Annotated in this window: 78 protein-coding genes; 49 read left to right on the top strand and 29 right to left on the bottom strand. The window is 71.1% G+C overall.

Annotated features, from left to right (window positions below):
• Window positions 1-29 precede the first annotated feature (29 nt).
• Window positions 30-704: a TetR/AcrR family transcriptional regulator gene (locus tag ABD269_RS29580; protein WP_344122848.1), complete on the bottom strand. Its 675-nt coding sequence runs from the start codon at window positions 702-704 to the stop codon at window positions 30-32.
• Between the two features lie 101 nt (window positions 705-805).
• Here ABD269_RS29580 and ABD269_RS29575 point away from each other — a divergent pair, with 101 nt between their 5' ends.
• The 3 genes from ABD269_RS29575 (at window position 806) to ABD269_RS29565 (ending at window position 4,639) form a co-directional block, all read left to right on the top strand.
• Window positions 806-2,323, top strand: coding sequence for an MFS transporter (locus ABD269_RS29575; RefSeq protein WP_344122846.1), 1,518 nt, complete (start codon window positions 806-808; stop codon window positions 2,321-2,323).
• Between the two features lie 17 nt (window positions 2,324-2,340).
• The gene (locus ABD269_RS29570; RefSeq protein WP_344122844.1) at window positions 2,341-3,528 is read left to right on the top strand and encodes a polyamine ABC transporter substrate-binding protein; all 1,188 of its coding nucleotides are present in this window, start codon (window positions 2,341-2,343) and stop codon (window positions 3,526-3,528) included.
• Window positions 3,529-3,751: 223 nt separating this feature from the next.
• Window positions 3,752-4,639 carry a hypothetical protein gene (locus ABD269_RS29565; protein WP_344122841.1) on the top strand — a complete coding sequence of 296 codons (888 nt, stop codon included), beginning with the start codon at window positions 3,752-3,754 and terminating at the stop codon, window positions 4,637-4,639.
• Window positions 4,640-4,676: 37 nt separating this feature from the next.
• Here ABD269_RS29565 and ABD269_RS29560 read toward each other — a convergent pair whose 3' ends face one another.
• Window positions 4,677-5,417 carry a glycerophosphodiester phosphodiesterase gene (locus tag ABD269_RS29560; RefSeq protein ID WP_344122839.1) on the bottom strand — a complete coding sequence of 247 codons (741 nt, stop codon included), beginning with the start codon at window positions 5,415-5,417 and terminating at the stop codon, window positions 4,677-4,679.
• A 35-nt stretch (window positions 5,418-5,452) separates the two neighbouring features.
• Entirely contained in the window at window positions 5,453-6,475 is a 1,023-nt protein-coding gene (locus ABD269_RS29555; RefSeq protein ID WP_301891995.1) for an adenosine deaminase, read from the bottom strand.
• Between the two features lie 108 nt (window positions 6,476-6,583).
• On the opposite strand from ABD269_RS29555, the gene ABD269_RS29550 reads away from it, so the two are divergent.
• Window positions 6,584-7,417 (top strand): DUF4190 domain-containing protein, encoded by an 834-nt coding sequence (locus ABD269_RS29550; protein WP_344122837.1) that lies wholly within the window; start codon window positions 6,584-6,586, stop codon window positions 7,415-7,417.
• A gap of 32 nt (window positions 7,418-7,449) precedes the next feature.
• On the opposite strand, the gene ybiA is transcribed toward ABD269_RS29550, so the two are convergent.
• A complete protein-coding gene (ybiA, locus tag ABD269_RS29545; RefSeq protein WP_344122835.1) occupies window positions 7,450-8,046 on the bottom strand; it encodes a riboflavin biosynthesis intermediates N-glycosidase in 597 nt (198 codons plus the stop codon).
• Window positions 8,047-8,266: 220 nt separating this feature from the next.
• On the opposite strand from ybiA, the gene ABD269_RS29540 reads away from it, so the two are divergent.
• The 6 genes from ABD269_RS29540 (at window position 8,267) to ABD269_RS29515 (ending at window position 14,924) form a co-directional block, all read left to right on the top strand.
• Entirely contained in the window at window positions 8,267-9,781 is a 1,515-nt protein-coding gene (locus tag ABD269_RS29540; RefSeq protein WP_344122833.1) for a gamma-aminobutyraldehyde dehydrogenase, read from the top strand.
• Between the two features lie 207 nt (window positions 9,782-9,988).
• Window positions 9,989-11,152 carry an ABC transporter ATP-binding protein gene (locus ABD269_RS29535; protein WP_344122831.1) on the top strand — a complete coding sequence of 388 codons (1,164 nt, stop codon included), beginning with the start codon at window positions 9,989-9,991 and terminating at the stop codon, window positions 11,150-11,152.
• A complete protein-coding gene (locus ABD269_RS29530; RefSeq protein ID WP_344122829.1) occupies window positions 11,149-12,075 on the top strand; it encodes an ABC transporter permease in 927 nt (308 codons plus the stop codon). The genes ABD269_RS29535 and ABD269_RS29530 overlap by 4 nt, the downstream gene beginning before the upstream one ends.
• Window positions 12,075-12,872 (top strand): ABC transporter permease, encoded by a 798-nt coding sequence (locus ABD269_RS29525; RefSeq protein ID WP_301891989.1) that lies wholly within the window; start codon window positions 12,075-12,077, stop codon window positions 12,870-12,872. The genes ABD269_RS29530 and ABD269_RS29525 overlap by 1 nt, the downstream gene beginning before the upstream one ends.
• 19 nt (window positions 12,873-12,891) lie before the next feature.
• Window positions 12,892-14,289, top strand: a complete 1,398-nt coding sequence (locus ABD269_RS29520; protein WP_425573005.1) for an NAD(P)/FAD-dependent oxidoreductase — start codon at window positions 12,892-12,894, stop codon at window positions 14,287-14,289.
• Between the two features lie 152 nt (window positions 14,290-14,441).
• Entirely contained in the window at window positions 14,442-14,924 is a 483-nt protein-coding gene (locus tag ABD269_RS29515; protein ID WP_301891987.1) for a hypothetical protein, read from the top strand.
• Here the strand turns inward: ABD269_RS29515 and ABD269_RS29510 are convergent.
• Window positions 14,830-15,444, bottom strand: coding sequence for a phosphatase PAP2 family protein (locus ABD269_RS29510; RefSeq protein WP_344122825.1), 615 nt, complete (start codon window positions 15,442-15,444; stop codon window positions 14,830-14,832). The two genes, ABD269_RS29515 and ABD269_RS29510, sit on opposite strands and share 95 nt — an antisense overlap.
• Window positions 15,445-15,877: 433 nt before the next feature.
• A complete protein-coding gene (gene gabT / locus ABD269_RS29505; protein ID WP_344122823.1) occupies window positions 15,878-17,227 on the bottom strand; it encodes a 4-aminobutyrate--2-oxoglutarate transaminase in 1,350 nt (449 codons plus the stop codon).
• Between the two features lie 285 nt (window positions 17,228-17,512).
• Here gabT and ABD269_RS29500 point away from each other — a divergent pair, with 285 nt between their 5' ends.
• The 11 genes from ABD269_RS29500 to ABD269_RS29450 all read left to right on the top strand — a co-directional run bounded on the left by ABD269_RS29500 (window position 17,513) and on the right by ABD269_RS29450 (window position 34,291).
• Window positions 17,513-19,978, top strand: coding sequence for an ATP/GTP-binding protein (locus tag ABD269_RS29500; protein WP_344122821.1), 2,466 nt, complete (start codon window positions 17,513-17,515; stop codon window positions 19,976-19,978).
• 141 nt (window positions 19,979-20,119) lie between these two features.
• A complete protein-coding gene (locus tag ABD269_RS29495) occupies window positions 20,120-21,748 on the top strand; it encodes a PucR family transcriptional regulator (protein ID WP_344122819.1) in 1,629 nt (542 codons plus the stop codon).
• A gap of 476 nt (window positions 21,749-22,224) precedes the next feature.
• Complete coding sequence (locus ABD269_RS29490; protein ID WP_344122817.1) at window positions 22,225-23,670, top strand: aldehyde dehydrogenase family protein; 1,446 nt, start codon at window positions 22,225-22,227, stop codon at window positions 23,668-23,670.
• A gap of 175 nt (window positions 23,671-23,845) precedes the next feature.
• A complete protein-coding gene (locus ABD269_RS29485) occupies window positions 23,846-24,814 on the top strand; it encodes an NADP-dependent oxidoreductase (RefSeq protein ID WP_301891979.1) in 969 nt (322 codons plus the stop codon).
• A gap of 154 nt (window positions 24,815-24,968) precedes the next feature.
• Entirely contained in the window at window positions 24,969-26,903 is a 1,935-nt protein-coding gene (locus ABD269_RS29480) for an acyl-CoA dehydrogenase family protein (RefSeq protein WP_344122814.1), read from the top strand.
• An 88-nt stretch (window positions 26,904-26,991) separates the two neighbouring features.
• Window positions 26,992-28,269, top strand: a complete 1,278-nt coding sequence (gene dxr / locus ABD269_RS29475; protein WP_301891977.1) for a 1-deoxy-D-xylulose-5-phosphate reductoisomerase — start codon at window positions 26,992-26,994, stop codon at window positions 28,267-28,269.
• Window positions 28,266-29,567 carry a M50 family metallopeptidase gene (locus ABD269_RS29470; RefSeq protein WP_116214159.1) on the top strand — a complete coding sequence of 434 codons (1,302 nt, stop codon included), beginning with the start codon at window positions 28,266-28,268 and terminating at the stop codon, window positions 29,565-29,567. The genes dxr and ABD269_RS29470 overlap by 4 nt, the downstream gene beginning before the upstream one ends.
• A gap of 174 nt (window positions 29,568-29,741) precedes the next feature.
• The gene (gene ispG / locus ABD269_RS29465) at window positions 29,742-30,899 is read left to right on the top strand and encodes a flavodoxin-dependent (E)-4-hydroxy-3-methylbut-2-enyl-diphosphate synthase (RefSeq protein WP_301891976.1); all 1,158 of its coding nucleotides are present in this window, start codon (window positions 29,742-29,744) and stop codon (window positions 30,897-30,899) included.
• Window positions 30,900-31,075: 176 nt separating this feature from the next.
• Window positions 31,076-31,921, top strand: a complete 846-nt coding sequence (locus ABD269_RS29460) for a GNAT family N-acetyltransferase (RefSeq protein WP_301891975.1) — start codon at window positions 31,076-31,078, stop codon at window positions 31,919-31,921.
• A 57-nt stretch (window positions 31,922-31,978) separates the two neighbouring features.
• Window positions 31,979-32,512 carry a GNAT family N-acetyltransferase gene (locus tag ABD269_RS29455; RefSeq protein ID WP_301891974.1) on the top strand — a complete coding sequence of 178 codons (534 nt, stop codon included), beginning with the start codon at window positions 31,979-31,981 and terminating at the stop codon, window positions 32,510-32,512.
• Between the two features lie 84 nt (window positions 32,513-32,596).
• Window positions 32,597-34,291, top strand: a complete 1,695-nt coding sequence (locus ABD269_RS29450; RefSeq protein ID WP_344122808.1) for a proline--tRNA ligase — start codon at window positions 32,597-32,599, stop codon at window positions 34,289-34,291.
• Window positions 34,292-34,456: 165 nt separating this feature from the next.
• On the opposite strand, the gene ABD269_RS29445 is transcribed toward ABD269_RS29450, so the two are convergent.
• The 3 genes from ABD269_RS29445 to ABD269_RS29435 are packed head-to-tail and all read right to left on the bottom strand — an operon-like array spanning window position 34,457 to window position 36,437.
• On the bottom strand, window positions 34,457-35,386 hold the full coding sequence (locus ABD269_RS29445) for an aminoglycoside phosphotransferase family protein (RefSeq protein ID WP_344122806.1): 930 nt from the start codon (window positions 35,384-35,386) through the stop codon (window positions 34,457-34,459).
• Between the two features lie 29 nt (window positions 35,387-35,415).
• Window positions 35,416-35,910, bottom strand: coding sequence for a ferritin-like domain-containing protein (locus ABD269_RS29440; RefSeq protein WP_301891971.1), 495 nt, complete (start codon window positions 35,908-35,910; stop codon window positions 35,416-35,418).
• Window positions 35,907-36,437 carry a hypothetical protein gene (locus ABD269_RS29435; RefSeq protein WP_344122803.1) on the bottom strand — a complete coding sequence of 177 codons (531 nt, stop codon included), beginning with the start codon at window positions 36,435-36,437 and terminating at the stop codon, window positions 35,907-35,909. Before ABD269_RS29435 ends, ABD269_RS29440 begins: the two co-directional genes overlap by 4 nt.
• Window positions 36,438-36,607: 170 nt before the next feature.
• On the opposite strand from ABD269_RS29435, the gene rimP reads away from it, so the two are divergent.
• From rimP to ABD269_RS29390, 9 genes are all read left to right on the top strand, one after another.
• A complete protein-coding gene (gene rimP / locus ABD269_RS29430) occupies window positions 36,608-37,141 on the top strand; it encodes a ribosome maturation factor RimP (protein WP_344122801.1) in 534 nt (177 codons plus the stop codon).
• 2 nt (window positions 37,142-37,143) lie between these two features.
• Window positions 37,144-38,133, top strand: a complete 990-nt coding sequence (nusA, locus tag ABD269_RS29425; RefSeq protein WP_116214168.1) for a transcription termination factor NusA — start codon at window positions 37,144-37,146, stop codon at window positions 38,131-38,133.
• A gap of 155 nt (window positions 38,134-38,288) precedes the next feature.
• A complete protein-coding gene (locus tag ABD269_RS29420) occupies window positions 38,289-38,567 on the top strand; it encodes a YlxR family protein (protein WP_301891964.1) in 279 nt (92 codons plus the stop codon).
• 173 nt (window positions 38,568-38,740) lie between these two features.
• Window positions 38,741-41,818 carry a translation initiation factor IF-2 gene (gene infB, locus ABD269_RS29415; RefSeq protein ID WP_301891963.1) on the top strand — a complete coding sequence of 1,026 codons (3,078 nt, stop codon included), beginning with the start codon at window positions 38,741-38,743 and terminating at the stop codon, window positions 41,816-41,818.
• A 135-nt stretch (window positions 41,819-41,953) separates the two neighbouring features.
• Window positions 41,954-42,247: a DUF503 domain-containing protein gene (locus ABD269_RS29410; RefSeq protein WP_344122796.1), complete on the top strand. Its 294-nt coding sequence runs from the start codon at window positions 41,954-41,956 to the stop codon at window positions 42,245-42,247.
• Between the two features lie 31 nt (window positions 42,248-42,278).
• Complete coding sequence (gene rbfA / locus ABD269_RS29405; RefSeq protein ID WP_301891960.1) at window positions 42,279-42,725, top strand: 30S ribosome-binding factor RbfA; 447 nt, start codon at window positions 42,279-42,281, stop codon at window positions 42,723-42,725.
• Window positions 42,722-43,627 (top strand): tRNA pseudouridine(55) synthase TruB, encoded by a 906-nt coding sequence (gene truB, locus ABD269_RS29400; RefSeq protein WP_344122794.1) that lies wholly within the window; start codon window positions 42,722-42,724, stop codon window positions 43,625-43,627. The genes rbfA and truB overlap by 4 nt, the downstream gene beginning before the upstream one ends.
• A gap of 253 nt (window positions 43,628-43,880) precedes the next feature.
• Window positions 43,881-47,900: a serine protease gene (locus ABD269_RS29395; protein WP_344122792.1), complete on the top strand. Its 4,020-nt coding sequence runs from the start codon at window positions 43,881-43,883 to the stop codon at window positions 47,898-47,900.
• A gap of 52 nt (window positions 47,901-47,952) precedes the next feature.
• A complete protein-coding gene (locus ABD269_RS29390; RefSeq protein ID WP_344122791.1) occupies window positions 47,953-48,918 on the top strand; it encodes a bifunctional riboflavin kinase/FAD synthetase in 966 nt (321 codons plus the stop codon).
• Between the two features lie 60 nt (window positions 48,919-48,978).
• Here the strand turns inward: ABD269_RS29390 and ABD269_RS29385 are convergent, their stop codons facing one another.
• Complete coding sequence (locus ABD269_RS29385) at window positions 48,979-52,167, bottom strand: SCO5717 family growth-regulating ATPase (protein WP_344122789.1); 3,189 nt, start codon at window positions 52,165-52,167, stop codon at window positions 48,979-48,981.
• A gap of 401 nt (window positions 52,168-52,568) precedes the next feature.
• Here ABD269_RS29385 and ABD269_RS29380 point away from each other — a divergent pair, with 401 nt between their 5' ends.
• Entirely contained in the window at window positions 52,569-54,365 is a 1,797-nt protein-coding gene (locus ABD269_RS29380) for an outer membrane protein assembly factor BamB family protein (protein WP_344122787.1), read from the top strand.
• An 89-nt stretch (window positions 54,366-54,454) separates the two neighbouring features.
• Here the strand turns inward: ABD269_RS29380 and ABD269_RS29375 are convergent, their stop codons facing one another.
• On the bottom strand, window positions 54,455-55,207 hold the full coding sequence (locus ABD269_RS29375; protein ID WP_344122785.1) for a hypothetical protein: 753 nt from the start codon (window positions 55,205-55,207) through the stop codon (window positions 54,455-54,457).
• Window positions 55,207-56,484 (bottom strand): type VII secretion protein EccE, encoded by a 1,278-nt coding sequence (eccE, locus tag ABD269_RS29370; RefSeq protein WP_344122783.1) that lies wholly within the window; start codon window positions 56,482-56,484, stop codon window positions 55,207-55,209. The genes ABD269_RS29375 and eccE overlap by 1 nt, the downstream gene beginning before the upstream one ends.
• A 132-nt stretch (window positions 56,485-56,616) precedes the next feature.
• Here eccE and eccB point away from each other — a divergent pair, with 132 nt between their 5' ends.
• From eccB to ABD269_RS29335, 7 genes are all read left to right on the top strand, one after another.
• Window positions 56,617-58,215 carry a type VII secretion protein EccB gene (gene eccB, locus ABD269_RS29365; RefSeq protein ID WP_344122781.1) on the top strand — a complete coding sequence of 533 codons (1,599 nt, stop codon included), beginning with the start codon at window positions 56,617-56,619 and terminating at the stop codon, window positions 58,213-58,215.
• 47 nt (window positions 58,216-58,262) lie between these two features.
• Entirely contained in the window at window positions 58,263-59,672 is a 1,410-nt protein-coding gene (mycP, locus tag ABD269_RS29360) for a type VII secretion-associated serine protease mycosin (RefSeq protein WP_425573006.1), read from the top strand.
• Window positions 59,673-59,785: 113 nt separating this feature from the next.
• Window positions 59,786-60,268: a hypothetical protein gene (locus ABD269_RS29355; RefSeq protein WP_344122777.1), complete on the top strand. Its 483-nt coding sequence runs from the start codon at window positions 59,786-59,788 to the stop codon at window positions 60,266-60,268.
• 13 nt (window positions 60,269-60,281) lie between these two features.
• The gene (locus ABD269_RS29350; protein WP_344122775.1) at window positions 60,282-61,697 is read left to right on the top strand and encodes a WXG100 family type VII secretion target; all 1,416 of its coding nucleotides are present in this window, start codon (window positions 60,282-60,284) and stop codon (window positions 61,695-61,697) included.
• Between the two features lie 33 nt (window positions 61,698-61,730).
• A complete protein-coding gene (gene mycP, locus ABD269_RS29345; RefSeq protein ID WP_344122773.1) occupies window positions 61,731-62,927 on the top strand; it encodes a type VII secretion-associated serine protease mycosin in 1,197 nt (398 codons plus the stop codon).
• Window positions 62,928-62,945: 18 nt separating this feature from the next.
• Window positions 62,946-63,335, top strand: coding sequence for a WXG100 family type VII secretion target (locus ABD269_RS29340; protein WP_301891947.1), 390 nt, complete (start codon window positions 62,946-62,948; stop codon window positions 63,333-63,335).
• A gap of 38 nt (window positions 63,336-63,373) precedes the next feature.
• Entirely contained in the window at window positions 63,374-63,682 is a 309-nt protein-coding gene (locus ABD269_RS29335) for a WXG100 family type VII secretion target (RefSeq protein WP_301891946.1), read from the top strand.
• Between the two features lie 68 nt (window positions 63,683-63,750).
• Here ABD269_RS29335 and ABD269_RS29330 read toward each other — a convergent pair whose 3' ends face one another.
• Complete coding sequence (locus ABD269_RS29330; RefSeq protein WP_116214185.1) at window positions 63,751-63,978, bottom strand: DUF397 domain-containing protein; 228 nt, start codon at window positions 63,976-63,978, stop codon at window positions 63,751-63,753.
• Between the two features lie 121 nt (window positions 63,979-64,099).
• On the bottom strand, window positions 64,100-64,570 hold the full coding sequence (locus tag ABD269_RS29325; RefSeq protein WP_344122769.1) for an ATP-binding protein: 471 nt from the start codon (window positions 64,568-64,570) through the stop codon (window positions 64,100-64,102).
• Window positions 64,571-64,878: 308 nt separating this feature from the next.
• On the opposite strand from ABD269_RS29325, the gene ABD269_RS29320 reads away from it, so the two are divergent.
• Both ABD269_RS29320 and ABD269_RS29315 read left to right on the top strand, forming a co-directional pair.
• On the top strand, window positions 64,879-65,730 hold the full coding sequence (locus ABD269_RS29320) for a helix-turn-helix domain-containing protein (RefSeq protein WP_344122767.1): 852 nt from the start codon (window positions 64,879-64,881) through the stop codon (window positions 65,728-65,730).
• Window positions 65,731-65,743: 13 nt separating this feature from the next.
• On the top strand, window positions 65,744-65,938 hold the full coding sequence (locus tag ABD269_RS29315) for a hypothetical protein (protein WP_344122765.1): 195 nt from the start codon (window positions 65,744-65,746) through the stop codon (window positions 65,936-65,938).
• Window positions 65,939-65,973: 35 nt separating this feature from the next.
• On the opposite strand, the gene ABD269_RS29310 is transcribed toward ABD269_RS29315, so the two are convergent.
• The 13 genes from ABD269_RS29310 to eccCa all read right to left on the bottom strand — a co-directional run bounded on the left by ABD269_RS29310 (window position 65,974) and on the right by eccCa (window position 83,022).
• Window positions 65,974-67,038, bottom strand: coding sequence for an acyl-CoA dehydrogenase family protein (locus tag ABD269_RS29310; protein WP_344122763.1), 1,065 nt, complete (start codon window positions 67,036-67,038; stop codon window positions 65,974-65,976).
• Window positions 67,038-68,213: an acyl-CoA dehydrogenase family protein gene (locus tag ABD269_RS29305; RefSeq protein WP_344122761.1), complete on the bottom strand. Its 1,176-nt coding sequence runs from the start codon at window positions 68,211-68,213 to the stop codon at window positions 67,038-67,040. The genes ABD269_RS29310 and ABD269_RS29305 overlap by 1 nt, the downstream gene beginning before the upstream one ends.
• A 15-nt stretch (window positions 68,214-68,228) precedes the next feature.
• On the bottom strand, window positions 68,229-69,422 hold the full coding sequence (locus ABD269_RS29300; protein WP_344122759.1) for a CaiB/BaiF CoA transferase family protein: 1,194 nt from the start codon (window positions 69,420-69,422) through the stop codon (window positions 68,229-68,231).
• 41 nt (window positions 69,423-69,463) lie between these two features.
• Window positions 69,464-70,912: a CoA transferase gene (locus ABD269_RS29295; RefSeq protein WP_344122757.1), complete on the bottom strand. Its 1,449-nt coding sequence runs from the start codon at window positions 70,910-70,912 to the stop codon at window positions 69,464-69,466.
• A gap of 69 nt (window positions 70,913-70,981) precedes the next feature.
• The gene (locus tag ABD269_RS29290) at window positions 70,982-71,719 is read right to left on the bottom strand and encodes a helix-turn-helix domain-containing protein (protein ID WP_344122755.1); all 738 of its coding nucleotides are present in this window, start codon (window positions 71,717-71,719) and stop codon (window positions 70,982-70,984) included.
• Between the two features lie 34 nt (window positions 71,720-71,753).
• Complete coding sequence (locus ABD269_RS29285) at window positions 71,754-72,491, bottom strand: rhomboid family intramembrane serine protease (RefSeq protein ID WP_344122753.1); 738 nt, start codon at window positions 72,489-72,491, stop codon at window positions 71,754-71,756.
• Between the two features lie 90 nt (window positions 72,492-72,581).
• Window positions 72,582-72,971, bottom strand: a complete 390-nt coding sequence (locus ABD269_RS29280) for a tautomerase family protein (protein ID WP_344122751.1) — start codon at window positions 72,969-72,971, stop codon at window positions 72,582-72,584.
• 128 nt (window positions 72,972-73,099) lie between these two features.
• Window positions 73,100-73,597 (bottom strand): hypothetical protein, encoded by a 498-nt coding sequence (locus ABD269_RS29275; protein ID WP_344122749.1) that lies wholly within the window; start codon window positions 73,595-73,597, stop codon window positions 73,100-73,102.
• Between the two features lie 293 nt (window positions 73,598-73,890).
• Window positions 73,891-74,988: a hypothetical protein gene (locus ABD269_RS29270; protein ID WP_344122747.1), complete on the bottom strand. Its 1,098-nt coding sequence runs from the start codon at window positions 74,986-74,988 to the stop codon at window positions 73,891-73,893.
• 35 nt (window positions 74,989-75,023) lie between these two features.
• Complete coding sequence (locus tag ABD269_RS29265) at window positions 75,024-76,142, bottom strand: hypothetical protein (RefSeq protein ID WP_344122745.1); 1,119 nt, start codon at window positions 76,140-76,142, stop codon at window positions 75,024-75,026.
• A complete protein-coding gene (locus ABD269_RS29260) occupies window positions 76,142-78,457 on the bottom strand; it encodes a hypothetical protein (protein WP_344122743.1) in 2,316 nt (771 codons plus the stop codon). The genes ABD269_RS29265 and ABD269_RS29260 overlap by 1 nt, the downstream gene beginning before the upstream one ends.
• A gap of 55 nt (window positions 78,458-78,512) precedes the next feature.
• Complete coding sequence (locus ABD269_RS29255; protein ID WP_344122741.1) at window positions 78,513-78,977, bottom strand: hypothetical protein; 465 nt, start codon at window positions 78,975-78,977, stop codon at window positions 78,513-78,515.
• 100 nt (window positions 78,978-79,077) lie between these two features.
• Window positions 79,078-83,022: a type VII secretion protein EccCa gene (eccCa, locus tag ABD269_RS29250; protein WP_344122739.1), complete on the bottom strand. Its 3,945-nt coding sequence runs from the start codon at window positions 83,020-83,022 to the stop codon at window positions 79,078-79,080.
• Window positions 83,023-83,197: 175 nt separating this feature from the next.
• Between eccCa and eccD the strand changes: the two genes are divergently transcribed.
• The 6 genes from eccD to ABD269_RS29220 all read left to right on the top strand — a co-directional run bounded on the left by eccD (window position 83,198) and on the right by ABD269_RS29220 (window position 90,229).
• Window positions 83,198-84,637 (top strand): type VII secretion integral membrane protein EccD, encoded by a 1,440-nt coding sequence (gene eccD, locus ABD269_RS29245; RefSeq protein WP_344122737.1) that lies wholly within the window; start codon window positions 83,198-83,200, stop codon window positions 84,635-84,637.
• Window positions 84,638-84,841: 204 nt separating this feature from the next.
• Window positions 84,842-85,129 carry a 30S ribosomal protein S15 gene (rpsO, locus tag ABD269_RS29240; protein ID WP_121799820.1) on the top strand — a complete coding sequence of 96 codons (288 nt, stop codon included), beginning with the start codon at window positions 84,842-84,844 and terminating at the stop codon, window positions 85,127-85,129.
• 254 nt (window positions 85,130-85,383) lie between these two features.
• Window positions 85,384-87,600, top strand: coding sequence for a polyribonucleotide nucleotidyltransferase (locus ABD269_RS29235; RefSeq protein ID WP_301891930.1), 2,217 nt, complete (start codon window positions 85,384-85,386; stop codon window positions 87,598-87,600).
• Window positions 87,597-88,976, top strand: coding sequence for a M16 family metallopeptidase (locus tag ABD269_RS29230; protein ID WP_344122732.1), 1,380 nt, complete (start codon window positions 87,597-87,599; stop codon window positions 88,974-88,976). Before ABD269_RS29235 ends, ABD269_RS29230 begins: the two co-directional genes overlap by 4 nt.
• 36 nt (window positions 88,977-89,012) lie before the next feature.
• A complete protein-coding gene (gene dapB, locus ABD269_RS29225) occupies window positions 89,013-89,765 on the top strand; it encodes a 4-hydroxy-tetrahydrodipicolinate reductase (RefSeq protein ID WP_301891928.1) in 753 nt (250 codons plus the stop codon).
• 5 nt (window positions 89,766-89,770) lie between these two features.
• A complete protein-coding gene (locus ABD269_RS29220) occupies window positions 89,771-90,229 on the top strand; it encodes a tetratricopeptide repeat protein (RefSeq protein ID WP_116214199.1) in 459 nt (152 codons plus the stop codon).
• A 9-nt stretch (window positions 90,230-90,238) separates the two neighbouring features.
• Here ABD269_RS29220 and ABD269_RS29215 read toward each other — a convergent pair whose 3' ends face one another.
• Together ABD269_RS29215 and ABD269_RS29210 are read right to left on the bottom strand one after the other, a co-directional pair.
• Complete coding sequence (locus ABD269_RS29215; protein ID WP_344122730.1) at window positions 90,239-90,553, bottom strand: hypothetical protein; 315 nt, start codon at window positions 90,551-90,553, stop codon at window positions 90,239-90,241.
• Window positions 90,554-90,633: 80 nt separating this feature from the next.
• Entirely contained in the window at window positions 90,634-90,876 is a 243-nt protein-coding gene (locus tag ABD269_RS29210) for a hypothetical protein (protein WP_116214200.1), read from the bottom strand.
• A 208-nt stretch (window positions 90,877-91,084) separates the two neighbouring features.
• Here ABD269_RS29210 and thyX point away from each other — a divergent pair, with 208 nt between their 5' ends.
• The 3 genes from thyX to ABD269_RS29195 all read left to right on the top strand — a co-directional run bounded on the left by thyX (window position 91,085) and on the right by ABD269_RS29195 (window position 94,757).
• Complete coding sequence (thyX, locus tag ABD269_RS29205; protein WP_301891925.1) at window positions 91,085-91,825, top strand: FAD-dependent thymidylate synthase; 741 nt, start codon at window positions 91,085-91,087, stop codon at window positions 91,823-91,825.
• Window positions 91,826-92,042: 217 nt separating this feature from the next.
• Window positions 92,043-92,942: a 4-hydroxy-tetrahydrodipicolinate synthase gene (gene dapA, locus ABD269_RS29200; protein ID WP_344122727.1), complete on the top strand. Its 900-nt coding sequence runs from the start codon at window positions 92,043-92,045 to the stop codon at window positions 92,940-92,942.
• 129 nt (window positions 92,943-93,071) lie between these two features.
• Window positions 93,072-94,757 (top strand): ribonuclease J, encoded by a 1,686-nt coding sequence (locus ABD269_RS29195; protein WP_301891923.1) that lies wholly within the window; start codon window positions 93,072-93,074, stop codon window positions 94,755-94,757.
• The last annotated feature ends 262 nt before the right edge of the window (window positions 94,758-95,019 follow it).

The following is a 95,019-nucleotide window of genomic DNA, read 5'->3' as shown; positions in this document are numbered from 1 at the left end:
CCGGTGGGGCCGCGGCCGTCTTCCCGGGGTCAGGCCCCCTGTCGTTGCGCGCCGTGCGGTCCGTAGAGGCGGAGGAATGCCCGGACGCCGTCGTGGACGATGGCGCCGACCTCGGACTCCGGCACCTTCAGGGCGCCGTAGAGGGAGCTCTGGCTGACGCCGGAGACCGCCAGCAGGACGAAGTGCCGTGCGGCCAGCTCCGCGTCCTCGGTGTCGAGCAGCCCCTCGTCCGTCATCTCGCCCAGGCGGTGCGCCAGTTGCCGGAACGAGGGCCGGGGGCCGGCGTCCTGCCACGCCTCGATGACGTCCGGCTGGAGGTGGGTCGCCTCGGCGTGGATCTGCCGCACGAGGGCGAAGTGGTCCGCGAACTCCGGTGGCGGAGAGGCCCAGTCGAAGGCGAAGGCGGTGAGGTCGCGCTCGAGATCGGTGATCTTGGTGAGATGGCGCTCCACCACCGACCGGTGCCACGCGGTCACGGAGTCGGCGCTCTCGATGAGGACGGAGCGGAAGAGCTCCTCCTTGTCCGTGAAGTGGTTGTAGATCGTCCGCTTCGATACCCCCGCCTCCGCGGCGATCGCGTCCACGCTCGCCCGGCTGAAGCCGTCGCGGGCGAACACCGCGCGCGCCGCCCGGGTGATGGCCTGCCGCTTCTCCGCCATGCCGCGGCGCTGCCGCCCGGCCCCCGCCTCCTGTGCTGCGGACATTTCCGCTCCTTTCGAGCCGCTCGCATCGGGTCCCGTCGGACCCCTCGAGAAAATTGCACTGTTCGGTTTACCCATTGCACTGCACGGTGTAGTTTACCAACATGCCTTCCGAGTTCTCACGGACCCGGCGGCCCGGCACCGTCATGACGGCGCTCGTGGTCCTGCTGGGTTTCCTCACGCTGCCCATGTCCATGTCCGGCACGACCGTCGCGATCCCCCGCATCGGCGAGGATCTGCACGCCACCGGAGCGGCCCTGCAGTGGGTCCTGACCGGCTATTTCCTGACGGCCTCCTCCTTCATGCTCGTCTCCGGCTCGCTGGCCGACCTCTTCGGCCGCCGGAGGATTTTCGCCGCGGGTGCCGTCCTCTACGCGGCAGGGGCCCTGGGCAGTGCCACGGCCACCGATATCGCGATGCTGGATGTGGCCCGCACCCTGTCGGGTGCCGGCGCCGCGGGGGTCATGGCGGGCGGTGGCGCCCTTCTCGCCGCCACCTTCCAGGGTGCGGCCAGGACCCGGGCCTTCGCCGCCATGGGCACCATGTCGGGCATCGGTCTCGCCATAGGCCCGACGCTGTCCGGCTGGATGGTCGGCGGTCTCGGCTGGCGCGTCACCTTCGCCCTCTTCGCCGCGAGCGGCCTGCTCATCCTCCTCGGCTCCTTCTTCGTCGCGGAGTCGCGGGCCGACCGCCGGCCGAAGGTGGACCGGCCGGGAGCCGCGAGCTTCATCGGAGGTCTCGCCCTGCTGATGTTCGGCATCACGCAAGGGGCACAGGCCGGCTGGAGCAGCCCCAGGGTCCTCGGGCCCGTCGCCGCCGGAGCCCTCCTGCTGGTGGTGTTCGTCGCGGTCGAGCGGCGCAGCGACCACCCGGTGCTCGACCTGACGCTGATCCGTGACCGCCGCTTCCTGGGCTGGTGCCTGGCCGCGCTCGCCGTCCCCGTGGGCAGCTCCGGCGTGCTGGTCTTCCTGCCGACCTACCTCCAGGGTGTGAACGGCCTCTCCGCCCGGGACGCGGGGCTGACCATGCTGATGCTGACGGCGCCCGTGCTCTTCCTGCCCGCGATGGGCGGGCGGCTGGTCAACCGGGGCGTCCCGGCCCGCCACCTCGCGGCGCTCGCCGTGCTCCTCCTCGCCGGAGGCAACGCCTGGCTCACCGTGCTCCACCCCGGTGTGACCCCGCTCGCGCTGCTCGGCCCCCTGCTCTCCATAGGCGTCGGCAACGGTCTGGTCGCCGGTATCATCGATGCCCAGGCGATGAGCCTGGTGGAGCCTGCCCGGGTCGGCATGGCGGCCGGATTCCTCAACACCGTCAAGGGCGGGGGCAACGCCCTGGTGCTGGCCGTGATCGGGGCGGTGCTGACCAGTCTGGTCCAGGCCCGTACGGGCTCGGCGGAGCTGGCCGGACGCATAGCCGCCGGAGACCTGTCCGGTCCCGAGAAGGCTCTGCACGCGGCACAGTTCACCGACGCCTGGCACCTCGTCCTGTGGTCGGTGGCGGCCCTGTGTGCCGTGGGTGCGCTCACCGTCCACAGGCTGCTCGCCCCGGCAGCCCGCCCCGTCAAGGTGTCGGGGGAGGAGAGCCGTCCCCGGACAGGCCGTACATTGTCCGCGAAGATCTGACCCGCCATGCTGCCGAAATGCGAGTGAGCCCCGTGAAGACGCTGTCCCGCCGGTCCCTGCTGCGCGCGCTCGGCGCCGGCGCGGGGGCCGCCGCACTCGCCGGTTGCGGGGTGCCCGCCGCGTACGTCCAGCCGGGCGACCGGGCCGCGCAGGACCGGTCCGGGAGCGACAAGCGGCTCGTCTTCGCCAACTGGCCGCTCTACATCGACACCGACGAGAAGGACCCCCAGCGCCGCCCGACGCTGGAGGGCTTCGAGAAGAGCAGCGGGATCTCGGTGAAGTACACCGAGGAGATCAACGACAACGACGAGTTCTTCGGGAAGATCAGCCCCGCCCTGATGAACCACCAGGCGACCGGCCGCGATCTCGTCGTGGTCAGCGACTGGATGTGCGCGCGCTACGTCCGCCTGGGCTGGGTCCAGGAGATGGACCGGTCCCGGCAGCCGAATGTGGACCGGCGGCTCGACCCCCTGCTGCGCAAGCCGTCCTTCGACCCCGGGCGGCTGCACAGCGTCCCCTGGCAGTCGGGCATCACCGGGATCGCCTACAACCGCAAGAAGCTCGGCCGCGAGATCCGGCACACCTCCGAGCTGTGGAAGGACGACCTGCGGGGGCGGGTCACCCTGCTCGCCGGGATGGACGAGGCGTTCTCGCTGCTCATGCAGGGCAACGGCGCCGATGTCACCCGCTGGACCGCCGACGACTTCCACACCATGACCGACCAGCTCCGCCGCCTGGTCCGCAAGCGCCACATCCGCCGCTTCACCGGCAACGACTACATCAAGGACCTCTCCTCCGGCGACGTCCTGGCCTGTCAGGCGTATTCCGGGGACATCATCCAGCTCCAGGCCGACAACCCCGACATCGAGTTCGTCGTCCCGGAGGAGGGTGCGGAGCTGTGGGCCGAGAGCCTGATGATCCCCAACCTCGCCCGGCACAAGCGCAACGCGGAAGACCTCATCGACTACTACTACCGGCCCGAGGTCGCCGCCCGGCTGGCCGCCGCGGTCAATTACGTCTGCCCGGTGCCTGCCGCCCGTGACGTTCTCGCCGCGTCCGAGGACAAGGATCTCGCGGCGCTCGCCGAGAACCCGTTGATCTTCCCCAGCGAGGAGATGCGCAAGCGCCTCGCCACCGCGCGCGACATGACCGCACGGGAGCGGCCCGGATTCACCAAGGAGTGGAACGAGATCGTCGGTCTCTGAGAGCGGACTCCCGGGCCGTCGGGACCCGCCCAAGAGGGGCTTGGCGCAAGCGGGTTGAGGGTGGCCGATTTCGTTTCCGGGCGTACTTCCCGCCACGGAATCCGTCGCCGGTTCCGGTCTTGACCGGTGATCTCGCGGATGGTCAGACTGTCGAAATCGCCGAGATGTCATCGGCGTGCTGACCACCGGGGGAGTGATCGCACTGGACGGCAACAGTTTTGGCGTGCCCGCACAACCCTCCATCGCAGAGGCACTGGCGGCCTTGCCGCAAGTGACCCGCGGAGCCGGGTTCGGAGCGGACATCGACGCGGCGCACGAGGTGATGCTCGCGCCGGACGCCCGGCAGGAGCACCGGGAAGCGGCCCTGCTGGCCTGGCTGGAGCAGGCGCGGCCTTGCTCGTACGGCCGGTTCGTGGCGAGGGTCGGACATCTGTCGAGCACCCGGCGGCGGAAGGGCCTCGACCTCTGCTGGATCCTGGAAGCGGATCTCGCGCGGGGCCACGAGCATGTCGCGGCGGCCCGGGCCGCCTGGAAGCGGCGCGCGGTCAAGGGTGAGTCCAGCGCCTTCCTGATCGTCTTCAGCGACAGAAGGCTCGCGTTCGCCCGGCCGAGCCGCCAACTGGGCGAGATCTGCCGCACCTTGGCCGGCACCTACCTCTCCGAATGCGCGCCGTTCGACTACGGGACCGTCTATGCCGAAGCGCTTCCCCTGCGGCGCGCCGACGGCAGCGTGTCCTTGTTCAAGGCGGGCACCCGGCTGCTCTACACGGGAGCGCACGGAGGCAGGTGGCACGAGCGCCGGATCCCCGGAGGTGTGGCGATATCGGTCAACTCGCCCGGACACTACGCGCATTCGCTCGGCATCCGGGGGATCACGCCGGGGCCGGGGGCGGCCTCCGCGCCGTACCGGGTGGACGTCCTCGTGCCGCACGGCATCGTCGGCGACGATGCCGGACATCCGCGGGAGGAGAGCTCGGGGGCGTTGCGGCTGGACTGCCTCACGCCCAGGGAGTTCTCCGTGAGCGACCCGGAGCACGGGTGGTCGAGCGGGCTGCCCATCGGGGACGACGCGGTACTGACGAACCCTTGGGAGCCGGTGGGAGCGGTCTGAGCCGGTGCGACCGACGGCGGCGGGTTCCGGCCCGTTCTCACGCGCCGTACAGGTCGGCCGTCAGGGATCGCAGTGTCTGGATGCGGTTGGTGGTGATGGAGTCGACGCCCGCCGACAGGAGGCGGCGCATCGTGCGGCGCGTGTCCGCCGTCCACGCCGAGACCAGGAAGCCCTGGGCGTGGTGCCGCGCGACGAGCTCGGGCGTCAGCAGGCCGAAGCGGTAGTTGATCCAGCGCGGGCGCACCCGGTCGAGCAGGGCCGCGCGCGGCGGGGCGAGCGTCGTCCAGGTGAGCGCGATCTCGGCGTCCGGGTCGGCCCGGCGGACGGTGAGCATCGACTCCGTGGCCCCGCAGTAGTACACCCGCCCGGCCGCCCCGCTCGCGTGGACCTCGGCCACGGCCGCCTCCGTGGCCGAGTTGTCGGGCAGGTCGATGAACAGCCGCCGGCCGGGGGCCGCCTCCGCCCCGGCGAGCGCGAGCGCCTCCCGCAGCGTCGGCACCCCGCCGCCGGTCAGCTCCCGCAGCTCGTCGGCCGAGAGGGAGTCCAGGCACCAGGGGTGCCCCCAGAGCCGTTCCAGCGTCGCGTCGTGCAGGAGCACGGGCACGCCGTCCCGCGTCAGCCGTACGTCGATCTCGACCGCGCCCGCCCCCGCCCGCAGCGCCGAGCCGACCGAGGGGAGGGTGTTCTCGCGGTGCACGTACGGGTCGCCGCGGTGGGCGACGGCGGTGAAGGCGGGGGCGGGGGCGGCGGCGGAAACCGCGGTGTTCCGGGTGGGCATGGGGCCATTGTGGCCGGAGTGCCGACGCTCCGGGGTCAGTTCAGGCGGCCCGCCGTGTAGGAGTCGATCTCCGCGCGCAGCGCCGCCTTGCCGGCGGGGTCCATGAAGGACGCCTCGACGGCGTTCTTGGCCAGCTCGGCGACGCCCCGCGCGTCGAGGTCGAGCAGGCGGGCCGCGACCCCGTACTCCCGGTTGAGGTCCGTGCCGAACATCGGCGGGTCGTCGCTGTTGACGGTGACCAGGACACCCGCGGCGACCATCTCCTTGATGGGGTGCCGCTCCAGGTCGGTCACCGCCCGGGTGGCCAGGTTCGAGGTGGGGCAGACCTCCAGCGGGATGCGGTGCTCCGCGAGATGGGCCAGCAGCTCGGGGTCCTGCGGCGCGCTCGTGCCGTGGCCGATGCGCTCGGCGCGCAGGTCCACGAGGGCGTCCCAGATCGTCTGCGGGCCCGTGGTCTCGCCCGCGTGCGGGACGCTGTGCAGCCCCGCCGCGATGGCCCGGTCGAAGTACGGCTTGAACTGCGGCCGCGGCACCCCGATCTCCGGACCGCCGAGCCCGAAGGAGACCAGCCCCTCGGGCTTGAGGTCACAGGCGATCCGGGCCGTCTCCTCGGCGGCCTCCAGACCGGCCTCGCCCGGGATGTCGAAGCACCAGCGCAGTATGACGCCCAGTTCGGTCTCCGCCGCCTTGCGGGCGTCCTCGATCGCCTCCACGAAGGCCGCGTCCGGGATGCCGCGCCGGGTCGAGCTGTACGGGGTCACCGTCAGCTCGGCGTAGCGGATGTTCTGCCGGGCCATGTCACGGGCGACCTCGTAGGTCAGCAGCCGCACGTCCTCCGCGTCCCGGATGAGGTCGACCACCGAGAGATAGACCTGGATGAAGTGCGCGAAGTCGCGGAAGGTGAAGAAGTCCGCGAGCGCCTCGGGGTCCGTGGGCACGGGCGAGTCGGGGTGCCGGGCGGCCAGCTCGGCGACGATGCGCGGGGAGGCGGAACCGACGTGGTGCACGTGCAGCTCCGCCTTGGGGAGCCCTGCGATGAACGAGTCGAGTACGGACATGCGGGCCTCCGGGGCTGTGCGGTCGACGGGTGCCGATCATCGTATGCGGGGCGGGCGCGGGCCCCGTGCTCAGGCCTTAGCATGACGGGGAAACGACTGGGGAGGACTATGTCCGACAAGGGGTCCGAGACCGGGGCCGACAAGGGCGCCATGGCCGGTGCGCCGCCGGAGTCGCACGACCGCGATCCCTGGGCTCCGCCGGAGCGGCGCGCGCCGCTCGACGGGCCCGGCGAGCCGCCGGTGCCCCAGCAGCGCGTCCCCCTCGACAAGCCCGCCGCGCGGACGGCGCCCGGAGCGCACGACGCCGTCCCGCCGGCCGCTCCCCAGGGCCTGCCGACGCCGCCCCCGTACGCCTTCCCCCCGGCCGGATCCGCCGTGCCGCCGGTGCCGCAGGCGCCGACCGGCCCGGGCACCCCGAGCGCGTACCCCGCAGGACCGTACGGACAACAGCCCTACGGCCAGGTCCAGGGCGGGGGCTGGTATCCCCAGCCCGCCTACGGACAGCAGCCCCCGTACGGCCAGGGGCCCTACGCGCCGCCCGGCTCCTACGGCTATCCCGCGGCGCCCTACGGTCCCGGCTGGCAGCACCCCGGGCCCGCGGCCGGGAACGGCCTCGGCGTGGCCGCGCTCGTGCTCGGCATCATCGGCACCGTGCTGTCGCCGACGGTCTTCCTTGGCGTCATCCTCGGCATACTCGCGATCGTCTTCGGCGGCATAGGCCGGACCAAGGTGAGCAGCGGCGAGGCCGACAACGGCGGCCAGACCCTCGCGGGTCTGATCCTCGGCGGAGTGGCGCTCGTGGCCAGCGTGCTGATGCTGATCTTCTACATCAACTTCAGCCGCGACCACAGGGAGACCACTCCGGAGGAGGACCCGGGCGCGACCTACGGGGCGTATCTGTCCGCGCCGGTACTGCTCGTGGACCGCGGCCCCGGCCGCTGACGCGAGCCGTCACCGACGCGGCGACGCCTCCTTCAGGAAGCCAGCCGCTGCCGCGCTTCCATCAGGGCGAAGCCCAGCAGGTTCTCCCCGCGCCAGCGCGCCGGGTCCTGGGCCCGCTCGTCGTCGGCGGCCAGGCCGATGCCCCATATCCGGTCGAGCGGACTGGCCTCGACCAGCACCCGCTCACCTGTGCCCAGCAGATACGCGCCGAGCCGCGGATCCTGCGCGAACTTCTGGACGCTGCCCTCCACCACCAGCTCGAAGCGGTGCCGCCGCCAGGTCTCCTCGTCGAAGCCGCGCACCGTGCGGCCCGCGTCCTTCGCCTCCTTGGGATGTGCGGCCGCGAGGACCCGGGCCTCCGCGTCCCGGTCACCGAAGAGCCGGGCCTTGCCCGCCATCATCCAGTGCTCGGCCGTCGCGTAGACCGTCCCGTCCACCGTGAACGGCGACGGCCACCACTGGCTGAAGCACCCCTGCCCCACGCTGCCGTCCGGCCGCGGCCGGTGGCCCCAGAAGAAGACCCACTTGACGCTCTCGCCCCCGGCGAGCGCCGCCGTCAGCTGCTCCACCGACCGCGATTCGGCCGCCCTCTTTCCGTCGTGCCCGTTCCGGTCCCCGTTGATCTTCATGCCCGTCATTCTGACACCGGCCGCCGACAGAGGACCGTGAATATCCACAGGCCCCGCAGCCTGGCGGACCATCACATGACCCCGCACTGAATTCGTCGCGTTTTCAAAAAACTGCGACGGAATCCCTTGTTGCACTCCTTCTCCTCTGCCAGGATCGGCATTCGAATCCGGTTGGAGCTACGCCTTCCACAGGTCTCTGCGGTCGGCGGAGGAGTGCGCAATGGATCGACGGTTCGACGGGGCGGAGCAGTTCGCCGAGGGCGCGCAGTACATCGGCGGACGATTGAGGTCCGGGAGTTCGGGCCGTACGCACGCGGTCGTGGACCCGGCCACCGGAGCGGAGATCCTCGCCTACGAGCTCGCCGGGCCCGCCGATGTGGACGCGGCCGTCGCCGCCGCCGGGAACGCCCTGCCCGCCTGGGCGGGAGCCACCCCCGGCGAGCGCTCCGACGCCCTCCACCGGTTCGCCGGGATCCTCGCCGAGCGGTCGGAGGATCTCGCACGCGCCGAGTCGGCGCAGTGCGGCAAGCCCATCCGGCTCACCACCGGCTTCGACGTACCGGGCACGGTCGACAACGCCGCGTTCTTCGCCGGGGCCGCCCGCCACCTGGAGGGCAGGTCGGCCGGTGAGTACAGCGCGGACCACACCTCGTACATCCGGCGCGAGCCGATCGGTGTCGTCGGCTCGATCGCGCCATGGAACTACCCCCTCCAGATGGCCGCCTGGAAGGTGCTCCCGGCGATCGCCGCGGGGAACACGGTCGTCCTCAAGCCCGCCGAACTGACGCCCCTGACCTCGCTGATGTTCGCCCGGGCGGCGACCGACGCCGGGATCCCCGACGGTGTCGTCAACGTCGTCAGCGGCGCGGGCCGGGACGCGGGCGAGCGCCTCGTCGGCCACCCCGCGGTCGCCATGACCTCGTTCACCGGCTCCACCCCCGTCGGCCGGCGGGTCGCCGAGATCGCCACCGCCACCGTCAAGCGGCTGCACCTCGAACTCGGCGGGAAAGCCCCCTTCGTCGTCTTCGACGACGCCGACCTGGAGGCCGCCGTCCACGGCGCGGTCGCCGGAGCGCTCATCAACACCGGCCAGGACTGCACGGCCGCCACGCGCGCCTACGTCCAGCGGCCGCTCTACGAGGCGTTCGTCTCCGGCGTCGCCGACCTCATGGCCACCGTCCGCCTCGGCGACCCCTTCGACCCGGCCACCGACCTCGGGCCGCTGATCTCGCACGCGCAGCGCGACCGGGTCGCCGGCTTCGTGGACCGGGCCCGCTCGTACGCCACCGTCGTCACCGGCGGCGAGGCCCCGGCGGGTGAGCTCGCGAAGGGCGCCTACTACCTCCCCACGCTCGTCACCGGCGCCGCCCAGGACAGCGAGATCGTCCAGGACGAGGTCTTCGGTCCCGTCCTGGCCGTGCTGCCCTTCGACAGCGACGACGAGGGCATCGCGCTCGCCAACGACACGCCGTACGGGCTGGCCGCCTCCGCCTGGAGCCGCGACGTCTACCGCACCGGCCGCGCCACCCGGGAGCTCAAGGCGGGCTGCGTGTGGATCAACGACCACATCCCGATCCTCAGTGAGATGCCGCACGGCGGCTACAAGGCCTCCGGCTACGGCAAGGACATGTCCGCCTATTCCTTCGAGGAATACACCCAGGTCAAGCACGTCATGTTCGACAACACGGCCGTCGCGCGGAAGCCCTGGCACCGCACCGTCTTCACCGTCGGCTGACCGGGGCGGCGCCGCTCCGTTTTCCGGCGACAATCTTCTGGTCCCCCAGCAACGCCCGTCACCAGCAGAACGCAGAATTCTCCGAGCCCCCGGCGCCCTGCCGCCGTCCGGGCCACCGGCGCGGCACCCGCCCCCGGACATATGAGAACGTACGCGGCTGTACGTGCCGTACGCGCTCGACGCCCCCGACACCCCTGGACCAGACCCATGACAGCAACCGCCCCCACCGCCGGCAGCAGCGGCACGGACGTCCGCCTCACCGCCATCAGCAAGCGCTACGGCTCCTTCACCGCCGTCCACCCGCTCGACCTGGCCATCCCCGCGGGCTCCTTCTTCGCCCTCCTCGGTGCCTCCGGCTGCGGCAAGACCACCACCCTGCGGATGATCGCCGGCCTGGAGGACCCCACCACCGGCAAGGTGGAACTCGCGGGCAAGGACGTCACCGCCCTCCCCCCGCACAAGCGGCCCGTCAACACCGTCTTCCAGAGCTACGCGCTCTTCCCCCACCTCGACATCTACGAGAACGTCGCCTTCGGGCTGCGCCGCCGGGGCATCAAGTCGGTGAAGAAGCAGGTCGACGACATGCTCGACCTCGTACAGCTCGGCGACTTCGCCCGCCGCAAGCCCCACCAGCTCTCCGGCGGCCAGCAGCAGCGCGTCGCCGTCGCCCGCGCGCTCATCAACCACCCGCAGGTGCTGCTCCTCGACGAGCCGCTCGGCGCCCTCGACCTCAAGCTGCGCCGCCAGATGCAGCTGGAGCTCAAGCGCATCCAGACCGAGGTCGGCATCACGTTCGTCCACGTCACCCACGACCAGGAGGAGGCCATGACCATGGCCGACACCGTCGCGGTCATGAACGGCGGCCGGGTCGAGCAGCTCGGCGCCCCCGCCGACCTCTACGAGACCCCGCGCACCACCTTCGTCGCCAACTTCCTCGGCACCTCCAACCTCATCACCGCCGACGTCCTCGGCACCTCGGGCGACGACATCCTTCTGCGGGCCGGTGATACCAAACTCACCCTTCCGGCGACCCGATGTACAACCACCGCCCGCACGGGCGAGAAGCTTCTGATCGGCATACGGCCCGAGAAGATCACTCTCACCCACGCCGACGACGCCGGCACCATCCCCGACGGCCGCAACCGCATCACCGGCCGCATCGCCGACTCCAGCTTCATCGGCGTCTCCACGCAGTACGTGATCGACAGCCCCGTCGGCCCCGGCCTGTCCGTCTACGAGCAGAACATCGAGCGCGACAGCCGCCTCGCGCCCGGCGCCGAGGTCGTCCTCCACTGGAACCCCGGCCACAGCTTCGGCCTGGACGCGGCGCAGAGCGTCGAGGCGGGCACGGACGCGGGGGAGGGGACGTGACGACCACGACGACCACCACCCCTGCCGAAACCGAAGCGCCCGCCGTCACCGCGGCCGCCCGCCGGAAGAAGCTCGTCCCCTACTGGCTGCTGCTTCCCGGCATCCTCTGGCTCGTCGTCTTCTTCGCCGCGCCCCTGGTCTACCAGGCGTCCACCTCCGTGCAGACCGGGTCGCTCGAAGAGGGCTTCAAGGTCACCTGGCACTTCGCCACCTACGCGGACGCCCTGACCGAGTACTACCCGCAGTTCCTGCGCTCGGTGGCCTACTCCGCCACCGCCACCGTGCTCTGCCTCGCCCTCGGCTACCCGCTCGCCTACCTCATCGCCTTCAAGGCGGGCCGCTGGCGCAACCTGCTGATGGTCCTCGTCATCGCGCCGTTCTTCACCAGCTTCCTGATCCGCACGCTCGCCTGGAAGACGATCCTCTCCGACGGCGGCCCCGTCGTCTCCGCGCTGGGCAGCCTGCACATCCTCGACATCACCAACGCCCTGGGCGTCACCGAGGGACACCGCGTCCTCGCGACCCCGCTCGCCGTCGTCTGCGGCCTGACCTACAACTTCCTGCCCTTCATGATCCTGCCGCTCTACACCTCCCTCGAACGCATCGACCCACGGCTCCACGAAGCGGCCGGAGACCTCTACGCCACCCCCCTGACCACCTTCCGCAAGGTGACCTTCCCGCTGTCCATGCCCGGTGTCGTCGCGGGCACCCTGCTCACCTTCATCCCCGCCACCGGCGACTACATCAACGCCGAACTCCTCGGCTCCACCGACCAGAAGATGATCGGGAACGTCATCCAGTCCCAGTTCCTGCGCGTCCTGGACTACCCCACCGCCGCCGCCCTGTCCTTCATCCTCATGGCCGCCATCCTCGCCATGGTCACGCTCTACATCCGCAAGTCCGGGACGGAGGACCTCGTCTGATGCGTACTGTGACGCGCTGGCTGCGCCGCAACCTCGTGGTCCTCGCGGGCCTCGGCACGCTGGGCTATCTGATCCTGCCCAACGTCATCGTGACGGTCTTCTCCTTCAACAAGCCCAACGGCCGCTTCAACTACGAGTGGCAGCGCTTCTCCACCGACGCCTGGACCGACCCCTGCGGCGTCGCCGACCTGTGCGGCTCGCTCTCGCTGAGCCTGCGCATCGCGATCTGGGCGACCATCGGCGCGACCGTGCTCGGCACGATGATCGCCTTCGCGCTCGCCCGCTACCGCTTCCGCGCCCGGTCGTCCGTGAGCACCCTGCTGTTCCTGCCGATGGCGATGCCCGAGGTCGTCATGGCCGCCTCGCTGGCCACCCTCTTCCTCAACATGGGCGTCACGTTCGGCTTCTGGACGATCCTCATCGCCCACATCATGTTCTGCCTGAGTTTCGTGGTGACGGCCGTCAAGGCGCGGGTGATGTCCATGGACCCCCGCCTGGAGCAGGCCGCGCAGGACCTCTACGCCACCCCGTTCCAGACCTTCCTGCGGGTCACCCTGCCCATCGCCGCCCCCGGGATCGCGGCGGGCGCCCTGCTGTCCTTCGCCCTGTCCTTCGACGACTTCATCATCACGAACTTCAACGCCGGCTCGACTGTGACCTTCCCCATGTTCGTCTGGGGATCCGCACAACGGGGCACACCCGTTCAAATCAATGTCATCGGGACGGCGATGTTCGCCGTCGCCGTGCTGTGCGTCCTCGCCGGTCAGCTGGTCGGCAGGCGCCGTAGAAGGAGCTGAGACCATGGCCCCTCGTGCCATGAACCCTGCACAATCACTCATCGACGCCGCCCCCCGGCCCTACTGGCTCGACGACCCCTCCCGGCCGGAGGCACTCCCCGCCCTCGTCGGTGACGAGCACACCGACCTGCTCGTCGTCGGCGGCGGCTACTCCGGACTGTGGACCGCGCTCCGCGCCAAGGAGCGCGACCCGGCCCGGGACGTCGTCCTCATCGAGGCCCAGGAGGTCGGCTGGGCCGCCTCCGGCCGCAACGGAGGCTTCTGCTCCGCCTCTCTCACCCACGGATGGGCCAACGGCCGGGCCCGCTGGCCCGACGAGCTCGCCACCCTGGAGCGGCTCGGCCGCGACAACCTCGACGGGATCGAGGCCACCGTCGCCCGCCACGGCATCGACTGCGGCTTCGAGCGCACCGGCGAGATAGACATCGCCACGGCCCCCCACCAGGTCCAGGAGCTGCGCGAGGCCGCCGACGAGGTCGCCGCCCTGGGCCTGCCCGACTACGAATACCTCGACCGGGACGCCCTGCGCGCCGAGGTCGACTCCCCGACCTTCCTCGCCGGCCTCTGGGACCGCACGGGCGTCGCCATGCTCCACCCCGCCCGGCTCGCCTGGGGCCTCAAGCGCGCCTGCCTGGAGCTGGGAGTGCGGATCTACGAGCGCACGCCGGGCACCGAGCTGTCCTCGCGCAACGCCGGGGTCGCCGTCCGCACCCCGTACGGGCGCGTCTTCGCCCGCCACGCCGCCCTCGGCACCAACGCCTTCCCCTCGCTGGTCAAGCGCGTACGGCCGTTCATCGCGCCCGTATACGACTACGCGCTGATGACCGAGCCGCTGAGCGGGGAGCAGCGCGCCGCCATCGGCTGGAAGAACCGGCAGGGGCTCGGCGACGCCGCCAACCACTTCCACTACTTCCGCATCACGCCCGACCACCGGATCCTGTGGGGCGGCTACGACATCGTCTACCACTACGGCGGCGCCGTCTCGGCCGACTACGACCACCACCCGGCCACGTACCAGAAGCTCGCCGAGCACTTCTTCCACTGCTTCCCCCAGCTCGAAGGGGTGCGCTTCACCCACAACTGGGGCGGCGCCATCGACACCTGCTCGCGCTTCTCGGCGTTCTTCGGCACCGCGCACGGCGGCCGGGTCGCCTACGCACTCGGCTACACCGGTCTCGGTGTCGGAGCGAGCCGCTTCGGGGCGGACGTCATGCTCGACCTGCTGAGCGGGGAGCGCACCGAGCGGACCGAGCTGGAGATGGTCCGCAGCAGGCCGCTGCCGTTCCCGCCCGAGCCCGTGCGGTCCGTGGGCATCGGCATCACCCAGTGGTCGATGACCCGCGCCGACGAGAACGGCGGCCGCCGCAACCTCTGGCTCAAGGCCATGGACAAGGTCGGCATGGGCTTCGACAGCTGAGCCGCCACGCGCGCCGCGCGCCGGGGCACTTCGCACCGTCCGCCGACGAGCCCTTCGCCTCCGATGCCGCGGGAAACCCGCGTAATGATCCGCCGTCAGGGCCCTCTCATCCGTGAATGCAGAAGCAGGCAGTCACGGAAACGGAGGACCCCATGAGCGACGGAGCGGGGACGAGGAGTGCGGTGGAGTGGCTGGCGACGGCCGCACCCGACCCCGGAACCTGCCGGTGGGAGTGGGAGCGCAATCCGCTGGGGATCGCGCTCCTGCCCGCCGGGCGGGTCTGGGACGTGCTCATCCTCCCCAGCGGGCTCGGCCATCCCACCCTGGACGTCCTGTCGCGCTGCACCGACCGGATCGGCCCGGTCCTCGCCGACTTCGGGGACAGTCGGCTGGGCTTCTTCGTCCCGCCGGGCACGGCGGCCGGCTGGGTCGCGACCGATGTGCGGGCCGTCGGAGAGGGCAGCTGGGTCGTCGTCCCGCACCCCGGCCGCGCCGCGTCCGGCGTGCGCTGGATCGTCCCGCCGGACGGCGCGGGCACGCTCACGGACCCGGCGGTCCTGGAGCTGTCGATGCACGAGGCCGCCGCGTCCCTCGCCGACGCAGACGAAGCCGACAAGCGCGAGCGGGGTGACTGAGCGCGAGCGCCAGGCCCCACAGCAGCACCCCCGACAGGCACCAGCTGCCGAGCACGTCCAGGGGCCAGTGGAAGCCGCACCGGACGAGCCCCACGCCCACGGCCGCGTTGCCGACGGCGTACGACGCCACCACGACGGCCCGCCACCGCCCCCGGGCGAGGCCGGGCCGGGGGAGCAGGAACAGCAGCGCGGCGGCCCCGTAGGCGACCGCCGTCGTGGCGGTGTGGCCGGACGGGAAGAAGCCGTCGTGCGCGCCCGCCATGGCCGCGGGCCCCGGCCGGGCGACGGCGTTCTTGAAGGGCACGACCAGCGCGGGGACGGCGGCCATCGTGAGCGCCGCGCACAGCGGCGGCCACCACCGCCGGGGGCCGGGCGCGCGCAGGGCCGACACGGCCATGGCCACCGCCAGCACGGGCAGGGCGACCGTCGTGTTGCCGAGGTCGGCGAAGAAGTGGGCGGCACCGCCCGGGAGGGACGAGCCGGAGACCGCGCGGCCTGCCCGCTCGTCCAGGGCGCGCAACGGGCCGTGGCCGACGACCTGCCAGGTGATCAGCGCGAGGAGGAGGACGCACAGTCCGGGGAGGAGTCCGCGGCGGAGAGTGCCCCGTGCCGACGGCCCCGGAACAGGGGGGGAGGTTCCGAGGCCGCCGTGGTGACCGGGGTGCCGCGCGCCCCGGGGGGTATGGGGCGGGCGGCCGTCCGATCGGTGAGGATGCCCGGAGCCGGAGGCTCCGGTGGTGCTGTGCGCGAAGGCACGACCGGGTCGGCGATGGGGATTCGCCGGCACGGCGGTGTCCGCAGTCCCCTGCGGACGGGGTGTTGCATTCATCTGCAGAAACCGTACGGCAGGGCTGAGCCTCCGGACAGCCGGATCACCCCTCCACCACCCGCCCCGCACAGGTTCTTCACCCCATGACGACCCCAAGGCGCCGTTACCGCAGCATTACCGTCGGTTACAGACGCGTGAACGCGGCCTCGATGATGTCCAGGCCCTCGTTGAGCAGATCCTCGCCGATGACCAGCGGCGGCAGGAAGCGCAGCACATTGCCGTACGTGCCGCAGGTCAGGACCAGCAGACCCTCCGCGTGACAGGCCTTCGCGAGCGCGCCCGCGGCGGCGGCGTTCGGGTTCTTCGTGCCCGACTCCACCAGCTCGATCGCGATCATCGCGCCACGGCCGCGGATGTCGCCGATGATGTCGTGCTTCTCCTGCATCGCGGAGAGGCGGCCCTTCATGACCTCCTCGATGCGCTTGGCCTTCGCGTTGAGGTCCAGCTCGCGCATGGTCTCGATCGAGCCGAGCGCCGCCGCGCACGCCACCGGGTTGCCGCCGTAGGTGCCGCCCAGGCCGCCCGGGTGCGCCGCGTCCATGATCTCCGCGCGGCCGGTGACGGCGGCGAGCGGCAGACCGCCCGCGATGCCCTTCGCCGTCGTGATCAGGTCCGGGACGATGCCCTCGTCCTCGCACGCGAACCACTGGCCCGTGCGGCAGAAGCCGGACTGGATCTCGTCCGCGACGAAGACGATGCCGTTGTCCTTCGCAAACTGCGCGATGCGCGGCAGGAAGCCCTTGGCCGGCTCGATGAAGCCGCCCTCGCCGAGCACCGGCTCGATGATGATCGCGGCGACGTTCTCCGCGCCGATCTGCTTGGTGATCTGGTCGATGGCCTGGGCGGACGCCTCGGCGCCACAGTTCTCCGGGCCGGTCGGCCAGCGGTAGCCGTACGCCACCGGCACGCGGTAGACCTCGGGCGCGAACGGGCCGAAGCCCTGCTTGTACGGCATGTTCTTCGCCGTCAGCGCCATCGTCAGGTTGGTGCGGCCGTGGTAGCCGTGGTCGAAGACGACGACCGCCTGGCGCTTGGTGTACGCGCGGGCGATCTTCACCGCGTTCTCCACCGCCTCGGCGCCGGAGTTGAACAGCGCCGACTTCTTGGCGTGGTCACCCGGGGTCAGCTCGGCGAGCTGCTCACAGACCTCCACGTAGCCCTCGTACGGCGTCACCATGAAACAGGTGTGGGTGAAGTCGGCGAGCTGCGCGGACGCGCGGCGCACGACGGCCTCCGCGCTGGAGCCCACCGAGGTCACGGCGATGCCGGAGCCGAAGTCGATGAGGGAGTTGCCGTCGACGTCCTCGATCACACCGCCACCGGCGCGCACGGTGAACACCGGGAGCGTCGAGCCCACGCCCGCCGCGACCGTCGCCGTCCGGCGGGCCTGCAGCTCGAGCGACTTCGGGCCGGGGATCGCGGTGACGATGCGGCGCTCCTGGGGGAGGGACGGGCCTCCGGTCAGTGCAGTCATGAGAGGGCTCCAGGGGGATGACGAGATCGATCGGGCTTTCAGTCGCAGGCTAGGGGGGCCGGACGAGGTCGGGCATGTTCCGTTCGGGAGAAGTGCGCGCGCCGCCTTGTCCGTACCGGACATGGCGGGCCGCCCCGCCCGTCCGCGCGCCACCTGCGGGTGATCATGACCATACGGGGGCGTGGCATCCCGCGGGTCACCTGAACTCCCCGCGCACGCCTATTAGATTGAGCGGCGCGCACGTCGGACACGCGGTACACGAGTTCTGGTGGGGGCAAGGCAGCGATGGACACTGAGGGCACGTTCGACTCGCCGGGCACATGGGGGCCGCAGGAGCCGGCAGGCCACCGGGGTGTGCCGCCCAGGCCCGCCGGGCCGCCGCGCGTGCCCGCCGTCCCCCCGCAGGGCGCCCCGGCCCCCGGGCAGCAGCCGGAATCGCCCTTCATGACCTGGCTGCGCGCCCCGCGCGCCAAGGCCCAGCCGGGCGTCTGGGCCTTCGACCACCGGCCCAGGGCGCCCGAGGAACCCGGCCGGGTGCCCGGCAGGCAGCTGATCAGCGGCGCGGTGATCGCCTTCCTGTGCGGGTGGCTGTTCTGGTCGCTGCTGTGGCACGGCTACCTCGGCCCGTACTGGAAGTGGCCCCTGCGCGCCATGGCGCCGGGCTCCTGGCAGGACGGCACCGAGGAGTGGATGATCGCGTCGTACGTCTACTACGCGCTCGCCGCCTGCGTCCTCGCGGTCGGCTTCGGCCGGGTCGGGCGGTGGCCCGAACTGTGGCGCCGCTTCGTCACCCCCCTGTGGGAGCGCTTCTGGCGCCGGATGCCGCCGTCCGTCAGCCCGCCCCGCCCGGAGCGCCTCGTGGCGCGGCCGCTCGTCCGCCGGGCGGCCCTGGCCTTCGCCGGTGTGTGGGCGGTGTGGCTGCTGTGCTGGAACGGTGCCGTGGGCAGCGTGTGGATCTGGCCGCTCGTCGCCTTCACCCCGGACTCCTGGGACCCGCTCTCCCGGCTCTACGCCGGATACAGCTACTACGTCCTGTTCACCCTCCTGCTCCTCTCCATCGCCTGCCGGATCGGCTGCTGGCGCGAGCTCTGGCGCCGCTACGGCCCCGCCGACCAGCGCGTCCGCCGCCACGACGCGGGCCACCAGACCCGTGGCACCGCCCGCACCGCGCAGGACGACCCCGCCGAGTGGCCCCAGATGCGCGCCGCCGGGGCCCACGACGCCGCCGAACGGCTGGCGGCCGAGGCGCGGTCCGGGGCGATGAACGACGTCGACCACTCCCGCATCCAGCGCGCCTGGGAGTCCGTGCGCGCGCAGCCCTCCCGGCTCGCCTCCTTCACCGAGGCCGTGCTCCGGCACGGCGCCGCCGCCTGCGCCCACCCCTCCGGGGCGCGCGACCTGCCCGTACGCGCCGCCCTGCACGACCTCGTCACCCGGCAGGTGCGGCTCGGCACCGCCGCCGACGACGACCGCAACCCCTATGTGCACCGCGGGGCTGGCTGCGCCCTCGACCCCGGGCTGCTGGGCACCTCGCTGCTCGCCGTCGGCCCGCCCGGCAGCGGCAAGACGGCCCGGCTGGTGCGGCCGGTGCTGGAGTCGCTCTGCCTCCAGGCGCTGGCCGGGCGGACCGCGGTCGTCGCGGTCGGGGCGTCCGGCGCGGGGCTCGCGCCCGACGAGGCGTTCGACATCGTGGTGAAGATCGGACGCCCGGACTCGGCGTACGACCTCGATCTGTACGGCGGTACGGACGACCCCGACGAGGCCGCCGCCGTGCTCGCCGAGGGGCTCGTCGGCGATCTCACCGCCACCCTCCCCGGCGAGGGCGGCCGCCGCGCCGCGACCGCGCTCGCCCAGATCCTCGGCCCCTACCGCGCCGCCCACGGCCGCTTCCCCTCCGTGCCCGAGCTGCGCGAGCTCCTCGACGGCTCGGCCACCGCCTTCGGCGCGCTGCGCGACACCCTGGCCGCCGCCGGGCAGGACGCGCAGGTGCGCGAGCTCGACGCCCGCGAACGGCAGGCGCAGCGCGCCGGTGACGCCGGGCCCCTGCTCGCCGACCGGCTCGCGCTCCTCGACCGGCCCGCCTTCGCCCGCTTCTTCGACACCACCCGCCCCGGCCGCACCTTCTCGCTCCGCACCCTCGAACACCCCCTGCGCGTCCGCATCGACCTGCCCGAGCGGGGCCACGCGGAGGCGTCCCGGATGCTGGCCCGGCTCGTCCTCGCGCAGTTCACCGAGTGCACCGTCGGCCGCGCCGACCGCTCGCTGTTCGCCTGCCTCGTGCTGGACGACGCGACCCACGCCGTCACCCCCGAGGCCGTGCGCGGGCTCGGCCGGCTGCGCTCGGCCAACGCCGGTGCCGTACTCACCCTCCGCACGCTCGACGACGTGCCCGAGACGCTGCGCAGCGCGCTGCTGGGCTCGGTCGGCTGCCGGATGGCGTTCTCGGGCGTGACCACGTGGGACGGCGCGCGGTTCGCGGAGGTCTGGGGCAAGGAGTGGGTGGAGGCCCGGGACATCACCGACCGCCAGGTCATCGCCCACGAACCGCTGACCCGGGCCGCGCACATCCTGCGCCGGCTGGTCACCGGCCGCGCGGTGACCGCGCAGTCCGTGACCGTCCGCCAGGTGGAGCGGGAGCGCTGGTCCGCCTCCGAGCTGGCGCACGCCGTGCCCGCCGGGCACGCGGTGCTGTCGGTGACCTCCGTACGGGGGGCGAGCGCGCCGCCGGTGCTCGTCGATCTGACTAAGTGAGGCCGACGAAGTGACGCCGACGAAGTGAGGACGGGCGGAATGCGGCGTACGCGTTCCCGGCGAATCCTCCACTGAGGCAGAATCGGGAACAGCCGTTCATACGGGACGGCACAGTCGCCGCGCCGCCCTCCCGAAGGTGCCATGCCTCCCACCCTCGCCTCGCTCGTCCACCACTCCGCGCTCAAGCTCGCCGTGCTCGCGGGGGAGGACCGGCTGGACACCCCCGTCCGCTGGGCGCACGTCAGCGAGCTCGCCGACCCCGTGCCGTGGATGGACGGCGGCGAGCTCCTCCTGATCACCGCGATGAAGATCGACGCGGAGGACCGGGAGGAGATGCGGAGCTATGTGCGCCGCCTGGTCCGGGCCGGGGTCGTCGGCCTCGGGTTCGCGGTCGGCGTCAACTACGACGAGGTGCCCCGGGCGCTGGTCGAGGCCGCCGAGGAGGAGGGGCTGCCGCTGCTGGAGGTGCCCCGGAAGACGCCGTTCATCGCCATCAGCAAGGCGGTCTCGGCGGCCATGGCCGCCGACCGGTACCGCGCGGTGACCGCGGGCTTCGAGGCGCAGCGCGAGCTGACCCGCGCCGCGCTCGGCCCCGAGGGGCCCGCCGCCCTGCTGGCCCGGCTCGCCGCCCACCTCGACGGGTGGGCCGCGCTGTACGACGCGTCGGGCGCGGTCGTCGCCGCGGCCCCCGACTGGGCCGCGCGCCGGGCCGCCCGGCTGACCCGCGACGTCGAACGGCTGCGGGAGCGGCCCGCACCCGCCACCGCCGTCGTCGGCTCCGACCCCGCCGAGGAGGGCGCCGACCGGGTGGAACTGCAGTCCCTGGGCTCCGGCCGCCGGGCCCGCGGCGTCCTCGCCGTCGGCACCGGCGCCCCGCTGGGCACCGCCGAGCGCTACGCCGTGCAGTCCGCGATCGCGCTGCTCACCCTCACCACCGAACGCTCCCGGACCCTTCAGGCCGCTGAACAGCGGCTCGGGGCGGCCGTGCTGCGGATGCTGCTCGCCGGGGAGCCGGACCACGCGCGGGCCGTCGCCGGTGACCTGTACGGCAGCCTGCTGGACGCTCCGTTCCGGGTGCTCGTCGCGGAGGCGGCGACGGAGGAAACCGAACAGGACGAGGGCGCACCCGACCCGCTCGGGGTGCTCGCCGACACCGTCGACACCGCGGCGGCCCGGGTGGCGGAGGCGGTCCTGGTCGTCCCCGACGGCCACCGTCTCGTCGTCCTCGCCTCCGACGGCGGCGTGGCGGTCGCCGCCTGCGCGGAGCACGCGCGTGCGATCGAGGCCAGGCGCGGCACGAAGGCGCGGCCGCGCGACCGCAGCGCGGCCCCGCCCGACGACGACCTCGTCGTCGGCCTGTCCGCCCCCGCCGGGACCGTCGCCGCCGCGGCCGCCTTCCGCCAGGCGGAACAGGCCCTCTCCGTGGCCCGCCGCCGGGGCCGGGTCCTCGTCGAACACGAGGAGGTCGCGGCCGGCTCCGTACTGCCGCTCCTCGCCGACGACGCGGTACGCGCCTTCGCGGACGGTCTGCTGCGGGCGCTGCGCGAACACGACGCGACGGGGCGCGGCGATCTCGTCGCCTCACTGCGGGCGTGGCTCTCCCGGCACGGCCAGTGGGACGCGGCGGCGGCGGATCTCGGCGTGCACCGGCACACGCTGCGCTATCGGATGCGGCGGGTCGAGGAGATTCTGGGTCGCTCTTTGGACGACCCGGATGTACGGATGGAATTGTGGCTGGCCCTGAAGGCGACGGCGTCGCCGGGCGAGTAGGGCCTTGGCGGGCGGCTTTGTTCCCAGCCCCGCCCCTTCCCGCAGCGCCTGTTGCTCGGCTCCGCCGAGGCCGGGGCTCCGCCCCGGACCCGTACTTGGGTGCGGCCCGGCGGGGCTTTGTTCCCCTACCCCGCCCCTTCCCGAAACTGGGGGCTCCGCCCCCAGACCCCCGGGGGGTGCGCAAATTCAGCCCGTGGGGGCACCTCCCAGCGGTAGCTGGGGGAGGTTGAGGACGCGCCCGGAGGGCGCTCCGCCTCAGGCGGCAACGGACCCGCGGCCGGGGGCCTGGGGCACGCGCCCCAGTTTCGGGAAGGGGCGGGGCTGGGGAACAGAGCCCGCCGCAGGCGGAAGACGTACCTCAGCCCGCCATTTCGGAGCAGCCGCGCAGCGCCCTGCTCCATCGCGGACAATCGGCCGGACGCGATCGCCCCCCTACCGTGGGGGAGCCGATATCGACACCCCTCGGAGGGAAAACCGTGACTGCTCCCCACGCGTTCTGGCTGGCCGGCCGTGAGGCCCTCGGCGAGGAGACCTTCGATGTCACGAACTCCTGGGACGGCCGCCTCGTCGGCACCGTGAGCGTGCCCACCGAGGCGCAGGTCGAGGAGGCCGTGGCCGCCGCGCACGCCGTGCGGGACGAGTTCGCCGCGACCCCCGCGCACGTACGGGCCGCCGCCCTCGACCACGTCGTCAAGCGGCTGACCGAGCGCACCGAGGAGATCGCCCAGCTGATCTCCGCCGAGAACGGCAAGCCCATCAAGTGGGCCCGCGGCGAGGTCGGCCGCGCCGTGTCCGTCTTCCGCTGGGCCGCCGAGGAGGCCCGCCGGTTCAACGCCGGTGACGCCCAGCGTCTGGACACCGACGCCGGTGGTACCGGCCGTCTCGCGCTGACCCGCCGCTTCCCCCGGGGCACCGTCCTCGGCATCGCGCCCTTCAACTTCCCGCTCAACCTGAGCGCCCACAAGGTGGCCCCGGCCATCGCCGTCGGTGCGCCGATCATCCTCAAGCCCGCCCCGGCGACGCCGATCTCCTCGCTGGTGCTCGGCGAGATCCTCGCCGAGACGGACCTGCCCGCGGGTTCGTGGAGCGTGCTGACCGTCCCGAACGACCGGATGCCGGCCCTCGTCCAGGACGAGCGGCTGCCGGTCATCTCCTTCACCGGTTCCGGCCCGGTCGGCTGGTCGATCCTCGACTCGGCGCCGCGCAAGCACGTCACCCTGGAGCTCGGCGGCAACGGCGCGGCCGTGGTCCTCGCCGACTGGTCCTCCGAGGAGGACCTGGACTGGGCGGCGCAGCGCATCGCCACCTTCTCCAACTACCAGGGCGGCCAGTCCTGCATCTCCGTGCAGCGCGTCATCGCCGACGCCTCGCTCTACGAGCGGCTGCTGCCGAAGGTCGTGGCCGCCGTCGAGGCGCAGGTCACCGGTGACCCGTCCGACCCGGCGACCGAGGTCGGCCCGCTGGTCAGCGAGGACGCCGCCGAGCGCGTCGAGTCCTGGGTGGACGAGGCCGTCGCGGCGGGCGCGAAGCTGCTGGCCGGCGGCAAGCGCGAGGGTGCCACCTACGCGCCCACCGTGCTCGCGGAGGTCCCCGCCGACGTGACGATCGCGTGCGAGGAGGTCTTCGGCCCGGTCCTCACCATCACCCGGGTGGAGGGCGAGGCCGCCGCCTTCGCCGCCGTCAACGACTCGCCGTACGGCCTGCAGGCGGGCGTCTTCACGCACGACCTCCGGACCGCCTTCCGTGCGCACCGCGCGCTGGAGACCGGTGGCGTGATCATCGGTGACGTGCCGTCCTACCGCGCGGACCAGATGCCGTACGGCGGAGCCAAGCAGTCCGGTGTGGGCCGCGAGGGCGTGCGCTACGCGATGGACGACTACACCTACGAGCGGGTGCTGGTCATGACGGGCCTGGCCCTGTAACCACACGCGGGATCGAACGGCCGGGGTGCGCACGGGGGCGCCCCGGCCGTTCGCGTTCCCGGCCGTGCGTATGGCCCGATCCTTGCGAACCATGGCAGTCAGGCCACTCGCCGGTGTCCGGCCCCTCCGACAGGCTGGACGCATCGGACAGCACGACCCCAAGGAGCGAACCACCATGACCGACACCTCCGCAGCCCCCGCCCGCATGCGCGCCGTCCGGCAGGAGACCGCGGGCGGTCCCGAGGTGCTGAAGCTCGTCGAGACCGACCGCCCCGAGCCGCTCCCGGGCGAGATCCTGGTCCGGGTGCGCGCCGCGGGTGTCAACCCCACCGACTGGAAGACCCGCGAGCGCGGCTCCTTCTACACGGGCGACACCGTCCCGTTCACCCTCGGCTTCGACGTCTCCGGCGTGGTCGAGGCGATCGGTGACGGCGTCACCCTCTACGCCCCCGGCGACGAGGTCTACGGCATGCCCCGCTTCCCGCACCCGGCCGGTGCCTACGCGGAGTACGTGACCGCCCCCGCCCGCCACTTCGCGCCCAAGCCGCGCGGCATCGACCACGTCCAGGCCGCCGCCCTGCCGCTCGCCGCGCTCACCGCCTGGCAGGCGCTCGTCGACACCGCCGACGTCCGCGAGGGCCAGCGAGTGCTGATCCACGCGGCGGCGGGCGGCGTCGGCCACCTGGCCGTACAGATCGCCAAGGCCCGCGGCGCGTACGTCATCGGCACGGCGAGCGCCGCCAAGCACGACTTCCTCCGCGGCCTCGGCGCCGACGAGCTGATCGACTACCGCGAGCAGGACTTCGCCGAGGTGGTCCACGACGTCGACACCGTCCTGGAGGCCATCAGCGGCGACTACCCCACCCGTTCCCTGCGTACCCTGCGCCCCGGCGGCATCCTCGTCTCCCTGCTGCCGCTGGCGGACGACGTGCGCGAGGAGGCCCGCGAGCGGGGCGTCCGGGCCACCCGCATGATGGTCGAGCCCGACCTCGCGGGCCTGCGGGCCCTCACCGAGCTGGTCGAGACCGGCCGCCTGCGCACCGAGATCGCCGCCGCGCTGCCCCTGGCCGACGCCGCCAAGGCCCACGAGCTGGGCGAGACCGGTCGTACGTCCGGGAAGATCGTACTGACGGTCGGGGACTGACCCGATTCCCGTCACCCGGAAGCGGGGGTCCGGCGCGGGGGGCCGGATCGTTGCGCGAGGTCTGGTAGACGTCCCGGGGATCGGGTACATACGGTCGAGTAGCACCGGTCGGTAGCCGACCGGGACGGCCCCGACTGAAGCGGCGAGGTGCCTCATGACCGCACCATCCGTACGACCGGTCTCCGAGCGCGAAGCACGCCAGGTCGCCGAAGCGGCCCGGGAACAGGACTGGAAGAAGCCCAGCTTCGCCAAGGAACTGTTCCTGGGACGCTTCCGGCTCGATCTCATCCACCCGCACCCGACGCCCGCCCTGGAGGACGTGCGGCGCGGCGAGGAGTTCCTCGCCAAGCTCCGCGACTTCTGCGAGACCCGCATCGACGGCGCCCTCATCGAGCGCGAGGCGAAGATCCCGGACGAGACGGTCAACGGGCTCAAGGAGCTCGGCGCCTTCGGGATGAAGATCGACACCAAATACGGCGGCCTCGGCCTCACCGCCGTCTACTACAACAAGGCCCTCGCCCTGGTGGGCTCCGCCAGCCCGGTCGTCGGCGCGCTGCTCTCGGCCCACCAGTCCATCGGCGTCCCGCAGCCGCTCAAGCTCTTCGGCACCCAGGAGCAGAAGGACGCCTTCCTGCCGCGCTGCGCCCGCACCGACATCACCGCCTTCCTGCTCACCGAGCCGGACGTCGGCTCCGACCCCGCGCGGCTGGCGACCTCGGCCGTCCCCGACGGCGACGACTACGTCCTGGACGGCGTCAAGCTCTGGACCACCAACGGTGTCGTCGCCGACCTGCTGGTCGTGATGGCCCGGGTGCCGAAGAGCGAGGGCCACAAGGGCGGGATCACCGCCTTCGTGGTCGAGGCGGCGGCGGAGGGCGTCACCGTCGAGCGCCGCAACGCCTTCATGGGCCTGCGCGGCATCGAGAACGGCGTCACCCGCTTCCATCAGGTCCGGGTCCCCGCCGCCAACCGCATCGGCCCCGAGGGTGCGGGCCTCAAGATCGCCCTGACCACCCTCAACACCGGCCGGCTGTCCATCCCGGCGATGTGCGTCTCCGGGGGCAAGTGGGCCCTGAAGATCGCCCGCGAGTGGTCCACCGCCCGCGAGCAGTGGGGCAAGTCGATCGCCCTCCACGAGGCCGTCGGCGCGAAGATCTCCTTCATCGCCGCGACCACCTTCGCCCTGGAGGCCATCCTCGACCTGTCCGGCCAGATGGCCGACGAGGACCGCAACGACATCCGCATCGAGGCCGCCCTCGCCAAGCTCTACGCCAGCGAGATGGCCTGGCTGATGACCGACGAACTGGTCCAGATCCGCGGCGGCCGCGGCTACGAGACCGCCGCTTCTCTCGCCGCCCGCGGCGAGCGCGCCGTCCCCGCCGAGCAGATGCTGCGCGACTCCCGCATCAACCGGATCTTCGAGGGCTCCACCGAGATCATGCACCTGCTGATCGCCCGCGAGGCCGTCGACGCCCACCTCTCCGTCGCGGGCGACCTCATCGACCCGGAGAAGTCCCTGGGCGAGAAGGCCCGGGCGGGCGCCCGCGCGGGCGGCTTCTACGCCCGCTGGCTGCCCAAGCTCGTCGCCGGGCCCGGACAGCTGCCCCGCACCTACGCCGAGTTCCACCCGGCCGGCCACCGCGACCTCGCCACCCACCTGCGCTACGTCGAGCGCTCCTCCCGCAAGCTCGCCCGCTCCACCTTCTACGCCATGTCCCGCTGGCAGGGCCGGATGGAGACCAAGCAGGGCTTCCTCGGCCGGATCGTCGACATCGGCGCCGAGCTCTTCGCCATGAGCGCCGCCTGCGTGCGCGCCGAGCGGCTGCGCGCCGAGGGCGACCACGGCAGCGAGGCGTACGAGCTCGCCGACGTCTTCTGCCGCCAGTCCAGGATCCGCGTCGAGGAGCTCTTCGGCCGGCTGTGGGCCAACACCGACGACCTCGACCGCAAGCTCGTCTCCGGGGTCATGTCGGGCGCGTACGAATGGCTGGAGTCCGGCATCGTCGACCCCAGCGGCGACGGCCCCTGGATCGCCGACGCCACCCCCGGCCCGGCCAGGACGGACAACGTCCACCGGCCCATCCGCTGATCCGTACCCGGCACCGACGCGACCCCGAGGAGGGCGGCCGGGGGGATCCCTGTCCGCCCTCCTGCCGGGAGAGGCAACAATGGAGTCCATGACGGACTCTCTCGCTGACCCGCATCTGCGCTACTCCGCCCCCACCGCCGCGGGCGGACCGCGCGAGGTCGTGATCCTCGGCTCGACCGGCTCGATCGGCACCCAGGCCATCGACCTCGTGCTCCGCAACCCCGACCGCTTCACGGTGACGGGCCTGTCCGCCGCCGGCGGCCGGGTGGGACTGCTCGCCGAGCAGGCGCGGCTGCTGCGGGTCCGCACGGTGGCCGTCGCCCAGGCCGACAAGGTGCCCGCGCTGCGCGAGGCGCTGGCCGCGCAGTACGGCTCCGAGCCGCTGCCCGAGATCCTGGCGGGGCCCGACGCGGCCACCGACCTCGCCCGCAGCGAGTGCCACACCGTGCTCAACGGCATCACCGGCTCCATCGGCCTCGCGCCCACCCTCGCCGCCCTGGAGGCTGGCCGGACGCTGGCCCTGGCCAACAAGGAGTCGCTGATCGTCGGCGGCCCGCTGGTCAAGGCGCTGGCCAAGCCGGGGCAGATCATCCCCGTCGACTCCGAGCACGCCGCGCTCTTCCAGGCGCTGCTCGGCGGCACCCGCGCCGAGGTCCGCAAGCTGGTCGTCACCGCCTCCGGCGGACCCTTCCGGGGCCGCACCAAGGCCGAGCTGGCCGCCGTCACCCCCGCGGACGCCCTCGCCCACCCCACCTGGTCCATGGGCCCGGTGATCACGATCAACTCCGCGACCCTCGTCAACAAGGGCCTGGAGGTCATCGAGGCGCACCTCCTCTACGACATCCCCTTCGAGCGCATCGAGGTCGTCGTCCACCCGCAGTCCTACGTCCACTCGATGGTGGAATTCACCGACGGCTCGACGCTCGCCCAGGCCACCCCGCCCGACATGCGCGGCCCCATCGCCATCGGCCTCGGCTGGCCCGAGCGGATCCCGGACGCGGCCCCCGCCTTCGATTGGTCCAAGGCCTCCACCTGGGAATTCTTCCCGCTCGACGAGGAGGCCTTCCCCTCCGTGGGCCTGGCCCGGCACGTCGGCACCCTCGGCGGCACCGCACCCGCGGTCTTCAACGCCGCCAACGAGGAGTGCGTCGACGCGTTCCTCTCCGGCGCGCTGCCGTTCAATGGCATTGTCGATACCGTCGCCGAGGTGGTGGCGGAACACGGCACACCCGCCGCGGGAACCCAGCTCACCCTCCCGGACGTCCTGCAAGCGGAGACCTGGGCCCGCGCCCGGGCCCGTGAACTGGCAGCGCGCCCGGCCCCGGCGGCCCGCACCGCGCAAACGACCTCGGAGGCCCGCGCATGACAACCCTGATGACGGTCCTCGGGATAGTCGTCTTCGTGGTGGGCCTGCTCTTCTCGATCGCCTGGCACGAACTGGGACACCTCTCCACCGCGAAGCTCTTCGGCATCCGGGTGCCGCAGTACATGGTCGGCTTCGGGCCGACGATCTTCTCGCGGAAGAAGGGCGACACCGAGTACGGCATCAAGGCGGTCCCGCTCGGCGGCTACATCCGCATGATCGGCATGTTCCCGCCCGGCGCGGACGGGAAGATCAGCGCGCGCTCCACGTCGCCCTGGCGCGGCATGATCGAGGACGCCCGCTCGGCCGCCTTCGAGGAGCTCCAGCCGGGCGACGAGACGCGGCTCTTCTACACGCGCAAGCCGTGGAAGCGCGTGATCGTGATGTTCGCCGGCCCGTTCATGAACCTCGTCCTGGCCGTCGCGATCTTCCTCGGCGTGATGATGTCCTTCGGCATCAACACCCAGACCACCCAGGTCTCCACCGTCTCGGCCTGTGTGGTCAAGGCCACCGACAAGACCGACGCCTGCCCCAAGGGCGCCAAGGACTCCCCGGCCAAGGCCGCGGGCCTCCAGCCGCGCGACAAGATCGTCGCCTTCAACGGCCACCGGACCGACGACTGGGCCACGCTCCAGCGCGAGATCCGCAAGACCACGGGACCGGCCACGATCACCGTCGTGCGGGACGGCGCGCAGAAGACCCTGAACGCCGACCTGATCTCCAACCAGGTCCAGAAGTACGACGGCAAGGGCAGCCCCATCAAGGGGCAGTACGTCACCGCCGGCTTCCTCGGCTTCACGCCCGCCACCGGCGTCGTGCCGCAGTCCTTCGGCCAGTCCGTGGGCCGGATGGGCGACATGGTCCAGTCCGGCGTCGAGTCGCTGATCGCCCTGCCCGGCAAGATCCCCGACCTGTGGAACGCCGCCTTCGACGGCGGCGAGCGCAAGGCCGACTCGCCCATGGGCGTCGTGGGCGCGGCCCGCGTCGGCGGCGAGGTCTTCAACCTCGACATCCCGCCGTCCCAGCAGGTGGCGACCATGCTCTTCCTGGTCGCGGGCTTCAACCTCTCGCTGTTCCTGTTCAACATGCTGCCGCTGCTCCCGCTCGACGGCGGGCACATCGCCGGGGCGCTGTGGGAGTCCCTGCGCAGGGCCTTCGCCCGGGTCTTCCGCCGCCCCGACCCCGGTCCGTTCGACGTCGCGAAGCTGATGCCGGTGGCCTATGTGGTGGCCGGAATCTTCGTCTGTTTCACGCTGCTGGTCCTGATCGCCGACGTGGTGAACCCGGTCCGGCTGACGTAGCTCCGCATACGCCCCCGGGCGCCGGGCGGGCCGGGTTTCTCCGGCCCGCCCGGCGTCCGGGGACACGGAGCCCAGGCCAGGGGATGTGCCCCGAAGGGGGCGCGTGCCGTAACCTCGAAGGCCGGAGCCCGCCGATCTCGGGACCTTGATTCACACCTTGGGGTTGCTCGCCAGATGACAGCGATTTCGCTTGGAATGCCTTCCGTTCCGATCAAGCTCGCCGACCGCAGGGTCAGCCGCAAGATCCAGGTCGGTTCCGTGGCCGTCGGAGGCGACGCACCCGTCTCGGTGCAGTCGATGACGACGACCAGGACCTCGGACATCGGCGCCACGCTCCAGCAGATCGCCGAGCTCACGGCGTCCGGCTGCCAGATCGTGCGCGTGGCCTGCCCGACCCAGGACGACGCCGACGCGCTGGCGGTCATCGCCAAGAAGTCGCAGATCCCGGTGATCGCCGACATCCACTTCCAGCCGAAGTACGTCTTCGCCGCGATCGACGCGGGCTGCGCCGCCGTGCGGGTCAACCCCGGCAACATCAAGCAGTTCGACGACAAGGTCAAGGAGATCGCCAAGGCGGCCTCCCAGACCGGCACCCCGATCCGCATCGGCGTCAACGCCGGCTCCCTGGACGCCCGCCTGCTGGCGAAGTACGGCAAGGCCACCCCCGAGGCGCTGGTGGAGTCCGCGCTGTGGGAGGCGTCCCTCTTCGAGGAGCACGGCTTCCGGGACATCAAGATCTCGGTCAAGCACAACGACCCGGTCGTCATGGTCAACGCCTACCGGCAGCTGGCCGCCCAGTGCGACTACCCCCTCCACCTCGGCGTCACCGAGGCGGGCCCCGCCTTCCAGGGCACCATCAAGTCCGCCGTCGCCTTCGGCGCCCTGCTCTCCGAGGGCATCGGCGACACCATCCGCGTCTCCCTCTCCGCCCCGCCGGCCGAGGAGATCAAGGTCGGCATGCAGATCCTGGAGTCGCTCGGCCTGCGCCAGCGCCGCCTGGAGATCGTCTCCTGCCCGTCCTGCGGCCGCGCCCAGGTCGACGTCTACAAGCTCGCCGAAGAGGTGACCGCCGGCCTTGAGGGCATGGAGGTCCCGCTGCGCGTCGCCGTCATGGGCTGTGTCGTCAACGGCCCCGGCGAGGCCCGCGAGGCCGACCTCGGTGTGGCCTCCGGCAACGGCAAGGGCCAGATCTTCGTCAAGGGCGAGGTCATCAAGACCGTCCCCGAGTCCAAGATCGTGGAGACCCTCATCGAGGAAGCCCTCAAGATCGCCGACCAGATGCGCAAGGACGGCGTCGCCTCCGGCGAGCCCGAGATCAGCGTCAGCGGCTGATCCCCCGCCCGTCGCGTCCTGTGCCCCGCTCCCCGGAGCGGGGCACAGCCGTATCCGAAAGGCGGCTCCCGGAGCGCCAAAGGCCAGGCAGGGGAGGTGTGCGGGGACCCTGAGAGGTACAGTTCCAAGACCTGTTCCCATGGCCTCCGGCCCGCGACGGTGAGGCATTCCGACACGTGTTGACGACGACCACCACCAAGGTCCTGGAGCCCGGCGAACTCGACGACGCGCTCGCCGTCCTCGACCGGGATCCCGTCACCAACGCCTTCGTCGCCGCCCGTGTCCAGGTCGCCGGGCTCGACCCCTGGCGGCTCGGCGGCGAGATGTGGGGCTGGTACGCGGGCGGTCGCCTCGAATCCCTCTGCTACGCCGGGGCCAACCTCGTCCCCATCTGCGCGGGCCCCGAGGCCGTGCGCGCCTTCGCCGAACGCGCCCGCCGCGCGGGCCGCCGCTGCTCCTCCATCGTCGGCCCCGCCGACGCCACCGCCGAGCTCTGGTCGCTCCTCGAACCCCACTGGGGCCCGGCCCGCGAGGTCCGCGCCCACCAGCCGCTGATGGAGACCCGGGCCATGCCCGCGGACATCGCGCCCGACCCGCTCGTCCGCCGGATCCGCAAGGACGAGATGGACGTGATCATGCCGGCGTGCGTGGCCATGTTCACCGAGGAGGTCGGCATCTCGCCCATGGCGGGCGACGGCGGGCTGCTCTACCAGGCGCGGGTCGCCGAGCTGGTCGGCTCCGGGCGCTCCTTCGCCCGGATCGAGAACGGCCGGGTCGTCTTCAAGGCCGAGATCGGCGCCGCCACCTCCCGCGCCTGCCAGATCCAGGGCGTCTGGGTCGCCCCCGAACACCGTGGCCGCGGCCTGTCGGAGACCGGGATGGCGGCGGTGCTGCGCTACGCGCTGCGTGAGGTCTCGCCCGTCGTCAGCCTCTATGTGAACGACTACAACACCGCGGCCCGGGCCTCGTACCGGCGCGTGGGCTTCGAGGAAGTCGGCGCGTTCATGAGCGTCCTGTTCTGAGCCGGAACCCGGGCCCGATCAGGCCGCCCCGCCCCGAGGGAGAGGTAGCCTCCCCGCATGGATGACATCGTGGTCGGGCCGCTCGACCTCGCCGCGCGCGTCGACGAGGCGCTGGGCGTACAGGCGCTGGCCTTCGGGCTCACCGAGGAAGAGGTGGGCGTACGGCGCCACATCGTGCTCCGGCACCTCGGCTGTCCGGGCGCCCGCGCCCTCGGCGCGACGACGGAGACCGGGCGGCTCGTCGGCTTCGTCTACGGCATGCCGAACAGCCGCGGCCACTGGTGGTCAGGCGTCGTCGAACCGTATCTGCGCTCCACCGGCTCCGACGGCTGGCTCGACGACGCCTTCGTCATCACCGAGCTGCACGTCCACCCCGACTTCCAGAAGCAGGGCATCGGGCGGGCGTTGATCACCACCATCACCGCGACGGCGGCCGAGCCCCGCAGCATCCTCTCCGCCATCGACACCGAGAGCCCGGCCCGTGCCCTCTACCGCAGCCTCGGCTACCGCGACCTCGCCCGGCAGGTCGTCTTCCCGAGCGCCCCGAGCCCCTATGTGGTGATGGGCGCACCGCTGCCGCTGCTGAGCTGACCGCGGCGCCGGAAACCCGTTTCCGCGCCGTCCGTCGCTGCCGCTAATCTCCTGCCAATCGCACTACGTACGCAGGAGACCACGATGGCCCACGTCCAGCGCATGTCCACGACGATGCTCAAGACACTGCGCGACGATCCGGCCGACGCGGAGACCGCCAGCCACAAGCTGCTGGTCCGCGCCGGTTACGTCCGCCGCTCCGCCGCGGGGATCTGGACTTGGCTGCCGCTCGGCAAGAAGGTGCTGGACAACGTCTCCCGGGTGGTGCGGGAGGAGATGGACGCCATCGGCGGCCAGGAGGTCCTGCTGCCCGCGCTGCTGCCCAAGGAGCCGTACGAGGCGAGCGGGCGCTGGGGGGAGTACGGCGACCTGCTGTTCCGGCTGAAGGACCGCAAGGGCGCCGAATACCTCCTCGGACCCACCCACGAAGAGATCTTCACCCTCACGGTCAAGGACCAGTGCACGTCCTACAAGGACCTGCCCGTGATCCTCTATCAGATCCAGACGAAGTACCGCGACGAGGCGCGGCCCCGCTCGGGCGTGCTCCGCGGCCGCGAGTTCCAGATGAAGGACTCCTACTCCTTCGACACCACCGACGAGGGCCTCGCCGAGTCCTACCGCCTGCACCGCGAGGCCTACACCCGGATCTTCGCCCGGCTCGGCCTGGACTACCGCATCGTCTCCGCCGTCTCGGGCGCCATGGGCGGCTCGGCGTCCGAGGAGTTCCTCGCCCCGGCCGCGGCCGGTGAGGACACCTTCGTGGACTGCCCGCAGTGCGACTACGCCGCCAACACCGAGGCGGTGACCGCCCGGGTCGAGCCCTCCGACCCCTCGGGCCACGGGCCCGTCGAGGAGCTCGACACCCCCGACACCCCCACCATCGAGGCCCTCGCCGACCACCTCGGCGTCCCCGCCTCCGCCACCCTCAAGAACCTCCTCGTCAAGATCGACGGCGAGATCACGGCCATCGGCGTCCCGGGCGACCGCGAGGTGGACCTCGGCAAGCTGGGCGAGCACCTGGCGCCCGCCGTCGTGGAGTTGGTGACGGCCGAGGACTTCGCGGACCGGCCCGACCTCGTACGGGGCTACGTCGGCCCGCAAGGGCTGACGGTGCGTTATATCGCCGACCCCCGGGTGGCGCCCGGCACGGCCTGGATCACCGGGGCCAACAAGGCGGACACGCACGCCCGGAACGTGGTCTGCGGGCGGGACTTCAAGGTCGACCGCTACCTCGACGTCGTCGTGGTCCGCCCCGGCGACCCCTGCCCCCGGTGCGGCGCGGGCCTGGAGATCGGCCGGGCGATCGAGATCGGCCACATCTTCCAGCTCGGCAGGAAGTACGCCGACACCTTCGGCCTCGACGTCCTCGGACAACAGGGCAAGCCGGTCCGGGTCACCATGGGTTCGTACGGCATCGGCGTCTCCCGCGCGGTCGCCGCGCTCGCCGAACAGACCCACGACGGGGCGGGGCTGTGCTGGCCGCGCGAGATCGCCCCCGCGGACGTCCATGTGGTCGCGGCGGGCAAGGCTCTGCAGACCGAACTCGCGCTGGACATCGCCGAGAAGCTCGGCGCCTCCGGCGTACGCGTGCTGGTCGACGACCGGGCGGGCGTCTCGCCGGGCGTGAAGTTCACGGATGCGGAGCTGATCGGTGTGCCGACGATTCTGGTCGTGGGGCGTGGGGCCGCCGACGGTGTGGTCGAGCTGAAGGACCGGCGCACGGGGGCTCGCGAGGAGCTGCCGGTGGCGGAGGCGATCGCGCGCCTGACGGCGGTCTGATGTTTTCCCCTACCCGCCCCTTCCCGAAACCGGGGAGACCCCGGACCCCCTGAAGCGGCTGCGCCGCTTGTCCTCAAACGCCGGACGGGCTGAATTGCGCACCCCGGGGGTCTGGGGGCGGAGCCCCCAGTTGCGGGAAGGGGCGGGTAGGGGAAAAGCCATCCGCTACAGCAACCCCGCGAACTCCAGCAGCAGTTCGCCCCGCCCCCGGCGGCCGGCGGCGAGCTCGGTCACCCCGGAGGACACCGCACGGAACAGCGCCCACCCCCGCACCCTCTCCACCGGCACATCCAGCGAATCCGAAAGCTTCGACACCCGCCGCCGCGCCGCGGCACCCGCGCCCGGCGCGGCCAGCAGCGTGTCGACGCGGTCGCGGACCAGCCACGCCAGATCGTAGGCCCGCTCGCCGGTCAGCGGGCGAGGGCCGACGGCCAGCCACGGCGCGCGGTCGCCGGCCAGCACATTGCCCTGGTGGAACTCCCCGTGGAGCAGGGCGGGTTCCTCCGTTGCGTCCGCCGCCAGCGCGTCCCGGAGCTCCAGCGCCTCGTCGACGACGGTGCGGGCGTCCGCCGCCCACGGCTGTTCCCGGTGCTCGCGCAGGGTCGCGGCGAGGGCCGCCGTGTGCTCGGCGACGCTGCGGAACGGGTGGCCGTCACCGGCCGGCACCCACAGTCGCTGGAGCACCGCGGCCGCCTCCAGCTGGGCCTTCGGCTCCGCGAGCGAGCGCAGGCTGATGTCGCCGTGCAGCCGTTCCAGCAGCAGTGCCCCGGCCTCCGGGTCGACCCGCAGCGGGCGCACCGCGTACCGGCCGTCCCACCGGGTGAGCGCCGCGTGCTCCAGGGCCGCCGTGCCGTCGGGCGGGCACAGCTTGAGGGCTGCGGGGGTGCCGTCGGGCAGCCGCACGAGGAGGACCATGCTGGTCCGCCCGCCGGGCTCCTGCACCCGTTCGAGTGTCAATTCCCAGCGCCGCAGGCACTCCTGGGCGGTTTCCGGCAGCGCGGCGAGCCAGCGGCGCGCCGGGCCGTCCGGGGGTTCGCAGCTCAGGGTCCGCACCAGCCGCTCCGGCGGTTCGAGGCGGTTGTTCGCGTTGGTCATCCCTGCGCTGTCCTTTTCGTCTTCGCTGGTCAGGCGCGGTCCGGCGAACCGCTGGGGGAGGCGGTCGGCCCCCCGGCCGCGGCCCGCTCGACGAGCCCAGGGAAGGCTACGCTGCCCCCGCTCCAGCGCACCGCCCGCACCGCCGCCTCCCGCAGCGCGGCGGCCGCGTCCCGGCGGAGGGCGCCCGTGGCGGCCCGTACGAGATCGGCGTAGACGTCCGCGACACGGCTCTCCAGCTCCGCGCCCAGCCGCACCGCGGCCGCCGGGTCGGACACCGGGAACGGCAGCGCGTACGCCGCTGCCGCCGCCTCGGGCGCGCCGCCCAGGTCCCGTACGGCGCGGCTCATGGCGTCGCGCCGCATCCGGTGCGCGTCGTACGCCTCGCGGGCCAGGGCGGCGTGTGCCTCGTCGACGCGCGCGCCGACCACCCCGTACCCGTACACCGCCGCGTGTTCCGCGGCGAGGGCCGCCTGCGCCGCGTCCAGGGTCCGGCTCCGCGCGGTGGCGGAGGGGGACTGTGTCATGAGCCGCCTCCGAGCAGGAAGACATGGCCCGCGCCCGCCGCCGCGACGGACGCGAGGAGCCGGGCGAGCTCGGGCGGCGCGCCGACGAGGGCGGCTGTACGGGTGTCCAGGACGCGGCGCTCGGCCTCGGCGAGTTGGGCCAGGGCCTCCTTCTCGTCCCCGGGGACGCCCGCCGCCGAAGGAGCGGGGGAAGAGGGCGAAGCGGAACCGGAAGCGGAGGACGAGGTGGCCGCCCCGAACGCCTCCGCGTGCCGGGCGACCTCGGCCCGCAGCGGCCGCAGCCGGGGCGCGAGCGCGTCGTGCGCGCCGATCGTCGCGTCGTACCGCTCCAGCAGCCCCACCGAGTCCCGCCCCGCGGCGTCCCGCAGCCGGTTCGCCGTGGACGTCCCCTCGCCGGTGCCCGCGGCACCGTCCGAGCACCCGGTCAGCAGCGCCGCGGCGCCGCCGGTCAGCAGGGCCGCGCCGCCCGCCAGTACCCCGCGTCTGCGCGGGCCGGCAGCGCCCCGCGTCGTCGTCGTGCGCGCCACGATCCTCTTTCCGCCAGGTCCCGTCATGATCACCGCCCGCGAGCGTACCCGCGCGCGGGCGCGAGGCCGGGGAGCAGGGACCGAATCGTCAGTCGGCTGCCGGAACAGATAGGCTTTGACCTGACACGCGACTTTCCCACAACAGCACACGCGGCCGAGGAGTCACCCGGATGAGCACCACCCAGAGCGAGAGGCTGCGCGAGCTGCTGGCCCCTCTCGTCAGCGCGCGAGAGCTGGATCTGGAAGAGGTCGAGGTGACCACCGCCGGCAAGCGCCGCGTGCTGCGCATCGTGGTGGACTCCGACGAGGGCGTCGAGCTGGACGAGTGCGCCGAGGTCAGCCGCGCGGTCTCCGAGAAGCTCGACGAGACGGACGCCATGGGCGGAGCCCCGTACGTCCTGGAGGTCACCTCTCCCGGCGCCGACCGCCCCCTGACCGAGCACCGTCACTATGTGCGCGCCACCGGCCGCCTGATGAAGGCGCAGCTGACCGACGGCGGCGAGCTCGTCGCCCGGATCGTCGCCGTGGACGACGAGGGCCTGGACCTTGAGGTCCCCGGGGTGAAGGGCCGCAAGCCCACCTCCCGGCGGCTCGCCTTCGGCGAGATCGCGAAGGCCCGCGTCGAGGTCGAGTTCAACCGCAAGTCCGACGACAAGGCCGCCGTGGCCACTGACGAAACCGACGAGAGCCAAGAGGAGGCGTAGCCGTGGACATCGACATGAGTGCCCTGCGGGGTCTGGTGCGAGAGAAGGAGATCTCCTTCGACCTGTTGGTCGAGGCGATCGAGTCGGCCCTCCTCATCGCGTACCACCGCACCGAGGGAAGCCGCCGCCGCGCCCGCGTGGAGCTGGACCGGGCCACCGGGCATGTGACGGTCTGGGCCAAGGAGGACCCGCAGGACCTGGAGGAGGGCGAGGAGCCCCGCGAGTTCGACGACACCCCGTCCGGTTTCGGCCGGATCGCCGCGACCACCGCCAAGCAGGTCATCCTCCAGCGTCTGCGCGACGCCGAGGACGAGATCACTTTCGGTGAGTTCGCGGGCCGTGAGGGCGACGTCGTCGCGGGCATCGTCCAGCAGGGCAAGGACCCGAAGAACGTCCTGGTCGACATCGGCAAGCTGGAGGCCATCCTGCCGGTGCAGGAGCAGGTCCCCGGCGAGGAGTACAAGCACGGCACCCGCCTGCGGACGTACGTCGTCCGGGTGGCGAAGGGTGTCCGCGGCCCGTCCGTGACGCTCTCGCGCACCCACCCCAGCCTGGTGAAGAAGCTTTTCGCCATGGAGGTGCCGGAGATCGCCGACGGTTCGGTGGAGATCGCCGCCATCGCCCGCGAGGCCGGCCACCGCACCAAGATCGCGGTGCGCTCGACCCGCTCCGGGCTGAACGCCAAGGGCGCCTGCATCGGCCCGATGGGCGGCCGCGTCCGCGCGGTCATGGCCGAGCTGCACGGCGAGAAGATCGACATCGTCGACTGGTCGGACGACCCGGCCGAGCTGGTGGCTCACGCGCTGTCCCCCGCACGGGTGAGCAAGGTCGAGGTCGTGGACTTCGGCGCGCGCTCCGCCCGGGTGACCGTGCCGGACTACCAGCTGTCCCTCGCCATCGGCAAGGAGGGGCAGAACGCCCGTCTCGCCGCCCGCCTCACCGGCTGGCGCATCGACATCCGCCCCGACACGGAGCAGTCCGACCAGGACTGATGTCGGGACCGGCGCCCCCGGGGCGCCGGTCCGTGGACTTCGGGGCCCGCCGCGGGCGGGCCCCGGGAGCAGGCCGCACAGTGTGGCCGAAACGTATTCGTGCCCGATCACGGCCCCCCAGGGGCGAGGTCGGTGCGGGGAGGTAGACTTAATCAGTGTCTGGCCGGACGCATGCCCGCGCATGCCCTGAGCGAACCTGTGTGGGATGCCGGGAGCGAGCGGCCAAGGGCGATCTGTTGCGGATCGTGATGATCGAGGGCGCCTGCGTCCCCGACCCTCGCGGTACGCTGCCCGGCCGGGGTGCCTCCGTGCACCCCACACTGGTCTGTCTCGACCTGGCGGTCCGCCGCAGGGCGTTCCCCCGGGCCTTCAAGGCCCAGGGGCCGCTCGAGGTGGCAGCGCTGCGCCGATTCATCGAGCAGATCGATGAGTAAGGGCAGCACCGGCAGGCAACACCGTAAGAAGAACGGCACGGGAAACCGTGCGGTCAGGTACCTCGCGAGTTGGAAGTAGGTCGAGATTGCGATGAGCACTCGATGAGTACGCGATGAGTACGCCCATGAAGTAGCGACGGTCCGGTGGACACCCCGGACCTAGAAGGAGCGAAGTGGCTAAGGTCCGGGTATACGAACTCGCCAAGGAGTTCGGCGTTGAGAGCAAGGTCGTCATGGCCAAGCTCCAAGAACTTGGTGAATTCGTCCGTTCGGCGTCCTCGACGATCGAGGCGCCGGTTGTCCGCAAGTTGACTGACGCACTGCAGGGCCCCGGCGGCAACGCCAAGCCCGGTGCGAAGCCCGCGGCGCCGCGCAAGGCTGCGCCCGCGAAGCCGGGTGCCCCCACGCCGGGCGCCCCCCGTCCCGCCGCCCCGGCCCCCAAGCCGGCCGCGGAGGCGACCCCCTCTCCCAAGCCCGCAGGTGCGGCGCCGACCCCCGGTCCGCGCCCCGGCCCGAAGCCCGCCCCGGCGGCTCCGGCCAAGCCTGCCCCTGTCACCCCGGTCCCGGCCGCGGAGTTCTCCGCTCCGGCCCCGGCTCAGCAGGCCCCGTCCCAGCAGGCCCCGTCTGCTCCGCGCCCCGGCGCCACCCCCGGCCCGCGTCCGGCCCGTCCGGCGCCCGCCGGTCGTGACGGCGGTCAGCGCGAGGGCGGTCGTCCCGAGCGCGCCCCCCGCCCCGGCGGCCAGGGTGCACCGCGCCCCGGTGGCGCACGTCCGGCCGGTCCCCGTCCGGGCAACAACCCCTTCACGTCCGGTGGCTCCACCGGCATGGCCCGCCCGCAGGCCCCCCGTCCCGGTGGCGCCCCGCGTCCCGGCGGCGAGCGTCCCGGCCCGGGTGCCCCGCGTCCGCAGGGCGGCCCCGGCGGCGCCCCGCGTCCGCAGGGTCAGGGCGGCGCCCGTCCGACCCCGGGCGGCATGCCCCGTCCGCAGGGTGGTCCCGGTGGCGCTCCGCGTCCCGGTGGCGCCCCCGCGGGCAACCGTCCGAACCCCGGCATGATGCCGCAGCGTCCCGCTGCCGGCCCGCGTCCGGGCCCCGGCGGCGGCGGTCGCGGTCCCGGCGGCGGCGCAGGCCGTCCCGGCGGCGGTGCCGGTCGTCCGGGTGGCGGCGGCTTCGCCGGCCGTCCGGCCGGTCCCGGTGGCGGCGGTCGTCCCGGTGGCGGTGGCTTCGCCGGTCGTCCCGGTGGCGGCGGCGCTCCCGGCGGTGGCGGCGGCTTCGGCGGTCGTCCCGGCTTCGGTGGCCGTCCCGGCGGCCCGGGTGCCCGTGGTGGCACGCAGGGTGCCTTCGGCCGTCCCGGCGGTCCGGCGCGCCGTGGTCGCAAGTCGAAGCGGCAGAGGCGCCAGGAGTACGAGGCCATGCAGGCCCCGTCCGTCGGCGGCGTGATGCTGCCGCGCGGTGGCGGCGAGACCATTCGCCTGTCCCGCGGTGCCTCCCTCACCGACTTCGCGGAGAAGATCGGCGCCAACCCGGCGTCGCTCGTCGCCGTGATGATGAACCTCGGCGAGATGGTCACGGCGACCCAGTCGGTGTCCGACGAGACGCTGACGCTCCTCGGCGACGAGATGAACTACACCGTTCAGATCGTCAGCCCCGAGGAGGAGGACCGCGAGCTGCTCGAGTCGTTCTCCATCGAGTTCGGTGAGGACGAGGGCGGCGAGGAGATGCTCGTCTCCCGTCCGCCGGTCGTGACCGTCATGGGTCACGTCGACCACGGTAAGACCCGACTGCTGGACGCCATCCGCAAGACGAACGTCGTCGCGGGCGAGGCCGGCGGTATCACGCAGCACATCGGTGCGTACCAGGTCGCCACCGAGGTCAACGGCGAAGAGCGCGCGATCACCTTCATCGACACCCCGGGTCACGAGGCGTTCACCGCCATGCGTGCCCGTGGTGCGAAGTCCACCGACATCGCGATCCTCGTGGTGGCGGCGAACGACGGTGTGATGCCGCAGACGATCGAGGCGCTGAACCACGCCAAGGCGGCCGACGTGCCGATCGTGGTCGCGGTCAACAAGATCGACGTCGAGGGCGCCGACCCGACCAAGGTGCGCGGTCAGCTCACCGAGTTCGGTCTGGTGGCCGAGGAGTACGGCGGCGACACCATGTTCGTCGACATCTCCGCCAAGCAGGGTCTGAACATCGACAGCCTGCTGGAGGCCGTGGTCCTCACCGCGGACGCCTCGCTCGACCTGCGCGCCAACGCGGAGCAGGACGCGCAGGGTATTGCGATCGAGGCCCACCTCGACCGTGGCCGCGGCGCCGTGGCCACCGTGCTCGTCCAGCGCGGTACCCTCCGCGTCGGTGACACGATGGTCGCCGGTGACGCCTACGGCCGTGTCCGCGCGATGCTCGACGACAAGGGCCAGAACGTCGAGGAAGCGGGTCCGTCGACCCCCGTCCTCGTCCTGGGTCTGACCAACGTCCCGGGCGCCGGCGACAACTTCCTCGTCGTCGACGAGGACCGCACGGCCCGCCAGATCGCCGAGAAGCGCGCTGCGCGTGAGCGCAACGCCGCCTTCGCCAAGCGCACCCGCCGGGTGTCCCTCGAGGACCTCGACAAGGTGCTCAAGGCCGGCCTGGTGCAGGACCTCAACATCATCATCAAGGGCGACGCGTCCGGTTCGGTGGAGGCTCTCGAGTCCTCGCTGCTCCAGCTCGACGTCGGCGAAGAGGTCGAGATCCGGATCCTGCACCGCGGTGTGGGTGCGGTCACCGAGTCCGACATCAACCTGGCGACCGGCTCCGACGCCATCGTCATCGGCTTCAACGTCCGCGCCGAGGGCCGTGCCACGCAGATGGCCGAGCGCGAGGGCGTCGACGTCCGCTACTACTCGGTCATCTACCAGGCGATCGAGGAGATCGAGGCGGCCCTCAAGGGCATGCTGAAGCCGGAGTACGAAGAGGTCGAGCTCGGTACGGCGGAGATCCGCGAGATCTTCCGCTCGTCCAAGCTGGGCAACATTGCGGGTGTCCTCATCCGTTCCGGCGAGGTCAAGCGCAACACCAAGGCGCGCCTCATCCGCGACGGCAAGGTCATCGCGGAGGAGCTCAACATCGTCGGCCTGCGTCGTTTCAAGGACGACGTCACCGAGATCCGCGAAGGCTTCGAGGGCGGTATCAACCTCGGAAACTTCAACGACATCAAGATCGACGACGTCATCGCGACGTACGAGATGCGCGAGAAGCCGCGCGGCTGATCTGCGTAGCGCGACCGGGGCCGGTCGGCGGAGAATATTTCCGTCGATCGGCCCCGGCCGTTGCATGTACGGTTCTAAGAGCTCGTACACACCAGCTGAACCTCACGCCTCCCGGGTGGGCCTCACCCGTCACGCATGTATGTAGGGACTCTGTCCTTCGACCTCCTCCTCGGCGATGTCCGGTCGCTGAAGGAGAAGCGCTCCGTCGTCCGCCCGATCGTCGCCGAGCTGGCCCGCAGATTCGCGGTCAGCGTGGCGGAGGTCGGCGACCAGGACCTCCACCGCAGGGCCCGGATCGGGCTCGCGGTGGTCTCCGGGGACACGGGGCACCTCACGGACATACTGGACCGCTGCGAGCGGCTTGTCGCCGGGCGGCCGGAGGTGGAACTGCTGTCGGTGAGACGGCGGATCCACGGCGACGACGACTGATGACTGAATCGAAGAAGAAAGAAGTAGGCGCATGACCGACAACGCGCGGGCGCGCAAGCTGGCCGACCGTATCCGGGAGATTGTCGCGGAGACGCTCCAGCGCCGGATCAAGGACCCGCGGCTCGGCTATGTGACCATCACGGACACCCGGGTCACCGGTGACCTCCGCGAGGCGACCGTGTTCTACACGGTCTACGGCGACGACGAGGAGCGCGCCGCCTCCGCGGCCGCCCTGGAGAGCGCCAAGGGCATCCTGCGCTCCACGGTCGGCCGGGAGACCGGGGTGCGCTTCACCCCGACCCTGACCTTCGTCGCGGACGCCCTGCCCGACAACGCCCGGACGATCGACGACCTGCTCGCCAAGGCCAAGGCCAAGGACGCGGAGGTCCGTGAGGTCTCCTCGGGCAAGACGTACGCCGGCGACGCGGACCCGTACCGCAAGCCCGGCGAGGACGACGAGGACGCGGCGTCCGAATGAAGCAGAAGGCACCGGCACCGCCGGACGGTCTGGTCATCGTCGACAAGCCGTCCGGCTTCACCTCGCACGACGTGGTCGCCAAGATGCGCGGCATCGCGCGGACGCGGCGCGTCGGCCACGCGGGGACGCTCGACCCGATGGCGACCGGCGTGCTCGTCCTCGGGATCGAGCGGGCGACCAAGCTGCTCGGTCACCTCGCGCTGACCGAGAAGGAGTACGTCGCGACGATCCGCCTCGGGCAGGACACCCTGACGGACGACGCGGAGGGCGAGATCACCTCGTCCACCGATGCCTCCAAGGTCACCCGCGAGGCGATCGACGCGGGCGTGGCCAAGCTGACGGGCGCCATCATGCAGGTCCCGTCGAAGGTCAGCGCGATCAAGATAGACGGCAAGCGGTCCTACGCCCGGGCCCGCGAGGGCGAGGACTTCGAGATCCCGGCCCGCCCGGTGACGGTCTCCTCCTTCGCGGTGCACGCCGTGCACCCGGCGGAGGCGGAGGACGGCACCCCGGTCCAGGACCTGCTGGTCTCCGTCGTCTGCTCGTCCGGCACCTACGTCCGTGCCCTCGCCCGCGACCTGGGCGCGGACACGGGCGTCGGCGGCCACCTGACGGCGCTGCGGCGCACCAGGGTCGGCCCCTACGGACTGGGCGAGGCCCGGACGCTGGAGCAGATCCAGGAGAACCTGGCCATCATGCCCGTCGCCGAGGCGGCGGCCGCGGCCTTCCAGCGCTGGGATGTCAACGACGAGCAGGCGCGCCTGCTCGGCAACGGCGTGCGGATCAAGATGCCGCTCTTCGAGGGCACGGGACCCGTCGCGGTCTTCGGCCCGGACGGCCGCTTCCTGGTCCTGGTGGAGAACCAGGGCGGCAAGGCGAAGAGCCTGGCCGTCTTCGGCTGAGGCCACACGCCCGACAGCAGTACCGGACCGCGTGGTCCGGCGGAATCGTGGGGCGGGGCATGTGCACACATGCCCCGCCCCACGATTCCCTTGTCTTCGCTCCCCATCCGCTCCATGCCGTTGATTCACCCCATTGGGCAGGCGCTCGGAGTGAACGGAGGGGGTGGAAGGGGGCGCGTTCCGGGTGCGATCTGTCCTGCCGATCATCCGCTGCCTACCGTCGACGTAAGTGCACGGCGGGGAGGTTCGACGGATGAACGGTCGGCGGACCGATGCGGACGAGTACCTGGTGCGCATCAGAGACCTCGCCGGGCGACCGCGCGGCACGGGGTTCCTCGCGGACGACCGCGGCACGATGATCACCAGTCATGAGGCGGTCGACGGGCTCGCCCGCCTCGTCCTGCTCGCGCCGGGCGACCGCACCTGCCTGGTCGGGGCGGATGCCGTGACCCCGCTGCCGGGCTGCGACCTCGCGCTCGTGCGGACGGAGGGGCTCGGCGTGCGGCCGCTGCCCGTCGCGGCGGCCGACTGGATCGAGGACGGCGCGGAGGTGCGGCTGCGCGCGGGCCGCTGGCAGACCGCGCGGATCATCGGCGAGGCGCTGGTGACGTACACCGCCACCGACCGCTTCCACCTGCTCGACGCGGCCGTGGAGCTGTCCGTCGGCGAGCGCGACGGCCTGCGCCTGGGCGAGGAGGCCACCGGCGGCCCCGTCATCGACGCCCGCACGGGAACGGTGGCCGCGGTCCTCGGTACCGCGCTGCACGCCGAGCGCCGGACGGGCGGCTTCGCGATCCCCCTGCGGGCCGCCGCCGGGGCCTCTCCGAACGGGCCTCTCGCGGCCCTCCTGGAGCGCAACTCCGCCACCATCCCGGCGTACGGCCCCGACCTCAACCTCGCGGGCGCCCTCCAGCTCACGGCCACCTCCCTGGGGCAGGTCACCACCGCGCGCGCCCTGCGCGAGCCCGTGCAACGGCCGGAGATCGCCCGGGAATTCGAGCGCTTCCTGGAGTGCCCGCGCGCCCCGGCCGACGGCCCCCCGGACACCGGCGCGGACGCCGCACCCGACAGCGGGGACGTGCCGGAGGGCGGGCTGCCCTGCGGCACCGACGCGGCCGACCCCGCGGACCCGCCCGATGACGCCGGCCGCCCGGACGACACGGAAGCGGTCACCGAAGCAGGACCGGAAGACGAAGCGGAGACCGGCCCGACCGTCCGGCCCCTCGTCCTGGGGCTCGTCGGCGGGCCCGGCACCGGCCGCACGACCGAGCTCGGCGCCCTCGCCTCCCGGCGGGCCCGCGGCTCGGAGCCCGCGCCCACCATCTGGCTCCGGGGCGCCGACCTGCGCGACGGCGACGAGAGCGTACGGGACGCGATCGCGCGCGCCCTGGAGGCCGCCGCGCGGATCGTCACCGCCTCGGCGGGCGCGGCGGGCACGGTTGGCGACCCGGCCGAGGCCACTCCGGAGGCCGTCGCCGCCCTCGCGCACCGCGTGGGGCGCCCCCTGCTCGTCGTACTCGACGGCCCCGAGGAGATCCCCCCGGTCCTCGCCCACGGGCTGCCCGCCTGGACGGCCGCGACCGCGGAGTGGCTGGAGGGGGCCTCGGCCCGGCTCGTCGTCGCGTGCCGCCCCGAGCACTGGGAGACGGCGGGCGCCCTCTTCCCGCCCACCGCCCTCCATGTGCCGGACGCCGCACCGGCCCCCCGGGGCCTGCCGCCCTGCGTCCGCCTCACCGACCTCACCCCCCGCCAGGCCGTCGAGGCCCGCGCCGTCTACGGCGTCCCCGAGGAGGCGATCCAGCAGGCGGACGCCGCCCACCCGCTCGCCCTCCGGCTGCTCGCGGAGATCCGCGCCGCCCTCCCGGACGCGGCCGCGCGGCCGGGCGCGCCCGGGGAGGACGAGGGCGCCCGGCCGCCCGACCGCTGGGACGTCTTCTCCGCCTACCTCGACCTGACCTGCCTGCGGATCGCCGTACGCCTCTCCGCCGACCGCAGGCCACCGCTGCGCGGCACGACGGTGCGCCGGCTCGCCGCCCGGGTGGCGGGGCAGGTGCACGAGGCGGCCCGGCGCTGCCTCGGGCCCGGCCAGGGGGAGCTGGAGCGCGAGGCCTTCGAGGAGCTGTTCCCCTGGCGCAACGGCTGGGCCTCCGCGGTGCTCACCGAGGGCCTCCTCGTCCCCGCGGGCAGCGGCTACCGCTTCGCGCACGAGGAGTTCGCGGACTGGCTCCAGGGCGCGCACCTCGACCTCGACGCGGCCCTGCACGCCCTGGTCCACCGCTGGTACGAGCACGAGAGCCCGGCCATTGAAGCGGAGGAGCGCCTCCCGTCCCGGCCGGGCGCCGGGCCCGCCCCCGAGGGCCATGTGCCGCCGCCCCCCGGCTCCAAGCGGCCGCCCCGCTCCGGCCCCGGCCGCCGCCGCACCCGGCGCGGCACCGCCGAGCAGGAGAAACCCAAACCCCTGCCCGTGCCCCGGCACCGCATCGGCCCCGTGCTCCAGTCGCTGCTCCTCCTCGCCCGGCGCTCCGGCCCCGCCGCCCTCGCCGACCGCCTCTGCACCCTCGTCCACGCGGCGGAGGCACTCTCCCCGGCCGGGCGCTCCGCCCTCGGCCGGACCGCGGCCGTCACCGACGCACCGGTCCCCGCCCTCCCCGACCCCGCCTGGTGGGCCGCGCACCTGCTCGGCGAGACGCTGCTCCGCGTCCCCGACGCCGCCCCCTATCTCGGCGCGCTGCGCCTGCTCGCCGAGCGGATCACCGCCCGCGCCGTCGACCTCGGCGGCTTCGACAGCGACGCGAGCCGGGCCCTGGGCGGGCTCGCCGAGTTCGGCCCCTGGTTCTGGCTCCGGCTGCCCCTCGGCCTCGCCGACCGCCTCGACCTGCTGCGCCTGCTGGTCCCCGCCGACGGCCCGCCGCCCGGCGCCGCCCAGTCCCAGGAACACACGCAGCTCCAGCCGCACCAGGGCGCCCACGCGCCCCAGGCCGACCGTTTCCTGCCCGCCGTCGCCACCGTCCTCGCCGAGGACCCCTGCGCCGCGCAGCCCCTCATCTGCCGCTGGTTCACCGACGAGCGCCCCCTCCAGGCCGCGCCCTACCCCGACAGCGTCCGGTTCACCGTCTCCACCGCCGCCCAGGTGCTGCTGCACACCCACCGCCACCGCGCCGTCGACGACCTCGCCGAGGCCCTCGTGGAGGCCGGGCACCCCCGCGCCGACGAGCTCCTGAACGCCCTCGCCGAGGACGAGCCCTCCGCGCTCTGCCGGGCCGTCGACCGCTGGGCCCACGACGACCGCCTCGAACGGCACGTCGCCGCCGCCGCGTACGCCCTGCGCACCGCGCCCCACGTCACCATCGACGCCGACCGCGAACTGCTGCGCTACTCCGCGCTCGCCCTCCTCGCCCGCCCCGCCGAGGGAGCCCTGCACGGCACCGCGCTCGCCCTCCTCGTCCGCGACACCGAGACCCGCGCGAAGTACCTCCCGCAGGCCGTCGTCCGCTTCGCCGCCGGCGACCCGCACATGCCCGCCGAGGCCCTCGCCAGCGCCCTGACCACCCACCCCGAGCCCGTCTTCGCGATCTTCCGGGCGCGGCTGTACGAACCGGGCGACGGCCCCGGCCAGGTGCTGCGCGCCCTCGCCGAGGTCACCGCCCCCGCCCTCGCCCGCCGCGCCGCCGCGCTCGTCCAGGAGCACATCGAGCACCGCCCCGAAGGCGCCGCCCACGCCGCCGCCTTCGTCGACCGGCGGCTCGAAGAGGGCCCCGCCGCCCGGTCCGTGCTCTTCCCGCTCGTCGTGCACCTGCTGAGCAGCCGCCCCGCGCAGGTCCGCCGCGCCCTGGCGCCCGTCCTGGCGGCCCCCGGCACGTCCCTGTCGCGGCCCCTGCGCCAGGAGTTGCTGGAGGTGCTGCTGGAGCGCGAGCAGTACGGCCCGTACGAGCGCGACGTCACCGTCCTCGACGCCCTGCTGCGGGCCGTGGCCGCGGGTGCCGCCGAGCGCACCGAGGCCCGTACGCGCGACCTCGTGCACCGCACCGGTCTGCTGATGGCGCGCACCGCGGAGGGCGCCGCCTGCTTCGACCGGCGGCTGACGCAGCTGGCCCGCGAGATCCCGGTCTTCGGTGAACAGGTCCGCCGCTGGCTGAAGTCCGCGCCCGCGCAGTGGGCCGTCGTGGTGGGGCCGAGGGCGCGGATCCGGCTGACCGCCGGTGCGGACGCGGGCGATGCGACCGTCAGTGGACCGGCCGATGCGGACCGCCGCGAGCCAGCATGGCACTCTTAGTCCTGCGTATATCGACAGACAACAGTTCGGGTTCGGGCGAGGAGCGGGCACAGTGCAGCGCTGGCGTGGCTTGGAGGACATCCCCCAGGACTGGGGGCGCAGCGTCGTCACCATCGGCTCGTACGACGGGGTGCACCGGGGGCACCAGCTGATCATCGGGCGTGCGGTGGAGCGGGCGCGTTCGCTCGGCGTCCCCGCGGTGGTGGTGACCTTCGACCCGCACCCCAGCGAGGTCGTGCGGCCGGGCAGCCACCCGCCGCTGCTGGCCCCGCACCACCGGCGCGCGGAGCTGATGGCGGAGCTCGGCGTGGACGCGCTGCTGATCCTGCCGTTCACGGCGGAGTTCTCCAAGCTCTCGCCCGCGGACTTCGTGGTGAAGGTGCTGGTCGACAAGCTGCACGCCAAGCTGGTCGTGGAGGGCCCCAACTTCCGCTTCGGGCACCGCGCGGCGGGCGATGTCGACTTCCTCAAGGAGCTCGGCGCCACCTACGACTACGACGTCGAGGTCATCGACCTCTATGTGACCGGTGAGGCGGGCGGCGGGCTGCCGTTCTCCTCCACCCTGACCCGGCGCCTGGTCGCCGAGGGCGACGTCGCGGGCGCGATGGAGATCCTCGGCCGCCCGCACCGCGTCGAGGGCGTCGTCGTCCACGGCGCGCAGCGCGGCCGCGAGCTCGGCTACCCCACCGCCAACGTCGAGACCCTCCCGCACACCGCGATCCCGGCGGACGGCGTCTACGCCGGCTGGCTGACCGTCGGCGACGAGGCGATGCCCGCGGCCATCTCGGTCGGCACGAACGTGCAGTTCGACGCCACCGAGCGGACGGTGGAGGCGTACGCCATCGACCGCACCGACCTGGACCTCTACGGCCTGCACGTGGCCGTGGACTTCCTCGCCTACCTGCGGGGCATGGAGAAGTTCGAGTCCATCGAGGCGCTGCTCCAGTGCATGGCGGGCGATGTGAAGCGGGCGCGCGACCTGGTCGCGGCGCACGAGGCGGCCCACGTCACGGCGTGAACCGCTGACGAACGGAGAGGGCCCCGGGCGATATCGCCCGGGGCCCTCTCCGTTGTCCGCTCAGTGCTGCTGCGGCGGGTACTGCTGGGGGTAGCCGTAGCCGCCACCGGGCTGCGGCTGCCCGTACGGATACGGCTGCTGCGGGTAGGGATGGGCCTGCGGCTGGCCGCCCGCGTACGGGTCGTACGGCTGCTGGTACGGGCCGGGGGCACCCGGCTGGCCCGGCTGCTGCCCGGGGACGTACGCACCCGGCACCGGCGGCGCCTGGTGCGCGGGCGGGTTCTCCCCGGTCCACAGCCCACGCTGCTGCTGGGCCCGCGTGAAGTCCTCCGCGACCAGGGCGGACAGATGGAAGTACGCCTCGCGCGTCTTCGGCCGCATCATCTCCAGGTCGACCTCGGCGCCCGTCGCCAGGTGCTCGTCGAAGGGCACGACCACGACGCCGCGGCACCGCGTCTCGAAGTGGGAGACGATATCCTCCACCTTGATCATCTTGCCGGTCTCCCGGACCCCCGAGATCACCGTGACACTGCGCGAGACGAGGTCGGCGTAGCCGTGCGCGTGCAGCCAGTCGAGCGTGGTGCTGGCGCTGCTCGCACCGTCCACGGACGGCGTGGAGACGATGATCAGCTGGTCCGCGAGGTCCAGGACGCCGCGCATCGCGCTGTAGAGCAGGCCCGTGCCCGAGTCGGTGAGGATGATCGGGTACTGCTTGCCCAGCAGGTCTATCGCCCGCCGGTAGTCCTCGTCGTTGAAGGTCGTCGAGACCGCCGGGTCCACGTCGTTGGCGATGATCTCCAGCCCGGACGGCGCCTGCGAGGTGTAGCGCCGGATGTCCATGTAGCTCTGCAGGCTCGGGATCGCCTGGACGAGGTCGCGGATCGTCGCCCCGGTCTCCCGGCGCACGCGGCGGCCGAGCGTGCCCGCGTCGGGGTTGGCGTCGATCGCCAGGATCTTGTCCTGCCGCTCGCTCGCCAGCGTCGCCCCGAGCGCGGTGGTGGTCGTCGTCTTGCCGACGCCGCCCTTGAGACTGATGACGGCGATCCGGTAGCAGGACAGCACGGGCGTGCGGATCAGCTCCAGCTTGCGCTGCCGCTCTGCCTCCTCCTTCTTGCCGCCGAACTTGAACCGGCTGGTGCTCGCCTGCTTCTTCGGCTTCGGCTTGTTCCGCAGCAGCCGCTCCGACGACAGCTCCATGGACGCCGTGAACCCCAACGGGGCCCCGTGCACGGACCGCTGCCGCTGCTCGGGCGTCACGGTCGGCCACCCGCCGGACCGCGGGTCCACGGGCACGCCGGGCTGCGGCTGCGGGTGCTGTTGCGGGTGCTGCTGTTGCTGCGGCGGCTCGGCGAGCGGCGGGAGGGCGCCGTTGTCGGGCGCCACGGCGGGCGGCAGCGCGTAACCGCCGGGCGGCACGCCCGGCTGGGCCTGCGGAGCGGGAACGGGCTGCCCAACTGCGGCCTGAGGCATGGCTGTCGGGGCATTCGGCGCCGCGTCCGGCGCGCCGGGACCCGGGTAGCCGTACCCGCCCTGCGGCGCGCTCGTCGGCGCGTACGGAGGCTGGGGCGCCGCCTGGCCGGGGTAGCCGTAGCCGCCCTGCGGCGCATCGGTCGGCGTAGGGGCGACGTCGGGACGCGGGTACGCGGGCGGTACGGGGGGCGTGGGTGCCGGGGCGGCGGGGGGAGCCTCGGCGGCGGCCGGGACCGCCGGATGGAAGTCCGGAGGCAGCGGAGGCAACGGCCCCTGGGGCACGGGCGGCTGGGCCCACGGGGCGGGAGCCGACGCGTCGGCGCCTTCCTCCTGCGGGACGACGGCGGAGAACCGCATGGTGCCGTCGCTCCGCGCGGGGCTCGCCTCCTCCGAACGTCCCGCGACCTCGTCCCGCAGAGCGGCGGCGGAGAACCGCATGGTGCCTTCGGCGGCAGGACGCGGCGCTTCGGTACGGTCCGCGGCTTCTTCCGGCGGGGCGATGGCGGAGAACCGCATGGTCCCCTCACGGACGCCGTTCTCGGCCTCGCCCTGCTGCGTGGCGGGGGAGAACCGCATGGTCCCCTCGCTCCGCACGTCGCCGGAGCCTTCGGGGGCCACGCCGTCGTGACGCGCCATGTCGGCCGCGTCGGCGTCTGAGTCGACGTGCGGACGCGGCGCGTCGACGAACGCGGCCTGGCCGGCCGCCTCGCCCCCGAAGGCCGACGGCTGGTCGCCGCCGAACTCCGGGGAACCGGTCGCCTGTGCTGCTGCGAAGGGCGGGACGGCCGGGAGCGCGGATGCGTCCGTCGGGCGTTCGGGGCTGTGCGCCTGCGGCGCGTGGACGTGTTGCTGCTGGTCGCTGCCGGTCTCGGCGGGGCTGGTCGCCTGCGCTGCGAAGGGCGGGACGGTCGGAGGCGCGGGTGCGTCTGCCGGGCGTTCGGGGCTGTGGGCCTGTGCCGTGTCGATGTGTCGCTGCCGGTCGGCGCCGGTCGGCTCCGCGCCGAAGGCGTTGCCGCCGAGAGAGGCCGCGTCGCCGTCCTGCTCGGCTGCGCCGGTCGCCTGCGTTCCGAACGGCATCGGGACGACGAGAGGCGCGTCCGTCGGGCGGCCGGACTCCGCCGTCTCGGCGCCGAAGGGCAGGAGGTCGTCGAGCGGCGCGTCAGCCGTATGGGCCGCGCCGTCGTGGGGCACCTCAACTACCGCCGCGCCAAAGGGAGAACGGCCCTCGCCGTCCCCTGCGGATGCGTCAGTCGGACGTGCTCCGCCGTTGCCGGCCTCAGCGTCCGCGCCTGCGGCGAGTACGTAATCATCGCCAGGCCCGGCGTCGACCGCCTCCGCCCCGAACGGCAACTCCTCGGCTGGTCCCGCCCCGGCGCCGAAGGGTGCGAGCGCCGCGTTGTCCGACCCGGGCGCCCCCGACGGCGCGCGGTCGGACCGCTCGTCCGAACTCATGGCGTCGGCCGGGCGCGGCGGCCACACGGGCGGCAGACCAGGCGGAGCGGACGGCGGAGTCAGTGGCGGAGCCAGCGGTTCACCCGTAGGCGGGGGCGGGGCCGTCCGCCCCGCGTCACCCTCGCCGACGGCCGGGCCACCCACGGGGCCGGCGGAGCCGACCGCACCGGCGGTCGGCGACACGGCGTTCTGCGTGTACCAAGCCGGTGGGGTGTAGTCGATGGTGAACTCACCCGTGTGGTCGGGTTCGTTCTCGTGGCCCGCGTCGGACCGGTCCTCGCCGGCTGTGGTCCCGCCCGCGCGGAGCTCGTCCCGATCGCTGCTCACATTGCCTCCTGCTGGTGTGGTCTGACGCCCATGTTCTGCCTGTCGGGCCCGACCGTTCCCGTCGTCCGACCGCCCGGGGTTCCCCCTGTGCGACGGGAGGGACCCGGTGTGCGGTTCTCCCGTGCGTACACCCACCAAGACTAATCGTCATACGCATCGCCAGGGCAGGCCCGTCCCCACCTTGCCGACGGCCCCCGTGGCAACCGCCCCCGGGCGCCGCTGTTGCCGGGTGATAGAAAGACGTCCCGCTCGAAAGCCATGACGGCGCGGGATCCGCGCCCGATTCGCTCCTTTTCAATGGAATGTTGACGTTCCATTGGATCGCGGGGGGAGGCAGAACGGACGCCGGGCCCGCACACAAGAGGTATGCGCTGATGGTCCAGCCGCCCCCACCCCCACCGATGCCCCCGAACCAGCCCTCCGAGGGCGGCTTCGGCGCACCGCAGGATCCGGCCGCGAACGCTCCGCAGTCCCCCCAACAGCCCACCGCTCCGGCTGCCGAACCCCCGGCTCCGGCCGGGCCTTCGGTCCCGCTGACCAAGCCCGCGGCCGCTCCGGCCCCGCCGCCGGCACCCCCGGCCCAGCCGCCCGCCGCGCCCCCCACTCCCGCGGTCCCGCCCGTCGCCCCGCCTGCCTGGGGCGGCCCCCCGGTTGCGGGACAGCAGGTTCCGGGCGGTCCCACGCCGTACCCGCCGAACCCGTACGCGCAACAGCCCGGCGCACAGCAGCAGCCCAACCCGTACGGCGCCTTCCCGCCGCCCCCGGGAGGGCACTTCGGCGCCCCCGGCGCACAGCCGAGCGGTGGTCCGGACAAGAAGCGGACGGCCATCATCATCGGCTCGGCCCTCGCCGTCCTCGTCGCGGCGGCCGGTGGAGTGTGGGCGCTGACCGGCGACGACAAGGGTTCGAGCAAGCCCAGCGCCCACGGCAGCACCGCCCCGGGCAAGAACGGCAAGGGAAACGGCGGCGAAGGCACCGCGGGACCGCGCGACGGCGGTGAGAACGACCCGAACGACGCACGCCAGGACGGCGAGGCGAAGGTCGTCATCGACCAGAAGGGCCCCGACGTCGACCAGGCCAGCGCCGCCATACCGGGCTTCTGGGTGATGGGCGACTACGCCGTCAAGACCGTGCAGGACAAGGTCGTCGCCTATGCCACGGCCGACGGCAAGGAGAAGTGGTCCATCCCGCTGCCCAAGCGCGTGTGCGCGGCGCCCCGGGACACCACGGACGACGGCAAGGTCGTCGTGGCCTACGACGGCGACAAGAAGGACGAGTGCGGCAACTACGCCATGCTCGACCTCAAGGCGGGCAAGAAGGTCTGGGACAAGCCCATCCCCAAGTCGGGCGGCTTCGCCGAGAGCTTCATCGGTATGGACATGGCCATCAGCGGCAACGCCATGGGCGCCGCCTGGTTCGGCGGCTCCGGCATGATCCGGGTCAGCGACGGCGAGACCATCGCCAACCCCGACATCCAGGCGGGCTGCGGCATCGACGGTTACGCGGGCGGCAAGGCCCTGCTGCGCTCCTGGACATGCGTCGACGACAAAACCTCGCACATCGAGAAGGTCGACCCGGCCACCGGCAAGGCCGTCTGGACATGGGACGGCCGCAAGGGCCTCCAGACCAAGAAGATCTACTCCACCGAACCGGCCGTGGTCTCCGTCTCGGACGACAACAAGACCGGCGGCATCATCGCGCTCAAGGACGGCAAGGAGCGCTCGGTCATCGACCTCGGTGGCCAGGCGTACGCGCCGACCTGCGGACTGTCGATCGTGAACCACGACCTCGGCGGCTGCCAGGGCGTGGCCGCCACGGACGACACCCTCTATCTGCCGACCCAGGGCAACTACTCGTCGGGCAACGAGGTCCACGCCTTCGACCTCAACACCGGCAAGCGCAAATGGGCCGCCAAGAACACCGCCAAGCGCGAGCTGATGCCGCTCAAGGCGGACGGCGACAAGGTCATCGCGTACCAGAAGGCGTCGTACGACAAGGCGGGCTCCGTCGTCAGCGTCGGCTCGGACGGCGACCCCAAGGTCCTGCTCCAGATACCGGCAACCATGACGTCCGCCGAGAACTACTTCTTCAGCGCGCGCTACGTCTACGAGGGCGACCGCTTCTACATCGCCTCGACACGCCTGTCGAGCAGTAAGTCGGAAGACGGCAACAGAATGCTGCTGGCTTTCGGCAAGTAGCCGTTTGAGGACCGGGGTCCGGGGGGCTTGCCCTCCAGTTTCGGGAAGGGGCGGGCAGGGGAAAACCTCCCGCCCCGCTCCCCCCTCGGTCAGTCCATCCGCCGCGCAGCCCCCAGCAGCCCGGCCTCCGGCCCCGTCGCCCGAGTGTCCACGTACATGCGCGACCGCCGCGCACACCACAGCGTCACGCCGTCCCCCAGCGTCGGCAACGCCGAGACGTCGTCCGCCGACAGCCCGAGGAGCCGTCCCAGCTGGGCCGCCTCCTCGGGGGAGACCCGCTGGACGCCCACCAGATCCGCGCTCGCCATCAGGCGCGGCGCCTCCGGGCCCACGAACGGGAGCAGGGTCAGCACCGGCTGCCAGGGCGCGGCGACGACCCGCCCGCGCGGCGGCCGCGCACCGCAGTCACGGACCACGAGCACGGGGCTGTGCACCGACGCCCCCTGCGGCGGCACCCGCCCGACGTCGTGCAGAGTGACGCACGGCTGGCCGCTGTTGGCGGCCTGCGCCAGCGAGGTCCACAGCCGGCGGCGGCCGGTCTCCACGGCGACGCGGGCGCCCGTGCCGACCGTGCGCAGCGCGATGACCTGTGCCGTCCACGCGCCGCCGACGAGGACGGCGTCGAAGGGGGCGGGGCGGCCGATGCCGAGGACGGCCGGGGCGTCGTGGGGGTCGGTGCCGATGACCACGCCGTCGTCACCGACCGGCAGTGCCAGCGACTCGAACTGCTCCGGGGCGAGCTCGTGCCGCCCACGGCGCGGCCCCAGCAGCCCGAAGCCGAAACGGCGCCGGGCGGCTCCGGGCGCGACGGGAGCGGGATCGGGCGGAAGCGCGGTGGTCATCAGCGGGTCCCTCCCAAGGGCAGCGTGGCGAGGACACCGGGCACCTGCTCGTGGTCCAGCCGGACCAGACCGGCCTTCACTCCACGCGCGGCCCGCTCCAGCTCCCGCCGGGCGTCGGCGAGTTCGTCGGAGCTGCGGCCGGTGACCCGTACGTGCGCGGCCATGCTCGGCGTGTGCCGGCCGCCGGGCGTACGGCCGCGCCCGAGGGTCAGGCTCAGCGTCGTCGACAGCGCGGGCAGCGAGGTGAGCAGCGCGGCCAGCTGAGGCAGGGGAGTGGCCCCCGGACCCAACTGCGGCCAGCGCGCCAGCCAGTACGTGCTGTGCCACCGGTCGTCGCACCGCCAGGCCCGTGGGCTCTCCGCCGTCCGCCGTACCGGCATGCCACTGCGGCCCGCCTGCGCCGACGCCGTCGGGTTGACGTTCGCCGCGGTCGAGACGGCGGCGGTCAGCCCTTCCTCGGACAGCAGCTCCGCCCGGAACCCGGCCCCCTGCAAGCGGCTCGCCAGCTGGTCGGCCGCCCGCAGCAGACAGCGCCGCGCGCCCTCCACGTCCGAGCCCCGCGCCTCGACGGCCTCCCGGCACAGCTCCGGGTCGAGCTTGAGCGCCACCCATGTCTGCCGCACGGCCGGGGTGCCCGCCATCGCCTGGAGCGGCAGGTAGTTGCGGGCCGCCAGGGCCTCCGCCGACAGATGAGGGGCGGGCGCGGGCAGCGTGCTCTGCACGACCTGTATGGACTCCAGCCGGATGCCGTCGACGTCCATCGCGTCCCGCAGCAGCGCCAGCGGTAGTGCCTTCTCCGTCCGCAGCGGCCGCAGAGGCGCGTCGACCGCGTCGACCCGCAGCACCACCGTCAGGAACGTGCCGTCCCCGACCACGCCCACCTCGCGCCGCTCACGGTCGGTGAAGGAGCCCGTCCGCAAGGCTGGTTCGCACTCCAGGACCGGGGCGAACCCCGGGTCCGTGCCCACCGGGGCGGCCTCCGCCCGCGCCGCGCGCCGCCGCAGCGTCACCGCCGTCGCCAGCCAGTCCGCTATCGGCCGCTGCCCGCGGCGCACGAGCGCCAGGAGCAGCAGCACCGCGGCCACCACGGCCGCCGGTGCCAGCCACATCGGGCCCGCGACCCACGCCACCAGCACCAGCGCGAGGGCCACCTCGACCAGCACCAGCTGCTGGAGCCTGACCGGCCCCACACCCCCGGGCCCCGACACGGCCCGCGGCGTGACCGCGCCCGCCGGAGCGGTGACCCCCGGCGCCCGTACGCGCGTTGCGGCACCCATGCCTGACAAACCCCCTCGCCTCACGCTGATCCCCTACCGGCATAGTAGGGGGCCGGTACGACAACCGGACCGAGGGCAGGGTCCGGCAGCGCCCGTCAACCGAAGCCGACCACTGGGGAGAAGCGGCGACACATGGCATCACGCCGGGATCAGCTCAACGCGTACACCTTCGCGAAGAAGCGAACGGTCGCCGCCTTTCTGCAACCCTCCCCCAGCGGAACGGAGGAAGGCGCCCCGCGCCCGCTGCGCGCGGTCCTCCCCGGGCTCGTCGTCGGGGCGGTGCTCGTCGCCGGATTCGGGGCCTGGGGCATGTTCAGGCCGGTCGCGCCCAAGGGCTGGGACGACACCGCCGCCCACGTCATCGTCGGCAGCGAATCCACCACGCGCTATGTCGTCCTGGAGACGGACAACAAAAAGCAGCTCCACCCGGTCCTCAACTTCGCCTCCGCCAAACTGCTCCTCACCCCCGACAAATCCACCGTCATCAAGGTGAAGGAGTCCGAGCTCGACAACGGCCACATCCCGCGCGGCCCGACGCTCGGCATTCCGTACGCCCCCGACCGCATGCCCGGCGTCGACGAGGCCGGCAGGAAAAAGCAGTGGGCCGTCTGCGAACAGCCCGGAGGCAACGGCAACACCACGCAGAAAGCCGTCTTCCTCTTCGCCGACCGCGACCCCAAACTCAAACACCTCACCGGATCGGACCGCCTGCGGGGCAATCAGGCCCTTTACGTACAGGGCCCCGACGACGCCCGCTATCTCATCGACCCGCAGGGCACCAAATACCTGCTCGGCGGCCCGGAGTGGAAAGCGCTCGCGGACACCCCGGACTACAACCTGCTGCTCCGCTCCCTCTTCCGCGACGGCGCCCAGCCGCAGCGCGTCACCAAGGACTGGCTGGCGACCTTCAACGAGGGAGCCCCCATCGTCTTCCCCGAGCTCCGCGGTGACGTCGGCGCGGACGCGGGTGTGAGCACCCTGCCCGGAAACGCCAACCGCGTCGGCACGGTCCTCGAAGCCCCCACCGGCACGGGCACCCAGCACTATCTCGTGCTCAAGGGCAAGGTCCAGCGCGTCTCCGAATTCGTCGCCAAGCTGCTCCTCAACAGCAAGATGCTGACGTCCCTCGGCCAGGCGGGCACGCCCGAGCACGTCAGCGCCGCCGCCTTCACGCCGGACGACGAGGAGTTCTACGGGAAGTACCACTGGCCCTCGCGCGTACCCCAGCAGGCCAACAACCAGGATTCGGCCGCGGGCGGCGCTGCCAGGAAGACGGTGTGCAGCATTTTCGGCGGCCTTTCCGCCGGAGGCACCCCCGATCTCGCCACCTGGGCCGGTACGGATTACCCGGCGACCATCCCCGACGGCGCGACGAGCGCCTATGTCACCCCCGGCTCCGGACTTCTCTACCGCCAGGTGACCGGCCATCAGACCACCAGCGGCTCGATCTTCCTCGTCACCGACACGGGCCTGCGCTACGCGGTGCAGTCCAACGGCGACAGCGGCACCGGAAAGTCGAAGATCGGCGAGAATCCCGCGCCGTCCCCGGGCTCGGACGGAGGCACCCCTGAGAGCTCGCCGTCCGCCGCATCTCCCGAATCCGACACGGCCCGCACCCGGCTCGGCTATCAGAACGTGAATCCCATGGCCGTCCCCGCCAACTGGTCGCAATTCCTCCCCACGGGCCCGCGGCTGGACGCCAACAGCGCCCGGCAGCCGCAGGGATCGTGAGGAACGACATGCGACGCATCACCATGGCGCTGGCGGCCGCCGCACTCATGACACCCGTCGCGGGAGCCTCGGCCACGTCCGCCCGGATTCCCGTGGCCCTCGACGGCAGCGGCGAATGCAGATATCCCGCGAAGCCCATCAAGGGCACCCCCTGGTCGCTCCAGCGCGTTCTCCTCGACCAGCTCTGGCAGGACACCAAGGGCAAGGACAGCGACGGGCACCCGGTGCGCGTGGCCGTCATCGACACCGGGGTCGACATCCACAACCCCCAGCTCAAGGATGCCGTCGACGCCAAGAGCGGAGCGGATCTGCTGGCGGGTGCGCAAGCGAGTGCCGCGGACGGGGTGGGCGTACGCGAGGCGGCGAACGACACCCTGGCGACCGGGCTGAAGGACGAGCTCAAAAAGGCGGACAAGGCGACCCCGAAGGCCACCCCGAAGCCCTCGGAGGCGCCCAAGGCACCGCCCACCCCGAAGCCCTCGGATTCCGCGTCGGCGAAACCGCCCCCGAAGCCGTCGGAGAAACCAACACCGAAACCCGAGCCCGAAAAGCCGGCTGCCCAGCTCGACCCCACACTCGACCTCGTCGGCCACGGCACGAAGGTCGCCGGCATCATCGCGGCCCGCCCGTCCTCCAGCAGCGGATTCGTCGGCCTCGCTCCCGAATCCGTCATCATCCCGATCCGGCAGAACGACGAAAAGGGCACCGGCACCTCCCAGACCCTCGCCCAGGGCATCAACCTGGCCGTCACGGCCGGAGCCCAGGTCATCAACATCTCCCAGGACACGGCGAAGGCGCTGAAACCCGATTCCGACCTGGAACTCGCGGTGAAGAACGCCCTCGCCAAGGACGTCGTCGTGGTCGCCTCCGCGGGCAACGACGGCCTCGACGGCAACGTCAAGGAGACCTACCCCGCCGCCTACAAGGGCGTCCTCGCCGTTGCCGCTTCGGACCGCAACAACGAACGCGCGCCCTTCTCCCAGCCCGGCGAATTCGTGGGCGTCGCGGCCCCCGGCGTGGAAATGGTCTCCACCGTCCCCCTCGGCGGCCAGTGCGTCGACAACGGCACCAGCTTCTCCGCCCCGTACGTCGCCGGAGTCGCCGCCCTCATCCGCGCCAAACACCCCGACTGGAAGCAGAACCAGGTCGTGGCCCAGATAGAGCAGACCGCCGAGCGCGCCACCAACGGCCACGACCGCTACATCGGCTGGGGCGTGGTCGACCCGGTCCGCGCCCTCACCGACGACGCCCACCCCATCGACCGCGTCACCTCCGACCAACCCACCACCCACCGCGCCAAGGCCCCCGCCCCGGCCCCCGTGGCCATCGGCGAGTCCCCGTCCCAACGCCAGGAACGCCTCGCCACGTACGGCCTGGGCGGCACGGCCCTGCTGGTGGCCGCGATCGCGGGGGTGGCGGTGGTCCTACGGGATCTGAGGCGGCGTCGGGCGGCCTGATTGAGTACGCGTACTCAGGCGCCGACAGCATGCGTGGCGGCACCATGGAATTCGTGCCGAGCGTGACGTGAGTGGCGTAGTGTCTCGCTGGATGCCACAGGGGAGGGGCAGGGGTGCAGCAACACGACGCGGGTGATTCGGAGCCGAGGCCGTTCGGCGGCAGCAACCTGGCGAAGGAAGCCGAGACGCTGACGAAGTTCAAGAGCCGGATCGACACCATCATGTCCGAGCTGGAGAAGTCGCCGGCCTCACAGAAGGCCATCAGCCACCAGGCGATCCCCAAGGGCGCGTACGGCACCGGCTTCGGCTCCGCCGACGACCTCGCCAAGCTCTACGACAAGGTCCACGACCGCTTGCAGACGCTGTCCCAGATCCTCGGCGACCAGGTCGAGTCGATGGGCATCGCGGCCGTCGTGGCCGAGCGCGGATACGACGGCATCGACGCCGAACAGGCCGCCCGACTGCGGGCGATCGAAGAGCGCGTGCGCAAGAACTACCACAACCCGACGGCTGGCAAGCCCGCCTCGGCGCCCGGCGGACACGAGCCCAAGCCGGAGCGCAGCGGCGCGTCCGACCTCGGGTCCGAGACCGCGTAAGGGGGACAGGCGAATGGGCAAGGGGAAGTTCGACGACGCCACGCTCGAAGAGCTCTACGCCATGGTGGCGGGCGGCCGGCCGAAGCAGATCAACGACGCCGCGGACGCGTTGCTGAAGGCCTTCACCGACATCAACGACCTCGGCGGAGAAATCCAGGCACACGTGGAGCGCGTCAAGTGGGAGGGCGAGGGCAGCGAAGCATTCCGCAACTGGGGCGCGGAGCTCGCCAAGCAGACCCTCAAACTGGCCGACTACACGCTGAAGGTCGGCATCAACATCGGCTTCGCGGGCCAGAGCCTGGGCGAGGCCAAGTCGTCCATGCCTGCGGTGGAACCGTGCTACGCGGATGCGGCGAAGGAGAAGGCGCGACTGGACGGGGCGGAGTCCAACCGCCAGGAAGCCATCAAGGCGATGGAGCGGTTGGATTCGTACTACCGGACGGTGCATACGGATGTGGCGGGGTTGGAGGAGCCGAAGTTTCCGACGTTGCCTGACGGGATCTTCCCGTCGTTTCAAGGTCGTGAGCGCTCAGACAGCGCCTCAGTGCCGACAGGGGGAGTTGCAGGAGGCGGGGGAGCAGGTCGCAATGAGTTTGCAGTGGCTGCCGGTGGCGCGGGCGGTGCGGCCTTCAGCGGACCTTCGCACCTTCCTGATGAAAGACGGCATGGTCAACTCGGCACAGGGCTGAGTACTGACCGGCCTGCGCATACGGCGATCGACTCTGTGGCACTCCCGCAGGCTCCGGACAACACGACAAGGCACCCGGTCACGCGCCTCCCTGGTGATGGCCCAGGTCCAAGAGTCCCTGCTATGCCAGGACCTTTGGTACCTGCCATGCCCTCCAGCTCGCAACGTGGGATCGAAGTACCGCACAGTCCCTCCAGTGGCCGCCCCGAACGAGTGAGCACACCCCGGCCCGAAGGCATCCCTCGGGCCGGAGGTAAAGATGGGATCGTCGGTGGCATGCCCGCCCGTTCGGGTAGCCAGTCTGCCGTCCCGCGATTGCCGCGAGGCACGGTAGTGGGTGAAGAGCGGACCGTGAATGGACCTCAAGCGGGTACAGCGGCGGGACCGCGAGGCACCGCTGGGGGCTCAAGCACTCGGATAGGAAGCCCGATGGGTATGGGCGGCCATCCCGTCGGTGGCGCCACTCCCGGCCCGAGAAACGGCTACGCAGGCCGAAGGCTTGCCACAGAACCAGGCGGTACTGCTGGTGGCCTGCGTGCACCGCGTGAAGGACGCTCCGAGTTCACGCAGGGCGGCTCAGGCCTCGTACGAAGTCAGCCGCCGGGCGTGATGCCGCACTCTGGAGTCAACTCTTCAGGCAGTGGCCGTCGTCGCTCCAGCAGCAGGCCCGACTATCTGGTGGAAGACGAAGAGACCTGGACCAGAGGCCGCGGGAACGTCGTGCCTCCAGTCATCGAATAGCTCACGAGACCTCACGAAGGGGACCACGGCCTCATGCCATTTCCGGCTCAGCGCGCTCTGCGGACCTCGGCGTTGCTAGCGGTGGTGCTCGCATGTGTCGCGACTCCGGCAGCGGCACAAGACGAGCACTCGAGGCAGTGGTTCTTGGACGATATGCAAGCGGAACAGATGTGGAAGGTGAGTAGAGGCGAGGGGATCACGGTGGCTGTGATCGATACGGGCGTGGACGCCTCTCTCCCTGAGCTGCGTGGGCTGGTGTTGGAGGGCACGGACACCTCGAACAATCCCACTGACGCGCACATGGACAGTGAGCGTCACGGGACGAACATGGCTACCCTGATTGCCGGTTCAGGAGCTGACGGAGGAATTCAGGGCTTGGCCCCTGAATCAAAGATCCTCCCAATCAAAGCCGTGCCTGACCAGAGGGTAGATGCCGTTGACCCGCTGATCAGCAGGGCCATCCGATATGCAGCTGACCATGGCGCCAAGGTCATTAATATCTCAAAGGGGGCTCTGGGGGTCCCTGCGAACTTCACCAAGACGCAATCTGCTGTCAACTATGCGCTTGGAAAAGGAAGCCTGATCTTTGCCAGCACCGGCAATGACGGGGACAAGGCGAATGAGCCGGCCTTTCCTGCGGCTCTCCCGGGAGTCGTCGGTGTAGGAGCAATCGACCGTCAAGGCAAAGTCGCCAAGTTCTCGACCTACGGCAACCAAGTCGGCCTCGTGGCCTTCGGCGATGAAATCGTGCAGCACTGCGAAAAAGGCTCCGGCTACTGCATCGCAGGCGGCACAAGCCAAGCCACCGCCATCGCCTCCGCCTCCGCCGCCCTCATCTGGGCGAAGCACCCGGACTGGACCAACAACCAAGTCCTCCGCGTCATGATGGACACGGCCGGAAAGCCCGCAGGCGCCAAAATGCCCAGCAAATACCTCGGCTACGGCAGCGTCCGCCCCCGCAAGGTGCTCGTGGACGGCGAAGGCGACCCGGGCCCCGCGAACGTCAACCCCCTCCTCGCGGCCAACGCACCCAAGCCGTCCGCTTCCGATTCCGATCCGAACTCGTCCGCAGCCGGCAAGCCCATTGCCGCGGCAACCGCCACTGACGACGGCATCGGCACCATTACCTGGGTCGCCCTGGGTGCAGGCGCAGCCGTGATCACCGCTGCGGCCATCGGCTTCGGCGTCATGCGCCGCCGCGCCAAGGCGACTTACCCGACCCAGCCGTAACAACAAGAAAGGCGAAGCATGTCGGACACTCAGAAGATCAGTGATCCAGCATTCACCAAATTCGAGGGCAAGATCCGGGAGACGAGCGAGGCCCTTTCGGCCAACCTCCGTGCCCTGGCCGATGCCATCGCCACCGTCGAGGCCGCATGGACGGGCGCCGGTGCCCAGGCATTCCGTACCGCACAGCTCGCGCTCAACGACGACCACGACGCCCTGCGTCGGCTGATCGACGGCATTCACGACGCCGTGTCGCTGACCCGTAAGTCCAGCCACGCCAACGACGCCGACATCATGGCGACCTTCAACAAGATCGACGTGAATGGCTCCGCCCCGGGCGGGCACCTCGGTTCCCTGGGCGCGAGCGCCGGTGTCAGCGCCGGTCTCGAAAGCAAGATCAGCAGCTACTAGAAGCACTTCCGAAGAAACAACCACCACAAGGGGGGCACATGCCCGGGGCGAATGACGACCTCAAGGTTCATTACAGCTCGGTCGAGAAGACCGCCGATGACATCAGCAAGGCGGCCGGCGTCGTCGACCAGCAGCTGAAGGACATCTGGGCCGCGGTCAACGAGGTCACGCACGGCTGGGAGGGCGAGGCCCACCAGATGATGCTCCAGGCGAAGGCGCAGTTCGACGCCCGCGGTACGCACATCCACGGGATCCTGACCGAGATCTCGGCCAAGATCAAGCAGGGCAGCATGGATTACCGGCACACGGACCGCAAGGCTTCCCAGCTGTTCGACATCAGCTACTGAGGGCCCACGGCCGTGGGGTGGGCGGGCAATACGCGGCGAGACGCGCCCGCCCGCCCCACTCCGTACGCTCAGGTCAGATCGAACTCGCCGTCCCGCGCGCCCAGCACAAAGGCCCGCCACTCACTCTCCGTGTAGCGCAGCACGACCTCCGGTTCGGCCGACGACCGCATTGCCACCGCGCCGCCCGGGAGATACGCGATCTCGACGCGCACCTCTGTCGTGGCGTCCGGCGCGCTCAGCCACTCCACGCCGGAGATGTCCATCGCGTAGAGCTCGTCTTTCTCATGTGGGTCCATGGGGCAGAGGCCGCCTTTCAGGGTGCGATGTTGCCGCCATATCGCGGCGCGCGCACATGAGTTGGCGCCGCGAGATTCAACGTGAGCAGCGTACTCCCGGAGACGCCGCGTCATCGGTGGATCACCGATCACGGCCACCTCGGAGCCGGTCGTAGTTCCGCGCCGCGTCCCGCGAGAACGCCACCCACAGCTTGTTCCCGGCCGTCGGCCCGCCCACCTCGTCCAGCCCGCAACAAAGACTGTCGCTGGCGTCCAGCGCGGCATCCAGCATGGAAAGCGCGGCCCGCCGCTGCGCCCGGCAGGCCTCCCGTTCGGCCTTCGGGTGCCGGGGGTGCTCGTCGAACACGGTGAGCCGCAGCACGCCGAACCGCCACCGAATGGACAGGTTCGTTGCCTTCCCCGGGGTGAACAGGTAGGCGTTGGCGAGGAGTTCGGACGCCGCGAGCACGCCGAGCTCGGCCATGTCGGCGAGGTCGTGCGCGCGCAGGAGGCGATCGACGGTCTTACGGGCCATACGGAGGCAGTACGCGCCGCCGGGGAGCCCGAGGGAGTAGTCGAGGTTGCTGGGGATGGGCCCGGTGCTTGTGGACACGGGTGACGAATCGGGCATGCAGGGTGCGAAGTTCATGCGCGGTCACTCCAGATGCAGGGTGATGTGATGGAGCCGCGCACAGGTGGCCACCGGTGGCTCGCCTCCCTGGGCGCAGGCGTGCCCGTCGCAGGGAAAGACGGGCACGCTCGCGCGGTGCACTTCCGGTGCTCTCACGTGTGAGCGGTGCGTTACTGAATGTAGGGGCACCGGCGCTGCCCGGACAACCTTGTCTGCAAAGACAACCCTGTCGGTGGACCTGACGGGCGGCCGCACGGCATGCTTCGGGTAGATCACAAGGAGGGGCAGGCATGCCGTCGAGGAGCCATCCGACCCAACGGCAACGGCGCTTGGGCATCGAACTGCGCAAGCTGCGCGAGGCCGCGGGGATGAGCGCGCCGGAAGCCGGTGCGGCGGTGAACATCAAGGCGTACCAGGTCAGTCACCTGGAGGCCGGACGCGTCGGCGTCACTCCGAACCGTCTCCGCACACTGGCCCGTAACTACGGCTGCGCCGACGAGGCGTTGATCGATGCGCTGGTGACGATGTCCGACGAGCGGGACAAGGAGTGGTGGGAGGAGTACCGAGGTGTGCTGCCTGACTTCTTCCTCGACATTGCCGAGATCGAGTGGCACGCCAAGCGGCTTCGCAACGCCTTGACTTCGCACATTCCCGGCCTTCTGCAGACCGAGGACCACGCCCGCGCGATCTTCGACATGGTCATCCCGGAACTCCCGGCCGAGCAGGTGGATGCCCGGGTGGCACATCGATTGCAGCGCTGCGGAGTCCTCGACCGCAAGGACCCTCCGGCATACGACGCGATCATCCATGAGAGCGCACTGCGTATGCAGTTCGGCGGCCGCGATGTCGCGCGTGCCCAGCTGAAGCATCTGCTGGACTTCGGCGAACGTGACCTCGTCAGCCTCAGAGTCATTCCGTTCGAGGCCGGTGGCTTTCCCGGGGCGGGGCAAACCGTTCTCTACGCGTGTGCGACTGTTCCGCCCCTGGATACCGTGCAGCTCGACACGTCCTACGGTTCCGTGTTCGTCGACTCCGAGGAGCAGCTCGCCAACTACCGGCGGCTCTTCAGCAAGATGGAGCTCTGCGCCCTGGACGAGCGCGAATCGCGCCAGTTCATCCATTCGATCGCCCAGCAGATCTGAAGAAGGGGAAACGATGTCCGAGATCCAGTGGCAGGAACCACTCTGCGGGGGCGGTGGCAACGCCTGCCTTCAGATAGGCCACACGCGGGCCGGAACCCCCATAATCCGCGAAACAACCCGCCCCGACGAACTGATCGCCACCACCCGCGAAGGACTCCGCAACCTCATCGAAGCCGCCAAGAGAGGCGACCTCGACCACCTCGTATAAGCAAGCACCACGCCCGGCCGCGTCCTCCCGAGGGGTCAGGGTGTGGCGGTGAGGGTGGGCCAGAGGTTGGTGGCGGTGAGGGAGCGGGCCAGGCGGCGTGCCCAGTACGTTTCGTCGCCGTCTTCGTCGCGCCAAGACCACAGGCGGGTGGTGGCCAGGTGCAGCGGGTTGAGCCGGGTGATGCCGATGGCGCCGTGGAGTTGGTGGGCGATGCGGGCGATCTCGGCGGCCGAGGCGGATGCCTGGGTCTTGGCGGCGGCGATGGCGACGCGTGCGGCCGGGCCACCGGGGTCGAGTGGGGCGGCGGCCTGGACGGCGGTGCGGACCAGGGCGGTCTCCTCGATCAGCCGCGCTTCTTCCTGCTTGACGGCCTGGAAGCGGCTGAGCGGACGGCCGAACTGGGTGCGGGCAGTGGTGTGGGCGACCGTCAGGTCGACGCAGCGTTCGGCGGCGCCGGCGATCAGGGCGGAGCGGGCCAGGGCCGCACGGAGCCGGGCCTCGTCCAGCAGTTCGGGGGAGATCCGGCGGACCTGCGAGGCGGGGATCTCGAGGGCGGCGAGGTACAGGTCGTCGCGGGGTTCCTCGGCGAGGTTGCCGCCGGGGGTGAGGACGGCCTGGTCGGGGGCGAGGGTGAACAGGACGGGGCCGAAGGGGGCGGTGGCCAGGACGACCACCGCGGTGGCGGCGCGGGCCCAGGGGACGCGGCGCAGAGTGCCGGTGACCAGCAGGGTGTCGTCGTCGCCCAGGCAGCCGGTCGAGCCGACGGGGGAGTCGGCCGGGTGGGCGTAACGGACGGTGAGCTCGGGGGCGATGGCGTAGCTGAGGGGGCCGCCCGGGACGGGGAGGCCGGCGCGGCGCAGCAGCGGGCGGGCGACCAGGGCGGTCTCGGCGAGGGGGGCGGGGACGGCGCGGCGTCCTGCTTCCCGGGCGGCGGCGAGGAGTTCGGCGGTGGAGGCGTCCTCGGAGGGGAGGGCCACGGCGTCGGGGGCGGTGGTGTTGGCGACGGTGGCGATGGCGTCCGCATCGGCGTAGAAGGCGGTGGTGCCGTAGGCGTCCGCGGAGATGACGGGGGCGCCGGTGTCGATCGTGTGGGTGTTCATCAGTGCTGCTCCAGGCCACGAGTGATGATGCCGCGAAGGATTTCGTTGGTGCCGCCGCGCAGGGTGTAGCCGGGGCTGTGCAGCAGGGCGAAAGCGAGTAGTTCGGGGTGGCTGCCGGGGGTGGCGTGCGGATCGGCCGGGGTCGGCAGGATGCTGCGGACGGTGTCGACCAGCGCGCCTTCCAGCTGGGTGCCGAGGTCCTTGACCAGGGCGGCCTGGGTGTCGGGGGAGGCTCCGGCGTCCAGGGCCGCGGCCACGCCGAGGGACAGTCGGCGGACGCTGTGCAGGCGGGCCGCCAGGATGCCGATCCGGGTGAGCTGTTCGGCCGTGGCCGGGCGCTGCTCCAGTTCACGGAGCAGGGAGACCAGCAGGGGGAACGTGGACAGGTAGCGTTCCGGGCCGCTGCGTTCGAAGGCGAGTTCGCCGGTGACCTGCTTCCAGCCGCCGCCCCGCTGCCCGAGCAGCATGCCGTCGGGGACGTCGACGCCTTCGAGGTGGAGGGCGTTGAAGCGGTGCTCGCCGCTCATCAGCCGGATCGGCTCGACCCGTACGCCCGGGGCGCGCAGGTCGACGATGAACTGGCTGAGGCCGGCGTGCCTGTCCTCGGCGTCGTCGGTGCGGGCCAGCACGATGGCGTAGTCGTTGACATGGGCGCCGCCGGTCCACATCTTGGTGCCGGTCAACCGCCAGCCATCGGCGGTGTGTTCGGCGCGAGTGGCGACCGAGGCAAGGTCGGAGCCGCTGCTCTTCTCGCTCATGCCGATGGAGAAGAAGCACTGCCCGGCGGCGATCCTCGGCAGGAAGAAACGGCGCTGGTCCTCGGTGCCGTGCTGGAGGACGGACGGGCCGGCCTGCCGGTCGGAGACCCAGTGGGCGCTGACCGGGGCGCCGGCCGCGAGCAGTTCCTCGATCACCACATAGCGCTCCAGGAAGCCGCGGCCGGCGCCGCCGTACTCGGTGGGCAGGGCCATGCCCACCCAACCGCGCTCGGCGAGGCGGCGGCTGAAGCCGGGATCCCAGCCGGCCAGCCAGGAGTCGGGGCGGCCGAGCACGGTGCCGCGGGCGCGCTCCTCGTCGAGAAAGGCGCGGACCTCTGCGCGGAGCCGGTGGGCCGATTCGGGCAGGGTGACATCGGGGAAGGCGATCGGGGAAAGTGTCGAAGTCGAAGGAGACATGAGTGATTCGCTCCGTCAGTGTGTGGAGTGCAGCAGGGAAGGGTCGAAGCCGGCTTCGCGGAGCACCTCGTCGGTGTGCTGGCCGATGCCCGGGCAGGGCCGTAGCTCCGGCTCCGGGTCGGCCGAGTAGCGCACCGGGCGGCCGATGACCCGGTAGCGGCCCTCGGTGGGGTGTTCGGCCTCGTGCAGCAGGCCGCCCTCCTGGGCGTAGGCGGTGGTGGCGGCGGACTCCAGGTCGAGCACGGGGGCGGCGGCGATGCCCGCCCGGTCGCAGAACTCCTGCCACTCGGCGCTGGTGTGCCGCGGCGTCAGCTCCGCGAGCAGCGGATAGAACGCGTCGGCGTTGCGGGCCCGGTCGGGGCCGGTGGAGAAGCGCGGGTCGGCGGCCAGTTCGGGGCGGCCCACGAAGGCGGTGAAGTCCCGCCAGTTGCGGTCGCTGTGCGGCAGGATGCACATCCAGCCGTCGGCGGTGCGCTGGGCGCGGCGTTGCGGGCTGAGCGAGCGGGCCGAGCCGAACTCTCCGTCGGCCTCAAGGGCGGCCGCTCCCAGGTGCTCGACCAGGTTGAAGGCGAGCATGGTGTCGGCCATCGGGACCTCGATGTGCTGTCCGGTGCCGCCGTGCTCCCGGTAGTGCAGCGCGGCCAGTACCGACTGGACGATCTGCATGCCGCAGATCTTGTCGGCCAGCACGGTGGGAACGTAGTGCGGCTGGCCGGAGACCTTGTGGTTGAGCCAGACCAGGCCGCTGGCCGCCTGGATGATGTCGTCGTAGGCGGCGTGGGTGCCGTAGCGGCTGTCGCTGCGGAAGCCCTGAGCATTGGCGTAGATCAGGCCGGGGTTGACGGCCGCGACCTCGTCGTAGCCGAGGCGGAGCTTCTCCAGGGCCTGCGGGCGCAGGTTGGTGATGAAGACGTCGGCGGTGCGCAGCAGGGCGAGCAGGGCGTCGCGGCCGTGCGGGGCCTTGAGGTCGATGGCGGCGCTGCGCTTGTTGCGGTTCAGGTTGAGTGCCGGGCCGCCCATGCCGGGGTGGCGCCGCGGCGGGTAATGGCGCGTCATGTCGCCCGTGGGCGGCTCGACCTTGATCACGTCCGCGCCCAGGTCGCCGAGTTGCTGGGCGGCGTACGGGGCCATGATCACGCTGGCCAGTTCGATGACGCGGACTCCCGCGAGGAGTCCGCGGCCGGACGGTCCGCTCGGTTTCTCGGACATCTTCCGGTGCCTCCTGGAGGTAGAAGGGGGGTAGAAGTGGTCTAACGCCACTGGAGCGCAGCAGACCCGAGCGGGGAACGCCGGCCTGGCTGGGGGACCGTGCGCCCGCTGTACGCGAACGGTGTCGCCGGTTCGGTGAGCGGGCCGAAATCGGTCCCGGTGGTCGACAGCGCGGCGAACGGCGCGCGCCCGGGCCGGGGCAGATCGAGTACGTCCTCCCGGGCCAGCAGCCCGAGTTCCTGCACCCAGTGGCACACCCCGGCCAAGGTCACGCGGATCCGCCAGGAGCCGCCCTCCGTCGCACGCCGACGCAGGACCGTTGCGACGGCGGCGGCCCCGAGGTAGGCGGCGAGGTAGTCGTTGAGCAGGTACGTCGGCGGCAGCGACGGCCGGTCGGTCCACTCCTCGACGGCGAATCCGGTGGCCGAGCAGGCGAGTTGGTCGAAACCGCCGCGTTCGCCCCAGGGGCCTTCGGAGCCCCAGGCATGGAGTTCGAGGGTGATGAGTCCGGGGCGGCGCCGGACGAGTTCCTCGGTCGACGCCCCGTGCCGGGCGAGTCCCCGGTAGGCGTGCACGAAGACGTCCGCTTCCTGGAGTACGTCGTGGAAGGCCGCACGGTCGCGCTCGTCGCGCAGGTCGCAGTAGGCGTTGCGCTTGCCGCCTCCGGTCATCGCGATCATCGGGATCGGGTCGGGGCGGTCGGGACGCGAAAGGTGCAGCACATCGGCGCCGAACTGGGCGAGGAGTCGCGCCGCGACGGGACCTGCGATCACATGGGTGAGATCGAGCACCCGTACGCCCGCGAGCGCCTCATCGGCCTCACCGATCGGCTCCAGAGGCCGGACCGGTCCGTCACCGACGCGTTCGATCTCGACGACCGGACGCTGCGCGACATACCGCCCCGCGGGGTGCGCGAGCCACTCGTCCCGGCTGCGCACCACGCAGGCGACGCCGCCCCACGCGCAGATGGCCTCCTCCAGCGTGAACGCGTCCCAGCCGGCCGCGGCCTGCGCGATCCCGACCTTGTCGAGCCCGCACCTCAGCACGGAGTGGACCGCGTCCCGCAGATGCGGATAGGTGGTGATGATGAAGATCCACCGGCCGTCGCGCGCCCGGTAGAAGTCGTTGTTGCCGAGCAGCGCCGGATCGTCGAGCAGGACACCGATCGGGCGCCCCGACAGCGTCGTGTGATACGTCGCCATGAGCTGGTCGATCGCGGCCCCGGCCTGCACCTCCACCCTCTGGTGCCGGTGCCCGCGCTGTTCACCGAGCGCCGCCGTCTGCTGTCCGAAGACACCGATCGCGGCGGACATGGCATCGGCGAGGCGGTGCACCGAGGGCACCAGGGGATCGGCCCCGACGACGGTGATGTCCTCGGCTCCCCGGGCCGGTTCGGGGTCGCCGAGGGCGTGCAGCAGTTGGGAGACGATCGCGCCGGTGGACGGCGGTGTCGGCGTCGGCCCGGTCGTGATCAGCATGTTCGAAGTCATGCCGGGATGCTCGTTCCCGGCGCTGTGCGAGCGCCCGCATTCACGGATATCCGTGAATCGATGCGGACGTCACATCCGTCCCTCCTGGATGTGCGCGAGGAGCCGGGCCGCCGCCCGGTCCAGACTCAGCCGCTCCGAGCGGCCGCGACGCCGGTGTATGAGCGCGAGGGCTCCCGTGACGACGGGGCCGTCGGTGACGGGGATCGCGAGTGCGCTGGCCTCGGGGTCGGCCAGACCCTCGCTGCGGCTGATCCGCGATGCGCGGATCGCCGGAAGAGCGCGGCGGAACTCGGCGACCGCCTCGGGGTCATGGCGGGCGAGCTCGTCGAGCAGCCCATGGCGCTCAGCCTCGTCGGTGAAGGCCAGCAGCAGACGGCCCGCGGCGGTACGCAGCAGCGGCCGGGCCATGTGCTGGTCGGCGAGCGGTACGAGGCGGGGAATCTCGTCCTCGCCGCCGCGCGCGAGGTACACGGCGTCGAGCCCGACCCGCACCGTGAGCAGCACCGGGGTACCCGCGACGCGGCTCAGCTCGTCGAGCTCGGCCTGACTGATCTGCGGGACGACCCGGTCGGCGATGAGGTTGAGGACGTGCGGGGCGGGCCCGAGCCTGAAGCGCCGGTGCTGTTCCAGCAGAAACCCCGTCGCGACAAGGCCGTTGACCAGATCCTGCACCGAACTCGCCGGCGCCCCGACGACCCGCGCCAACTCGGCCACGGTCACCCCGTCCGGCGCTCGCGCGGCGGCCTCCAGGATCCACACGACCCGGTCCACCGTACGGTGACGCCGCCGCCGGCCGTGCTCGCTCATCCCGCCCCACCTTGTCCTTCTTGTACGCCGCCGATTACGCCACGGAGGACCGCTCGATGCTGTGGGAGCCGGTCGCCGTCTGCGAGATGGGCTGACGATCGCGCGCCACCAGCAGGGCCAGCGCGCATCCCAGCAGAAGCGCCGCGCCGTGGATGTTCTGGGCGACCGCCAGCACCGCGCCGACGAGCGGCACGGCCAGAGCCGTCGGCCGGTGGACGGCTATACCGCGCTCCTTGCCGACCCGTATCAGCGCAGACGCGGCCACGCAGGCGACGATCGCCGGGGCAGAGGCGGCCGACCAGAGCGTCCCGATCATGGCGCCGCACCAGAGCAGCAGCACCAGAGTGGCCCAGTCGGGCAACCGGGGGTCGTCACGCCACAGCGTCAGCGCGACGGCGCCGGCCAGCGCGCAGATCGCTATGGAGTTGCCACCACCGGTGGGCTGCCAGGCGTAACCGACGAACTCGCAGGCGACTCCCACCCCGAAGTACTGAATCAACCAGCGCGACCTGGACAGAACCTGCTCCGCGACCGTCCCCATCAGCAGGAGGAAGAGCAGATTGCTCACCGTCCCGGCCACCCCGCCGTCCTGGACGAACAGGGAGGTGACCGACCGCCACCAGTCCCCGTGCAATCCGGCCGGAGTCCGCTCCAGACCCGCGAGCACGCCGTGCACCGCGAACTGCAGGAGGTTCACCGCCGCGGTAGCCGCGAACACCACCACCGTCACCACGGGGAACCGTCGCAGACCTGCGCGTTCAGTGATCATCATGACCACAAGTATCCGGCCGGCCGCGTCGGCCCGGCCAGTGCCGTAACTAACGGTTTCGACATGACAAATGTCCCGGACCCAGGGTGAGAGTCACTGCTCCACGGCGTACTGCGCCACCCCATTGCCGAGCGACCAGTCGATCGACTCGTTCTCGGTCAGCGTGACGAACATGTTCCGCGGCTCGGTACCCGCGTACTCCTGGCCGAGCTCGGCGATCCGCCGGTACAGCGCCCGCTTCTGCTCCGGGGCGCGCCCGGACCGCATGGTGATGGCCACGAACACGATGCCGTCGTCACGGTGCACACCGAGGTAGTCGTCATAGCGAAGCGTGCCGGTGGTGCCGTCGTGACTGGTCAGTATCTGGAACCGGTCGTCGGCCGGGAAGCCGATCGTCTCGGTCAGGGCTTCGTGAACGGCGCGGCCGAGCGCGTCGAGCCGATCGCTGTCGGCTCCCAGGGCGTCAATTCGGACAAGTGGCATGCCAGTTCTCCTCCGGAGCGGACGGATATAGGGATCGTACATACTAGTAGGTACAAACGAGCCCTTCCGAGGCCGGCTCGCCCAAAGGCTGACGAGGGGGTAGCCGCGTGGATGAGAGCGATAGCGACTCAAGAACGCCCGGAGGCGCGGCGGCGGAACTCGTTCATCGTCATCGTCTTGTCGTCGGACGGCACATTGATGGTGAACTTGTCGCCGAACGAGTCGTACGTCGTGGTGCTCGTCCGGCCGTCACGGCTGGACCGCAGCTGGAGCAGGTAGGGCTTTTCCTCTGCTGCTATTCGATAGACGTCACTTGTCGGCCCGGAGGCGGCAGCGACCGCGTAGGTCTTGACGCCGTTGACCGAGCCGTCCTGAGCGGGGTCCGCTTTGGCCGTCTCCGCGATCGCGTAAAAGCTGCTGCACCCCTGCTGCCCCGGGGTCCCCAGCACGTAGACATCGGTGAGGTCCGGCGGGAGCGTGATGTTCTGCCCGGACTGCCGCAGACTGTCTGCCAGAAGGGGCGCACTCGTGTACGTCGTGCCCTCCTTGCAGAGCATCTCGCCGCTCTGCCCCGTCTCGCTCGACGTGGCCTTCAACCGCAGCCCTTGCTCGGGGTCCGACCACATCTCCTGGCTCCCACCGCCGAGTGCGGTAGTGGTTCCCGAAGCATGAAACGACGTGTTCCGCATGAGCAGGTTCGTGCTCCGAATTTTCAACGCATCCCTGTCGATGCCGGTGTTGGGCGCCGGAATGCCCGCTGGGACCGGAGGGGCATCAGCTGCCGCATCCTTCGACGGGGAGCTGCCGCCGCATGCTGTAAGGGATGCGCACAGGGCCAGGGCGATCGATATCAGCCGGACAGCGACATGGCTTTTCACTGCCCATTCCTCCACAACCTCATCGGATCGGACAAGCCTCATCAAAGGTGAGTGTTCGGATACACGCCCTTCGTAGGTAGCTTGAGAGCCGTGCAGCCATGCCTCTTGCTCTGGTCCCGAGCGAAACTCTCCAGAAGGGGCTGCAACTCCGAGCCAGAAATGTGCTGTTCGTCATCAGCTGTGTAGCTACTTGCCTGATAGTTGGCGGGTTCGCCATCGCAGCGGGCAGTGGCACGACCGAAGTGCTCACTCATCAGGGCGTCACCGTGGTGGTATCCGGAAGGAATCTCGACGTTGGCGGTTACCAATGTCTCGAAGGGCCGGTCGCTCCAGTCTCCGTACCAGCCGTTGAAACGGGCCATTGGGTGTCCGCTCTTTGCATCCACAAGGGTGCATGCGGTGATCGGAGCCTGGTCGTCCGTTTGTACCGCCACTTTCCATGGGGTACCGGATTTGTTCCTCGGCAGCGGAGCCTTGGCGATCCACTCACAGGGCGTACCGGATACGCCATTCAACGGAACAGCTTTTTGGCCATCCGGCATCGCTTGCTTGGGCCGTGGCAGAGGCGCGGCCCCACAGTGGAGCTTCGCAGCGGCCGCGTTGGCCATGGCGGTGGCGATCCGCAGGGATGAGGGAGTCACATTCTCCTTGTCCCAGTTCCCCATCACCCTGGTGACGATCCGTTGCTTTCGCCCTTCGGGATCCCGACCCCAGGCCGGACATTCCTGGATGATGAGAGGGCCAAATTCGCCGTAGAAGCCAGGGATACCTTTGGGGAACACATAGCGTGGCTCATGGGGGATCGTAAATTCAAGGTTGAGTTCACGAGCGACCTCGTCAGGCTTGGAGTAGACGTCCACAGCCAGGGCGGAGTGGCGGTCGTCGGTGTTCACCCCACACTTCATATGCCCAGACTCGGATCCCATCTCCTCCTTGCCGGCCTGCAATCGTTTATTGGGCAGCACATCTGCCAAATCACTTGCGGACAGGTGACCATCGCAGATGGTCGCGGCATACCACCAGGGCTGCCATTGAGGCTTGGTGCCATATCCGGCAATCGCCAGTAGCGCTAGTGCCGCTGCCATCATGACCACAGTGCTTGCCCTGGGCATGAAACGCCGTAACCCCTTGGTGGGCATACTTCCTCTCCTGATCAGCTGAGGGCGTTCTCTGTTCACTGCTCCTGTGCCGGAGGTGCGCACCCCAACCGTTTGGTTGCGGCCTGAACGAATCGTTCGAATACCTCGTCATCCGGCAGCAAGGTCTTTGCGGCCTGCTTGTAATTGTCTGGCCAATCGGGATCATCCGAGTATGTCAGCATGCGGAGCATCGTTTTGCTTCCACTGCATTCCTTCAGTGAAATATGGCCTGCGTCCGCCCTGGTGTTTTGCCCGTGCGGTGACGTGCCCGCAGGTTTGGCCACCGATTTCTGCTTCTCGTAATCACCGATCAGTTGAGGGTTGTTCGTGATGCTGAAAGCGATGAATGCATCCGAATGGTCGTTGTCAGGGCGCAGGGCGCAACTCCACATCCGGTAGTCGTGGCCCGATAGCACTTCTGGGAAGGTCGTGGTCGAGGACTCTTGCTGGAACGGTGAGAAGCCAGGGAGATCACAGGTGCTCCCGGGATGCGCCCTATTCTCCATGCGAGGCTCAGGGGAGGGTTTGAGTTTCGCGAAAGACTCGTCGAAGCAGCCCAGGTTCCTGGTCACGCCGATCGCGCCCTTCATGAGCACTTGGCTAACCCTTTTCCGTGTCTCTTCGACTCCCCACTTCTTCTTCTGGTCACCATCGAAGGTGGCGGTGATCTGGAGTGGCCCATTCTTGATTTTGGTTTTCGATGTGCAGGAATCAGGGAGCCAAACTGCTGCTGTGTCGTATCCCACCCACCCGTTGATGCCGCTCCCCATCGGCAATTGATACATGTACTGGAGGCGGTCGTAATAAGAGCGGCCCCCATAAGGCCACATTTGATCTGCGGCCCGGTACCTGAGTGAAAATGCGGGTGTCAAGGTGTTGCCGGCTGGTGTTGATATCTTGCAGAGCTGTTCCATGGTGTAGTCGTCGGGGGAAGAGGCTTCTGAGAGTGAGTAATCGGAGAGATCGATCCCCACCGATTTGACATCTTCCCGGGACAGTAGGTTTCCGCAGAAATTGCTCTGGCTGGTGGTCTGGCTCATGCGATTCCAGGTGAATATCGCAAGTCCGGCGCCGGCCAGGAGGGCCATTGCCGTGATGATGCCGATGAGCTTTGCCTGCGCCGAGAAGGCGCGCCTCGGATCTTTCCGGAACATCAACTCACCTCGCCGGTAGCTCGCCGAACGCGTCCAATGCCGTCCGCATAGCTGGAGTCCACTGCGGTCAGTAGATCTTGTCCACGCCCGCCTGTGGCCTTGAGGTCCGCGACTGAGACACGGAGGTCTTCGGCGCGCTTCGCGAGCATTTCCTCCAGCTCTTTTTGGCCACCGTCGTACAGCGTGATGAGCTCGTCCTTGCTCTTGGCTGTCGCTTCGTCGTTGAGGCGATTCGCGTACATGGACGTTCCGACATCCACGTATCTCTGCAGACTGTCGCCTACGTAAGGGATATCGGTGAAGGGAGCTCCAATTAGATGGTAGTTTATTTTGGCGTTCCAGTTGTTCTGGAATATTTGGCTGTCTCGGTGGGCTGCGATCACTTCGGCTCGCGTCCCATCCAATGCCCCGAAAACTCGCGCGTTTTCCTTTATGGACTCGAGCACCTTTCTGGAGTGATGGTTCGTGCTCTCGTCGAGGAAGTCGTCACGGCCCATACTGTTGACGGTTTGCGCTGCCTCGAGGCTCTGTGAGGAATGGATTGTGTGGAACGCCTTACCGTCCTCAGACGCTGCCCGGATGAATTGAGCCAGATTCTTGCGGTCTATGCTTGCGTCCTGTGGTCCGGTCGTCAAATTGCCACCCTTGCCCAAGATTTCGTGCACGTCCTTCGGGTAATCCGCAAGGGTGTTAGCCATGTTCTCCCGGATGTTTCCTGGCATGGCGTCCTGATTCACCTTGGTGTACTCGCCGTACTTTGATGCGATCTCACCGAAAACGCGCACTTGGGCATCGGAGTGCTGGGGGTGAATCCCTTCGGCTCTTTGGCCCGGAGCCCGACCGGTGGCGGCAGCCTGCAGGGCATTGCCGAAGCCTTTATGGCTGTCCTTGGCTTCTGCGTCCGGCCCCGGGTGCTCCCATTGGGTCTTGGTGTCCATGGTGTTCATCACGGCCCAATCCCGCTTCTCGCGCAGGTAGTCGAACCTGTCGTTCTTGCGGAAAGTTCCCTCTCCGCCGTTCGCATCCCGGTCAAATATCTGAGCCTTCGGGTCAAAATATGCGGTAGCCGCACCAGGGTTTTTGCTCATGATGCCCAAGGCCCGGTCGACCGGATCGTAGGCGAACCAGCTTGTGTCCTTCTTACTGAACGGCCCGTACAGATCCCAGACGTTCTTGTCCTTCTTCTCTACGGCGACCATGTCGTCGGACAAATCATGCAAGAACTGAGTCGAATAGTTCCCTCCCTTCTGCATCATGGTTACCAGGGACTGGTATCCGCGAACTCGCTGTGATCGCCCTTCGCCTATTCGCCCCTGATCGGTGAGGCCCTCTTGGCCGAACTGCTTGATGCCCGCGACCTTCAGGTCGTCCATCCAGTTCTTGTAGAACTTTCCATCGCTGCTGCCGAGCCACTTCTTGTATGCCGAGAAATACTCCGCGCTGCCCGGATCCAGCGGCTTCCCGCCGTCCTTGAACGTGGGTACATCCGTTGCCGTTGCCAGGCTTTGTGCCAGACCCTTGTCGAGGGTCAGGTAATCGCCCTTGCGCTTGTCGGAGCCGTGCCCGAGCTCATTCAGCTTGTTCGTGAACTTGAATGTGTTCTCTGCGCCGAGACCGGTTAGGAAGGTCTGGCTGAACTCCTTGTTGCCGGAGTTGTCGCGGAAGAGTCGCTCCATCTCCGCCAGTTGCTTCGCATCGAGATGACCCGTGGAGTTGAGCTTCATCGCGAGCTCTTGTGCCTCCTTGGCCTCGACCTTCTCGATGTCGCCTTCCGCCTTCGCGTTGAAGCCGTTCGCGAAGCCGTCGAACAGGTCCGTGCGCTGGACCGCTGCTTGGAGGGCCAGCTTCACACCTTGGTCTGCGTCGTCGACGGCCTGGACAACGCCGGCAATCCGGCTGCTGTAGCCGGCTTCTGTGGTGTGCAGGTCCGGGTCGTGCCGTGCCGCGTCTGCCAGAGCCTTGTCGGCTCTGGCGAAGTCGAAGGTCGCGACACCGTTCTCACTGACCTTCATCCCGGCCTTCTCGGCTTCTTTGACCTCGTCCTCGAGCTTCTTCCGCAACTCCATGAACTGCCCATGCGCATCCCGCAGCAGCGAAGCGATCGCCCGCGCCTCCGTCGACGCCGCCGTGTACTGGTTGTACGTCTGTGTTTTGGTCGTCTCCAGGAAATGGTCGGCGGCCACCCCCTTCCAGGACCCGTCGGCAGCCACGTTGCGCACCTGGCTGTCGTACGTCTTCTGGACGGTCTCGAAGTCCTTCGCCGCTGTCTCCCACTTCGCCGCCGCCGTGGTCAGCAGAGAGAGGTCCGTGGTCATGACCTGGTGGTACGTGAGCATGCTCGCTCAGCTTCCTCTCGGTGCGGTCCAGGGCCTAGTAATCGGATACCCGCGAGGGGAAAGGCGGCTTCCCGCCCTTGGCGTCCTTCGGGATGAGCAGCGGGAATTGATTGCCCGTGTGGATGTCCGTGCCGCGGTACAGCCGGTTCGCTCCGCTCAGCCCTGCCTTCTCGATGGCCAGTTGACCCTGGAGCGACTTCACCGACGCGCGCCACCCCTTCAGCGCCCCGTCGATACCGGCCCCCGTCGCCCACTCCTTGAAACCCTTGGCCGCGGCCTCCGTCGCTTCGTCCATGGCGCTGCCCGCCTTCTGCACGTCGGGCTGTATGTGCTGCTCCAGCGCGGCGATGGCGGCTGCTTTCTTCGCCGCGGAGGACTTGAGGTCCGCGTCGCTGCTTTCCGGGAGGCCGGGGAGCCCACCGCCTCCGGGAACCCCGTTGAGCCGCATCCGGGCCGCCGCATCCGTGCGCAGCCCGGCCCATTCATCGTCGAACGCCACAATCCCCCCCAACGCGCCCCGGCAACAGGGCATTTGTGCGTTCGAAACTAACAAGGGGGTGCGCCTCGGCGCACCCCCTTCCTTGATCCTTGGCGGACTCTTACTCCTCCGGCAGCCACCCCACCTGCACCAGCGGAGCCCCCCGCTTCCGGGAGACGAAGAAGCCGCGCCCCGGCGGCATCGGCCGCGGGCGTACGCCGCCGAGGAGGTCGCCCTCGCCGGGGTCGCCCGACAGGACGACGCCCTGTGCGCCGAGTTCCTTCACGCGCTGCATGAAGGACTCGAACATCGAGCGGGAGGCGCCGGCGGAGCTGCGGGCGATGATGAAGCGGATGCCGACGTCGCGGGCGAAGGGGAGGTTCTCCGTCAGGACGGAGAGGGGATTTCCGCTGCTGGTCGAGACGAGTTCGTAGTCGTCGACGATGACGAAGAACCGCGGGCCCGACCACCAGCTCCGGTCGCGCAATTGCTGGGGGGTGATGTCGGGCTTCGGGGCGCGCCGTTCCATGAGGCCGTTGAGGGCGTTGGCGTGCACCGAGAGAGCCGAGGCGAGCGGCGCGTACTCCAGCAGGTGGGATTCCGGGATGACGTCGAGGAGCGTACGGCGGAAGTCGCCGACGACGATCTTCGCCTCGTCCGGCCCGTAGCGCTCGGTGATCTGCTTGGCCAGGAGCCGGAGCAGTGCCGTCTTGCCGGATTCGCTCTCGCCGAAGACGAGGAAGAAGGGGTCGGTCTCGAAGTCGACGAAGACCGGCTCCAGATTGGTCTCGTCGATTCCGATGGCGACGCCCTGCTGCGGATTCTCGAAGCCCTTGGGGAGTTCGTCGGCGCGCAGCTTGCGGGGGAGGAGCCGTACGCCCGGGGCGTTGGGGCCCGTCCACGCCTCGTCGACGGCGCGGACGAGTTCGGCGGTCGCGTCCGTGAGGGTCTCGGGGTCGCTGTCGCCGTCGATGCGCGGCAGAGAGGCCATGAAATGGAGCTTCTCGGGGAGCTGGCCACGGCCGGGAACCCCGGCGGGGACGTTCGCGGCGACCTTGCGGTCGAATTCGGAGTCCATGGTGTCGCCGAGTCGCAGTTCCAGGCGGTTCAGGAGCTGGTCCTTGAGCGAGGCGCGGACCTCCATGTTGCGGGAGGCGGTCACGACGACATGGATTCCGTAACCCAGGCCCCGCCCCGCGATATCGGTGACGACGCCTTCCAGCATGTCGTATTCCTGCTTGAAATTGCCCCAGCCGTCGACGATGAGGAAGACATCGCCCCACGGCTGGTCGGCGAAGCCGCCCGCCGCCCGCTGCCGCCGGTACGTCGAGACCGAGTCGATGCCCTGGGCCCGGAAGTACTCCTCGCGCCGGGCCAGGATGCCCGCCACCTCGGCGACCGTACGGCGCACGCGCTCCGGGTCGAGGCGGGACGCGACCCCGCCCACATGCGGCAGGCCCGCGATGGCGCTCATGCCGCCACCGCCGAAGTCGAGGCCGTAGAACTGCACCTCCGCGGGCGTGTGGGTCAGCGCGAAGGAAGCAACCAGCGTCCGCATGAGGGTCGACTTGCCCGACTGGGGGCCGCCGACCACGAGCATGTTGCCGGCCGCGCCCGAGAAGTCGCGGTGCAGGACGTCGCGCCGCTGCTCGAAGGGCTTGTCGATGAGGCCGATGGGAACGACGAGACGGCCGAGACGACCGTGACCGGGGGCCGTCAGCCCGCGCCCCTCCACCGCGGACAGCGGCGGCAGCAACTCGTCCAGGGCCGCCGCCCGGTCCAGCGGCGGCAGCCACACCTGGTGGGCCGGCGGGCCCTGGCCCTCGACCCGCCGGACGACGACGTCCAGGACCGTCTCCGCCTGCGGATCCTCGCCCCTGGGGGCCGCGACCGCGGGCACGGGCGCGGTGTAGGTGACCGGCACGGGATCGGCGGTGAACAGCACCGGGCGGCGCTCGATCGGCAGGGCGCCCGCCCCGGCCCCCGCGGCCGGAGCCGTGCGGTACGGGCCGGAGACGTACGCCGCCTTGAAGCGCGTCATCTCGTCCGTGCCGAACTTCAGATAGCCCGAGCCCGGCACCGAGGGCAGGTGATAGGCGTCCGGCACGCCCAGCGCCGTACGCGACTCGGCGGCCGAGAACGTCCGCAGGCCGATGCGGTACGACAGATACGTCTCCAGACCGCGCAGCCGGCCCTCCTCCAGGCGCTGCGACGCCAGCAGCAGATGCACGCCCAGCGAGCGGCCGATCCGGCCGATCTGGATGAACATGTCGATGAAGTCCGGCTTGGCCGTCAACAGCTCGCTGAATTCGTCGATCACCAGGACGAGTGAAGGAAGCGGCTCCAGCGCCGCACCGGCCGCGCGCGCCTTCTCGTAGTCGTGCATGTTGGCGTAGTTGCCCGCCGAGCGCAGGAGTTCCTGCCGCCGCTGGAGCTCACCGGTGATCGAGTCGCGCATGCGGTCGACCAGGGTCAGGTCGTCCGCAAGGTTCGTGATCACGGCCGCCACGTGCGGCAGCGCCGACATGCCCGCGAAGGTCGCACCGCCCTTGAAGTCCGCGAGGACGAAGTTCAGCGTCTCGGAGGAGTGCGTCACCGCGAGCCCCAGCACCAGCGTGCGCAGCAGCTCGGACTTGCCGGAACCGGTCGCGCCGACGCACAGCCCGTGCGGGCCCATGCCGTCCTGCGCGGCCTCCTTCATGTCCAGCATCACCGGAGTGCCGTCCTCGCTGACACCGATCGGCACCCGCAGCCGCTCCGCCGACGACCGCGGCCGCCACGTCCGCGCCACGTCCACCGAACCCGCGTCACCCAGCCCCAGCAGATCCGTGAAGTCGAGGTTGGCCAGCAACGGCTCGTCGCCGTCACCGCCGCCCGTGCGCAGCGGCGCGAGCTGCCGCGCCAGCGCCTCCGCGGCCTCCATCGACAGCGTGTCCGGCACCCCGTCGTACACCGCGACCTGCGACAGCAGCCGCAGCTCGCCCGGCTCCACCACCACGGACAGCCCGCCCCGCGGCTCCCCGAGATCCCCCGGCACCACCTCGACGATGGTCACGCCCTGGAGCCCCTCGGGCGCCGCGAACACCGACTCCGCCGGCACCGTACCGCCGTCCAGGACGAGCACCACGTGCGGCTGGTCGAGCACCGGCTGCCCGTCCCGGCTGAAGCGCGTACGCCCCTCCAGCCGGGGCCGCAGCAGCTCCTCCAGCTCACCGAGCTCGTCACCGATCAGCCGCCGCGCGCCCGCCCCGTCGACCGCGCCCGGCACCTGCACATGCGGCAGCCACTTCGCCCACTCCCAATAGGACGCCGCCCCGCGCGCCGCGACCACCGCGACCACCAGGTCGTCCGGCGAGTGCAGCGTCACCAGCTGCGCGACCAGCGCGCGGGCCGTCCCGTGCACCGTCTCCGGGTCGCCCGACAGCGTCACGTGGTAGAAGGCGCGCAGCGACAGCGCCATCGGCATGCCGTCCAGCGAGCCGTGCGTGGCCAGGAACTGCTGCATCGCCCCCGTCGTCAACGGCTCCAGGTCGTCTATCGGAGCGGTCTCCGGAGCCACCAGCGGCGTCGCGAGCTGCTGGACCCCCAGCCCGATCCGGGCCTGCCCGAAGTCGTCGTCGCCCGCCCGCCGCTCCCACAGCCGGGTGCCCTCCGCGACGACCGACCACAGCTGGTCGGGGGAGGGGTGCAGATAGAACTGCGCGTCCCGCTGCGCCCGCGCCGTCCTGCGCACGGTCCGCCGCGTCTGCGCGAGGTACTTGAGGTAGTCGCGGCGCATGTCCGCGGTCTGCCCCTGGGAGCCCTGACGGTGCCTCATGACCATCGCGACGGTCATGCCCAGCGTCGAGCACATCATCATGACGCCCATGATCTTCATCATGGGAGCGGCGCCCGGCATGAAGAAATAGACCATCGACGAGGCCATGCCCAGCGTCGGCAACAGCTGCATCAGCACGCTGTCCTGACGGCCGCGCGGCAGCTCGGGAGGCGCCTCCAGCCGGATCTCCTCACCGGGCACGTCCGGCGGCAGACTCCGGGGCGGGCGATGGACGACGACCTGGCTCACCGGATGCCTCAACCCCTCCACGCGGTGAGGACCTTCCGCGCGGCACCCCTCCGGCGCCGGCCTCCCCTCCGCGGAACGGTGATCCTATCGACGTACCCCCGGCGCGCTCCCGATAGGGTGGCCGCCGCGCGTATGCATGAGCGAAAGCTCGGAGTGGAGCAGGGGGCCCCGACAGGTGAGTACGTCCACTGGGACCGGTTTCTGCCGGGTGACCGTCGTCGCCCCCGACAGCCGGATCGACGTCGCACTGCCGGACGACATCGCCGTCGCCGACGTCTACCCCGAGATCCTGCGCCTCACCGGCCAGACCCAGCCCGTCGGCGCCCCGACCGGCTACCACCTCGTACGCCGCGACGGCACCGTCCTCGACGGCGCCCGCTCGCTGGCCGCCCACCGCGTCCTCGACGGCGAACTGCTCTCGCTGCGCCCCTTCGCGGAGTCCCTGCCGCCCGCCGTGCACGACGACGTGACGGACGCCGTGGCCTCCGCGGTCACCCGTGACCGCACCCTGTGGAACGACCAACTTCTGCGCGCGGCCGGGCTGTTCGGCGGCGCGCTGCTGCTCGCCCTGATGGCCTTCGCCCTCTGGTTCGCCGACCCCGTCCGGCACGACATGCACGGCACCCCCGGCGCGGTCGCGGCCGCCGCCGGAATTCTGCTGGCCGCGCTCGCGGGCGTACGGGCACGGGTCTACGGTGACCGGACCTCCGCCGTCGCCCTCGGCCTCGCCGCCCTGCCGCACCTGATGATCGCGGGCTCCGGGATCCTCGCGCCCGACGCGGGCCAGGGCGCGGGCCGCCTGCAGTTCCTGCTCGGCTGCGCGTGCGTCCTCGTCGCCTCCGCGGCCCTGGTCGCCACCGTGCCCACCGGCGACGCGCCCTTCGTCGCCGCCGTCACCGCGGCGGTCACCGGCACCCTCGCCGCCTTCGGCGTGATCCTCAGTGGCGCGGGCCCCGCGGACGCGGCCGCCGTCTGCGCCGTCGTCGCGATCGGCGCCATCGCCTTCCTGCCGGGCCTCTCCGCCCGCGTCGCCCGGCTCCCCATCGGCTACGCCGCCCCCCATGCCGCGTCCGGAGCCGACCCCGACTCGCCCGCCCGCACCACCCCCGACCCCATAGACGCCGAGCGCGTCGCCGACCGCGTCCGCCGCGGCCACGAGCTGCTGCTCGGCCTCGTCGGCGGCTGCGCGGCCGTCGTCACCGTCTCCGCTGCCGTCCTCGCCTTCTCGGCCGACGGCGGCCCCTGGGCCCGCCTGCTCGCCCTGGCCGCCGGGCTCACGATGCTGCTGCGTGCCCGCCTCTTCCGCTACACCGCGCAGGTCACCACCGTCCTGGGCGCCGGGCTCGCCGCCCTGGCCCTGCTGGTACTCGGCCTGTCCCTGAACCCGCCCGCCGGCGGCTCCACCGACGTCCGTACGGTCTGGCTCGCCGCGGCGGTCACCCTCGGTGGCGGCCTGCTCACCGCCGTCGCCCTGATCGTCCCCCGCAAGGGCCTGTCACCCTTTTGGGGGCGCGTCTCGGATCTCTCCGAAAGCGCCCTCCTCCTCGCCCTCGTCCCGCTCGCCCTCGCGGTGCTCGGCATGTACGGGACGGCCCGCGGCCTGTCGGCGGGCTGACCGGCCCGGGAACGGGGCCGGAGCGGGGCCCGGGAGCCGGGCTGGTACTGTGTGCAGTGGCCGTTTGTGTACGCGCCTCCGGACCGCCCTGCAGGGCTTCTGGGGACAGCGCCCAGCGGACCCCGCCTCCCGAGTAACGGAAGCTCCCCTGAGACCTAGACCAGGGGCACTCGGTGGCTGAAACAGAGAATTCAAGGAGTACGCGTGTCGCTCGACGCCGCTACGAAGAAGCAGATCATGGCCGAGTTCGCCACCAAGGAGGGCGACACCGGCTCCCCCGAGGTCCAGGTTGCGATGCTCACCCGTCGCATCGCCGACCTGACGGAGCACCTGAAGCAGCACAAGCACGACCACCACTCGCGTCGTGGCCTGCTGCTGCTGGTCGGCCAGCGCCGCCGCCTGCTCCAGTACCTGGCCAAGAAGGACATCACGCGCTTCCGCGCCCTGGTCGAGCGCCTCGGCATCCGCCGCGGTGCCGCGGGCGCCAAGTAAGACGTCGTGAAGGGAGCGGTTCCCACCTCTGGGGGCCGCTCCCTTTGCGTATCTCGTGGGACGCCGAAGCTTTGTAGTCTGGTCCCACGACGCAAAACCGTATGAGGAGGAGCGCTCCGCTCGCCGCCGGTCCTCGGTAGTGGCCCCCGGATCAGGGAAATCCGGGTGCTTCGATCGAAGACCGGCCAGCCGACGCGCACCTCCACCAACGTCCCCGCCACACGGGCGAGGACGCAGACGAGGAGATATCCCTGGTGGAGAACGAGACCCACTACGCCGAAGCCGTGATCGACAACGGCACCTTCGGCACCCGCACCATCCGCTTCGAGACGGGCCGCCTGGCCAAGCAGGCCGCCGGCTCCGCCGTGGCGTACCTGGACGACGACACCATGGTGCTGTCGGCCACCACCGCTTCCAAGAAGCCCAAGGACCAGCTCGACTTCTTCCCCCTGACGGTGGACGTCGAGGAGCGGATGTATGCGGCCGGCAAGATCCCCGGCTCCTTCTTCCGCCGTGAGGGCCGGCCCTCCGAGGACGCGGTCCTCACCTGCCGCCTGATCGACCGGCCGCTGCGCCCCTCCTTCAAGAAGGGCCTGCGCAACGAGATCCAGATCGTCGAGACGGTCATGGCGCTCAACCCCGACCACCTCTACGACGTGGTCGCCATCAACGCTGCCTCCTGCTCCACGCAGCTCGCGGGCCTGCCCTTCTCCGGTCCGATCGGCGCCACCCGCGTCGCTCTGATCAAGGGCCAGTGGGTGGCGTTCCCGACCCACACCGAGCTCGAGGACGCCGTCTTCGACATGGTCGTGGCCGGTCGCGTCCTCGAGGACGGCGACGTCGCGATCATGATGGTCGAGGCCGAGGCCACCGAGAAGACCATCCAGCTGGTCAAGGACGGCGCCGACGCCCCCACCGAGGAGGTCGTCGCCGCCGGTCTCGAGGCCGCGAAGCCCTTCATCAAGGTGCTGTGCCGCGCCCAGTCCGAGCTCGCCGCCAAGGCCGCCAAGCCCGAGGGCGAGTTCCCGGTCTTCCTGGACTACCAGGACGACGTCCTGGCCGCCCTGACCAAGGCCGTCCGCGACGAGCTCGCCCAGGCGCTCACCATCGCCGGCAAGCAGGAGCGCGAGACCGAGATCGACCGGGTCAAGGAGCTCGCCGCGGCGAAGCTGCTGCCCGAGTTCGAGGGCCGCGAGAAGGAGATCTCCGCCGCGTACCGCTCGCTGACCAAGTCCCTGGTCCGTGAGCGCGTCATCAAGGAGAAGAAGCGCATCGACGGCCGTGGGGTGACGGACATCCGTACCCTCGCCGCCGAGGTCGAGGCCATCCCGCGCGTGCACGGCTCGGCGCTGTTCGAGCGCGGCGAGACCCAGATCCTGGGTGTCACCACGCTGAACATGCTCCGCATGGAGCAGCAGCTCGACACCCTCTCGCCGGTGACGCGCAAGCGCTACATGCACAACTACAACTTCCCGCCGTACTCCGTCGGCGAGACCGGCCGCGTCGGTTCGCCGAAGCGCCGCGAGATCGGCCACGGCGCGCTCGCCGAGCGCGCGATCGTGCCGGTCCTCCCGACGCGCGAGGAGTTCCCCTACGCGATCCGTCAGGTGTCCGAGGCCCTTGGCTCCAACGGTTCGACGTCCATGGGCTCGGTCTGCGCCTCCACCATGTCGCTGCTGAACGCCGGTGTGCCGCTGAAGGCCCCCGTCGCCGGTATCGCCATGGGTCTGATCTCCCAGGAGATCGACGGCAAGACGCACTACGTCGCCCTCACCGACATCCTCGGTGCGGAGGACGCGTTCGGCGACATGGACTTCAAGGTCGCCGGTACGAAGGAGTTCGTCACCGCGCTCCAGCTCGACACCAAGCTGGACGGCATCCCGGCCTCCGTGCTGGCCGCGGCCCTCAAGCAGGCCCGCGACGCCCGTCTGCACATCCTCGACGTGATGATGGAAGCCATCGACACGCCGGACGAGATGTCCCCGAACGCCCCGCGGATCATCACCGTCAAGATCCCCGTGGACAAGATCGGTGAGGTCATCGGCCCCAAGGGCAAGATGATCAACCAGATCCAGGAGGACACCGGCGCCGAGATCACGATCGAGGACGACGGCACCATCTACATCGGTGCCGCCGACGGCCCGGCCGCCGAGGCCGCCCGCGCCACGATCAACGGCATCGCCAACCCGACCATGCCGGAGGTCGGCGAGCGCTACCTGGGTACGGTCGTCAAGACCACCACCTTCGGTGCCTTCGTCTCCCTCATGCCGGGCAAGGACGGCCTGCTGCACATCTCGCAGATCCGCAAGCTCGCCGGTGGCAAGCGCGTGGAGAACGTCGAGGACGTGCTCGGCGTCGGTGCCAAGGTCCAGGTCGAGATCGCCGAGATCGACCAGCGCGGCAAGCTCTCGCTGATCCCGGTCATCGAGGGCGAGGACGGCGACGACGCTAAGGACGAGTCCGCGAAGTGACGTCCCGTAGTACACGGAAGACGGCCCGCACCTCTTCGGAGGGGCGGGCCGTCGCCCGTACCCAAACGCTTCTCAAGGGCGAGCACGGCATCGGCACGGTCCGCCGCACCACCCTCCCCGGTGGGCTGCGCATCGTCACCGAGACCCTGCCGTCCGTCCGTTCCGCGACCTTCGGCATCTGGGCCAACGTCGGTTCCCGCGACGAGACCCCGACGCTGAACGGCGCCACGCACTATCTGGAGCACCTGCTCTTCAAGGGCACCTCCAAGCGCAGCGCCCTGGACATCTCCTCCGCCATCGACGCGGTCGGCGGTGAGATGAACGCGTTCACGGCGAAGGAGTACACCTGCTACTACGCCCGTGTCCTCGACACCGACCTGCCGCTCGCCATCGACGTCGTCTGTGACATGCTCACGGGCTCGCTCATCGACGCCGCCGACGTCGACGCCGAGCGTGGCGTGATCCTCGAAGAGATCGCCATGACCGAGGACGACCCCGGCGACTGTGTGCACGACCTGTTCGCGCACACCATGCTGGGCGACACCCCCCTCGGCCGCCCGGTCCTCGGCACCGTCGACACCATCAACGCCCTCAGCCGCGACCAGATCGCGCGCTTCTACAAGAAGCACTACGACCCGACCCACCTGGTCGTGGCCGCCGCGGGCAACGTCGACCACGCCAAGGTCGTCCGCCAGGTGCGGGCCGCCTTCGAGAAGGCCGGCGCGCTCGGCCGCGCGGACGCGGCCCCGGTCGCCCCGCGTGCGGGCGCCCGCACGATCCGCACGGCCGGCCGCGTCGAGCTGCTGGGCCGCAAGACCGAGCAGGCGCACGTTGTCCTCGGCATGCCCGCCCTGGCCCGCACCGACGAGCGCCGCTGGGCGCTCGGCGTGCTCAACACCGCCCTCGGCGGCGGCATGAGCTCGCGGCTCTTCCAGGAGGTCCGGGAGAAGCGCGGACTCGCCTACTCCGTCTACTCCTACACCTCGGGCTACGCCGACTGCGGCCTCTTCGGCGTCTACGCCGGCTGCCGCCCGAGCCAGGTCCAGGACGTCCTCAAGATCTGCCGCGACGAGCTCGACAAGGTCGCGTCGGACGGGCTGACGGACGAGGAGATCACCCGCGCCGTCGGGCAGCTCTCCGGCTCCACGGTCCTGGGCCTGGAGGACACCGGCGCGCTGATGAACCGCATCGGCAAGAGCGAGCTGTGCTGGGGCGACCAGATGTCGGTCGACGACATGCTGACCCGCATCTCGGCCGTCACCCCGGACGAGGTCCGCTCGGTGGCCCGCGATGTACTGGGACAGCGTCCTTCGCTGTCCGTCATCGGCCCGCTGAAGGACAAGCAGGCGGCCAAGCTCGACGGAGTCGTGGCCTAAAGCAGTCTCCCAGCCCGAGAGAAGGAAGCACCAAGGATGAGCAAGCTGCGCGTGGCGGTCATCGGCGCCCACGGCCGTATCGGCTCCGAGGCCGTACGGGCCGTCGAGGCCGCCGAGGACATGGAACTGGTGGCCGCGCTGGGCCGGGGCGACAAGCTGGAAACCCTGACCGAGGCGGGAGCCCAGGTCGCGGTCGAGCTGACGCACCCCGACTCGGTGATGGACAACCTCGAGTTCTGCGTCGCCAACGGCATCCACGGCGTCGTCGGCACGACCGGCTGGACCGAGGACCGCCTCGCGCGGCTGACCGGCTGGCTCGACGCCAAGCCGGGCACCGGAGTGCTCATCGCGCCCAACTTCTCCATCGGCGCCGTGCTCACCATGACCTTCGCCCGGCAGGCGGCCCGCTTCTTCGAGTCCGTCGAGGTCGTCGAGCTGCACCACCCGGGCAAGGCGGACGCCCCGTCCGGCACCGCCACCCGCACCGCCCAGCTGATCGCCGAGGCCCGCCGGGAAGCGGGCTGCGCCCCGCAGCCCGACGCCACGACGACGGCCCTGGAGGGCGCGCGCGGCGCGGACGTCGACGGGGTGCCGGTGCACGCCGTACGGCTGCGCGGCCTGCTGGCCCACCAGGAGGTGCTGTTCGGCGACACCGGCGAGACGCTGACCATCCGGCACGACTCGCTGCACCACAGCTGCTTCATGCCGGGCATCCTGCTGGGCGCGCGGCGCGTGGTGAGCACTCCGGGGCTGACGTTCGGCCTGGAACACTTCCTGGACCTGGGCTGAGCACCGTGCGCGCGAAGATCGTCTATTTCGCCCTGGCCGCCGTCCTGGTCGTCTACTTCGTCCTGGTCGGCAGCCGCGGCGTCATGCTCATCCAGCAGGGCACTGCCATCACGGTCACCTTCGGTGCCGCGGTGCTGGTGCTGCCGTTCATCGGTGCCTGGTTCCTCTACCAGACCACCAAGTTCGCGCGGGACGCCAACCGGCTGGCGCGGGAACTGGAGGCCGAGGGCGGCCTCCCCGTCGACGAGCTCGTCCGCACGCCGAGCGGCCGTATCGACCGCGACTCGGCGGACGAGGTCTTCGCCCGCCGCCAGGCGGAGACGGAGGACGCCCCCGGCGACTGGCGCACGTGGTTCCGCCTCGCGGTGGCCTACCACGACGCCCGCGACACCCCACGCGCCCGCAAGGCCATGCAGCGGGCGATCGCCCTGCACGACGGCAGACCGGTGCGCACGGACGCGTGAGGCGGGTGCTCAGGCGGGGAGGTCCGCCTCCTGCTCCAGCGGACTGAGCCGGATCCCCGCCCGCACCAGCCGCACCGCCACCGTGATCACCACAGCGGCGACCGCCACGCAGACCCCGGCGATCACCAGGGAGCCGGCCAGCACGACGATCAGTGCGGAGAAGAGCAGGTAGGCAGCGAGGAGCAGCAGCAGCGCAGCTCCGCCGACCCGCCGGGGCCCGGGCCGGTACGACGGCACCCGGTGCTCGTCCTCGTGGGGCCGGGGCTCTGCGGCGGTCGCGGCGGCGGCACGGCCACGGTCGACTGTCAAAAAGGGCAGGGGCATTGGGCGAGATTACCGATGCACAAGAGGTCCGGCCACGTCAGGGTGGCCGGACCTCGGTCGTGTCGCTGATCGGCGCTCCGTCAGCGGCTGTCCTTCGCTTCGGACTGCTGCGTGTGGTGCGTGCTCTGCGCGCCGGTCTGGAGCGAGGGCATTCCGAACAACAGCGCTCCCACAAGCCCCGCCGTGACCGTCAGCCCCACGAGTACACGGCCGGCTATCTGCGAGCGGCTCGCGCGATCTCGGGGCGGCGGCGTGACGTTGCTGCGGTAACGCTCTGCCTCGGCGACAAAGGCGAACGGCACGGGCTCTCGCCGGCGGAACATGAAGCGCTCTCCTAGGAACCTCGAGGTGTGCTGTCACACATAAGGACGTTCGAATCACGCCGATGGTGCCCGTTTTCTGTGACTTCTGTGAAAAATCTCAACCGGGGCCACGGCATTCACGGTGGCCCCGCTCTGTCGGAGGCCGAGTGTCAGTGGTGGCCCGTAGGCTGGGCGCCGCCCCAGCAATGCGATTGGAAGGACCCCGCCGGTGACCGACAGCCCCACCGAGAACGCCAAGCCCACATTCCGTGGCGATGTGACCGTCGAGCTGGTCAAGCACAGCGCTGCCGACTCCGACGTCCTGTGGGCGGCCCGTGTCTCCACCGCCGGTGAGCAGTCCCTGGAAGAGATCACCAAGGACCCCGAGCGGTCCAAGGGGCTCATCAATTACCTGATGCGCGACCGCCACGGCAGCCCCTTCGAGCACAACTCGATGACCTTCTTCATCAGCGCCCCGATCCTCGTCTTCCGCGAGTTCATGCGCCACCGCGTCGGCTGGTCGTACAACGAGGAGTCCGGCCGCTACCGCGAGCTCCAGCCCGTCTTCTACGTCCCGGGCGAGGACCGCAAGCTGGTCCAGGAAGGCCGCCCCGGCAAGTACGTCTTCGTCGAGGGCACCCAGGCGCAGCACGACCTGACCACCCGCGTCATGGAGGACTCCTACAGCCAGGCGTACGAGGCGTACCAGGAGATGCTCGCCGCGGGCGTCGCCCGCGAGGTCGCCCGCTCGGTCCTGCCGGTCGGTCTCTTCTCCTCCATGTACGCCACGTGCAACGCCCGCTCGTTGATGCACTTCCTCGGCCTGCGCACGCAGCACGAGCAGGCGGCTGTCCCCTCCTTCCCGCAGCGGGAGATCGAGATGGTCGGCGAGAAGATGGAGGCGGAGTGGGCCAAGCTCATGCCGCTCACCTACGCGGCGTTCAACAAGAACGGCCGCGTCGCCCCGTAGCGCCGGTACGCGTGGCCGCGGGGGCACCGGATGGGCTGACGACGGAGCGGCGTACGCACCGGTAGCAAAGGTGTCCGTATTGCGGCTTTTCGTTACCTTCATCTAGGCTGAACAAACGGACCCGGCACTGCTTGAACCCCCGAGCAGGCAGTGCCGGGATCCCTTTCGCACTCCCCGAGGGAGCACCTCACGGTGAGCAACGAGTAGCGTGGCCCCCATGGCTCCGACCTCCACACCGCAGACGCCCTTCGGGCGGGTCCTGACCGCCATGGTCACGCCCTTCACCGCAGACGGCGCCCTTGACCTCGAAGGTGCCCAGCGACTCGCCGCGCACCTGGTGGACGCCGGCAATGACGGCCTTGTCGTCAACGGCACCACCGGCGAGTCCCCGACCACCAGCGATGCGGAGAAAGCGCAGCTCGTACGCGCCGTGGTCGAAGCGGTCGGCGACCGCGCCCATGTCGTCGCCGGAGCCGGCACCAACGACACCCAGCACAGCGTCGAGCTCGCCCGCGCCGCCGAGAAGGCGGGCGCCCACGGCCTGCTCACCGTCACCCCGTACTACAACAAGCCCCCGCAAGAGGGCATCTTCCGGCACTTCACCGCGATCGCCGACGCCACCGAGCTCCCGGTGATGCTTTACGACATCCCCGGTCGCAGCGGCGTCCCGATCAACACCGAGACCATCGTCCGGCTGGCCGAGCACCCCCGGATCGTCGCCAACAAGGACGCCAAGGGCGACCTGGGCCGCGCCAGCTGGGCCATCGCCCGGTCGCGCCTCGCCTGGTACTCCGGCGACGACATGCTCAACCTGCCGCTGCTGTCCGTGGGCGCCGTCGGCTTCGTCTCCGTCGTCGGCCACCTCGTGGCCCCCGAGCTGCGCGCCCTGCTGAGCGCGTACCTCGACGGCGACGTCGCCAAGGCGACCGCGATCCACCAGCAGCTGCTCCCGGTCTTCACCGGCATGTTCCGCACCCAGGGCGTCATCACCACCAAGGCCGCCCTCGCGCTGAAGGGCCTGCCCGCGGGCCCGCTGCGGCTGCCGCTGGTGGAGCTCTCCCCGGAGGAGACGGAACAGCTCAAGCGCGACCTCTCCGTCGGAGGCGTCGAGCTCTAGCGGCCGAGGCGCCCCGGCGCCCGCCATCGGACTTCACAACTGAACATCGAAAACAATTGCAAGTGCACGAATGTCACGCGCGCCATGTGTCCCACGAGGGCATGTGGCGTGCGTGGTGAGGAGAGTCTTTTGAGTCACCCGCATCCTGAACTCGGTCCCCCGCCGAAGCTCCCCGAGGGCGGCCTGCGCGTCACGCCCCTCGGCGGTCTCGGCGAGATCGGCCGCAACATGACCGTCTTCGAGTACGACGGCCGCCTGCTGATCGTCGACTGCGGCGTGCTCTTCCCCGAGGAGGAGCAGCCCGGTGTCGACCTGATCCTGCCGGACTTCAGCTCGATCCGTGACCGTCTCGACGACATCGACGGCATCGTGCTCACGCACGGCCACGAGGACCACATCGGCGGTGTCCCGTACCTGCTTCGCGAGAAGCCGGACATCCCGCTGATCGGCTCCAAGCTGACCCTCGCCCTGATCGAGGCGAAGCTCCAGGAGCACCGCATCCGCCCGTACACCCTGGAGGTCCAGGAGGGTCACCGGGAGGCCATCGGCCCGTTCGACTGCGAGTTCATCGCGGTCAACCACTCCATCCCGGACGCCCTCGCGGTCGCCATCCGCACCCCCGCCGGCATGGCCGTGCACACCGGCGACTTCAAGATGGACCAGCTCCCGCTGGACCGCCGCCTCACCGACCTGCCCGCCTTCGCGCGGCTGGGCGAGGAGGGCATCGACCTGCTGCTCGTGGATTCCACGAACGCAGAGGTCCCCGGCTTCGTCCCGCCCGAGCGCGACATCTCGAACGTGCTGCGCACGGTCTTCGCGGGCGCCCAGAAGCGCATCATCGTGGCCAGCTTCGCCAGCCACGTGCACCGCATCCAGCAGATCCTGGACGCCGCGCACGAGTACGGGCGCCGGGTCGCCTTCGTGGGCCGCTCGATGGTCCGCAACATGGGCATCGCCCGTGACCTGGGCTATCTGCGGGTCCCCGCCGGTCTGGTCGTGGACGTCAAGACGCTGGACGACCTGCCGGACGACGAGGTCGTGCTGGTCTGCACGGGTTCCCAGGGCGAGCCGATGGCCGCGCTGTCCCGGATGGCCAACCGCGACCACCAGATCCGGATCGTCCAGGGCGACACGGTCATCCTGGCGTCGTCCCTCATCCCGGGCAACGAGAACGCGGTCTACCGCGTGATCAACGGCCTGACCCGGTGGGGCGCGAACGTCGTCCACAAGGGCAACGCCAAGGTCCACGTCTCGGGCCATGCCTCCGCGGGCGAGCTGCTGTACTTCTACAACATCTGCAAGCCCCGCAACCTCATGCCGGTCCACGGCGAGTGGCGCCACCTGAGGGCGAACGCGGAGCTCGGCGCCCTGACGGGCGTGCCCAAGAACCACATCGTGATCGCCGAGGACGGCGTCGTGGTGGACCTGGTGAACGGCTCGGCGAAGATCGTCGGCAAGGTCCAGGCCGGGTATGTGTACGTCGACGGCCTGTCGGTCGGCGATGTCACGGAGTCCTCGCTCAAGGACCGCCGCATCCTCGGCGACGAGGGCATCATCTCCGTCTTCCTCGTTGTCGACAGCGCGACGGGCAAGCTCGTGGGAGGTCCGCAGATCCACGCGCGGGGCTCGGGCATCGAGGACTCCACGTTCTCCGCGGTGGTCCCGAAGGTCGAGGAGGCTCTCGCCAAGTCCGCCTCCAACGGCGTCCTGGAGCCTCACCAGATCCAGCAGCTCGTCCGCAGGACCATGGGCAAGTGGGTGTCCGACACCTACCGCCGGCGCCCGATGATCCTCCCCGTGGTCGTCGAGGTCTGACGCAGGATCAGCCGTATGGACGGCCGCCCCGGTGCCGATTTGCATCCGGGCGCGGCCGTCCAGTACGTTTACGGCTCCACCGCAGCGGGAACCCCCGAACGCCTTGTGCGTGAAGGATCGTTCCGCGGCGGAGGGAAAACCGACCCGGAGCGATCTGATAAAGTCGGTGAAGCCGGAAAGCGAATAGCTGGAAGGCAAACCCCGCTCCAACAGGGGGCCGGAAACGGAATTCGGACCGACTGCTTCTTTTAGAAGCGGGGGG

It is taken from the genome of Streptomyces blastmyceticus (genome assembly GCF_039521185.1).
GTDB classification, from domain to species: domain Bacteria; phylum Actinomycetota; class Actinomycetes; order Streptomycetales; family Streptomycetaceae; genus Streptomyces; species Streptomyces blastmyceticus.
This window is presented reverse-complemented; position numbering and strand designations above follow the sequence as displayed.

Coding starts and splice junctions, on each gene's coding strand:
- ABD269_RS29520 (WP_425573005.1), top strand. CDS start 12,892: ATGAACCCTGCACAATCACTCATCGACGCCGCCCCCCGGCCCTACTGG.
- ABD269_RS29215 (WP_344122730.1), bottom strand. CDS start 90,553: ATGCCCCTGCCCTTTTTGACAGTCGACCGTGGCCGTGCCGCCGCCGCG.
- mycP (WP_344122773.1), top strand. CDS start 61,731: ATGCCATTTCCGGCTCAGCGCGCTCTGCGGACCTCGGCGTTGCTAGCG.
- ABD269_RS29445 (WP_344122806.1), bottom strand. CDS start 35,386: ATGACCAACGCGAACAACCGCCTCGAACCGCCGGAGCGGCTGGTGCGG.
- ABD269_RS29380 (WP_344122787.1), top strand. CDS start 52,569: ATGCCCCCGAACCAGCCCTCCGAGGGCGGCTTCGGCGCACCGCAGGAT.
- eccE (WP_344122783.1), bottom strand. CDS start 56,484: ATGGGTGCCGCAACGCGCGTACGGGCGCCGGGGGTCACCGCTCCGGCG.
- ABD269_RS29560 (WP_344122839.1), bottom strand. CDS start 5,417: ATGCCCACCCGGAACACCGCGGTTTCCGCCGCCGCCCCCGCCCCCGCC.
- ABD269_RS29340 (WP_301891947.1), top strand. CDS start 62,946: ATGTCGGACACTCAGAAGATCAGTGATCCAGCATTCACCAAATTCGAG.
- ABD269_RS29570 (WP_344122844.1), top strand. CDS start 2,341: ATGCGAGTGAGCCCCGTGAAGACGCTGTCCCGCCGGTCCCTGCTGCGC.
- gabT (WP_344122823.1), bottom strand. CDS start 17,227: ATGACTGCACTGACCGGAGGCCCGTCCCTCCCCCAGGAGCGCCGCATC.
- ABD269_RS29575 (WP_344122846.1), top strand. CDS start 806: ATGCCTTCCGAGTTCTCACGGACCCGGCGGCCCGGCACCGTCATGACG.
- ABD269_RS29470 (WP_116214159.1), top strand. CDS start 28,266: ATGACAACCCTGATGACGGTCCTCGGGATAGTCGTCTTCGTGGTGGGC.
- ABD269_RS29315 (WP_344122765.1), top strand. CDS start 65,744: ATGTCCGAGATCCAGTGGCAGGAACCACTCTGCGGGGGCGGTGGCAAC.
- mycP (WP_425573006.1), top strand. CDS start 58,263: ATGACACCCGTCGCGGGAGCCTCGGCCACGTCCGCCCGGATTCCCGTG.
- ABD269_RS29485 (WP_301891979.1), top strand. CDS start 23,846: ATGACCGACACCTCCGCAGCCCCCGCCCGCATGCGCGCCGTCCGGCAG.
- dapB (WP_301891928.1), top strand. CDS start 89,013: ATGAGCAAGCTGCGCGTGGCGGTCATCGGCGCCCACGGCCGTATCGGC.
- ABD269_RS29285 (WP_344122753.1), bottom strand. CDS start 72,491: ATGATGATCACTGAACGCGCAGGTCTGCGACGGTTCCCCGTGGTGACG.
- ispG (WP_301891976.1), top strand. CDS start 29,742: ATGACAGCGATTTCGCTTGGAATGCCTTCCGTTCCGATCAAGCTCGCC.
- ABD269_RS29275 (WP_344122749.1), bottom strand. CDS start 73,597: ATGTGGTCGGACCCCGAGCAAGGGCTGCGGTTGAAGGCCACGTCGAGC.
- ybiA (WP_344122835.1), bottom strand. CDS start 8,046: ATGAAGATCAACGGGGACCGGAACGGGCACGACGGAAAGAGGGCGGCC.
- ABD269_RS29375 (WP_344122785.1), bottom strand. CDS start 55,207: ATGACCACCGCGCTTCCGCCCGATCCCGCTCCCGTCGCGCCCGGAGCC.
- rbfA (WP_301891960.1), top strand. CDS start 42,279: ATGACCGACAACGCGCGGGCGCGCAAGCTGGCCGACCGTATCCGGGAG.
- ABD269_RS29440 (WP_301891971.1), bottom strand. CDS start 35,910: ATGACACAGTCCCCCTCCGCCACCGCGCGGAGCCGGACCCTGGACGCG.
- ABD269_RS29515 (WP_301891987.1), top strand. CDS start 14,442: ATGAGCGACGGAGCGGGGACGAGGAGTGCGGTGGAGTGGCTGGCGACG.
- ABD269_RS29295 (WP_344122757.1), bottom strand. CDS start 70,912: ATGACTTCGAACATGCTGATCACGACCGGGCCGACGCCGACACCGCCG.
- truB (WP_344122794.1), top strand. CDS start 42,722: ATGAAGCAGAAGGCACCGGCACCGCCGGACGGTCTGGTCATCGTCGAC.
- ABD269_RS29495 (WP_344122819.1), top strand. CDS start 20,120: ATGCCTCCCACCCTCGCCTCGCTCGTCCACCACTCCGCGCTCAAGCTC.
- ABD269_RS29580 (WP_344122848.1), bottom strand. CDS start 704: ATGTCCGCAGCACAGGAGGCGGGGGCCGGGCGGCAGCGCCGCGGCATG.
- ABD269_RS29555 (WP_301891995.1), bottom strand. CDS start 6,475: ATGTCCGTACTCGACTCGTTCATCGCAGGGCTCCCCAAGGCGGAGCTG.
- ABD269_RS29310 (WP_344122763.1), bottom strand. CDS start 67,038: ATGAACACCCACACGATCGACACCGGCGCCCCCGTCATCTCCGCGGAC.
- ABD269_RS29540 (WP_344122833.1), top strand. CDS start 8,267: ATGGATCGACGGTTCGACGGGGCGGAGCAGTTCGCCGAGGGCGCGCAG.
- dapA (WP_344122727.1), top strand. CDS start 92,043: ATGGCTCCGACCTCCACACCGCAGACGCCCTTCGGGCGGGTCCTGACC.
- ABD269_RS29335 (WP_301891946.1), top strand. CDS start 63,374: ATGCCCGGGGCGAATGACGACCTCAAGGTTCATTACAGCTCGGTCGAG.
- ABD269_RS29290 (WP_344122755.1), bottom strand. CDS start 71,719: ATGAGCGAGCACGGCCGGCGGCGGCGTCACCGTACGGTGGACCGGGTC.
- ABD269_RS29535 (WP_344122831.1), top strand. CDS start 9,989: ATGACAGCAACCGCCCCCACCGCCGGCAGCAGCGGCACGGACGTCCGC.
- rimP (WP_344122801.1), top strand. CDS start 36,608: ATGAGCACCACCCAGAGCGAGAGGCTGCGCGAGCTGCTGGCCCCTCTC.
- ABD269_RS29305 (WP_344122761.1), bottom strand. CDS start 68,213: ATGTCTCCTTCGACTTCGACACTTTCCCCGATCGCCTTCCCCGATGTC.
- ABD269_RS29500 (WP_344122821.1), top strand. CDS start 17,513: ATGGACACTGAGGGCACGTTCGACTCGCCGGGCACATGGGGGCCGCAG.
- ABD269_RS29450 (WP_344122808.1), top strand. CDS start 32,597: ATGGCCCACGTCCAGCGCATGTCCACGACGATGCTCAAGACACTGCGC.
- dxr (WP_301891977.1), top strand. CDS start 26,992: ATGACGGACTCTCTCGCTGACCCGCATCTGCGCTACTCCGCCCCCACC.
- ABD269_RS29280 (WP_344122751.1), bottom strand. CDS start 72,971: ATGCCACTTGTCCGAATTGACGCCCTGGGAGCCGACAGCGATCGGCTC.
- ABD269_RS29260 (WP_344122743.1), bottom strand. CDS start 78,457: ATGACCACGGACCTCTCTCTGCTGACCACGGCGGCGGCGAAGTGGGAG.
- ABD269_RS29550 (WP_344122837.1), top strand. CDS start 6,584: ATGTCCGACAAGGGGTCCGAGACCGGGGCCGACAAGGGCGCCATGGCC.
- ABD269_RS29320 (WP_344122767.1), top strand. CDS start 64,879: ATGCCGTCGAGGAGCCATCCGACCCAACGGCAACGGCGCTTGGGCATC.
- eccB (WP_344122781.1), top strand. CDS start 56,617: ATGGCATCACGCCGGGATCAGCTCAACGCGTACACCTTCGCGAAGAAG.
- ABD269_RS29455 (WP_301891974.1), top strand. CDS start 31,979: ATGGATGACATCGTGGTCGGGCCGCTCGACCTCGCCGCGCGCGTCGAC.
- ABD269_RS29480 (WP_344122814.1), top strand. CDS start 24,969: ATGACCGCACCATCCGTACGACCGGTCTCCGAGCGCGAAGCACGCCAG.
- ABD269_RS29395 (WP_344122792.1), top strand. CDS start 43,881: ATGAACGGTCGGCGGACCGATGCGGACGAGTACCTGGTGCGCATCAGA.
- ABD269_RS29300 (WP_344122759.1), bottom strand. CDS start 69,422: ATGTCCGAGAAACCGAGCGGACCGTCCGGCCGCGGACTCCTCGCGGGA.
- ABD269_RS29210 (WP_116214200.1), bottom strand. CDS start 90,876: ATGTTCCGCCGGCGAGAGCCCGTGCCGTTCGCCTTTGTCGCCGAGGCA.
- ABD269_RS29410 (WP_344122796.1), top strand. CDS start 41,954: ATGTATGTAGGGACTCTGTCCTTCGACCTCCTCCTCGGCGATGTCCGG.
- ABD269_RS29525 (WP_301891989.1), top strand. CDS start 12,075: ATGCGTACTGTGACGCGCTGGCTGCGCCGCAACCTCGTGGTCCTCGCG.
- ABD269_RS29350 (WP_344122775.1), top strand. CDS start 60,282: ATGGGCAAGGGGAAGTTCGACGACGCCACGCTCGAAGAGCTCTACGCC.
- ABD269_RS29265 (WP_344122745.1), bottom strand. CDS start 76,142: ATGTTCCGGAAAGATCCGAGGCGCGCCTTCTCGGCGCAGGCAAAGCTC.
- ABD269_RS29330 (WP_116214185.1), bottom strand. CDS start 63,978: ATGGACCCACATGAGAAAGACGAGCTCTACGCGATGGACATCTCCGGC.
- ABD269_RS29270 (WP_344122747.1), bottom strand. CDS start 74,988: ATGCCCACCAAGGGGTTACGGCGTTTCATGCCCAGGGCAAGCACTGTG.